Origin of the sequence: Staphylococcus agnetis (assembly GCF_011466855.1) — a bacterium.
GTDB classification, from domain to species: Bacteria; Bacillota; Bacilli; order Staphylococcales; family Staphylococcaceae; genus Staphylococcus; species Staphylococcus agnetis.
On the sequence record NZ_CP045927.1, the window covers coordinates 403,701 to 519,043 of the forward strand.

Sequence of the window (115,343 nt, forward strand, 5' to 3'; positions counted from 1 at the left end):
TAAAAACGTATTTCGCCTATTATGTTGACTTGTCACTCGGTGTTAAAGGACTTACACAGAATTTAATTTTATTAATGAATCCTTATAGCTTACTTGCACTTATTTTAAGTGTATTCTTATTCTTTAAAGGTCGAAAAGCATTCTGGTTAATGCTTACTGGCGGTTTCTTATTGACGTTTTTATTATATGCGAACGTCGTATACTTCCGATTCTTTTCAGACTTTTTAACGTTTAGTACGTTAAATCAAGTCAGTAATGTCGACTCAATGGGTGGTGCCGTTGGTGCATCATTCCAAAAGTATGATTTTGTGTATTTCTTAGATATTATCGCTTACTTGTATATTTTAATTTTTAAACAAAAATGGTTAAGCTATAATGTTTTCCATAAAAAGTTTATTCCAGTTGTAATGGCAACTGCGGTCGCACTATTTTTCTTAAACTTAGCGTTTGCAGAAACAGATCGTCCGGAATTATTAACACGTACATTTGATCATAAATATTTAGTGAAGTATTTAGGTCCTTATAACTTCACCGTTTATGATGGGGTAAAAACAATTCAAAATAACCAACAAAAAGCTTTGGCTTCTGAAGATGATTTAACACGTGTATTAAACTATACAAAACAAAAACATACAGCACCTAATATGGAATATTATGGTAAAGCCAAAGGTAAAAATATCATTAAAATTCATTTGGAAAGTTTCCAAACGTTTTTAATTAACAAAAAAATTAACGGTCATGAAGTCACACCATTTTTAAACAAATTGTCTTCAGGCCAAGAAGATTTTAGATATTATCCAAACTTCTATCATCAAACAGGTCAAGGTAAAACGTCTGATGCTGAATTCACGATGGATAATAGCTTGTACGGCTTGCCACAAGGTTCTGCGTTCTCATTAAAAGGAGACAATACGTATCAGTCTTTACCGGCTATACTTAAACAAAAAGAAAATTACACATCTAATGTGATGCACGGTGACTACAAAACATTCTGGAACCGTGATCAAGTATATCGTCATTTCGGCGTTGATAAATTTTATGATGCAACGTACTATGACATGTCACCTGAGAACTTAGAAAACTTAGGTTTAAAAGATAAAGAGTTCTTTAAAGAATCAGCAGACTATTTAGACAAAGAAAAACAACCATTTTATTCTCATTTAATTACTTTAACGAACCACTACCCATTTACATTGAGTAAAGAGGATGCCTCTATTCCACCAGGCAATACGGGTAACTCTACAGTAGATGGTTATATTCAAACAGCTCGTTATTTGGATGAATCGGTAGAAGCATTTATTAACGACTTGAAAAAACGTGGTCTTTACGATGACTCAGTGATTATTATGTATGGTGACCACTATGGTATTTCTGAAAATCATAATAAAGCGATGTCACAACTTCTTGGTGAGCCAATTACACCAGCCAAGTTTAATGATTTAAATAAAACTGGTTTCTGGATTAAAGCACCTGGTGTAGAACCTAAAGTAGATCCAACATATGCAGGTCAAGTCGACGTGATGCCTACATTACTACACTTGATGGGTATTGATACTAAGAACTACATTATGCTTGGAACAGATATGTTATCTAAAGATCATAAGCAGCTCATTCCATTCCGTAATGGTGATTTTGTAACTGATAAATATAAATATGTGAATGGTAAAGCATATAGCCATAAGGATAATAAACCAATGGCAATTCAACCAAAAGACTTAGAAAAAACGAAAAATCAAGTTGAGAATGACTTAGAAATTAACGATGAAATTTTAAATGGCGATTTAATGCGTTTCTATAAAAACCCTGATTTTAAAAAGGTAGATCCACGTGATTACCATTATGAAGCAGGTCCTAAAGGAAAAGATAATTAATTCGTTTAACAAAAAAAGCACTTCGGCATGTTCGAAGTGCTTTTTTTATATTCATTTTCATTATTTGACCGTTAGCCTAAAGCAACATCGAGGATCATCATAAGTGTGAAGCCACCCATTAAACTTAATGTAGCTAAATCGGTATTTTTCGCTGATTGCGAATCAGGAATCAGTTCTTCAACGACTACAAAAATCATTGCACCAGCGGCAAAAGCAAGGGCATAAGGTAAAATGGGTGTTACGACGATTACGGCTGCAGCACCTATGACAGCGAATACGGGTTCAACTAAGGCTGAAGCTTGTCCATAATTAAACGCTTTCCATTTACTACTGCCTGCCGCCCGAATAGGCAAGGAAAGTGCAGCACCTTCTGGGATGTTTTGAATGCCGATACCAATTGCCAATCCTAAAGCCCCTAGTAAAGTGGCATGTGTGTTGCCAGTGGCAATCCCACCGAAAGCAACACCTACTGCTAAACCTTCTGGAATATTGTGCAACGTAATGGCTAAAAACAATAACGTATTTTTATTTAAATTTGTAGGAACGCCTTCTTGTTTTTGGGATTCGTCATTTGTATTTCGATGCATATGTGGGATGACATAATCGAGCGAACGTATGAAAAGGCCCCCTAATAAAAATCCAATTGCGGCAGGCATCCAAGGTACCGCGCTGTCTGAACTACTCTCAATCGCAGGCTGTAATAATGACCAAAAACTCGCAGCGATCATAATGCCAGCTGCAAATCCTTGCATAGAGTTCAAAACTTTTTCATTAACTTTTTTAAAAATAAAAACAGTTGCCGCACCAACAGCTGTCAGTAACCAAGTGATGGTTCCGGCACATAATGCCTGAAGTGTGGGCGACAACGACGAAAGAAAATCCAACATTACAAAAGGCTCCTTATATCATTTGAAATCAAAAAAGTGTATAATATATAGAACTGATTTAAGCGTAACAAATAATCAAGAGTAAATCTATAAGAAAAAGGAAGTATTAGCGTTGGAAGCGTTTAAAATAGAACACCTACATAAATCTTATGCAGATAAAGTGATATTTGATGACTTAGCATTATCCATTTCTAACCAAGAGCGAATTGGGTTAGTGGGTATAAATGGAACAGGGAAAAGTTCATTACTTAAAGTGATTGCTGGCCTTGATGATGATTTTACTGCACAAGCGACACATCCTAAACAGTACAAAATCCGCTATGCTACGCAAAAAGAAGATATGGACCCTTCATCAACTGTGTATGATGTCGTTTATCAAGCTGAAACGGATGCACTCCAAACGATTAAACGTTATGAACTAGCCGTGGCACAATATAGTACGCATCCATCAGATCAAGCGTTCAATGAAATGATGGATGCACAGGCACAGATGGATAATAAAGGCGTTTGGGACTATAGTGCTGAAATTAAAACCATCTTATCAAAATTGGGGATTCACGATACAACGCAACAGGTAAGCACATTGTCGGGTGGACAACAAAAACGGGTTATTTTAGCACGCACATTGATTGAAAAGCCTGATTTATTGCTCCTCGATGAACCAACGAACCATTTGGACTTTGAATCGATTCAATGGCTTATCAATTTTGTAAAAACGTATCCGAAAACGGTAATGTTCGTGACACATGATCGCTATTTTTTAAATGAAGTATCGACACGCATCGTAGAACTAAAAAATGGTCAACTGTATTCTTATCCAGGTAATTACGAGACATATATTGCGATGCGCTCTGAACGTGAAATGATTGAACAACAACAACAAGTGAAACAACGTGCGTTATATAGGCAAGAGTTAGAATGGATGCGCGCAGGTGTTAAAGCACGAACGACGAAACAACAAGCCCGTAAAGATCGCTTTGAGCGCATAGAACAGCAAGTAAAATCACATAAAGTTCAAGAAAAGGGGGAACTGAATTTAGCACATGCACGCTTAGGAAAACAAGTGTTTGAGCTTGAGGCAGTAGGTAAAGCGATTCAAGATAAAACATTATTCAAATCTTTTTCTACAATTATTCAAAAAGGGATGCGTATTGGTATCGTTGGCCCCAATGGTGTAGGTAAGACGACACTACTTAATATTATTGCAGGTGTGGATGACAATTTTGAGGGTGTTCTAAAAGTTGGGCAAACGGTCAAAGTAGCCTATTTTAAGCAAACAGATGAGCATTTAAATCGTGATGTACGCGTCATCGACTTCTTACGTGAAGAAAGTGAAGTTGCACGTCAAAAAGATGGTACGATGGTATCTGTTACTCAATTATTAGAACAATTTTTATTTCCAAGTGCTACGCATGGTAAAAAGGTGTACAAACTTTCTGGTGGCGAACAAAAGCGCTTATATTTACTTAAATTACTTGTACATCAACCGAATGTACTTATTTTAGACGAACCCACAAATGATTTAGATACAGAGACGTTAACTATTTTAGAGGATTATATTCACCATTTCGGTGGCACGGTTATAACTGTAAGTCACGATCGCTACTTTTTAAATAAGGTCGTAGATACTTATTGGTACATTCATAATGAAAAAATTGATGTTATTGTAGGTCAATTTGAAGATTATATGACCTACAAAAAATCACTAGAAGCAAGCCTCCAATCTTCAAAACCAGCATTAACAAAATCTACTGCGCCTAAAAAGAAACAAAAGGGGTTATCGTATAAAGAAAAACGTGAATATGATATGTTAATGACGCGTATAGAAGAAACTGAATCACGGTTATCGGAAATAGAACAAGAAATGATTGAAGCAAGCGCAGATTATGGCTTGATTAAGCAATTGAATGATGAAAAAGAAAGTTTAAAAGCACAATACGATAAAGACATCACGAGATGGAGCGAACTTGAGGAAATTATTGAACAGTAAGAGGGATAAAATGGAACAAACACTGTCACATTATTTTGGATATAAGCGTTTTCGTCCAGGGCAAAAAGAGATTATTACCCGTGTACTTAACCAGCAACATACGTTAGGTGTTTTACCAACTGGCGGTGGGAAATCCATTTGTTACCAAGTGCCGGGACTTATGCTAGGGGGAACAACACTTGTTATAAGCCCACTCATCTCATTAATGAAAGATCAAGTAGATCAATTACATACGATGGGGATTTCTGCTGCATACTTAAATAGTAGTCTATCGCTAAAAGCACAAAAAGAAATTGAAGCGCAACTATTAAACGGTGCGTTACAATTTTTATATATTGCCCCAGAGCGCCTTGAAAATGAAACGTTTTTAAGGTTGCTATGTCGTGTAAATATTAAGCTTGTTGCTTTTGATGAAGCACATTGTATCTCTAAATGGGGACATGATTTTAGACCAAGTTACCAGGCGGTCATTCATCGTGTATTGGCGATGCCACAACAATTTGCGATTGTGGCTTTAACAGCAACAGCGACGACAGAAGTTCAACAAGACATTATGTCACGATTAGGTATTCATCCGAACCATCTCATTAAAACGAGTATTAAACGTCCTAATCTTTTATTTAAAGTCGATCATACGTACCAACGTCAAAAGTTTGTGTTAGATTATGTTCAATCACATTCAAAAGTCTCAGGCATTATTTACTGTTCGACACGTAAACAAGTTGAAGCAATGTATGAGGCGTTGCGAGATGCAGATATTCCAGCAACTTATTACCATGCGGGTTTAACCGCAAAGCAACGCGATGAAGCACAACATGCGTTTTTATATGACAAAAAGCGCGTCGTTGTTGCAACCAATGCGTTTGGAATGGGGATTGATAAATCCAATGTGCGGTATGTAATTCATTATAATATGCCTGGTGATTTAGAATCCTACTACCAAGAAGCAGGACGTGCTGGTCGTGACGGGCTTGAAAGTGATTGTATTTTGCTATTTAGCGATAGAGATATTGCGCTCCATCAGTATTTTATTTCAACATCCTCAGCAGATGATGATTATAAAGAGAAGATGGGTGACAAATTGACCAAAATGATTCAATATACGAAAACAAATAAATGTTTAGAAGCCACATTGGTACATTATTTTGAACCGAATGAAAAATTAGCAGAGTGTCAGAAATGCAGTAATTGCGAGGCACAGAATAAAACATATGATATGACTAAAGAGGCAAAAATGATTGTAAGTTGTGTCATACGGTTAGGACAAAAAGAAGGGTATCAAACGGTCATTCAAGTTTTACGTGGTGAAACATCAGATTATTTAAATCACAATCAGTTTTATACGTTGTCAACGTACGGGATAATGAAAGACTATACAACTGGTGAATTGCACCATTTAATTGATGAACTGCGTTTTAAAGGTTATTTAAATGAATATGATGAGAAGTTGATGTGTGACCCATCCGTTGGACAATTATTAAATGAAAACATCAAAATCAAAACGACGCCATTCAAAACAAAATCGAAAGAACGCGTAAATATTAACACGATTGAAGGTGTCGATCGTCACTTGTTTGATGCTTTAAGTGAAGTGAGGCAACAAATGAGTGATAAATTGGATGTACCACCGATTAATATCTTCTCAGATTATACTTTAGAGGAATTCGCTAAACGTAAACCAACTACTAAACAAGAAATGATTCAAATTGAAGGTGTCGGAAGTTATAAATTAAAGCATTATTGTCCGCCATTTTTAGATGCTATCCAGGCATATAAACAATTGGGACAGACTTCTATTTAATGTTAAGTTTGTATCAAATCATAGAAGAAAAGGCATGCGCAATATAAATGTGCACGCCTTTTTTTGTAGTGAGCATGCCTTAATATTGCGTTAAATTTACTTAATTTAAAAGCTTAATATTAGTAAGATAGGGTATACTTTTTACAATGATATTAAATTAAAAAATGAGGTTAAATAATGATTAAATTCGAGGATGTTACGAAAAGTTATGGTAATAAAGTCGTCGTTAATAAAGTAAACCTTAACATTAAAGAAGGGGAGTTTTTTGTACTTATCGGTCCATCTGGATCTGGTAAAACCACGACGATGAAAATGATTAACCGACTCGTCCCTTTAACAGATGGTTTTATATACTTTAATAATAAGCCAATAAGCGATTATTCTGTTTACGAAATGCGTTGGGATATGGGGTATGTGTTACAGCAAATCGCGTTGTTCCCGCACATGACCATACGTGATAATATTGCACAAGTCCCTCTAATGAAGTCGTGGACTCAAAATGAAATTGATCATCGTGTAGACGAACTTCTTAAAATGGTCAATTTAGATCCTAATACATATCGTCATCGAAAACCTGATGAATTATCAGGAGGTCAGCGTCAACGTGTAGGTGTGGTGCGAGCATTAGCGGCCGATCCACCTGTCATTCTTATGGATGAACCATTTAGTGCGTTAGACCCAATCACACGAGAAAACCTGCAAGATGATTTATTACGTTTACAAGCTCAAATTAAAAAAACAATCGTTTTTGTCACCCATGATATTGAAGAAGCATTTAAACTGGGGGATCGCATTTGTCTTCTAAATGAAGGTAAAGTCGAACAAATTGGTACACCTAATGAATTCATACAACATCCTAAGAATGCGTTTGTGAAACAATTTATAGGAGATTTATCCGGAGTATTTTTAAATCATTTCACACTTGGAAAGGTAGCTGAGTTAATCGGCACGCCTATCGACAAAAGTGATGACATGATAAAAGTTGACGGGGAGCGTTACGTTAGTGACATATATGGAGAACTTGCTTCACATGAAGGTGTTATCGTACATTCTTCACAACAATTATGGAAGTTGACGAGACAAGATATTTTCAACTTCTTATCTACACATCGGGCAGGTGATAGAAGGTGACAGAATTTTTAACTACGTTGAACGAACGGAAAGGTCAATTACTTTCAACGCTTATAGAACACATACAGTTATCTTTTATTGCATTACTTATTGCCGTATTAATCGGTGTCCCTTTAGGGATTTTATTAACCAAACAAAAAAATGTTGCTGAAGTAATCATCAATATTGCGGCGGTTTTACAAACGATTCCTTCATTAGCGTTATTAGGACTAATGATTCCACTCTTTGGTATTGGGACAGTACCAGCGATCATTGCTTTAGTCGTCTATGCTTTATTACCAATTTTAAGAAATACCTATACTGGCGTGACAGGGGTTGATCCCTCACTTATCGAGGCTGCTAAAGGGATTGGTATGAAACCGATAAGACGTCTGACAAAGGTAGAATTACCGTTAGCAATGCCAGTGATTATGGCGGGAATCAGAACAGCCATGGTGCTCATTATTGGTACAGCAACGCTCGCAGCGTTAATTGGTGCTGGTGGATTAGGGGATCTTATTTTATTAGGTATTGACCGTAACAATGCATCACTCATTCTCATCGGTGCGATACCAGCGGCATTGTTGGCTATTTTGTTTGATATTGTATTACGCATTTTAGGACGTATGTCTTACCGCAAAATGTTAATCACTTTAGGTGCCATATTATTAGTGATGTTCTTTGTCACGATTGCACCTCTATTTTCACAAAAAGAAGAAAAAATTACGTTGGCAGGTAAATTAGGAACGGAACCGTCAATCATCACGAACATGTATAAGATTTTAATTGAACAAGATACGAAATATAAAGTGAATGTTCAAGACGGTATGGGTAAAACGACTTTTCTTTTTAATGCTTTAAAAGCAGATGAAATTGATGGTTATTTAGAATTTACGGGAACAGTGTTAGGAGAACTTACAAAAGAATCCCCTAAATCTAAAATGGAAAAAAGAGTTTATCAACAAGCGAATGATAGTTTAGCACGTCAATATGATATGGAAATGCTCAAACCAATGAAATATAATAACACCTATGCATTAGCAGTGAAACGAGACTTTGCTGAAAAACATCATTTGAAAACGATTGGTGACTTGAAAAAAGTTGAAGATGACATTCGACCTGGATTTACTTTGGAATTTAATGATCGTGGCGATGGTTATAAAGCGATTCAACAAACGTATGATTTAAAATTTAAAAACGTTAAAACGATGGAACCGAAATTAAGGTATCAAGCGATTGAAAAAGATGATATTAATTTAATTGATGCGTATTCTACAGATGCTGAACTGAAACAATATGATATGGTCGTTTTAAAAGACGACAAGAAAAGTTTTCCACCATATCAGGGCGCGCCACTATTTAAAAAAGCATTTATTAAAGAGCACCCTGATGTAGAAAAAGCACTCAATCAATTAGAAGGAAAAATCTCTGATGAAGAGATGCAAGAAATGAACTATCGTGTGGCTGAAAAAGGTGAAGATCCTTATAAAGTGGCTAAAGATTATTTGAAAAAAGAAGGATTGGTTCACTAAAGCACACACGCGTGCGTTATTGATGCGCATTGTGATAGTACATTATCGAAAGTGTTAAATTTAAGCGTATGAACTTGTCTCATATTTAAATTGATAAGTCTTCAAAATGGATGTAAAGATGCATTTTGAAGACTTTTTTATGTGACCATTCATCACCGGTTACTTTATTTTTCATCTATACTTTGACGCTTTAAAGCAAATATGTAATAATTGAATTTATATTAAAAAAGTATAGCGTTTTTAACCGATTATCGTTATAATAGAAAACATATTTTAAAAATTCTGAATATTGGAGGCGGTCGTTCATGAAATCGCAAATTGCACAATTACGTGCATATCAACCTGGGTTATCACCAGAGGCGCTAAAAAAGAAATATGGTATTGAAGGTGATTTGCATAAACATGCGTCAAATGAAAACGTCTTTGGACCTTCTCCAAAAGTAAAAGAAGCCATCCAAACACATGTTGATGATTTATATTTATATCCAGAGCCGAATGCGCCATTATTACAGCAAGCTATTGCAGACCACTATCATATCGATCCGAATCGTATTCTCTTTGGCGCGGGTCTTGATGAGATGATTGTTATTATTTCGAGAGCATTATTACGTGCAGGGGATAAAGTGGTAACAAGCGAGGCAACATTTGGGCAATATTATCATAATGCAGTAGTTGAAGATGCGAATATGGTTCAAGTGCCTTTAAAAGATGGTAAATTCGATTTAGACGCGATTGCAGAAGCGGTAGATGCATCTACATCAGTAGTATGGATTTGTAATCCTAACAATCCGACAGGTACGTATCATTCGCATGATGCAATTGAGGCTTTTATTAAAAAAGTACCATCAGATGTTACCATTATTTTAGATGAAGCGTATGCTGAGTATGTGACTGCAGATGACTTTCCGCGCACCCTTGAATTAATGGAAACTTATCCGAATGTCGCAATGTTACGAACGTTTTCTAAAGCATATGCACTCGCAGCCTTGCGTATCGGGTATCTGATTACGACGGATACATTAGCCTCTAAGCTCAACGTATTACGCCCACCATTTAACACGACGCGTCTTTCAGAACAGGCAGCATTAGCAGCACTTAAAGATCAAACCCATTTACAAAAAGCGGTTGAGATCAATGATGCAGAGCGCCAAAAATGCTATGCCATTGATACGAATCTTAAAATTTATCCATCGCAAACTAACTTTATTTTTGTCGAAACGTCTCAAGCTTCAGAATTAAATGAAGCGTTATTAAGAGCAGGTATCATCGCGCGCTTATTCCCTAACGGTGTTCGTATTACTTTAGGTTTTCCTGAACAAAATGATGTCATCCGTGAGGTGTTAGCACAATTCTAAACTGATAACATGAATTCCAATCTTGTGTTTGATATAATCGACCTAATGAAGTAAACAAGGAGCGATTTGAAATTATGAGACAATCGATAGGCATCGATATGGATGAAGTGCTTGCAGATACGTTTGGTGCAATAATAGATGAGTTTAACCGACGAACACAATTAGGTGTGACTGTAGAACACATTTTAGGTAAGAAAATTTATGATATTATGCCTGAACATGCTGCTGAAATTAGAGATATTCTCGCTTCTGATGGCTTCTTTAGACGTCTTAAAGTGATAGAAGATGCACAAGAGGTTGTGCGTAAATTATCTAATCATTATGATATTTATATTGTTACGGCTGCTATGGATGTGCCATCTTCATTCCACGATAAATATGAATGGCTCAAAGAACATTTTCCATTTTTAGATTCACAACAATTTGTATTTTGTGGTCGTAAAAATATTGTGGCTACAGATTATCTCATTGATGATAATCCAAAACAACTAGGTATTCATACAGGGAAACCGTTAATGTTTTCAGCGCCACATAATCGTGATAATACTGACTTTGAACGCCTAAATAATTGGAAAGAAGTCGAAGCATACTTTTTAGGGGCATAGTGGTAAAACATTATTAAGTAAAATAAAAGGAATGGAGCTGTGAAAGTAGCCCATTCCTTTTTAATTATTTTGATTAGCTTCTGACGCCGTTAACAATTTGATCTTTTGAGGGTGTATTTCAATGGTGATAGGTGTTTCAAAATTAATTTCACCATCCACATCAACACGCATCTTAGGAGAAGTCGACAAATGGATATGATGACTTGGGATGTGTTTAATATTCTCACTAATCTCATTCCATGTCATACTATCTCGCAAACTAAACATGTCTTTAAGAATACTAATACTATAGTTATTGAAAACAAATGTACTTAACTGACCGTCAGAAGGTGACAAATCGGTCATTGGTATTTTACCACCACCAATAAAACGGCCATTGGCGAAAAGAATCATTGAGGTTTCACCGGAGTAAGTTTTTCCATCGATTTCAAGGTCATAATTAAAATGTTCTGGATTGGCTAAAGTTTTAAAAGTTGAGGAAATGTAACTTAGTTTTCCGAAAACATCTTTAGACTTACCCTCTACATTTTCAGCATTTTGAACCATAAGTCCAATTCCCGCAAAATTTAAAGCATATTGGTCATTCACTTTCATCACATCATAAGATTTAGGTTCTGATAGAAGTAGATCATGTGCTGCATCACCTGCATTGTTTGAAAGGTTTAACGTCTTTGCAAAATCATTAAATGTCCCTCCTGGAATTACTCCAACAGGAAGGTCTAATTCATTTTTTAAGACACCATTGATTAATTCATTGACTGTACCGTCACCGCCTAAAATAAAAAGAACATCAATGTCATCAGCGTTATTGGACTGCGCAATTTGTTCGCAATAACGTTCGATATCTCCTTCGTTTTCGCTCAGTTGAATTGAGAATTTTTTGCATAATTGTGTTAATGCGACAGTGACTTCGCCTAATCCTTCATGAATTTTATTTAATCCTGAATGTTGATGATAAAATAATAATCCATTGTTATACTGATATGCCATAAAACTTCCTTCTTTCATTAAACCTATTTACTGACATATATACCGCATTGAAATGTTTTTTAATCCTCTTTATGTGAATTCGTTAAAAAATCAACCGCAATGATAAACATTGCTTTAGTGTGGGGGAACATACGATGGCTATATAAAAAGGGGATTTGACTCACCTGAAATGAAAGCACTCGTTCATGGCTATTAAGAAATTGAATAAAGGTACTTCTCTCACTTTCGCGCCATCATTAAAATCATTACTAGAGCGCAAAATAGCCCCTCAACGTTCGTAGATAACGAATTTGAAGGGCATAGCGTGCATGTAACGTATTTATTTTACACCTTGCATTAATTTTCTAATGAATGGTGAGATGAGGAAGAGTAATATACCGATAGCAATAGCGACAATACCTGAATACATAAAATACTTGTTAGGATCGATAGATGTATAAACTTCAACCATCTGAGCATTTAAACCTTGAGCCATTGCATTGGATAAGAACCAAATACTCATCATTTGAGCAGTAAATGCTTCAGGTGCCAACTTTGTTGTCGTAGATAATCCAATTGGAGAAATACATAATTCACCTAACGTTACGATTAGGAAACTCGCGATTAACCAAAATGGATTTATTAACGGTGCGTCCGCTGATAATGGCACGACCATAATTAAATAAGAGACACCCGCTAAAATAACACCAATAGCAAATTTAAGTACAGTAGGAGGATTAAAGCGTCCTAATTTTACCCAAAGAATAGAAAACAATGGCGCCAATAATACAATAAAAAATGGATTTAATGATTGGAACCATGCAGGCGGGATATGGAAATCAATGAGACCACCTGTTACTTTAGCTAAACTCAATTGTGTTTTAGTGTCAGCGAATTGTGCGAGGACTGTAGAACCTTGTTCTTGAATCATCCAGAACGCAACGGATGCTATGAATAATGGAAAATATGCAAAAACGCGTTTACGCTCATAACTTTTTGTTTTCTTACTGATAATGATTTTACCGAAGTATAATAATGGAATGACAACGCCAAGAATTGTTACCAAGTTAGCGAAATTAGACAACGTCATCATATTTAAATAAGCTGACACCGTTGTTAATAATGCTAGAACTACAACTACGATGACAACAATTTTAATAATTTTAATACGTTCTGCTTTAGATAAAGGGTCTGGTACTTCGAGACCAGCCACACCTAAATTTTTCTTGTTCGTAATTAAATAAGTGAGCAATCCAAGGAACATACCTACAGCGGCAATTGCAAAGCCTAAATGGAAACCAATATTGGCTTGTGTCCATCCTACAAGTAATGGCGAAATTAATGCACCTAAATTGATCGACATGTAAAAAATGGTAAATGCTGCGTCTAAGCGTGGGTCATTTTTATCATAAAGAAGCCCAACAGTTGATGAAATATTAGGTTTTAATAGCCCTGTACCAATAATTAAAAATAGTAACGCAATAAGAAGTAATGTGAAGTTGTTCGGCAGTGATAAAAGAATGTGACCGACCATAATAAGAACGCCACCATAAAATAGTGCGTGTCGAGTACCTGTAATACGATCGGCAATCCAACCGCCAATAACACCACTCATATAAATAAGTGCACCATAAATGGATACAATTTGTAGTGCTAATCCTTGATCAAGTCCAAATCCACCATTTGAGACGGAGTAATAGATATAATAAGCTAAAATTGCTCTCATACCATAATAACTAAATCGTTCCCAAAATTCTGTGAAAAAGAGTGTACTTAACCCTTTGGGATGCCCGAAGAACCCTTTGCGGGGCGTACTAGCAAGGATTTCTTCTTTGCTATAGTGTTGATTCATCTAATCATTTCCCCCCTAAATGTTGAACATAGAACCATTTTAAACCTAATGTAAATTTTTAACAAGAAAATTCAGTAAATTTTGAATGATTCAGAGGCAAATTCGTGACAAATGCTAACTAAATGTCATGTTTTTAATATTAAATACTTCTTCACAATAATATTGATAAAGCAAAATCAAAAACCTTCAAAATTCATCATAATGTGAATTTTGAAGGTGATATAAGTCTTCAGTTGGTAGAAACCGAACTATTTAAGATGTAAAATGTGCACTGTTTCCAAACGGAGTTGTATGTTCAATTTCATTGCGCTTGAACGCTTAAGGTAAATAGCTATAAAATAGCAATGTTTAAAGCCAAGCCGCTTTGTGTAATTTGAAGCATAATCATTAAAATTAATAACAAATCAATGTTTATCGGTTATCAATATTTTCAGGATACATATCGTGATTCATGAGACGATGTTCGGCCATTTTTTCATATTTTGAATTAGGGCGACCATAGTTTGTATAAGGATCGATTGAAATACCGCCGCGTGGCGTAAATTTGCCCCAAACTTCGATGTAGTGAGGATCCATTAAGTCAATTAAATCATTCATAATAATATTCATGCAGTCTTCATGAAAATCGCCATGATTTCTAAAACTAAATAAGTATAATTTTAATGATTTAGATTCGACCATTTTAACATTTGGAATATATGAAATATAGATTGTTGCAAAGTCGGGTTGTCCCGTAATTGGACATAAAGATGTGAACTCTGGACAATTGAATTTCACAAAATAGTCGCGCCCTTGGTGTTTATTATCAAATGATTCGAGCACATCAGGGCGGTAATCAAATTCATATTTGTTATTTTGATTGCCAAGTAAAGTGATGTCTTGTAGTTCGTCTTTAGAACGTCCTTCTGTCATAGTATGACCTCCATTAATTTGATGTACTTTTATGAGATTGTTGAGCACGTGTTTCTTGTCTTGCTTTTTCAAACATAAAGTAACTTGCGCTTAAAATAATGACGTAACCGATGACAGCGATAAAATCGGGTGATTCGCCAAATAAAATAAAACCTATACAAGCAGTAAAGATAATAGATGCGTAAGTGAAAATAGATATATCTTTTGCAGGTGCATAACTATAGGCAACAGTAATTCCGATTTGACCCACAGCTGCGGATAGTCCGGCTAAAACAAGATAAATGATTTGTATTGTTGTCATAGGTTGATACGTAAATATGACGAACGGAAAAAGTGCAACGACTGAAAATAGTGAGAAATAAAAAACAATCGTATAAGGTGCCTCTCTCGTACTCAATGCACGCACTGCTGTATAGGCTGCTGCTGCAAAAATACCAGATAATAAGCCCATTAATGCAGGTATGATATCTGATGAAAATTCAGGCTTGACTACAAACAACATACCAATAATGGCAATCATCATTGCTGTAATTTGATATTTTTGAATGTATTCTTTTAAGAAGATAAGACTTAATAGAATCGTCCAAAAGGGGTTAAGTTTCATTAAAATGTCAGCATCACTTAAAACCATATGATCGATGGCATAAATATTAAGAAGTACACCCGTTAATCCAAGTGTTGAGCGTGTGATCAAAAGGGGTTGGCTACTTAGTTTACCAAGCATGGGTTGCTGATATTTTATAATAAAAAATAAGGGTATCAACATCGCGACTAAATTACGTGCTAATGATTTTTGAAAGACAGGTAAATCACCAGCAAGACGAAAAAAAACTGCCATAAAACTAAATCCAATAGCAGATATCAAGATAGCGATGATGCCTTTCATTTTTGAATTCATAATATCGCCTCTTATTTTTAAAATCAATGTGTTTATAGTAGCATAGTTTCATCTTTTATGCATAAGAAGTTGCAAAAATTTCATAATAACGTTACACTAAAAACGAACAAATGTTCGATATAATACTACTTTCTGCATCGAAAGTCAAGCCATATTAGATAGATAAATTGATAAAAATTAGGCTTTCAATTTTCATGAATTTTCATTTGTTGATATGACCGCATTTGGTGACAATCGGTGTCAAAAAAATTTTTTTCTGCTTTAAAAACTATGGCGACTGATGTACAATGAAACACATAATATAGTATGAACTTAGAACGTTAAACACAATATATAGTGTTTTAAAAGGGGTAATACATAATACGAAACTACAAGTAGTAAGCAAGATTACACTTTTGGATGAGGATGAAAACCCTCTCATTTACAACATCTTGTAGTTACGTTTAATCAGTCGGTTAACACTAAAAGAAAAGGGGAACGCTTTTATCACACCCTCATTTAAATGATTAAAACAACCGAAATATATGTTCGCGTCTATGTCATTTTATTAAGAGATTGCTATCTTCTGTTATTTAACTCTTTTTTATTTTACCAATAAAACATAATGCGCCATACGTCATACACAAATGATAAGTAACCAGATTAAATAGATAAGCAACATGTTGAGTCAAAGCACGTTTAATAGCGCACAAGAAAGGAAGTCCTTGAGTATGAAAGTGGTATTTTATTCTTTTACAGGAAATGTTAAACGTTTTATTAAACGAACAGAGCTTACCGACACAATGGAGTTGACTGAAAACTGTGCCTCAGAGCGTATTGAGGACCCATTTATTATTGTAACAGGGACTATTGGCTTTGGTGAGGTACCTCAGCCAGTAAAACAATTTTTAAATGTAAACCATGACAATTTAAGAGGTGTAGCCGCTAGCGGTAATCGAAATTGGGGACAAAATTTTGCAAAAGCGGGCATTGCGATTGCAGATGAATATAATGTCCCATTGTTAATGAAATTTGAATTGCATGGAAGTATACAAGATACGAAGGAATTTAAGGAGAAGGTGGTTAATTTTTATGAAGACAATGGAACAAAAGCAGTATAATCATATCGAATTGAATAACCAAGTCACTAAGCGCAATGAAACAGGCTTTTTTGATCTAGAAAAAGATCAACAAGCGCTTGAAGTTTACTTAGAAGAAATTGACGATAAAACGGTAAAATTCGATAGTGAAATAGAACGTTTACATTTTTTAGTTGATCAAAACTTCTACTATAATGTATTTAAAGATTACAGCGAAGAAAAATTAAATGAAATTATCACCTTTGCTAATGCTATTCCATTTCATTTTGCAAGTTATATGTCAGCAAGTAAATTTTTTAAAGACTATGCGTTAAAAACAAATGATAAAGCCAAATATCTTGAAAATTATCATCAACATGTTGTGATAGTGTCACTTTATTTAGCAAATGGACAAGTTGAATTGGCAAAGCAATTTGTACGTGCCATGATTGAACAACGCTATCAACCAGCGACACCGACCTTTTTAAATGCAGGTCGTGCGCGTCGTGGAGAGCTTGTGTCTTGTTTTTTATTAGAAGTGGACGATAGCTTAAATTCAATTAACTTTATAGATTCAACAGCAAAACAACTTAGTAAAATCGGTGGCGGTGTAGCCATTAACCTTTCTAAACTACGTGCACGTGGTGAAGCGATTAAAGGTATTAAAGGTGTGGCTAAAGGTGTGCTACCTGTTGCAAAAGCACTTGAGGGCGGATTTAGTTATGCGGATCAACTTGGCCAACGACCAGGTGCGGGTGCTGTATATTTAAATATTTTCCATTATGATGTCGAGGAATTTTTAGATACTAAAAAAGTAAATGCGGACGAAGACTTACGATTATCTACAATTTCTACAGGTTTAATTGTGCCTTCTAAGTTTTTTGAACTCGCGAAGGAAGGCAAAGATTTCTTCATGTTTGCACCGCATACTGTTGAGGCAGAATATGGTGTGACATTAGATGATATTGATATTGATGAATATTACGATCGTCTGGTTGAAAATCCAAACATCATGAAAAAGTCTAAAGATGCGCGTGAAATGTTAAATATGATTGCGCAAACGCAGTTACAATCTGGATATCCTTATTTAATGTTTAAAGACAACGCCAATAAAGTACATCCAAATGCCAATATTGGCCAAATTAAAATGAGTAATTTATGTACGGAAATCTTCCAACTTCAAGAAACGTCAATTATTAATGACTACGGTGTTGAAGATGAAATTAAACGTGATATTTCATGTAATCTAGGTTCTTTAAATATTGTGAATGTAATGGAATCCAATCGTTTTAGAGATTCTGTTCATACAGGGATGGACGCGCTCACATTCGTCAGTGACGAAGCCAATATCCAAAATGCCCCTGGTGTCAAAAAAGCAAACCGTGAATTACACTCTGTAGGTTTAGGTGTCATGAACTTACACGGGTTTTTAGCTAAAAATCAAATTAATTACGAATCTGAAGAAGCAAAAGATTTCGCAAATGTTTTTTTTATGATGATGAATTTCTATTCATTAGAACGTTCAATGGAAATTGCTAAAGAACGTGGCGAAAAGTTTGCAGATTTCGATAAATCGGATTATGCAAATGGGCGTTATTTTGAAAAATATACGACGCAAGACTTTTTACCAAAGTATGATAAAGTAAAAGCATTATTTGCACATCACACGATTCCGACTAAAGAAGATTGGAAAGCGTTACAACATGAGGTACAACAATACGGTTTATATCATGCTTATCGTCTAGCGATTGCGCCAACACAAAGTATTTCGTACGTACAAAATGCGACAAGTTCAGTCATGCCAATCGTGGATCAAATTGAACGTCGTACGTATGGTAATGCAGAAACATTTTATCCTATGCCATTTTTATCTCCACAAACAATGTGGTATTACAAATCAGCATTCAATACGGATCAAATGAAACTGATTGACCTTATTGCAACTATCCAAACACATATAGACCAAGGTATCTCGACAATTCTTTATGTTAACTCTGAAATTTCGACACGTGAATTATCACGTCTCTATGTCTATGCACATTATAAAGGATTGAAATCGTTATACTACACACGTAACAAATTATTAAGTGTTGAAGAATGTACGAGTTGTTCAGTTTAATTTCAATGGGTTTCTGAATGTATGGGGGACGCATTTACGTTATGGAGAATCAAATGTGTACAAACCTTACACGTAATATCCAGGTATGAGTTGATTGGTATGAAGGGAATATCAAACTCATTTGAAGAGAGGTAATATTAAAGATACATGTAGCATGTATGAATATTATCTCTCATTCATCATAATAAGATAAGAATAGGAGATCTAAATTGCGATGATAGCTGTAAATTGGAATACTCAAGAAGATATGACAAATATGTTTTGGCGCCAAAATATTGCACAAATGTGGGTAGAAACAGAATTTAAAGTTTCAAAAGATATTGCAAGTTGGAAAACATTAACAGACGATGAACAAAATGCCTTTAAAAAAGCGCTTGCGGGTTTAACAGGATTAGACACACATCAAGCAGATGATGGCATGCCACTCATCATGTTGCATACGAAAGACTTACGTAAAAAAGCAGTGTATGCATTTATGGGTATGATGGAACAAATCCATGCGAAAAGTTATTCGCATATCTTTACTACGCTGCTGCCATCTAAAGAAACGAACTATTTATTAGATGAATGGGTGTTACAAGAACCGCACTTAAAATTTAAATCTGAAAAAATTGTTGGTACGTATCATAAACTCTGGGGAGAAGAAGCCTCAATTTATGATCAATATATGGCAAGAGTAGCGAGTGTATTTTTAGAAACATTCCTATTTTACTCTGGGTTTTATTATCCACTCTATCTTGCAGGACAAGGTCGTATGACAACGTCAGGAGAAATCATTCGTAAAATTTTACTTGATGAATCGATTCATGGTGTTTTCACTGGTCTTGATGCACAACATTTACGTAATGAATTATCTGAAAGTGAGAAATTAAAAGCAGATCAGGAAATGTATAAATTGCTTGAAGAGCTTTACCAAAATGAAGCATCATATACACGTGAATTATATGCGCCTTTAGGTCTTGAAGAAGACGTATTGAACTACGTACGCTATAACGGTAACAAAGCATTATCAAACCTTGGATTTGAACCTTATTTTGAGGAACGCGAATTCAATCCGATTATTGAAAATGCGTTAGATACATCTACGAAAAATCATGACTTCTTCTCAGTAAAAGGGGACGGATATGTCCTTGCTTTAAATGTTGAAGGACTTAAAGACGAAGATTTTATATTTGATGATAAATAAAACAAAAAAAGCATATTGTGGCTAAGTATATTCAAATCTTAGCCACAATATGCTTTTTTATATTTCGAAATATAAATGGTAATGTAGCTTACAACGACTGTTGAAATGTGCATTACACCGAGGGCATGCTTCTATAAGCATATACTCATTAATCGTCATTTCATGCTTACAAACACCACATAAAATTGCCTTTTCATTAAATTCATGTTCTTTCCACCGTTTAGGTCGGTGAGATTCCGCTTCGTTATGACATTTGTAACACGGGTAATATTTATTACAACATTTAAACTTAATCGCAATAACATCTAGTATAGTTGAATAATGGACACAACGTGTTTCATCATCAATGACTTGACCATAAACAGTAGGCATCATTTCTACTCCTTTACTGACGTTCGTCTATTTTTTCGCCAATAATACGCACTTCGCGTTCTAATGTAACATCAAATTTAGATTTTACGACTTTTTGTACATAATGAATTAAGTCTTCATAGTCTGTTGCCGTACCATGATCAACATTTACCATAAATCCAGCGTGTTTCGTTGACACTTCTACACCACCGATGCGGTGACCTTGAAGATGCGCATCTTGGATGAGTTTTCCAGCAAAGTAGCCTGGTGGTCGACGGAATACACTGCCACAAGAAGGATACTCTAATGGTTGTTTAGATTCACGACGCTCAGTTAAATCATCCATCACACTTTGAATGTCAGCTTGTTTCCCAGGTGCTAAAGTAAAAGCGGCCTCTAATACGACATAATGTTCTTGTTGAATAATGCTATTACGATAATCAAGCTCTAATTCATTATGCGTAAGTTGAATCATTTCACCTTTTTCATTAATAACACGCGCATAATCAATGACATCTTTAATTTCTCCGCCATATGCCCCTGCATTCATATAAACAGCACCACCTACTGAACCGGGAATGCCACATGCAAACTCAAGACCTGTTAAAGATAAATCTCTCGCTTTTCGTGAAACATCAATAATAGCTGCACCACTGCCAGCGATTATCGTTGTATCCGAAGCATCGATATAATTGAGTTCTAAAAGGCTAAGGACAATGCCTCTAATACCACCATCACGAATGATAATATTTGAACCATTGCCTAAATAAGTTAAAGGAATGCCAGCATTGTAAGCATATTTAACAACAGCTTGAACCTCTTCATATTTATGAGGCGTGATATAAAAATCCGCGTTACCTCCAGTTTTCGTATATGTGTAGCGTTTTAGTGGTTCGTTTACTTTGATGATATGTTCTGGGATGATTTCTTTTAATTGTTGTAAGATGTTAGCGTTATCCAAAAATAACATCCTTTCTTTGATTTCATTACTTTTATTTTAACGCTTTTGAGCCTCCAAAGTCATCTCGTAACGTTAATTTGATTGGTTGAGGTGTAACAAATTTTTGAAATGTTCATTCTTAAGATTTTCATATTCTCGAATAGATAATGTTGATGAAATGTCTGTCTTAAATGCTTTAAATTGTGCTATTGCCATTGGATTTGAAGTGAGTAATGCATCCAGTGCTTCATACTGATGATACGTTTCAGTGTTGCGTTGAATTATGTGTAATCGTACGGTTTGTTTTAATTCAGTTAAATTATTGAACTTTGCCATTAGTACTTTTTTATACATTGGCTGATGTATACGATAAAATCCAGCGTAATTCAAACGCTTTTCATCTAAAGAGGTAATATCATGTAAATTATCAACACCGACCAAAATATCAAGGATTGGTTCAGTAGGGTAGTTAAAATGTTTTGTTCCACCTATATGTTGGGTACTTTTAATAGGTGAGTCTAAAAGGTTAAATAATATTTCGCGGTATGCTTGATACTGTTCGTTATAGTTCATTTGAGATGATTTTGAGATAAATGGTTGAACGTGGTGATACATCGTATACTCCTTTTATTATTCATAAATTCTGAACTACTATACCATACATCATTTTTAAGTTGAATATGATTGGAGAAAAATCTATAAGGAGGGATGCTATGAAGCATATTTTCTTATGTTTACTTGTAATTTTAATGCTATTGGCACTTGTAGGTTGTGGTCATCATAATGCGCAAGAAAAAGCAACTTTTGACCATAAAATGAAAATAGTCGAACAAAAAGAAAAAGCTTATTATAATGAACTTGAGGCAGCTCATTTAGAACAACTTAAATCAATAAATCGTAATGATGCTATAGAGGATAATAAAGCATTGTTTGAAAAGAAAAACGAAACGATGCAACATACGTTAGAGCCAAAATTTAATGCCTACAAAAAAGCGGCAAATCAATTACCCGCAAACAATCATGAGTTAGATACTTTAAAAACAACCTATATGGAAGCAGTGAAGAAAAAAGAACATGCACTTAAACAAATAGAAGCGTTCCTTTCATTGTATTTACAAACAATTGAATCAAACGAAAATATTGTAGCGCATACTCAAAAATTTGACGCATTACGTTCAAAGGTAGAGCGCAATTTAATGGCATCTAAAGCGACACAAAATGGCAATAATGAAAGTGAGCAACTTGAAGAAACGCTCATTAATCAAAATGCGCATATTAAGAGAGTGGCCACGAATGTGCTTGAAGAAAAAGATGGGCGTCAACAATCTGAAAGTATTAAATCAGAAGTAGTGCCAGTTATTGAACAAAATGTAAAAACATTAAATCAACTGCGCATTAACGATGCAAACGTAAATAAAGCACGCCAAAATGCGATTCAAATGAATTATGCTTTAGAAGATTTTTATAAAGAACGTGCCCAAAGTGCGACTTATAGTCACCGTTTATCTAAAATAAATATTAAACAGATTGTTAAAACGCCTGAAGAATTAGAGGCTTATGAAGCGAAATATAATGAAAAAAATGATGAAATTGAAAGTAAATTGCAATAACATTTCCTTAACTGGGAATATCGTTTTTTAAAATAAGGTTAACAATAACTTAGATTATGTGTATAATGAATACCATTGAGAAAATACACAAGATGTACGAATAAAATAATAAACAAGAAAATAACTTAGAGGTGAAAAGTATGGCGACGAAGCTGACGTCTATTGATCAGTTTGAACAAGTCATCCAACAGAATCCATATATCTTTGTATTAAAACATAGTAATACGTGCCCGATATCAGAACGTGCAATGGATCAATTTAATAAATTCCTTTATGAAAGGGATATGGATGGGTATTATCTCATCGTTCAAGAAGAACGCGAATTATCCAATTATATTGAAGAGAAAACAGGGGTTAAACATGAGTCACCCCAAGCATTCTATTTTGTGAATGGTACAGCGACTTGGCATGGCAATCATGATCAAATTACTGTCGCAACATTAGCTAAAGCTGAGTAAAGTGATTAAGAACGCTTTTAGGTTAAATGTCATGACCTATTAGCGTTCTGTTCATTTGTATTTAAATATCAAGCAAGGCTATAATGGATAATAATTAAACATGTCAAGAGGTGACAAATATGAGAGTACTCGTAGCGATGGACGAATTTAATGGCATCCTTTCAAGTTATGACGCCAACCGGTATGTTGAAGAAGCGGTTGCGAGTCAAATTAAAGATGCAGACATCGTGCAAGTACCATTATTTAATGGTCGACACGAATTATTAAATTCTGTATTTATGTGGAAATCAGGAACACAATATCGTATTCAGGCGCATGATGCAGAAATGAATGATATAGAAGTGCGTTACGGTCAAACAGAAGATGGTTTGACCGTGATTCAAGCTGAACAATTTTTAAAGGGAACATCTAATTATTTGAATCATACAAGTTACGGCCTTGGTGAAGTCATTCATCATGCTTTAAGTAAAAATGCGAAAACAATAGCGATATCTGTTGGAGGAACTGACACATTTGACGGCGGTGCAGGATTGTTACAAGCGTTAGGTGCAGTATTTTATAACGATGATGGCGAGATTGTAGATATGCGAAAAGGATTAAATCAACTGAAGCATATCCGTCGTATAGATACGCGTGGACTAGATGAAAGATTGAATCAAACGCACTTTCAAATTCTGATTGATTTTGATAGTAAAATGTACGGTAAGCATAGTGCCATTTTACAAAGTTACCAAGCATTACACTTATCGCGTGATGAAGCGGTTGAAATCGACAATTTAATTTGGTATTTCAGTGAGATTTTAAAACACGAGTTACAACTATCATTGGGTCACATTGAGCGTGGTGGCGCTGGTGGGGGTATTGCTGCTGTATTTAAAGCAATGTTTAATGCTGAATTAATGACAAGTCACGAACTGGTAGATCAAATTACTGGTCTCGAATCTTTAGTCAAACAAGCTGACCTTATCATCTTTGGTGAAGGCATCAATGAACGTGATTTGGTTATTGATACGTCATCATTACGTATTGCTGAATTAGCCCATCAATATGATAAAGTTGCTGTAGCCATATGCGGTACTTCTGAGAAATTTGAACGTTATGAAAAACAAGGTATAACTGCAATGTTCAATTTATTTGATGAAATGCCACCGCTTTATCCAGATTTTAAATTAGGAGTGCAACTCCGTACACATGTAATTCAATCTATCAATTTATTAAAAGCATCTTTATAAAGAAACCGACGAAGTTAGGAATGATGACTTTCCTAATTTCGCCGGTTTTATTTTATGCTTCTTTTTCAATTTCTTGAACAATACCTACAATGACTTTGATAGCTTGTGCCATCACATCAATTGATGCGTATTCATATGGACCATGAAAATGATCACAACCTGTAAATAAATTCGGTGTAGGGAGGCCCATAAATGACAATTGAGAGCCGTCCGTCCCACCGCGTATTGGTGCAGTATTTGGTGTAATGTCCAACGCTTTATAAACACGTTTTGGTATTTCAATAATTTGCGGATGTGGCGTGATTTTTTCAGCCATATTGCGATATTGGTCATTAATCACAATACGAACAGGATCGTAGTAGTATTGCGTGTTAATGTCTTTTTGAAGTTGAATCAATTTTTGTTTGCGTTTTTCAAATGTTTCATAGTCATGATCACGTATGATATAGTGTAACGATGCTTTTTCAACAGTGCCATTCATTTCTGTTAAATGGTAAAAGCCTTCATAACCTTCAGTATGTTCAGGAACTTCTTTTTTAGGCAATTGTGAGTGAAATGACGTTGCGAGCGATAGGGCATTCACCATTTTATCTTTAGCAGAACCTGGGTGCACATTGACTCCTTCAAAGAAGATGTGCGCTTCAGCAGCGTTAAAGCTTTCAAATTGCAATTCGCCTAACTGACTGCCATCCATCGTATAAGCAAAATCAGCATTAAATCGTTCGACATCGAATTGATGTGGCCCGCGTCCAATTTCCTCGTCAGGAGTAAATCCAATGCGTATGCGTCCGTGTTTAATTTCTGGGTGATCGATTAAAAATTGCAGTGCCTCCATGATTTCTACAATGCCGGCTTTATCATCCGCACCGAGGAGAGTTGTACCATCGGTAGTCATTAATGTATGGCCTTTGACTTGATGCATATCAGGAAAAACTTGAGGATCTATAGTTTTGCCAGAATCGCCTAAATGAATGATACCGCCGTCATAGTTTTCGATAATTTGAGGTGATACGTCTTTAGCATTAAAGTCAGGGGATGTGTCTACATGTGCTAAAAATCCAACTGTAGGAACGGTTTTTTGCGTGTTACTTTCAAGCGTGGCAAATAAATACCCATGGCCATCTAATTCCGTTTTCAAACCCATTGATTTAAGTTCATCTTCTAATAAACGTAGTAAATCCCACTGTACGCTAGAAGATGGTGTCGATTCGCTGTTGGGGTCGGATTGTGTATTAATTTTGACATAACGTTCTAATCTTTCGATGATGTTTGCTTTCATGTTAACACTCCCTTATATACGATTATTCATATGATAGCCTCTTTTGTAAGACTTACCTTTTAGTTTAGCATAGTGGTGTTTCATTCGCGTATAAATGTAATAAAAGATTTCAGCACATAATATCCCGAATGCAATCGCGCCAGAAGTTAAAGTAACTTCTAAAAATTGGTTCACAGCTTTGGTATATTCATTTGAAACAAGTAACCGTGTCGCTTCATAAGCGGCGCCACCGGGTACAAGTGGAATAATACCAGGGACGATAAAGATAATAACAGGACGTTTGTAACGCCGGCTCATAACGTGACTCATTACACCTAAAATAAAGCTACCTAAAAAGGCGGCCGGAACAGCTCCATAATTTAAATCAATCGTGAATTTATAAATGATCCATCCCATTGCGCCAACAAAACCTACAGCAACAAGTAATTTTTTAGGTGCGTTAAAGATTATTGAAAATAACATTGTGGAAATAAAACTGATTAAAAATTGAGCAATATAATAAAACATATACGTCATTTTCTACACACCTTCCTAAAATATAATTAATACGACTGCTACGCCAGCCCCAATAGCAAATGCAGTAAGCGCAGCTTCAACACCGCGTGACATACCTGCAAGGAGTTCTCCAGCCATTAAATCACGTATAGCGTTGGTAATTAAAATACCAGGAACTAAGGGCATAACCCCAGCAATCGTTATGATATCTTGGTTGACCGTCATTCCTAACTTTGTAAAAGAGGCAGCAATAGTAATAACAACCATGGAACTTATAAATTCAGAGAAAAATTTAATTTGAATATAGCGTTGAACGAGGTCAAATGTTAAAAATGCACCGGCACCAGCCATAACAGCATAAATAAAATCATGCGCGACGCCACCAAACATAAATAGAAAGAACCCAGAAGCAATGGCAGCTGAAATAAATTTTAGAATAAACGAATATTGTAGTGACGCATGCTCAAGATGGATTAACTCGGATTTTGCTTGATCTAAAGTCAGTTGATTTTGCGAAATTTTTCGAGAAACATTATTGGCAATCGCAATCTTTTCAAGATCTGTTGTTCTTTCGCGTACACGTACTAAACGCGTATTCGTACGGTCGTTTAATGAAAACATGATTGCTGTTGATGTGACAAATGCGTACGTATCTTCGAGACCAAAACTCGCCGCAATTCGCCCCATGGTATCTTCAACACGGTATGTTTCGGCACCACTTTCTAATAAAACTTTTCCAGCTAATAGCACAACATCAATGACTTTATTTTCATCGATAATTGTTAAGGAATCTGCCATGTGCTTCTCCTCCTTATCTTTTAAATCAATTGTCAGTCTACATGTGATAGGGTGATGTTGCAAGAGACTGAGGTAGAAAACGTTGATAATTTATCATGTGTGTGATTTCAAAAACAGAATAGTTTGGACCATCATTTGATATAATGTTGGCATGTTTCAATCACTTAACATGTTTATTGAATAAATAACATCAGGATTCTTATCCCATTATCTCATATTTCGTGACGTGCTAGTCGGTGAGGTTATTCATTTTGTTATTGTCACCTATACAGCAACATAAATGAAACCATCTAAAGATATATAAGTGTAACTCCCGAAATCGTTCTGTTACATGCAATGACTTCGGGAGTTGACAACTATCTTAGATGGTTTGTTATTTGAGTTTAATAATTGGATTAAACATCACTTTATTACGACCTTCATTTTTAGCGATATGCAACATATCGTCTGCATCTTTAAAGACCTTACGTTGTGATTTGTAATCTTCATTTGTTAAATAGCCTACACCAATAGAAACTGATAACTTAATAACCGATTTATTAGGTAAATGAAAATTAGATTTTTCTACCCCTTTACGGATACTTTCGGCTAATTTCACACATTCATCTAATGAATAATTTTTAATAACAATAGAAAACTCTTCGCCACCGTTTCTAAAGATTTTATGTTTTGGTGGCACATAATTTTGAAGTAAGTGTGAAATCTGTTTTAAAATAGCATCACCAGCCTCATGTGAATGCGCATCATTTACATCTTTGAACCCATCGATATCAATTAATATTAATGCGAGACTTTGTTTTTTAGCTTCAGCACGTTGCGTGAGTGCATTAAGATGACGATCAAACTCTTTTACATTTCCTAAGCCGGTTAAATAATCAATTTTACTTTCGTTATCGTAACGATCAATGAGAGTAAAGAACCGATGTAAATCAACATAAAAAAGTGCAGTGATTAATGTCGCAATGATGGATAATGGGAGTAAATATAAGACTTCAATGATATCGAAACTCGGTACAAATATGGCGATGATACATAGTAGTACGATTGTAATAATATTTAAAATTTGAATGGCAATAATATGATTTTGTCTTATAAATGGTCCAATAGTACTCACTACGATTGCTATCATTAAAAGTGTAATTGCAAATATTAATGGTGTCGCTAGGACAAAGTAGCTCACTGTTGCAATCAGTAATGCCGATATGAATGTATAGAACGCATTCGTATAACGGCCTAAAAATAATAAAGGAACAAATGAAAGTTGAATGTGATATGTTTCAATAGGAACTGGATAAAGTGCCAGTAATAATCCAACAATCGTCATCAATACAGTAATATAACTTTTTGAGAACCTAAAATCGTGAGATTCTGCATATTGAAGACGGTGAAATAGATAGATACCAGCAATGGATACTGATATATTATAAATAATGGCTTCAATCATAGTTATGACTCCTTTACTTAACCCTATGTTATTGTAAGTGAAAAGTTACATTTTGTCATTAAATAAATGGTGATATTGTTAAGTAATTGTAAATCTCAGATTGATTTTATTCATAATATAAAAAGTTCACCTTCAAGTATGTATTTAAACGTATATTGCGGGGAGTCACAGTGAAGAAAGCCTTCGAAATTCAAGTGAGAATTTTGAAGGCTTTCAATAGTTTGCATCTACAATCAATGATTTGAGGTGGGCGGAGAAAATAAATTTAACCGATGACGCCGCCACCTCTCTTTATAAAAAGGGCAAAATATATTTATGAAATTTATGAGCGAAGGGGAGTTGCTTATTTAAAAACACAGGGTGTTACTTCTTGATAAAAGTCATTTTAGGTGAGGTTCCTAAAGCATTTACATTTTTAATATTTAGTATAATTTCAGTTGGGTGAGCGATGTGTATTTCTATAATAATTGAGCTGTTCTTTTTATGATACAGTAAAATATCATGGCGTGTTTTATTGACGCGTTCACATACAAAATGAGAAGCATCAGGTGAGTCCAGTTTAAACTTCAAAGGTTTCGTATCTATACCTTCAGGGTACCACTCTCCCTTAAGTAAATGAAGAAGATCTTGCGTTTCCTCGATAGAACATTGTTTATCTATACTAAATACGTCAAAATGTGTCATACTATAAAATCCTTTCTAATTTAATCGCTATTAATATCCGTAGATAGAAGAATACCAGTGATAATGATCACCATTAGATACTGGTATAACTCTACTTTGTGCATCTTGTGTCATAAAATCTCTATCCCATGGATTCCAAACGATAATGACTTCTTTACCGTTTTCCAATTTTGCATTTCCAACTACAGCCATTGCATGACCAGCATGAAGACCATTAGTGGATTCAATTTGTTTGCCTAAAATGGCAATCCCTTTATTTTGATTAGTGAGATCATTAACTTCGTCATATGAAGTCATTCTGTTTAATAATTTTGGGTCTCTACCTTGATCTCTTCCATATTTAATCATTTCATCAGAGCTTAAACCAGTAAATTGAAAATCTTCGCCAGTTAAATCTGGGTGAAGATACCTCATTACACCTTCAGCATAATACTTATCAGTATTGTATGTGGCATTTAATAATGCAGCCATTGTATAACCTGCACACCAACCATTATTACCTTGTTGTTCACGTATTTTGAAGTTTTGAAGTTTATTTACATACATATTATTATATGTCGCAGTATTTTTTTGATATTGACGTGTAGGTTTTGTAACTGAGGCTTTATGTTTGAATTCAGTAATATCTGTCACTTTCGACGTATCATCTGATTCTTTTAAATTATCTTTACTTAAACGTGGGGTTTTTAAAACTTGTTTAGCTTTATGATTTCGAGTGAGCACATAATAACCTTTAGAATTGGTTAAAATTGTAATGTCTTGATTTTTGTATTGATTTAAAGCTTTTGATAAAAATGGAGAGACGTTAATCGTATAATTAGAATTTAAATCAGGGTTTTTAGCGGTTTTAGGAGATATTGTAACAATGTATGAGACGTTACCTTTCTCATCTAGTACAGGGAAGTAATAGTTGCCATCACTTTTTTTATTAAACTTATAGATTTTGAAAGGTTCACCTAATGAGTAGGATGATTTTTCTTTATTATATAATTTGTCCAATGTAGTGACGTAAGAAAGGTACTCTTTTTGAGCCAAGTTTTGAACGGCAGCAGGGACGCCTTTATCTACAACATTGACTTGTACATGCTGTTTGTCAGCTGTATTAATTTGTGCATTCACCTCGGCATTAGCGACAGAAGTAGTGCTTAGAGAAAAGACTAAACTGAGCAACACAAAACTACATAATTTTTTGTTCATATAAAAACTCCTTTCGTTAATATAAATCTATTATACAAAAATTCTAGAAAAATGCAAAAAAATAATCAGAAAGATAAAAAATATTTCTTTTGGGGTTCAGTGAAGTATATGTCAAAGGGCTTGTATAACGTGTGTTTATCTATATCAAAGGCTTTATCACAAAACAAAAAGCGTTAAAAAAGAACTTAATTATAGAAAACATTTAATTAACTGTGTATTATATTTTTGATTTAGAATAGATTTAAGTGACAATGAATACAATTATGTATGAACATCTAGAAAGTCTCATGTGCCATAGTGGGTCGTTTCAAAATATGTTAGTTTAAAAGTACGTGTAATGTACCGTTTTTTTTATTATGTGATGATAATTTATGCTCCAATGCTATGTGAGAGAAAGCACACGTTTTAAACGGTGTAATGATATCAATTATTGTTTGTTATATAGAACATAGAGGTTATGAAAAGAAGTCTTTTTATATAAATGAAATTATTCATACATAATACTTAAATTTGTTAGAATGAAAATAACTATTTGACGGAACTACATTACTTTTAGCATCATGTATTTTTAAGATTATATTGAACAGTGATGCCTTACATGTCATTTCGTGTTACTATATAATCAGATTGTTTGACTGAAACAGTTGTTTTTAAATTTAAAATTAAAATGTAACAGATATATTATTTTGAAATTTGTAGGTGAACGGATGTATACTCTAACGTTGATAGTATTTTCAATGATTGTCAGCTTAATCTTAACACCTATAGTAATAGCAGTTTCCAAAAAATTAGATATCGTTGATCGTCCTAACTTTAGGAAAATACATACGAAACCTATTTCAATGTTAGGTGGTTCAGCGATATTGCTATCTTTTTTCATAGGAATTTGGCTCGGTGCTCCTATTGAACGTGAAATCAAACCGCTATTACTGGGTGCTATCGTCATTTATTTCGTTGGTCTTATTGATGATTTATACGATTTAAAGCCAATATTAAAATTGATTGGGCAAATTTTTGCTGCGACCATTGTCGTTTATTATGGTGTGACGATTGATTTCATATCAATTCCGATTGGACCGACAATTCATTTCGGTTTATTTAGTATTCCAATTACGATATTTTGGATTGTAGCAATAACGAATGCGATTAATTTAATTGATGGTTTAGACGGTTTGGCTGCCGGTGTCTCTATGATTGCGTTAGTGACAATCGCATTTATCGCAATCTTGCAAGGAAATATATTTATTATCATGATTTGTAGTGTCCTCATCGGTTCGCTATTAGGATTTCTTGTATTTAATTTTCATCCTGCTAAAATCTTTCTTGGAGATAGTGGGGCTTTATTACTAGGATTTATAATCGGCTTCTTATCTTTATTAGGGTTTAAAAATATTACGTTTATATCATTATTCTTCCCAATCGTTATTTTAGCGGTGCCATTTATTGACACATTATTTGCGATGATTCGAAGAGTGAAGCAAGGACAGCATATTATGCAAGCGGATAAATCCCATCTTCATCATAAATTATTAGATTTAGGCTATACGCATAGACAAACGGTTATTTTAATATATGCGATGGCAATCATGTTTAGTGTAGTGAGCGTTATTTTATATTTATCCCAACCATGGGGTGTCTTTTTAACAATCATCCTCATCATTGTCACAATTGAACTTATTGTAGAATTTACCGGACTTATTGATGATGATTATCGGCCATTATTAAATTTAATATCACGTCGACATACAAAATAGAAATCCTGTTACTTTAAGCAACACGTGCTTAAAAGTAACAGGGTTTTTATGTTTCAATATCAAATGCGAGCGGTTTGACGTCTATTTCAATTAAATCAAATTGACCTTGCGTATGTTGATTTAGAAATTGTATAAACGCGTCACGTTCTGCTTCTATGACATCAATGTGATACGTAACTTTATCTGTATATGTTGTATCTCTTAAATAAAAAGAGGTGGACTGAAGTTCATATTCGAACTTTCCTGTCAGATCATAAGCAATAGTGACATGACATGGGATGGCTGGTTTCAGTTCCACGCGTCCCACTGCTTTAATCACATCTCGTACAGCGCCTCCATATGCACGAATTAAACCGCCAGTCCCTAATTTAATACCACCAAAATAACGCGTAACCACGACAGCGGCATTATGTATCTCGTGTTTTTTTAACATCTCTAACATAGGCACACCGGCAGTACCACTAGGCTCACCGTCATCATTCGCTTTTTGAATATGCATCGTATCTCCAATTGTATATGCGGAACAATTGTGAGTTGCTTCGCGGTGTTCTTTTTTCTTAGCATCTATAAACGCTTTTGCTTCCTCTTCAGATTGAACTGGCTTTATATGCGCGATAAAGCGTGATTTACTAATTACATTTTCAATGATATGTTCGTCCTTTATAGTAATGATGTTATCTTCCACAAGCCCATCTCCAATCTACAAAAGTGTGTATGATGATTATACTATAATTTATAGTTGAACTTGAAAAAAATCAATAGCTTAAATGACTGAAATTTGATATAAAAGATTGTATGATAGTATTAATCAAAAATTAAAAAGTACCATACGATGACATCTTAAATATGCTGTTTAATATAAGTGCATTAGCGTTACTTTCTGAGATTGACATTGAATTGGCGGTAGATCTTTTAATGAAATCATAGATCATTAGATTTTATTCGCTCTCCATTAAGTTATAAAGATGAATTTTGTTCAAAATTTAGGAGGACAAGAAAAAATGAAAATAGCTGTTATGACAGATTCAACAAGTTACATTCCTCAACACTATTTAAAAGAAAATAATATCCGTGTAGTGCCGTTAAGTATTACGTTAGAAAATGGCGAAAATCATAAAGAAATTGAATCCATCACTTCAGAAGAATTTTATTCAATATTAGCAAAATCAAATTCAATACCGACAACAAGTCAACCAGCTATAGGAGAAATGATTCATGCATTTGAAGCTTATAAAGCTGAGGGATATACAGATGTCATTACAGTACATTTATCTAGCGGTATTAGTGGTGCATATCAAACCTCTGTTCAAGCCGCTTCGATGGTTGAGGGGATTAATGTTCACCCCATTGATTCCCAAATCGCATGTCTAGTTGAAGGTGCCCTTGTCATTAGAGCCATTGATTTGATTAATGAGGGAAAGCATATTGACGAGATTTTAGAAGATTTAGAAGATATGCGTCAACACACAGGTGCCTACCTCGTTGTGGATGATTTGAAAAACTTAAGTAAAAGTGGTCGCATCACAGGTGCACAAGCTTGGATAGGTAATTTACTAAAAATGAAACCTGTTTTAACATTTGAAGATGGTCTCATTGTTCCTTATGAAAAAGTTCGCACAAAAAAGAAAGCACTAAAATTGATTGAAGATAAAGCGATTGAAATGTCCAATCAATATGACATTGCAACGGTAATAATTATTGGTGGAGACAACAAAGAGGAATCGCAGCGTGTATTGAATGATTTAAAAGCCAAGTATCCTGAAAAAAATATCATTTTCTCTGAATTCGGACCCGTCATCTCTTCTCACTTAGGACTAGGTGGCTTTGGCATAGGTGTTGTGAATAGACATATTGAATTGTATTAATTGCTTAAACAGTAGCACATTCATAAGAATGTTGTTGCTGTTTTTTATTTTAATATATGCAGTGGCAAATAAATGATGTAATGAAAATGGGAAAAGTAAATGACCGCGTTAGATCGAGTATATAAGTGAAAGGAGGCATTCATTGAAACGATATGGTCAATTAGTTAGATTACCTGATACTTTAACGGATGAAAAAATTGCTGAAACCACGCCTGGTGTTTGTCAAACAGATAAAGGTTTTAAGTGTATCCAATGTGGTACAACGGAGAGGTTTCACTTTTACTGTTATAAAAGCCCTTTTTTCAAAGAAGATATTATATATTGTCGGAATTGTATTGCGATGGGGAGGATGGATACAAAGCGCCATGTTGTTATAACTCAAACGAAAAGAATGAAGAGTGACGGATATTATCAGCTGCCATTTTCACTATCTGAACAGCAAACGTATGCCTCTCGCAAAATAGTATCTGCCGTCGAATCAAAGCAACCGTTACTTTTGCATGCGGTTACAGGTGCCGGCAAGACTGAGATGATGTTTGAAGCCATTTCTGTAGCACGTCAAAAAGGAGACAATATTGCCATCGTCTCGCCGCGTGTAGATGTAGTGGTAGAAGTGAGTCAACGTGTATGTCAAACGTTTACAAGAGAAGAAATTGATATTTTACATCAGTCGAGTAGACAAAAATACAATGGTCATTTTGTCATTGCAACAGTGCATCAATTATACCGATTTAAAAATCATTTTGATGTCATTTTCATAGATGAAGTGGATGCATTTCCACTCTCGATGGATCGACAGTTACAACAAACGATTGCACGGGCTGCACGCGCGACACATGCCTGTATATACATGACTGCTACACCTCCAAAACCTCTCATGCGTTCGTTTCATGCTACTCAAATCATTACGTTACCTGCACGGTTTCACCGTCATCCTCTAGTTGTACCAAAATTCCGCTACATGAAAATAAAATATTCACAAGCACAACATAGTCTTATAAGTGAGTTAAAAAATCAAATGAACCGTCAACGTACGACATTACTGTTTTTTAGTAATATTGAAAACATGAAACGCTTTTATAGTGCATATCGTACAACTTTCAAAAACATGTGTTATGTCTATAGTGAAGATGATGATAGATTAGAAAAAGTACAACAGCTTAGAAATGGTATGTATCAAATTGTCTTAACAACAACGATTTTAGAACGAGGTTTTACAATGGCGTTTCTAGATGTATGGGTAATGGATAGTCATCATTTTACAGCTGATGCGCTCGTGCAAATTGCTGGGAGAGTAGGGCGAAAACAAGAATCTCCCAATGGATTGGTTCGTTTTTACCATGAAGGGAGGACATTAGCAATGTACAAAGCGCGACGTAACATACGCCAAATGAATCGAATGGCATATCTTAAAGGATGGGTTGATTAATGAGATGTCACATTTGTCATTCGTTTTATGATGAATTATTTACTTTAGAGCTGTTATTTCAACCCACAAACATTCTATGTGAACATTGTAGGAATTTATTAGAACAATGCATTTTTAATTCTACGGGGAGATGTAGCTATTGTTTAGGTGAATACCAGAATTCAAAATGTATCAATTGTGACTCAGTTAAATACGTTTATACATTTGATTCGATAGATGCATGCTTTCATTATGAAGGTTTTTATAAAACCCTTTTCCATCAATACAAATTTCTTGGGGATGTTGCACTTGCTCAAGTTATTGCAAAGTACATCTCCATTAAAGCTCAACATTATGATTACATTATTCCAGTACCGTCTGTAAAAGAGAATGACATCGAAAGGACTTTCAATCCTGTACAAGTTATTTTAAGTGCGTTAAGTATCGATTTTGAAGACTGTTTAAAGATGCATCGACGACCAAAACAATACCAACTCACTTTAAAAGAGCGAATGTCATTAAGTAATGATATTGAAGTGAAAGGTGATATAAACCTCGAAAATAAACGTATTTTACTTGTGGATGATATTTACACAACAGGCCGAACTGCGCATAACGTTGCGGTTAAGCTGTTTCAAAGAAAAGTCAGAAAATTGAGTATGTTAACGTTTGCACGTTAGCATAAACATGGTAAAATATAAGTAAGAAATACAATAACAAGAGGTTGAAAGGAGCGAGCACTATGATTAACTTTGAAATTCATGGAGACAACCTCACAATCACAGATGCTATTCGCAATTACATTGAAGACAAGATTGGTAAATTAGAAAGATATTTCACTAACGTACCTAATGCAACAGCACACGTTAAAGTGAAAACTTACCAAAATTCAGGTACAAAAATTGAAGTAACAATTCCGTTGAAAAATGTTACTTTAAGAGCGGAAGAGCGTCATGATGATTTATATGCAGGCATCGACTTAATTACGAATAAATTAGAACGTCAAGTTCGTAAATATAAAACGCGTGTTAACCGCAAAAATCGCGACCGTGGAAATGAACAAGATATTTTTGTAGATGCTGAAGCAACATCACCGGATATCGACAACGAATCAAGTGATTCGGAAATCGAAATTATCCGTTCTAAAACATTTGGATTAAAACCAATGGATTCTGAAGAAGCAGTACTTCAGATGAATTTATTAGGCCATGATTTCTTCGTGTTCCATGACAGAGATACTGAAGGAACAAGTATTGTTTATCGTAGAAAAGACGGAAAATATGGATTGATTGAAACAGAATCATTAGAATAAATGATTGAATCTCATACAAGTTGTATCACTTTAGGGGCTGGGACATAATGTAAATGTTCTGGTCCCTTAGTCCATTATAAAATGATAGTGATAGTCATTCCGGTTCATCACTTTATCATTAATTCGTGTAGCTATGTTTTTGAGAATGTATAGGATGCGCATTTAGGTGATTGATTCACAATACAAAATCAACTTAAATAGAGCGTAATTGAACATTGCGTTAAATCTTCAAAGTTTTAACACGTATGTTGCCTCATTATGATGTGTTGAAACTTAGATCTACGTTAAATTGAGGTCATACATTATTCCCCTGAGAACCATTAATGAGTTGCTACAGTATACACTTAACAAGCGTTTAAAAATAATAAAGCATGGTGTTTTATTTTCATAGCTCAATAAGTTTTGAATAGGGCTATTAATATTAGTATTTTCTTAAGACATAAGTATATGAGTATAAATTTATACCTAAAAATGATATGATGTGTTGTTGTAAGCGATAGAGTTTATTGCTAAAGGAGCGAAATAAATGGGTTTTATAACAAAACTGGTTGAAGGTAATAACCGAGAAGTGAAACGTCTTGGAAAAATTGCTGATAAAGTCATTGCATTAGAAGAAGATATGGCAATTTTAACTGACGATGAGATCAAAGCAAAAACACGTGCGTTTCAAGAACAATTACAAAGTATTGAAGATAAAAGAAAACAAGATGATATGTTAGATGAGATATTACCAGAGGCATTTGCATTAGTTAGAGAAGCATCAAAACGTGTCTTCGGTATGATTCCTTATAGAGTTCAAATTATGGGTGGTATTGCCATTCATAAAGGTGATATTGCGGAAATGAGAACAGGTGAAGGTAAGACCTTAACAGCAACGATGCCAACGTATTTAAATGCACTCACAGGTCGAGGTGTACACGTTATCACAGTCAATGAATATCTTGCATCATCACAAAGTGAAGAAATGGCGCACTTATATGAATTTTTAGGCCTAACAGTTGGTTTGAATACAAACAATTTACAAACAGATGAAAAACGTGAAGCATATGCGCAAGATATCACTTATAGTACTAACAATGAACTTGGTTTTGACTATTTAAGAGATAACATGGTGAATTACAAAGAAGACCGTGTCATGCGTAAGCTGAATTTTGCGATTATTGATGAGGTTGACTCTATTTTAATTGATGAAGCACGTACCCCTTTAATTATTTCGGGAGAAGCGGAAAAATCAACATCATTATATACACAAGCGAATGTTTTTGCCAAAATGCTTAAAGCTGAAGATGATTACAACTATGATGTTCAAACGAAAGCCATTCAACTTACAGAACAAGGCATCGATAAAGCAGAACGCATGTTTAAATTAGACAACTTATATGATGTTAGACATGTGGATATCATTCATCATATCAACCTTGCGTTAAGAGCGCATTATACAATGGCTAGAGATATCGACTACATGGTTACTAATGGTGAAATCTTAATCGTCGATCAATTTACTGGACGTACAATGCCAGGGCGCCGTTTTTCTGAAGGGCTTCATCAAGCGATTGAGGCTAAAGAATCAGTTAAAATTCAAAATGAATCTAAAACTATGGCCTCAATTACATTCCAAAACTATTTCAGAATGTATAACAAATTAGCAGGAATGACAGGTACAGCGAAAACAGAAGAAGAAGAGTTCAGAAATATTTATAATATGACGGTAACTCAAATTCCAACGAATCGCCCTGTACAACGTGTGGACCATTCTGACCTCATCTATGTAAGTCAAAAAGGGAAATTTGACGCAGTTGTTGAAGAAGTAATTGAAAAACACCGTAAAGGTCAACCAGTCTTATTAGGTACTGTAGCAGTGGAAACAAGTGAATACATTTCTAATTTACTTAAAAAACGCGGTATTCGTCATAGTGTCTTAAATGCTAAAAACCATGAACGTGAAGCTGAAATCGTCGCTGATGCGGGTCAACGTGGTGCAGTTACGATTGCAACAAACATGGCTGGTCGTGGTACAGATATTAAATTAGGTGAAGGTGTAGAAGAGCTTGGTGGACTTGCCGTTATCGGGACTGAAAGACATGAGTCACGTCGTATTGATGATCAGTTACGTGGACGTTCAGGACGTCAAGGCGACCGAGGAGATAGTCGTTTCTATTTATCATTACAAGATGATTTGATGGTGCGTTTTGGTTCAGAGCGTATGCAAGCAATGATGAATCGTTTAGGCATGGATGACTCTACGCCAATTGAATCTAAAATGGTTTCGCGCGCTGTAGAATCAGCCCAAAAACGTGTTGAAGGTAACAACTTTGATGCACGTAAACGTATTCTTGAATACGATGAAGTATTGCGAAAACAACGTGAAATTATGTATGAAGAACGTAATCGTATTATTGATGATGAAAGCAGTTCAGAACTTGTTATCGAAATGTTGAAATCGACGTTACAACGTACGATTCAATATCATGTCAATGAAGATGCAGAAAATCCAGATTATGAACCGTTAATTCATTACGTAGAGGATGTATTCCTCCATGAAGGAGAATTAAAAGAATCTGAAATCAATGGTAAAGATCGTGAAGATATGTTTGATATCATTTGGGCTAAAATTGAACAAGCATATCAACGTCAAAAAGATGCATTGGGTGACCGTATGCCTGAATTTGAACGTATGATTTTACTACGTTCTATTGATGAAAGATGGACATCTCACATTGATACTATGGACCAATTAAGACAAGGGATTCATTTACGTTCTTATGGTCAACAAAATCCGTTACGTGATTATCAAAATGAAGGTCATGAACTTTTCGACATTATGATGCAAGGCATTGAGGAAGATGTAAGTAAATATATCTTAAAATCTGTAGTCACTGTTGAAGATGATGTACAACGTGAAAAAACAAAAGAGTTTGAAGGTCAACACGTTTCAGCTAATGATGGCAAAGAAAAAGTAAAACCAAAACCAATTGTTAAAGATCAAGAAATAGGACGTAATGAACCATGCCCATGTGGTAGTGGTAAAAAGTATAAAAATTGCTGTGGCAATTAAACTTTGATGATTAGGAGTACAGACATGGAACGATCTGAAATTAAACGTGTAATTGAAAATTTCGAGTCAAAACTCGATCAACTCAGGGGGTCTCTTTGACTTAGAAAAAAAAGAGACAGATATACAAGAATATGAAGAAATGATGGCGCAACCCAACTTTTGGGATGATCAAGCGAAAGCGCAAGAAATCATTGACCAAAATAATGCTTTAAAGGCAATCGTGACTACGTATCATGACATTAATAATGAAATCGAAGACATGAAAGCAACGTTTGAACTTTTGCAAGAAGATGATGATGAAGAACTCAAAAATGAACTGGAATCACTCGTTGAAAGCTATGGTACAACAATTGACCGCTTTGAGCCTCAACTTTTACTTGATGGTGAACATGATGCAAATAATGCGATTTTGGAGTTACATCCAGGTGCTGGTGGTACAGAATCGCAGGACTGGACAAATATGTTGCTCAGAATGTACCAGCGCTTTTGTGAACAACAAGGGTTTAAAGTAGAAATCGTTGACTATCAAGCTGGTGATGAAGCAGGAGTTAAGAGTGTGACGATGATTGTTAAAGGTCATAATGCTTATGGTTATTTAAAAGCTGAGAAAGGTGTGCATCGCTTAGTACGCATTTCACCATTTGATTCTTCAGGACGTCGTCATACATCATTTGCTTCATGTGATGTCATACCTGAATTCAATAATGAAAAAATCGAAATTGAGATTAATCCTGATGACATAACTGTCGACACGTTCCGTGCTTCGGGTGCTGGTGGTCAGCATATTAATAAAACAGAATCAGCAATCCGAATTACGCATCATCCGACTGGTATTGTCGTAAACAACCAAAATGAGCGTTCACAAATTAAAAACCGTGAAGCTGCAATGAAAATGCTAAAAGCGAAATTGTATCAACTTGAAATTGAGCAAAAAGAGCGTGAACTTGCTGAAATTCGTGGAGAACAAAAAGAAATTGGTTGGGGCAGTCAAATTAGATCGTATGTTTTTCACCCGTATTCTATGGTGAAAGACCATCGTACCAATGCGGAAACGGGAAATGTAAACGCGGTTATGGACGGAGAAATTGGGCCGTTTATAGATGCTTACCTTAGAAGCCAATTGAATTAAAATGTATAGAAACTTGGAGTGTGGACTTGAACGTAATACTCCAAGTTTTTCTATTTAGAAAGGAGTACAGAAAGAATCTATGTTACGAACTTATGTCATTGCGTTGATCGTTGCGAACACATCACTCACACAAAGTATTGATGTCCATAATCGTGCATCACTGAACGATTTGTCACAAAAAACAGGTATATCTGTTCAAGAATTAAAAAGTTTAAATCCCTCATATGGGCAACCATCGCAAACGATTAAAAAAATTCGTATCCCTAATAAACATGTTCATATTGTAGAAGAAGGTGATACCTTAAATCGTATTTTGGCACGTTATCATTTAACAACGCACACATTTTATCAATATAATCCGACCTTTAAAACATTAGTACCCAAACAACGGTTAGCGATATCTCCTAAAGGAGCCGCGTTGTTATTTCAACCACGACAGATACCAACGCCTACGATAGCATCTCCCTCGCGTACTTCCCAACCAAAACATCACACATCGTATCAAGATAGGTCACTTTCCACTTTAAATATTCTTCATAAAACAACAGCCTATTTCCAAGGAAACAAAACCTCCTCAAAAACACAGCCACCTATTAAAGATAAATCAACATTAAACTTTTTAAATCATAAATCAGATTCCTCGCAAAATTTATATTTACAAGGTCAATGCACGTATTATGCTTTTCAAAGACGAATGGCACTAGGACGTCCGATTCACAATCATTGGGGTGATGCCAAACATTGGTATGCACATGCGCGAGCCCAAGGATTTCATGTTTCAACGTCACCTCAAATAGGTGCAATCATGGTTTCGCAGGAAGGCCCTTTTGGGCATGTGGCCATTGTCGAAACGATAAAAAGCAATGCAATCGTCGTATCAGAAATGAATTGGGTGGCCCCTTTTGTCGTCAATCATCGCGTGATTGAATCATATGAACAATTTTATTTTATTCATTAAATTTGAATATTTATCGTACATTAATTTATATAGTGATAGAATCCTTCATTTTGTGTTATATTATCATCAAACTAGAAAAATACTTTCGCTTACGGTAATAGAACGGTTTCAAAACATTAAAGGAGGTCTGGTAATGGGTGTACATCAATATTTTAAAAGACTATCAGATTTAGAAAAACTAATTCGTTTGCCAGGTAAATTTAAATATTTTGAACATAATGTCGCTGCCCACTCTTTCAAAGTGACTAAGATTGCGCAATATTTAGGAACGGTTGAAGAATATCATGGCAAAGATGTTGATTGGAAAAGTTTGTATGAAAAAGCGTTAAATCATGATTTTGCAGAAGTGTTTACCGGAGATATCAAAACACCTGTAAAATATGCGAGTGGAGAATTAAAAAAATTATTTTCACAAGTTGAAGAAGAAATGGTGGATACCTTTATTACCGAGGAAATACCAGAACGATATAGAGCAATATATCGACAACGTCTTCAAGAGGGGAAAGACGATTCTTTAGAAGGGCAAATATTAGCAGTCGCAGACAAAATTGATCTTTTGTATGAAACTTTTGGGGAAATTCAAAAACGTAATCCAGAACCTCTATTCTTTGAAATTTATGAAATGAGTTTAGAAACAATTATGCAATTTGATCATTTGCATGCGGTTCAAGATTTTATTGAAAACATCATTCCTGAGATGTTAACAGAAAAATTCATACCTCGTACAGAATTACGAGAAATGACGATGCAAATTCTTAAAAATAGGAAAGTGTGATAATCATGATATGGTATATGTTAGCCGCATTCTTTCCATGTGTTCTCGTAGTTATATTTAGTGCAATCACGAGAAGCAAGTGGGTGGGCACACTCATTACACTTATTTTAATAGGTGCATCAGTATATAAAGAATTCTTTCACAATGAATGGATTATCTTTTTAGATGTTGTATCGTTATTAGCTGGCTATATTATTGTTGACCAGTTGCAAATTCATAAACAACAGGATAATGAAGGGTAAGATTTCCTTAAGAAAGGAATCTTATCCTTATTTGTGTTTAAGATAAGAAAAGTTAATTACTAAAATCCCGAACAGATGTTTGTACTTGCTGTGAAATTTTTGCTAAAATAAACTTACTATTGCGTTGAAAGGAGCGTACACGAATGGAGCATCATGCTTTTAAAATTGCATCCACATTTGATCCTCAAGGTGATCAACCTAAAGCGATTGCTGAACTTGCTAAAGGTATTAAAGAAGGTAAGCGTCATCAAACCCTTTTAGGGGCTACAGGTACCGGCAAAACGTTTACAATGAGTAATGTGATTAAAGAAGTCGGTAAGCCGACATTAATCATTGCACATAATAAAACATTAGCGGGTCAATTGTATAGTGAATTTAAAGAGTTTTTCCCTGACAATAGAGTGGAATATTTTGTAAGTTATTATGACTATTACCAACCAGAAGCGTACGTCCCGTCAACAGATACGTTTATTGAAAAAGATGCTTCTATCAATGATGAAATTGATCAGTTGCGTCACTCTGCAACAAGTGCATTATTTGAGCGTGATGATGTCATTATTATCGCAAGTGTGAGTTGTATTTATGGTTTAGGTAACCCAGAAGAATATAAAGATTTAGTGGTAAGTATTCGTGTGGGCATGGAAATGGATCGTAGTGAACTATTAAGAAAACTTGTTGATGTACAATATACACGGAATGACATTGATTTTAAACGGGGAACATTTCGGGTTAGAGGCGATGTCGTAGAAATCTTCCCAGCCTCTAGAGATGAGTTATGTATCCGTGTGGAATTTTTTGGCGACGAAATTGACCGAGTCAGTGAAATTAATTATTTAACAGGAGAAGTGCTACGTGAACGTGAACATTTTGCACTATTTCCAGCATCTCACTTCGTTACCCGCGAGGAAAAAATGAAGATTGCTATTGACCGTGTTGAAAAAGAATTAGCCACGCAACTTGAAAAATTGCGTAATGAAAACAAACTACTTGAAGCCCAAAGATTAGAGCAACGCACGAACTATGATTTAGAAATGATGCGTGAGATGGGATTTTGTTCAGGTATTGAAAATTATTCTGTGCATTTAACGTTACGTCCATTAGGTTCAACGCCGTATACGTTACTCGATTATTTTGGAGACGATTGGCTAATTATGATAGATGAGTCACATGTGACTTTACCTCAAATTAGAGGGATGTACAATGGTGATCAAGCGCGAAAAAATGTGTTAGTTGAACATGGTTTCCGTTTGCCAAGCGCATTGGACAACCGTCCTTTAAAATTTGAAGAATTTGAATCGAAAGCACGACAACTGGTCTATGTATCTGCTACACCTGGTCCTTATGAACTAGAGCATACGGATGAAATGGTTGAACAAATTATAAGACCAACTGGATTATTAGATCCGAAAATTGAAGTGCGACCGACAAAAAATCAGATTGATGATTTATTATCTGAAATACAAGAGCGTGTAGACCGTAATGAACGTGTGCTCATTACGACATTAACGAAAAAAATGAGTGAAGATTTAACAACATATCTTAAAGAAGCTGGGGTAAAGGTAAACTATCTCCATTCAGAAATTAAAACGCTAGAACGTATCGAAATCATTCGTGATTTACGTATGGGGACGTTTGATGTTTTAATAGGCATTAATTTATTAAGAGAGGGTATCGATATTCCAGAAGTGTCATTAGTTGTTATATTAGATGCAGATAAAGAAGGATTTTTACGTTCGGAGAGATCGCTCATTCAAACCATTGGACGCGCTGCACGTAATGATAAAGGTGAAGTGATTATGTATGCTGACAAAATCACTGATTCTATGCAATATGCGATTGATGAGACAGAACGACGTCGTAGTATACAAATGGCCTATAACGAAAAACATGGCATCACACCAACTACTATTAATAAAAAAATACATGATGTCATTAGTGCTACGGTTGAAACAGATGAAATCAATGATGACCACCGTAAAGAAGTCCCTAAAAAACTGACGAAAAAAGAACGAGAAAAAACGATTAAAAATATAGAAAAAGAAATGAAAGAAGCTGCAAAAGCGTTAGACTTTGAAAGAGCTACGGAACTCAGAGATATGTTATTTGAATTAAAAGCAGAAGGGTGAATAAAATGAAAGAACCGTCAATCGTTGTGAAAGGTGCTCGTGCACATAATTTAAAAAATGTAGATATTGAATTGCCGAAACATAAACTTATTGTCATGACAGGATTGTCAGGTTCTGGTAAGTCTTCTCTTGCTTTTGATACGATTTATGCAGAAGGACAACGCCGGTATGTGGAGTCGTTAAGTGCTTATGCCAGACAGTTTTTGGGTCAGATGGATAAACCTGATGTAGACACGATTGAAGGACTTTCTCCGGCAATTTCTATTGATCAGAAGACTACAAGTAAGAACCCTCGCTCAACAGTGGCGACAGTCACGGAAATTTATGATTATATTCGACTATTATATGCTAGAATCGGCAAACCTTTTTGTCCGAATCACGGCATTGAAATTGAATCACAAACGGTTCAACAAATGGCCGACCGTATACTTCAATTAGAAGAACGGACGAAAATTCAATTGCTCGCACCTATCGTGAATCATCGTAAAGGGACACATGAAAAATTACTCAATGATATTAGCAAAAAAGGATATGTACGGGTGCGCGTTGATGGGGACATCATGGATATAACGGCAGTACCTGAATTAGATAAGAATAAAAATCATACGATAGAAATTGTAGTCGATCGATTAGTTGTGAAACCTGGCATCGAAACACGTCTCGCAGATTCAATTGAAACCGTTTTAGAATTATCAGAAGGTCGACTCGTTGTAGATGTGATAGACGGAGAACAATTGGAGTTCTCTGAAAAACACGCCTGTCCAATCTGTGGGTTTTCAATTGGTGAATTAGAACCACGGATGTTTAGTTTTAATAGCCCATTCGGTGCATGTCCAACGTGTGATGGTTTAGGACAAAAGTTAACAGTAGATTTAGACTTGGTTGTTCCGGATAAAGAAAAGAGCCTCAATGAGGGGGCTATTTTAGCCTGGGAACCTACAAGTTCTGATTATTATCCAACACTTCTTAAACGCGTATGTGAAGTGTATAAAATTAATATGGATAAACCGTATAAAAAGCTCACCGAGCGTCAAAAAAATATTATTTTGTATGGATCTGGAGACAAGGAAATTACGTTTACTTTTAAATCCAAATTTGGCCAGTCGCGCAAAAGAACGATGGTTTTTGAAGGTGTCGTTCCTAATATTGAACGTCGCTATCATGATTCACCGTCAGAGTATGTTCGAGAAATGATGCAAAAATATATGGCAGAGCAAGTATGTGAAACGTGTCAGGGTCAGCGTTTAAGTAAAGAAGCGTTATCTGTCTATGTTGCAGGTAAAAATATTGGAGAAGTCGTTTCACAATCTATTCACGACGCATTACATTATTATCAAAATATCCAGTTGTCTAACCAAGATCAGCAGATTGCACGACTGATCTTAAAAGAAATCATTGCACGATTAGAATTTTTAAATAATGTTGGATTAGGATATTTAACGTTAAACCGTGCTTCAGGTACATTGTCAGGTGGCGAGGCACAACGTATACGCCTTGCGACGCAAATCGGTTCACGTTTGTCTGGGGTGCTCTATGTTCTTGATGAACCTTCAATCGGTTTACATCAACGTGATAACGATCGTTTGATTTCAACATTAAAAGATATGCGTGATTTAGGAAATACCCTTATCGTTGTTGAACATGATGAAGACACGATGATAGAAGCGGATTATCTTGTCGATATTGGTCCTGGAGCTGGAGAACATGGTGGTCAAGTGGTTGCAAATGGCACACCGAAACAAGTGATGCGAAATAAAAAATCGCTGACAGGTCAATATTTGAGTGGCAAAAAATTTATTCCTGTTCCAGAAGCACGACGTGACATTACAGAACGTAAAATTGAAATTAAAGGGGCACGCAGCAATAATTTGAAAAATGTTGATGTTGCTTTTCCGCTCTCTGTGATGAATGTCGTGACAGGTGTGTCGGGTTCTGGTAAAAGTTCTCTTGTAAATGAAGTGTTATATAAAGCATTAGCAAAGCAAATAAACAAATCTAAAGTACGTCCAGGTGCCCATGATGCGATTCACGGTGTAGATGAAATTGATAAAATTATTGATATTGATCAATCGCCAATTGGGCGTACACCACGCTCAAATCCTGCAACGTATACCGGCGTATTTGATGATATTCGTGATGTTTTTGCATCTACAAATGAAGCGAAAGTAAGAGGGTATCAAAAAGGGCGTTTCAGTTTTAACGTGAAAGGTGGCCGTTGTGAGGCGTGTAAAGGTGACGGTATCATAAAAATTGAAATGCATTTCTTACCTGATGTGTATGTACCTTGTGAAGTGTGCGAAGGCAAACGATATAATCGTGAAACATTAGAAGTCACTTATAAGGGCAAAAACATTGCTGATGTTCTAGCTATGACTGTTGAAGATGCAACATGCTTTTTTGAAAATATACCTAAAATTAAACGTAAATTACAAACACTTGTAGATGTTGGTTTAGGATATATTACACTTGGACAGCCTGCTACTACATTGTCTGGTGGAGAAGCGCAACGTGTTAAATTAGCCTCTGAATTGCATAAACGGTCGACCGGTCGCTCAATATACATTTTAGATGAACCTACAACAGGACTACACGTTGATGATATTAGTCGATTGCTTAAAGTGCTTAAAAAAATCGTCGATAACGGTGATACGGTTGTTATTATTGAACATAATTTAGACGTGATTAAAACAGCAGATCACCTTATCGATTTAGGACCTGAAGGTGGAGAAGGTGGTGGCACCATTTTAGCTACTGGGACACCTGAAGAAATTGCTGAAACAAAATCGTCCTACACGGGCAAATATTTAAAACAAGTTCTTGCGCGTGATAAAGCACGGATGGAGGGTGAGCTATGAAAGAGGCACAAATGAAAGTTTTAGAATTGTTAGAAGCGCATAAAATTTCTGTGGAGTCTGCGGCGATTTTATTGGATGCAATGTATGGGAAAACACATGAGCGTCAACAATCTGAGTGTAAAACAACCCAACACCAAGACATGTCATCGAAGTCTCCAAATCACTCAACAGAAAATCAGTCGCATTCACATCAACACGAACGTCAATCCGATTCTTCAATGGAAGACTTTATGAATCAAACATTGAAACAAGTCACATCTACATTAAAAAAAGCTACAGATAAAAAGAATGAGTCCTCAAAAAAAGACCGTGAACAAAATGATAGTGCCATGGATACGTTTAGCCAAATTGAAAAAACATTTCGTGATGTGACTGAAAAACTGAATAAGTATGGCAAATAGCTTTTAAATCACAGGGTGAGCGTTGAAAATAAGTCAAAAAGATTTATTTTTATACTCTCACCCTGTTCATGTATAATGGAATGATAAACGATGAAACTTTATACGTATAGATTATTTTGTATACTATAATTGAAATCATTGATGAAAGCACTAATTGAGGTGAACGTATGTTAACGACAAAAGACTTAGTGGAAAAATTCAAATTGAATGTGATTGCTGGTGAAAAAGGATTGGATCGGCCGATAATGAATACAGATATCTCTCGACCTGGTTTAGAAATGGCAGGCTATTTTTCACATTATGCATCCAATCGGATTCAACTTTTAGGGACAACAGAATTATCTTTTTACAATTTATTGCCTTTGGAAGAACGTAAAGGACGGATGCGTAAATTATGTAGGCCTGAAACCCCAGCGATTATTATCACAAGAGGTCATGAAGCACCAGAAGAATTAATAGAAGCTTCACATGCAACGGATACGCCACTTATGTATATTGATGAAGCCACAACACGTGTTATGGGACGATTTACAACATTTTTAGAGCATGAACTTGCGAATTCAACATCATTGCACGGTGTGCTTGTCGATGTTTACGGCGTAGGTGTATTAATTACGGGTGATTCTGGTATTGGTAAAAGTGAAACAGCATTAGAGCTGGTTAAACGTGGACACCGATTAGTAGCTGACGACAATGTAGAAATTAAAGAGATTAATAAAGATCAACTCATTGGAAAACCACCTAAAATTATCGAGCACTTATTAGAAATTAGAGGATTAGGCATTATCAATGTGATGACTCTATTTGGTGCAGGATCAATATTAACGCAAAAGCGTATTCGTCTCAATATTAATTTAGAGACTTGGCGACAAGATAAACTGTATGATCGTGTTGGCTTAAATGAAGAAACATTAAAAATTATGGATACTGAAATTACAAAGAAAACGATACCCGTACGTCCAGGACGCAATGTCGCAGTCATTATTGAAGTCGCGGCGATGAATTACCGATTAAATATTATGGGGATCAACACTGCAGAAGAATTTAACGAGCGGTTAAATGCTGAAATATTAAAAAATAGTCAACGTAAAGGAGATGTGTAATGTTGTTAGGTTATATCGATCCTATCGCATTTTCACTTGGGCCAATTCATGTGCGATGGTATGGCATTATTATTGCAACTGCCATTTTATTAGGATATGTCCTTGCACAAAAAAGCGCTCAAAAAATTGGTTTTAAAGAGGAAGAACTTATCAATACGATACTCGTTTGTGTTGTAGTTGCAATTTTAACTGCACGGCTTTATTTTGTAGTCTTTAATCTCAATTACTATCTCATGCATCCTGTCGAAATCCCGATGATTTGGTTAGGTGGACTCGCGATACATGGAGGGCTCATAGGGGCGTTTATTACAGGGATATATTACTGCTATCGCAAAGATTGGCATCCATTCCAATTAGGTGATATTGCCGCGCCGAGCATCATTTTAGCACAAGCCATTGGACGTTGGGGTAATTTTATGAATCATGAAGCACATGGTGGTCCGGTGTCTCGTGCCTTTTTAGAAGATTTACACTTACCTCAATTTATCATTGATAATATGTTGATTGATGGTGTGTATTATCATCCTACATTTTTGTATGAATCGTTATGGAACCTTATTGGGTTTATCATTCTTATTTCACTGCGCAAGCATCTACTTGTAGGTGAAACCTTCTTCTTATACTTAATATGGTATTCTATCGGTCGTTTCTTTGTAGAAGGTTTACGTACAGATAGTTTGATGTTAACTGAGACAATACGTGTGGCACAGTTAATGTCTATCTTGCTCATACTCATAGGTGTAGGTATGATTTTATGGAGAAGATTAAAAGTAAAACCACCGAAATATAAAGATGTTTCAATTTTACCTTGGCCAACGCAAAGGAAGGGTAAGTCTTATGGCAAGAAAGGTTAAGGTCATAGCATCAAAAGGCAAATATAACCCATTGTGGTATTTGTATCGATATATTTCGTTTGCCAAATTATTCAAAAATGTAATCATTATCGAATGTTTGCGCTATTTTCCATGGATTCAGCTTAAACCTTTGTTGTATCGACGTTTACTACATATGAATATTGGTAACCATACAGCTATTGCTTTTAAAGTTGTGCCTGATTTAATGTATCCAGAGAAAATCACAATAGGGCACAATGTGACCATAGGCTACCATACGACGATATTAACGCATGAATTTTTACCTGATCAGTTACGCTTAGGTGATGTCAATATTGGAAACGATACACTTATAGGTGCCAATGTTACGATTTTACCTGGTGTGACAATTGGAGATAACGTACAAATAGGCGCCAATGCCGTCGTATCTAAAGATATTCCTAGCAATTCGAAAGCGATAGGCAATCCAATACAAATTAAACCGTTGTGAAAGTGAGGTGACAAGGATGACACAGCATCGTAAAATTATTCAACTTGGTACTGATGTAGCATTGTATGAGCGATTGGCGCATCAAAAAATGTTACAGCAGGAATACGCAAAAGCAAAAAAATATTTGGACAAAGTGTTAGAATTGTCACCAGATAATTTTGATGCAAAACAACAACTTGCAACGTGTTATGTGAAGTTACGTCAGCCTAAAAAAGCGGAAGCGATTTATTATGAAGCATTGAGCAAAGATGATGAAATTGAAACGTGTTTGTATGAATTGAGTCAGTTAAACATTGACTTGAATGAACCGAATAAAGCGTATTTATTCGGGCTGCGGTATGCGTTTTTAACGCAAGACGAAGATTATCGTGATGAATTAGAACACATGTTTGAAGTCACGTTGATGGGTGACGCGCAATTAGAGCTTGAAAGTGAATTATTTGTCGCTCAAATCATCTTTCAATATTTATTTGGTCAAGGTAGACTACTTGATGCACGTGAATATATATTGAACCAAGAAACGCATATTAAAAATCATAGAGTCATGAGAAACCTTTTAGCAATGTGTTATCTTTACCTCAATGAAAATAAAGAAGCTAAAGCAATGTTTGAGACTTTATTAGAGGAAGATGCGTCAGATGTACATGCGTTATGTCATTACACGTTACTCTTATATAACATGAATGAAACAAAGCAATATGCGCATTACATTAAAGTTTTAAACAAAATTATACCAATGAATGATGACCAATCTTTTAAATTGGGTACCGTTTTAAGTTATTTAAAGCAATATGAGGCATCGCAGCAACTACTGTTACCCCTTCATCGAAAAGGAAGTTTCCAAACGTTCCAACTGTTTCATGCCTTGTCTTTTAATTATTATTATTTAGGTCAACCATCTCAAAGCGAACACTTCTGGAAAAGATTGCAAGATTTTGCTAAAGCCACGCCGGGTGTGCCGCCATGGATTATGGATACGAGTGAGACTTATTTTAACGAACACATCGCGCCATTACTTACGAGTGATGATGGGCATCGACGTCTTTACGGATTGTTTTTACTTCATCAACTGAATGGAAAAGAAGTATTGATGACGAAAGATGTTTGGTCAATATTGGAAGATATGGGAGATTATGAAAAACTATATTTATCGTATCTCATCCAAGGTCTACAATTGCGAAAGTTAAATTTTATTCACAAAGGAATGCAACAGATATATCAAATATCTGAAACGAAAGACGAAACAGCATTGTTTTTAAGTTGGATTAATTATGCCGAATCTTTATTAGAAACGGACGTAGATACAGACAATGTCAATGCGTATACTGCAGCAGTAAGTTATTTGTACTTTAATACAACAAATCAATCGATGCTAAAATCAAAGTTAAGTGAAATGTTCGGTGTTTCAGAAGATAAGTTAGAACGTGCATTAGCGCATTTATTGAGCATTTAACTTCATATTTAGGCTCAAAATGTTGTAAAATGCGTATGATAAAGAATAGAGGAGGATTCATCTATGTCAGAACGAAAAAGATATGATGTTGCGATTATCGGTGCGGGTCCAGCAGGTATGACAGCATCAGTATATGCCTCACGTGCGAATTTAGACACAGTTATGATTGAACGTGGTATGCCAGGTGGTCAAATGGCAAATACCGAAGAAGTAGAGAATTTCCCGGGTTTTGAAATGATTTCAGGGCCGGATTTATCTACTAAAATGTTTGAACATGCCAAAAAATTTGGTGCGGAATATAAATACGGTGACATCAAAGGTATTGAAGATAAAGGTGATTACAAAGTTATCGATTTAGGTTCTAGTCAAGTTGAAGCGACTGCTGTGATTATCGCTACAGGTGCAGAATACAAAAAAATTGGTGTGCCAGGTGAATCTGAGCTTGGTGGCAGAGGTGTAAGTTATTGTGCCGTTTGTGATGGTGCATTCTTTAAAAATAAAAATGTTTACGTGATTGGTGGAGGTGACTCTGCGGTTGAGGAAGGGACATTTTTAACTAAATTCGCAGATAAAGTGACAATCGTACATCGACGCGATAAATTACGTGCACAAAAAATTCTTCAAGACCGTGCATTTAAAAATGAAAAAATTGATTTTATTTGGAACCACACTTTAAAATCTGTAAATGAAAAAGACGGTAAAGTGGGTTCATTAACACTTGTATCTACTGAGGATGGTTCAGAACAAACAGTAGATGCAGACGGATTATTTATTTATATCGGTATGAAACCATTAACGCAACCATTCGAAAATTTAGGTATTACGAATGAAGCTGGGTACATTGTTGCAAACCCAGATATGAGTACTGCAGTTGAAGGTATATATGTTGCGGGAGATGTTAGAGAAAAAGGCTTACGTCAAATCGTTACTGCAACAAGTGATGGTAGTATTGCTGCACAAAGTGTTCAAGAATATATCGAAGAACTTAAAGATAAAGCCGAAGCTTAATTTATGATAAATATTTAGGTCATAACTTCATATACAAAAAGAGTGGGTCAGTCCATCAAATGCACATGATGAGGACACTGATGCACTCTTTTTTTACACAAACGCTACTACTGAAGTAGGATTTCATGTACACTTAAATAGAATATGATTGGATGGTGGATACGTATGCAACATGAAGAAAAAAATGAAATCGTCAAAAGCGAATTATTAGTAATCACTGGGTTGTCGGGGGCTGGAAAGTCAGTTGTGATACAAAGTTTAGAAGACTTAGGTTATTTTTGTGTCGATAATTTACCACCGATCTTGTTACCGAAATTTGTAGAATTGATGGAACAAGGAAATCCGACATTACAAAAGGTGGCTATTGGCATTGACTTAAGAGGACGCGAATTTTTTAAATCGCTAGTTAAAGAAATTGATGATATTTTAAGTCGTAAAAATGTTATTACGGATGTACTATTTGTAGACGCAACGACTGAAAAATTAATATCACGCTATAAAGAAACAAGACGTCGACACCCATTACAAGATCAAAATAATTTAACGTTAGTAGAAGCTATAAGTGAGGAGCGAAATTTATTATCTGATATTCGCAGTATGGCAAATTATAATGTGGACACTACACATTTAAAGCCAAAAGAATTACGTTCTCGTGTATATGAATATTTCAATAAATCGAATCATCCTACTTTTACGATTAATGTACAAAGTTTTGGGTTTAAGCATGGGATACAAATCGATGCCGACCTCGTTTTTGATGTTCGATTTTTACCGAATCCATATTACGTTAAATCATTACGTCCATTAACAGGGATGGATGATGATGTCTATAATTATGTAATGAAATGGAAAGAAACTAACACATTTTACGAAAAATTATTAGATTTATTATTATTTATGATTCCAGGGTATAAAAAAGAAGGGAAGTCACAACTTGTTATCGCAATCGGATGTACAGGTGGTCAACATCGATCCGTTGCATTAGCACAACGTCTATCTGAAGATCTTAGACAGCACTTTGACTATGATATTCATGTGCATCATAGAGACGCACATATTGAAAGTGGCGATAAGCATGAAGCAAATTAAAATAGTTTTAATTGGAGGCGGCACAGGACTATCTGTGCTTGCGAGAGGCTTAAAAAAGTTTCCAATAGATATTACGTGTATTGTTACTGTTGCGGATGATGGAGGCAGTACAGGTAAAATACGGCATGAAATGGACATTCCAGCTCCTGGTGATGTACGAAATGTGCTTGCGGCATTAAGTGATGTCGAACCTACGTTAGAGCAATTATTCCAATATCGCTTTGAAGAAGATAAAATCAGCGGTCATTCATTAGGTAACTTACTCATCGCTGCAATGACAAACATTACAGATGATTTCGGGCATGCGATTAAGGAATTAAGCCGAATATTAAATATAAAAGGTCGCGTCATTCCCTCAACCATATCCAGCGTGTCTCTTAACGCTGTGATGGAAGATGGTGAAATTGTCGTTGGTGAATCGAATATCCCAAGTAAACATAAAAAAATTAGCCGCGTATTTCTTGAGCCAGCGAATGCTGAGCCTATGGATGAAGCCGTCGAAGCTTTGTTGGAAGCGGATTTAATTGTTTTAGGACCAGGGTCACTTTACACTAGCGTGATTTCAAATTTATGTGTAAAAGGAATTGCGAATGCCATTGTTAAAAGCGAAGCAAAAAAATTATATGTATCGAATATTATGACACAACCAGGTGAAACAGATGGATACTCTGTTCTTGATCATATTGATGCGATTCATCAGCAGTTAGGCCATCATGTTATCGATTTTGTCATTGCGAACGAAATCACGTTTTCGAATGAAATATTGGAAAAGTATGAGCAAAAAGGGGCACGGCCAGTCTATTATGATGCCGGCGAACTTATAAAAAGTGGGATTAAGCTTGTCACAGGTAAAGGACTGGCTCAAATATCTGAAAATCATCATGTACGACATTGTAATGATGTTTTGGCGGACATGATTTATGATATTGCTCTTGAGGAAATCAGCACCATTGAATTTGATCCGAACCGTATCAAACATCGACGAAAAAGATAATGATGACAATATCGCTTTCGGACAATGAATTGAAAACAATGATAGTGGTGCACCTCGTTTAATCACATTCATGATACAATGAAAGATAAGCATTCTATTAAAGATAATGTACGGTGAAGAGAGGAATCGATAATCATGAGCTTTGCATCCGAAATGAAAAATGAATTAACCCGCATAGAAACAGATGCGAACAATGCAAAAGCAGAGCTCAGCGCATTGATTCGAATGAATGGGGCTTTGAATTTTTCGAACCAGCAATTTGTTATTAATATTCAAACAGAAAATGCGACGACTGCACGACGCATTTATTCTTTAATCAAACTTGTTTTTCATGTAGAAGTCGAAATATTAGTCCGTAAAAAAATGAAATTAAAGAAAAACAATATTTATATCTGTCGTATTAAGATGAAGACAAAAGAGATATTAGATGAACTTGGCATTTTAAAGGACGGTATGTTTAGTCATGATATTGATGACGAAATGGTTAAAGACGATGATATGAAACGTAGTTATTTACGTGGTGCATTTTTAGCAGGGGGTTCTGTGAATAATCCAGAAACGTCTTCTTATCATTTAGAAATATTTTCACTTTATGAAGGTCATTCTGAAGGGTTAACCGCTTTAATGAATGATTATGAGTTAAATGCCAAAAAATTAGAGCGCAAAAAAGGATGGATCACATATATTAAAGAGGCTGAACGTATCGCAGAATTTTTAAGTTTAATTGGCGGTTATCAAGCATTATTAAAGTTTGAAGATGTACGTATTGTACGCGATATGCGTAATTCAGTTAATCGACTTGTGAATTGCGAGACAGCGAATTTAAACAAAACAGTGAGTGCCGCTATGAAACAAGTTGAAAGTATTCAATTAATTGATCAAGAAATTGGTTTGGATAATTTGCCTGACCGCTTACGTGAAGTTGCTAAATTAAGAATTGAACATCAAGATGTGTCGCTTAAAGAACTAGGAGAGATGGTCAGTACTAGTACGATTTCTAAGTCGGGTATTAATCATCGTTTGCGAAAATTAAACGAAATGGCTGATAAAATTAGAAATGGCGAACCATTTGAAGTATAAAAAAGCGAGCCATCTCAAAGTTGGCTCGCTTTTTTATCATTTTTATTCAGGGTGCATAACTTCGTCAATTAAGCCATATTCTTTAGCTTCTTCAGCTGTAAGGAAGTTATCGCGATCTGTATCTTTTTGGATTTTTTCAATCGATTGACCTGTACGCTCTGACAAAATTTTATTTAATTTCGCGCGTGTTTTTAAAATGTGATTCGCTGCAATTTCAATTTCGGTTGCCTGACCTTGCGCACCACCTAATGGTTGGTGAATCATTACTTCAGCATTTGGTAATGCATAACGTTTATCTTTAGCACCTGCTGCAAGTAAGAATGAACCCATTGAAGCTGCCATACCGATACAAATTGTTTGTACATCTGGTTTAATGTGTTGAATCGTATCATAAATAGCAAATCCAGCAGTTACACTACCACCTGGAGAATTAATATAAAGATAAATATCTTTTTCAGCATCTTGTGCTTGTAAAAATAAAAGTTGTGATACAATAGAATTTGCGACATTGTCATCAATCGCAGAGCCTAACATAATAATACGGTCTTTTAAAAGACGTGAGTAAATATCATATGCGCGTTCACCGCGGTTTGTTGTTTCAATAACTGTAGGAATTAAATTCATAACTCTTTCCTCCTATAAATAGCTTTGAATCTATTTTAACTTAAAAGTCAAAAATGGTCAAAAAATAAACATTTGAATCGCTATTGATTTTAAGGCATTAGAAACGGCTTTACCAATTTAATACTATTAACCCCTCGTAGTGTAATGGATAACACTTAAGATTCCGGTTCTTACAATAGAGGTTCGATTCCTCTCGAGGGGGTTATATAACTAATTTTAAATACTTTGAAATCAACTCGAAATCGTCACAAACATTGTTATATCAATGGCTGTGGCGGTTTATGCTTATAAGGTTAACTCTATGAAATTAACTTAAATTAAAATGAAATGGTCACAATTTTGGTCATAAATTATTTATGGCGTTTACTGCTAGTTTTGATTCTGTTACTTATTGGTTCTCTTGTATATGAGAATAATACTTTAGTGTGGTATCTATATTTTTATGTCCTAATCTTTTGGCTTGTCGTAATATGGCAGCGTGATATAACTCGTGGAAAATCAATTCACGCACACACATGCCAGGACATCAAGATATTCAATATGATAAGCAAGACCCTAATAATCTCCTTGCTTCGTTAGGGGATAAAAACAATGATATGTCTGTAATTGATAATTTAGTTGTTAAGTATATGAAAGGTGATGCACCAACGTTGTAAGTTTCTGATAATGTGCTGAAACCTAAAACGGGTAAACCACCACGCACAGCATGAACATGGAAAGGTGTTTTTACTGTGCTAAAAACTAATAAAGAACCAATCGTCGTACTTTTTAAAAATAGCTGAACAAGTAGACGAGGGGGCATGTATAAATCCTGGTGAATGGGTACCGTTTGATTAAGTGTTAATAGATGTAGAAAATAAATTATGGTGGGTACATTTTAAATACGCTAAAAAGGGTGCAAATCAGAAAGATAACTTCTTTATGCCAATTGGTAAAATTACAGATAAAGATGAAAAGCTACTTAATGAAAAAGCACTGTGGGGTAAACTAGAAGTTAAATAACAATAAATTCAGGCTAGCTTGTTTATTTTTATAAAAAAATATTGTAGATTAAATAAAATAAACTCATCTAATTAAATAAAAGAGTTCTCATAGCTAAAAAGTAACACTTAAGAATAAAAATACAACACTTAAGAAATTTAAACCGAATGAATTTTAGAATTTGTTAATATAGAAATGGTTCCATATTACTATTAAACGAGAGTAATAAAAATGAAAAAAGTCGTTTTCTCTATTTTGTCTATTGTTACGCTTTTAAGTTTTTGTTTTTCCTTAGGGTTTCAAGATGTAAGTGCTGAAAGTAAAGCGGTGAGTAAACCTACAAGTAATGTTGACAGTAAAACTAAGCAAGAAATTATTAATGTGATTAAAAAATCAGATGTTTATAAAAAACATGCAAATTCAACTTCTATTAATTTGATAAAAGATGAAAATATTATTGTTCACTTAGATAAAGGTAAAAATACTAATGTATATTCAGTTAATTTCATCTTTGGTAAAGAATTATCTCAGAAGAACAATAATCTCGCTATGATTGAATTAAAATATAATGAAGCAAATAAAGATATTTTTTATAATCACATGATGTATTCAAAATTTGTTAAACACAATGATAAAGAATTTATTAACATGAAAGGTATTTTAAATGACAAACCATACTATGAGTTTAACTTAGACCAAAAAGGTCATTACTATGATCAAAATTTTAAAATTTCTTCTAAAGATAAAAAGGTGATAGAAAGTAGATACGCTGATTTAAAACACTATGTACGGTCAATCAGAATCATATCCTTTAAAAAGCTATTCACACAGCTAAATTTCAAAAAGTGCTTACTATTCATTATTGAATGTGAGCGCTTTTTTATATGGATAGGTAATGTTAAATATAGATCATCATCTTGACCTCATTTAAAAAATGAATATGTAACAAAATCATTCGATGAAAATGAGCGCATAATATAAACGTGCATATTTGATTTTAATCTTTGTGAGGTCATGTTGTAGGTTAGACTCAAGTGTAAATATGTGAGAGTTTAATATATGTGATAAAGATTTAAAAAAATAAGCACATCATTCATAAGAATGTGTGCTTATTGTTATGTTATTCAGTCATGTTATTGATACGTTTTTGTACTTTTTCATATTTTTTTGCAGTGTCTTCGCCTAAATGCTTTTTAATATCATCTAAAGTAATACCGCCCATATCGACTTTCTTAGACTCTTCTTCATATTTTTTCATATCTGCTGCGAATTCTTTTTCAGAGATTTCTTTTTTAAAGAATTTATCTAAACTCGTTGCGATACCATTATATCCTTTAGAAACAGACTTGTTTGACTCTAAAAAGCTAGATTCAATTTTACTTAAAGTTTCTGGTGTTTTAGCATCGACTTTCTTAGATTCATAATTTTTTCTTGATTCATCTAATGATTGTGAGACTGATTTGAATTCTTTTACAATTTTATCTTTATTACTCAAGTCTAAGTTTGACAATTTGTCCATCGTATTGTCATAAGTATCAAGATCCTTGTTAACAAACGTCTTTAAGTTTTCTTTGTATTTTTTTAACGTGTCTTCTTTTTGCTGTGTTTCTTGTTTAGCTTCTTTTTTACCTGAGTCGTTTTGACCACATGCACCTAATACTAATACGCTCGATAAACTAATAACTGCCAATTGTTTCAATTTCATAATTTAAACCCCTTAATATGTAATGTTTTAGTATATGTCCACAAATTTAAACAGAATTTAAGAATGTGGGTCACAATGATTATATCAAAAAAAGCGTATCAATATTAGTGTTTTTTTATAAAATGTTGTATTTTTTCTTATGGTTCATAATCAGATTGTTTATACATAATAACGTTAAAAGAAAAGAATGATTTATAATTATATTAGAGAGGATTTTTGGATTGTAAAGAGAAAAAAATATAAGAATTTAAAGTTTTTCTTTACATTTGGTCAAATTGCGTGTATAGTTAACTTTATCGTAATAAAAGATCGTGAAATTGATTGAAGTTTATTATTTAGAATATACTCCTTTTAATGAATGAATTTTTTTTACAAATAAAACGTGCATGATGCACAACGGAGGTATTCTATATGTATAACGGTACAGTAAAATGGTTTAACGCAGAAAAAGGTTTTGGATTTATCGAAAGAGAAAATGGTGACGATGTATTCGTACATTTCTCAGCAATCGTTGGAGATGGATACAAATCTTTAGAAGAAGGTCAAAACGTTGATTTTGAAATCGTTAATGGTGACCGTGGCGAGCAAGCTGCTAACGTAGTAAAAATGTAATTAACATAAATCAGACCGTGTCGAAAGAAAATTCGACACGGTCTTTTTTTATACATAAACGCGACCATATTCATCAGCTGGTATAAGTAATACTAAAATACCACTAATGATGGCAATGATATGAGGGATACCAGTCCAAAAGAATGCGATGTGCAAAAGACCTTGAATGGGTTTACCAGCATAAAACTTGTGGATACCAAAGGATCCTAAAAAGAATGCTAATAAAATATAGGCTAATTTATTTACATACATAAAAATCCTCCTTTATAAATTGAGAATTATTTATTCCAAATATATATGAAATTAACTGTAATTACTATTTAAGTGCTCGGAGTACTTAAGTCTAAGAGTAATTTGGAGCAATGTAACAGCATACGTGGTATATTTAATATACTTAAATATATTCAAGTGAGGTGTCGAGATGGATTTTCATCATTCTAATCTCATTCATGTCAATCGTATCACTTTAAATGTAAAATCTTTACAAAAACAAAAAAGGTTTTATCATTCCATTTTAGGCATGCCAATCAAACATGAAACCCCAATTCAAATCATCTTTGCTATTGGTGATTGGGGAGATGAATTGGTCTTAAATTTGCTCGAAAATGGCCGTACTGCTGAAAGTAGTGAAGCAGGTTTGTTTCATTTAGCATTGTTATTAGATCGTGAGGAACAACTAGGTGCGTTCATAAAACATATGTCTTCACACAACATTCCTATTGGTGGTGGAGATCATTTAGTAAGTCAAGCGGTATATTTTACTGATTTTGAAGGTAATGGGATAGAAGTATATGTGGACAGACCTTTTAATAAATGGGAATGGGTAGATGACATGGTAAAAATGGATACTTTACCACTTAATGTGGAAGATATTTTACATCACGCGGAAGGTACTTTATGGGGAGGTATGAAGACAGGTGCACGCATTGGACATTTACATTTAAAAGCAGCGAATTTAACAGAAGCGCAACAGTTTTATGAAAATGTAGGGTTTCAACTCATGTTAACTTTCCCGAAGGCGTTATTCATGTCTGATTACCATTATCATCATCATCTTGCTTTAAATAATTGGCAGTCTCATAATAAACGAATTCATTTAAATGAAACGTATGGATTAACATCTTTTAATATTGTTAAACCAGACGCAACTGAAGTGGCATTAACGACGCCTGAAGGTATAGTAATGACTATAAATAGAGCTTCAAAAACAAATGCTGAGACAACTTAATGTCTCAGCATTTGTGCCTTATCAATAGCTGATAGGGCGATAACTTGAATCGAAATTGACGTATGTTGGGGATACATATGTTTTTATCTTTATATACATATTTATAATACATCATCGTTCAAGTAATGATTTCGTTCATATTTATAAATGATGAAGGAGTATTAGGAAAATAGAGTAAGTGTATATATTTAAAGTTTCAAACGCAAAAATTCATTTAAGTCTTAAACGCCTACTTCGTTCCACGCTTCAGTAACTTTTTGTTTTGCAGATGCACCATATAAATCTTGTGCTGATTGTTCAAGCGCACGTTTTGCATCAGCAAATTGAGAAGTAGATGTTAAATATTGAGAAAGCGCACGATAATAGATTTTTTCTGATTTTGATTTACCTAACTTTTGAGTAGTTAAGTATGCAGCTTTGTTCGGAATACCTGAGTTAATATGAACGCCACCATTATCGTAGCGGACATGTTTATAATCTCTCATATGTGCTGGTTGATTGAATTTTGTTGGGTCGCTAAAACTACGGAAAGCTTTGTTAGGACCAGGATTGATGTATGCATCCTCACCTAATAACGTATCTTCAAAATCAATAAAGTAAGCAAATACATCTGAAAAACTTTCGTTTAATGAACCTGGTTGATCTTGATAAACTAAAGCAGCAGTTTCTTGTGTCACGCCATGTGTGATTTCGTGTGCAATAATATCATCAGCAGCAGCTAAACTATGCATTTCACGACCATCACCATCACCGTAAATCATTTTATCACCTAACCAAGCAGCGTTTGTACTATTATCTTCACCTTGGAAAGTATTTACGTGTGTAATAGAAGCAATCGGACTACCTTTGTCATCATAAGAATCTCTGTTGTGAACATTCTTATAGTAATCATAAACCTTACCTGCATAATAGTTTGCATCTACCCCAGCTTTTTGATCATTTGCATCAAATGTACGATCTCTGTCTGTAATTAAGTTTGCAGTGTCAGTAGCTTGATTATAACTATATGCAGATAATACACCGTTACGTGTAACATCTTCTAATGTGTAACCGCCTGATGTTGAATTAATATTAATTTGCTTGCGATCGTTACGGACACCCACTCCCGTACCTGTTGCAGCAGCATGTTTGATTAAGTCTTGCTTTTCAACAACTTCACCTGTTTTAGCATCGATTTGTACTTTCCAGTGCGATGGTTGAGGATCAATTGTTGTGATTTCGACTTCATAAACAAACTTGTTTTCATCACCATTGATGACAACTTCATTAGATTTTACAACTTCGTCTTTACCATTTTTTACTTCGCTACGATTTAATTTTACCGCTTTGAAAGCATCATTTACAGCATCCTCTTTGCTTAGCGAAACGTCATTTTTAGGTTTAACTTCCGATGCTTTAACTTCACCGTTCACCATTACCACTTTACCTTTAGAATCGACGTGAACTTTTACTTCACGGTCTTTCGCAATGTGATTTTTCACTTTAGGATACAGTGTGTAATGCGTGTAACCCATGTCATCCTTTTGTTCTTTTTCAATGCTGTAATACTTGTTGTAATTTTTAATGCCTTTGTCTGGTGCTATTTGCTTGAGCGCTTTCATCACGTCAGATTTATTTTTGACAGTGATTTGGTCGGTAGGTGCTACAGACTCAGCCCCAGCAGTTGGTGTGTAGACGGTACCTAAAAGAGATAAAGATAATGCACAAATTCCAAGTTTTTGATACATTTAAAAACCTCCTAATTAAAAGATAATTTTATTATATCATAAATGATGGAATAAATAATAAACATATTTTAAGATAAAAAATTGTTTCACATACTATGGTTTCCCATAATACAATATATCTAAAGGGCATGAGGCGGTATGATAGCACTTAATATATTATTTATTCAAAATTATTAGAAAATTTAGCGAATGAGGTATTTTTATGATTAGAGAAGCAACGATAGGGGATATTCCAGCAATAACTGAAATTTACAATGATGCCATCATCAATACGACGGCAGTTTATACATATCATGAAACCACAGTAGAAGAACGTGAAAAGTGGTTTGAGGATAAAGTGAATGCTCAGTGGCCAATATGGGTTTTTGACATAGATGGTAATGTGGCAGGATTTGCCACTTATGGTACATTTAGAAATTGGCCGGGATATCAATATACGGTAGAACATTCAATATATGTTAGTACATATTACCGGAGACAACGCATTGCCTCGCAACTGCTTGAATACATGATAAAAGATGCAACGCATAAGGGGTTTAAAACGATGATTGCGGGTATTGATGCTGCGAACCAAGGAAGTATTCATCTGCATGAAACATACGGTTTTGAAGCGGCTGGCACACTCAAGCAAGTCGGTTATAAATTTAATCGATGGTTAGACCTAACATTTTACCAATTATTATTAAAATGACAACACATAAGTTTGATTTTAAATGAGTATATAATAAAAAAACGTCTTCAGAGTAAATGGTTTTACCTTTGAAGACGTCATTCATTTAAGCGTTGTATGACAAGCTAGTTTTGATAAATAGCTTGAAGTGCGGAATTTAATTCAGGATATTCAAATTTAAAACCTAACATTTGTATACGTTCAGGTACCATATATTGCGTATCTAAAATAAGTGTCGACATTTCGCCTAACATGACACGCAACATAAAACCGGGAACGCGTGTATAATGCGGTCGATGTAATGCGCGACCTAACGCAATACCAAAATCATTTTGTGTTTCTGGAAGTGGGGAATTGAGATTATAAACACCTTGAGCGTCAGGATGCTTAATTAAGAATAGAATGCTTTGTACTAAATCATTGAGATGAATCCATGAATACCATTGCTTACCATCGCCTACTTTACCACCGACACCATATTGGTATGGCAGAGCCATCATCGGTAATGCACCACCTTGATCAGATAATATTAATCCGAAACGACCTTTAATCACTCGAGTGCCTAACGTTGAAAAATGATCAGCTTCACGTTCCCACTGATAGACAATCTCAGATAAAAAATCATGGGGTAAGGTTTTATAGTTTTCGGTGTAAGCATCTTTTTTGGATGGTGGATAGTAGCCCATGGCACTGGCATTAAATAAGATGTTTGGTTGATGCGTTCGATTTTCAAATAACTCAAATAATGCATGTGTAGCTTGAATGCGACTGGTCATCATAAGTTGCTTGTGCGCGTCCGTCCAACGTTTGTTTAAGCTAGCACCTGCAAGATTAATCACAATATCAATATCAGGTACTTGGTCTTCCCACTGTACTTTTTGCCAGTTAATATATGTCACGCGTGGATGTTCAGATGTTCGAGCAGAACGCGTTAAAATATAAATAATATTATCCGTTGCTTTCAAAAGTTCATCCACAAGATGCCGGCCCACTAGACCGGTGCCTCCTGAAATTAAAATATTTGTCATAATATCCCTCCGTTTCATGTCGTTCATAAAGAGGTCAAAAATCTGTCAAGAATCTATCAAAAAAATGGCGTTTGACTATGTTTATTTTTTCACAAACTACGTTATAATAAAAGTGCCTTCGATAAATTGGTTAATTAACCCATCTCTTAGTTAGCGTATACCCCATAATATACGACGAAGGTTTAACTCCCTTTAGTTAAGAAAGGCCAGAATGATGCAGCATTCTGGTCTTACCTTTTTTTATTAAAGAAATTTGAGATTAACTTAATGACTACCACTCGAATAATCATACGTAAAATAGATTTCAACATGTAAACCCCCTAATTACCAATCTGTCCTAGTCTTTATGTTCCTTATTTTTACCAAAATTAAACGCAGATTAAGAAATAAATGATGTAAGTCTAAAAGGTAAACGTTTATTTTTATTTTTTACTGGAGAGTTGTTATAATGAATCATACTGAAAATATAAATAGGCGGTCTGTAATTAACAAAAATATTCTAAGTCATCACATGTCATGTCAGTATTAAAAAGTGAGGTTAGATTATGGGGTTAAACAACCAACAAATTCCTTCGCATAATGATGGGAATCAAAAGAAAAAAGTAGCTACAGGTTGTTTGAGTATACTGATCATATTGTTATTGATCGGAGGTTTAATTTTTGCAATATTTGCTTTTGTAGATCAATCACACAAAGGTAATGAGCGTCTTCATGACAAGTCTGTGGAGGAACAACAAAAGAAAAAAGAGGCTGAAAAAGAAAAAGCGCGCCAACAACGTGAAAAAGAAAAAAGGGAACGAGAGGCAAGTTTAGAACAACAACAAGCGATACAAGCATCACTTGAGCAAGAACGACAAGCATCACTTGAGCAACAGAGATTAGCCTCTATCGAAGCGGCGCAACGAGCGAACAGTAAACCAAAGACGACTGAGCAACCTACGAAAGAAGATAAAAAGCCACAAGAAAAACCTTCATCAGAAGAAAAACCACCTTCAACAGAAGAGAAGCCCACTCAAGAACGTACAAATGAGCCACCATCAACAGCTGAACCTTCTACAGAAAACAAGTCACCTCAGCCATCTACTGAAACGAGACGGTCAACTGAGACAAGTCATAATGGCTCACGACAAACAACGACAAGAGAGACATCGAACGAACAAGCACATACACGTTCAACAACGACGACAACACAATCAACAAAACCATAACAATATGAGAAATCCCATTGAGCAGTTATTTAATGAAATAACAGTGCCCAATGGGATTTTTTATGATAAAAACATATTTAATAATAGGGTGAGGATGATGGACAATATAATTGAGAAAAGGCACCCTGGGAAACACCCAGGCGTACATCCATAAGAACGATAATAGATATGTCTACCATTTCTCTCGGAATCTTGATATCGATGATTATAAAAATCGCGGTCTTGATGTTGACCATTTTGGCGGTTAAAATCTTCAGGCTTTCTATATCGAGGGTCATCAGGATCTATAACTTCGGGCTTATCATCAGAATATCTCATTTAGAACCTCCTTCATATGAAACGATTATACACGTAAATCACATACCCGTTCATCTTTAACTACATACATAAATTGAAAATACTATTAAATTTTGCATAATATCACTTTGTTTGGGACGTTATAAGTCCAACCAATTTCGAAGTGGGATTGTTTTTGACTTGCATTTTTGTTTAAACCATAGTATGATGAAAAATGTAAACAGGTTATATTTTTTGTGACGCATGGGACTGAATTTGTCAACGCTTGGCTTATACACGACCATCCTGTTTCACTAATAAGGAGGCATGCCTCTTGAAAAACATCATTCAAGTGCAGCAAAAGATTGTTCCTGATTTGGTAGACAAGATGTATCGGCGTTTTTCAATTTTAAGCACCATCCAAAAGTATCAACCTGTTGGACGTCGGACACTTAGTGATAAATTAAATCTTACTGAACGTGTCTTACGTTCTGAAACCGATCTTTTAAAAGCTCAAGATTTAATTTCGGTCAAATCAACAGGAATGACATTAACTCATGTTGGTATCGACGTATTGAGTGAACTCAATGTCTACTTTAACAATTACACAGACTACCACAGTTTAGCGAAACAAATTAAAGATTTGTATCAAATCAAGGAAGTACACGTGGTGCCTGGCAACAGTGATAAAGATTTGAGTGTTAAGGTAGAAATCGGACGCATAGCAGGTCAGCTGTTAGAAAAACAATTATATGATGATGCAATTGTCGCTGTAACAGGTGGATCTACCATGGCATCAGTTAGTGATGCGATGTCACCATTACCCTTTGATGTATTGTTTGTACCAGCACGAGGCGGTCTTGGTGAAAATGTAGTGTTCCAAGCAAATACAATTTGTTCGACTATGGCTCATCGTACAGGCGGTAGTTATACGACACTGTATGTACCTGATAATGTGAGCGAACTTACTTATCAAAATTTACTTAAAGAACCTGCAGTGATACAAACATTAGAGAAAATTAAAGATTCACAAATAACAATTCATGGTATCGGTGATGCGCTGAAAATGGCTAAGAGAAGACAATCTTCGCCAGAAGTAATAGAGAAACTTCAACATCATAATGCCGTAGGTGAAGCATTTGGTTATTACTTTGATGAACATGGCCAGATTATTCACAAAGTAAATACAATTGGACTTCAACTAGAAGAAGTTCGTCTGAAAGAGCATAATTTTGCTGTAGCAGGAGGTTGTTCGAAAGGTAATGCAATGAAGGCTTACCTTAAGATTGCTCCTAAAAACACTGTTTTGATTACAGATGAAGAAGCAGCAAAAATGATTGTTGAGCAATAATTATTAAAATAAGTAAAAAGTGGTTTATAAATCATGCTGAATTGAGCTTGTTTTCAAGACTTCAATGAAAGTACTGTTTCAGAGAGACAAGTCTAACAGTCGGGGCATATAACACTTTTTAAATATCATTAAAGGAGGCCATTAACATGGCAGTAAAAGTAGCAATTAACGGATTTGGTAGAATTGGTCGTTTAGCATTTAGAAGAATTCAAGACGTAGAAAACATTGAGGTAGTAGCTGTCAATGATTTAACTGACGACGACATGCTTGCACACTTATTAAAGTATGATACTATGCAAGGACGTTTTACTGAAGAAGTAGATGTAATTGATGGTGGTTTCCGCGTAAATGGTAAAGAAGTGAAATCATTCTCTGAACCAGAACCATCTAAATTACCTTGGAAAGATTTAGAAGTAGATGTTGTATTAGAATGTACTGGTTTCTTCACATCTAAAGAAAAAGCTGAAGCACACATCGAAGCAGGTGCTAAAAAAGTTTTAATTTCAGCTCCAGGTACTGGCGATCTTAAAACAATCGTATACAACGTTAACCATGAAGAATTAGACGGTTCAGAAACAGTTGTTTCAGGTGCATCTTGTACTACAAACTCATTAGCACCAGTAGCGAAAACATTACACGATGAATTTGGCATCGTTGAAGGTTTAATGACTACAATTCACGCTTACACAGGTGACCAAAATACACAAGACTCACCTCACAGAAAAGGTGACAAACGTCGTGCACGTGCAGCAGCTGAAAACATCATCCCTAACTCAACTGGTGCTGCAAAAGCAATCGGTTTAGTTATTCCAGAAATCGCTGGTAAATTAGATGGTGGGGCACAACGTGTACCAGTTGCTACAGGTTCATTAACAGAATTAACTGTTGTTTTAGAAAAAGAAGTTTCTGTTGAAGAAGTAAACAATGCTATGAAAAATGCAACGAATGAATCATTCGGTTACACTGAAGATGAAATCGTATCTTCTGACGTTGTAGGTATGACATTTGGTGCATTATTCGACGCAACTCAAACACGCGTTATGACTGTTGGCGATCGTCAATTAGTTAAAGTTGCATCTTGGTATGACAATGAAATGTCATATACAGCACAATTAGTTCGTACATTAGAATATTTAGCAAGTCATGCTAAATAATTAGATTTATAATATACTAAAAGGGGTAGGAATTACGCTTTAAATTGCGTTTGCCACTCTCTTAACTGGTATAAGTTAAGCAAGTATTAAATGTACGTGCTTCTAACTGAAATTTAGCTTATAGTAAGCGGAGGAGCACAACGCTTCTCCGCTTATTTTAAAATAACGAGTGTTTTTGAGGAGGATTTTTATGGCTAAAAAAGATGTAACAGATGTTTCGTTAAAAGGTAAAGTTGTCTTAGTTCGTGCAGACTTTAATGTGCCAATGAAAGATGGAGAAATTACGAATGATAACCGTATTGTCCAAGCTTTGCCAACGTTAGAATATATTATTGAACAAGGTGGTAAAATTGTAGTTTTCTCTCACTTAGGTAAAGTTAAAGAAGAAAGCGACAAAGAAAAGTTAACATTGGCCCCTGTAGCGAAAAGATTATCTGAAAAGTTAAATAAAGATGTTACGTTTATTCCTGAAACACGTGGTGAAAAATTAGAAACAGCGATCAAAGAACTTAATGACGGAGATGTCTTAATGTTTGAAAATACGCGTTTCGAAGATTTAGATGGTAAGAAAGAATCGAAAAATGATAGCGAACTTGGTAAATACTGGGCATCATTAGGTGACATTTTTGTTAATGATGCATTTGGTACAGCACACCGTGAACATGCGTCTAACGTAGGGATTTCAACACATTTAGAAACAGTCGCTGGTTTCTTAATGGAAAAAGAAATCAAATTTATCGGTGGCGTTGTCGAAAATCCAGACAAACCAGTTGTTGCGATTCTAGGTGGCGCTAAAGTTTCAGACAAAATTGGCGTTATTGAAAACTTACTTAAAATTGCCGATAAAGTACTTATCGGTGGTGGTATGGCTTATACATTCTTAAAAGCGCAAGGTAAAGAAATCGGTTTATCACTTTTAGAAGCTGATAAAATTGATTTCGCTAAAGATTTACTTGATCGTGCTGGCGATCAAATTGTCTTACCAGTAGACGGTAAAGTAGCTAAGGAATTTTCTAATGATGCAGCGATTTCAACAGTGTCTATTGATGACATTCCAGTTGATCAAGAAGCTATGGACATTGGACCTGAAACAGTTGAATTATTTAAAAAACAACTTGAAGGTGCACACACTGTTGTATGGAATGGACCGATGGGTGTCTTTGAATTTAGTAACTTTGCGCAAGGTACAATAGGTGTATGTGAAGCGATTGCTGAATTAAAAGATGCTACGACTATTATCGGTGGAGGAGATTCAGCAGCAGCAGCAATGCAATTAGGATTTGAAAAAGACTTTACGCACATTTCAACGGGTGGCGGTGCGTCTCTAGAATACTTAGAAGGTAAAGAATTACCAGGTATTAAAGCAATTGCAAATAAGTAATAAAAATATAGAAGTATTCAAGACATATTTAATGTCTTGAATACTTATAGGAGTGTTTTAATTGAGAAAACCAATTATTGCAGGTAACTGGAAAATGAATAAAACAGTTGCAGAAGCAAAAGATTTTGTTAATGCGTTACCAGCATTACCAGATACGAATGAAGTAGAGGCAGTAATTTGTGCGCCAACAATTCAATTAGACGCATTAATTTCACTAACAAAAGAAGGTGTTGCGCCTGGTTTGAAAATTGGAGCGCAAAATACATTTTATGAAGAAAGTGGTGCGTTTACTGGTGAAACATCACCTGTTGCGCTTCAAGATTTAGGTGTGAGCTATGTTGTGATTGGTCACTCTGAACGTCGTGATATCTTCCATGAAACAGATGAGGATATTAACAAAAAAGCACATGCTGTTTTCAATCATGGTATGACACCAATTATTTGTGTTGGTGAAAGTGATGAAGAACGTGAAAATGGCAAAGCCAACGATGTTGTTGAAGGCCAAGTTGAAAAAGCACTTGAAGGTTTATCTGACGACCAAGTGAAAAAAGTTGTGATTGCCTATGAACCAATTTGGGCTATCGGTACAGGTAAATCATCTACAGCTAAAGATGCTAACGAAATGTGTGCTGCGGTACGTCAAAAAATCGCAAAACTGACAAATGAAGATGTCGCAGAAGCTGTACGAATTCAATATGGCGGTAGCGTTAAACCAAACAACATTAAAGAATATATGGCTGAAACTGATATCGATGGTGCTTTAGTCGGCGGCGCTTCATTAAAAGTAGACGACTACGTTCAATTGTTAGAAGGTGCGAAATAATATGGCAAAAAAACCAACAGCACTTATTATCTTAGATGGCTTTGCGAATAGAGATGAAGTCCACGGTAACGCTGTTAAACAAGCGCATAAACCTAATTTTGATCGCTATTATGAAAAGTATCCAACTACACAAATCGAAGCGAGTGGTCTAGATGTTGGTCTACCAGAAGGTCAAATGGGTAACTCTGAGGTAGGTCACATGAATATCGGTGCGGGACGTATCGTGTACCAAAGCTTAACACGTATTAACAAATCGATTGAAGATGGTGACTTTTACGATAACGATGTTTTAAATCGTGCAATTGATCACGCAATTCAACACCAATCAGCGCTTCATGTGTTTGGATTACTGTCTGATGGTGGGGTACACAGTCACTATCAACATCTATTTGCTATTTTAAAACTTGCGAAGAAAAAAGGTTTAGATAAAGTGTATGTCCATGCCTTTTTAGATGGACGCGATGTTGATCAAAAATCAGCACTGATTTATATTGATGAAACTGAACAACAATTCAAAGAAATTGGTGTCGGTCAATTTGCCTCTGTCGCAGGACGTTATTACGCGATGGATAGAGATAAACGTTGGGATCGTGAGCAAAAAGCATACGATGCCATCCGCGCATTTGATTCAGCACCTCGTTATGCCTCAGCGCGTGAAGGTGTAGAAGCAAACTATGCTGAAGACTTAACAGATGAATTTATCGTGCCTTTCGTTGTTGAAAATCAAAATAACGGTGTGAATGATGGAGATGCAGTAATATTCTATAACTTCCGTCCAGACCGTGCAGGCCAACTTTCTGAAATCTTTACTGATAAAGCATTTAATGGTTTTAAAGTAGAACGTGTTAATGATTTATTCTATGCAACGTTTACTAAATATAATGATAATGTAGATGCAGAAATTGTCTTTGAAAAAGTAGATTTAACGAATACAATCGGTGAAGTGGCGCAAGACAATGGTTTAACACAATTGCGTATCGCTGAAACTGAAAAGTATCCTCATGTAACGTACTTTATGAATGGTGGGCAAAATGAAGAGTTCAAAGGTGAACGTCGTCGTTTAATTAACTCACCTAAAGTAGCGACTTATGACTTGAAACCTGAAATGAGTGCGTATGAAGTTAAAGATGCATTACTTGAAGAATTAGCAAAAGGTGACCTTGATTTAATCATTCTTAACTTTGCGAACCCAGATATGGTAGGGCATAGTGGTATGTTAGAGCCTACCATTAAAGCAATCGAAGCGGTAGATGAATGTCTTGGCGCTGTTGTTGATAAAATTTTAGAAATGGATGGTTATGCGATTATTACAGCGGACCACGGTAACTCAGATGAAGTGTTAACGGATGATGATCAACCGATGACAACGCATACGACAAATCCAGTTCCAGTGATTGTGACAAAAGAAGGCGTAGAATTACGTGAAACAGGTCGTTTAGGTGATCTTGCGCCAACGTTACTTGATTTATTGAATTTAAAACAACCTGCTGAAATGACAGGTGAAAGTTTAATCAAGCATTAAAATAGTTGAGTCCATTTGAAAACCAGTTATAATGAAGATGAACTCATGTAACCAGTTTTGTCATAGGGTGTGGCGCTCTGTCAAAGCCCTGTTGCAACACTGTTATGGTTAAATACTATCATGAAAAAGGAGATTTAATATTATGCCAATTATTACGGATGTTTATGCTCGCGAGGTACTTGATTCACGTGGGAACCCAACAGTAGAGGTTGAAGTTTTAACAGAAAGTGGTGCGTTTGGTCGTGCTTTAGTGCCATCAGGTGCATCAACAGGTGAACATGAAGCTGTTGAATTACGTGATGGCGACAGTGAACGCTACCTTGGTAAAGGTGTTGAAAAAGCTGTTGAAAACGTTAATGAAATCATCGCCCCAGAAATTATTGAAGGTGAATTCTCAGCTTTAGAACAAGTTTCAATCGATAAAATGATGATTCAATTAGATGGCACTGCGAACAAAGGTAAATTAGGTGCAAACGCAATTTTAGGTGTTTCTATTGCCGTAGCACGTGCAGCTGCTGATTTCTTAGGTCAACCTTTATACAAATATTTAGGTGGCTTCAACTCAACAGTACTACCTACACCAATGATGAACATCGTTAATGGTGGTTCGCATTCTGATGCACCAATCGCATTCCAAGAGTTCATGATTTTACCTGTAGGTGCAGACAGTTTTAAAGAAGCATTACGCTGGGGTGCAGAAGTATTCCATGCATTGGCTAAAATCTTAAAATCTCGTGGTTTAGTAACAGCAGTAGGTGATGAAGGTGGTTTCGCTCCTAAATTCGAAGGTACTGAAGACGGAGTAGAAACAATCATTGAAGCCATTAAAAAAGCAGGTTACGAGCCAGGTAAAGACATTTTCTTAGGATTCGACTGTGCATCTTCTGAATTCTATGAAAATGGCGTATACGATTACACGAAATTCGAAGGCGATAAAGGTGCTAAACGTACTGCTAAAGAACAAGTGGATTACTTAGAAGAATTAGTTAATAAATATCCTATCATCTCTATCGAAGACGGTATGGATGAAAATGACTGGGAAGGTTGGAAGCTATTAACTGAGCGTATCGGTGACCGCGTACAACTAGTTGGTGACGATTTATTCGTTACGAATACTGAAATTCTTGCTAAAGGTATCGACAACAATATCGGTAACTCTATCTTAATTAAAGTAAACCAAATCGGTACTTTAACTGAAACGTTTGAAGCAATTGAAATGGCTCAAAAAGCTGGCTACACTGCAGTAGTATCACACCGTTCAGGTGAAACAGAAGATACTACAATTGCTGATATCGCTGTTGCGACAAATGCTGGTCAAATTAAAACAGGTTCATTATCTCGTACAGATCGTATTGCGAAATACAACCAATTATTACGCATTGAAGATGAACTTTATGAAACAGCTAAATATGAAGGTTTAAAATCATTTTATAACTTAGATAAATAAATTTAAAGTTGGTTCACAAAACCACGTTTATCTAACTCAAGCCCTTGAGATTCTCGTCTATGATGAATCTTAAGGGCTTTTCTAACCCTCAGTATCGAAGTTTTATGTTTTGTGATCGTTTAATTGCTATTCATCATCTTTTAATGTTGAAAGTCATATGATAATGCGCATGACAATACTGTCATTTTAAGGTGTTTAAGAAGTGAGTTTGTGTAGTAGCTTGAAGTTGATGATATAAATGATGCGTCATTTCATTGAACGTTTTAACCTGATATAATGATGATAAGTGAATATTAAAAAGGAGCACATTTATATGGATCAAAATTTATCAAGTGACGCACGTGCGACCCATACAGGTCGTCTGCTTGCATATATTTCATTTTTATTTGCGGTGTGTCTTGTAATTCACCAAGTTGTAATCGTTGACGGTCAAGTGATCAGTTATATGTTAGAACACTCTGGTAATCAAATATCGCAAAATGCAATCAATGCGATTAATAATAGTTTAAGGTATACAGGTATTTTATATATTTTGGCCTATTCTGCTGGTGTTGTAGCAATTAAATATCAACATCCATATTTATGGTGGTTTATGGTTGCTGTTTTTATATCACAACTATTTAACGCTTTACTTAATCCACCTATTTTATATACAGCTATTTTTAATGTGAAAGGGTTCTTTGCGTTAATCCCATACATCATTTTATGCATTGGCTCACTCATTTTAGCTGTTTTTATGATAATCGTGAGTATAAAGCGTAAATCAACGTTCAATCGTTAATGAAAGTTGTGTAAAGGCCCTAAATGTGGTAGAATACCTTCGTATATGATGAATGGAGGACAATCTGATGCACACATTTTTTGTTGTATTACTAATTATTGACTGTATCGCACTCATCACAGTTGTTTTATTACAAGAAGGTAAAAGTAATGGCTTATCAGGTGCCATCAGTGGTGGAGCTGAACAGTTATTTGGTAAACAAAAACAACGTGGTGTAGATTTATTTTTGCATAGATTGACAATTGTACTTTCAATTATTTTCTTTGTATTAATGTTAGGTATCAGTTACTTTAATTTATAAGTCTGACGGTAAACGTTAAAAATAGAGTTAACAATTTCGACCGTTTAGAAAATCTAAGTCCGACAGTTGATAAGTCGGGCTTTTTTATTTGTAGCGCCACTGTCGAAACTATAAAATAGAACTAGATGTGACTTGAAAGGACGGAATGATGAATGAAAATTCAATTACCAAAGCCTTTCTTATTTGAAGAAGGCAAACGTGCAGTGTTGTTATTACATGGTTTTACAGGGAATAGTTCTGATGTAAGACAACTCGGGCGTTTTTTACAAAAAAAAGGATATACGTCTTACGCACCTCACTACGAAGGGCATGCAGCACCGCCAGAAGAAATTTTGAAGTCGAGTCCACATGTATGGTATAAAGATGCATTGGATGGTTACGATTATTTGGTGGAACAAGGTTATGATGAAATTGCGGTTGCAGGTTTGTCCCTTGGTGGCGTTTTTGCACTAAAATTAAGCTTAAACCGTGATGTTAAGGGAATTGTGACGATGTGTTCGCCGATGTACATTAAAACTGAAGGGTCAATGTACGAAGGGGTATTAGAGTATGCACGCCAATTCAAAAAATATGAAGGCAAAGATGAAGCCACGATAGAAAGAGAAATGCAAGCCTTTCAACCAACGAGTACGTTACGTGAATTACAAGATACGATTCAAGGTGTGAGAGATCACGTTGAGGACGTTATCGAACCGCTCCTCGTGATCCAATCTGAACATGATGAAATGATTAATACAGATTCAGCCAATATTATTTATAATGAAGCAGCATCAGAGGATAAACATTTATCATGGTACAAAAATTCAGGCCACGTGATCACGATTGATAAAGAAAAAGAAGCAGTATTTGAGGAAGTGTATCAATTTTTAGAATCACTAGATTGGACGGAATAGTCATTTAGCATATTAAAGAGAAAGGAGGACCTCTTATGCATTTAAAATCGCAAATTAAAGCCATAATTGAACGTTCAAGTTATGAACCGATGTCTGTCTCTGACTTTCAAGATGAGCTCGGCTTAAGTAGCGCTGAAAGTTTTCGTGACCTTATTAAAGTACTCAATGAGTTAGAGCAAGAGGGTAAAGTAAAACGTACGAAACAAGATAGATATCAAAAGCAAGGTCCTAAACCAGGACTTATTCGAGGGACGTTAAGTCAAAATAAAAAGGGATTTGCCTTTTTAAGACCAGATGAAGAAGGGATAGAAGATATTTTTATCCCGCCTACAAAAATCAATCGTGCTATGGATGGAGATATTGTTATCGTTGAAATTCAAAAATCACGTGGTGACCATCGTAAAGGCAAAGTTGAAGGTGAAGTAAAATCCATTGAAACGCATGCCGTTAAACAAGTTGTAGGGACCTACACAGAAGCGCGTCATTTTGGCTTTGTAGTACCTGATGATAAGCGTATCATGCAGGACATCTTTATACCTAAAGGGCAAGATTTAGGGGCTGTAGATGGACATAAAGTACTTGTTCAAATTACACAATACTCTGATGGCTCTAACAATCCAGAAGGTCATATTTCGGCTATTTTAGGTCATAAAAATGACCCTGGAGTAGATATTTTATCTATTATTTATCAACATGGTATTGAAATTGAATTTCCAGTCGACGTATTAAAAGAAGCTGAAGCGATTCCTGAGTCGATTGAATCTACTGAATTAGAAGGCCGTCGTGATTTACGTCAGGATTTAACAATTACAATCGATGGCGCGGATGCGAAAGATTTAGACGATGCTATCGCAATTAAGGCTCTTTCAAATGGCAATATGGAATTAACAGTAAGCATTGCAGATGTCAGCTATTATGTAACTGAAGGCTCTGCGCTAGATCGAGAAGCATACGATCGTGCAACAAGTGTGTATCTAGTAGACCGTGTGATTCCAATGATTCCACATCGTTTAAGTAATGGTATATGTTCATTAAATCCCAATGTAGATCGATTAACGATGAGTTGCCGTATGGAAATTGATGCCCAAGGTCATGTCGTCAAACATGAAATTTTTGATAGTGTGATTCATTCAGATGCACGTATGACGTATGCGGAAGTGAATGAAATCATCACCGACCATAACCCTCACACGCGCGAGAAATATAAAGACATTACGCCGATGCTTGATATGGCAAAGCGCTTATCACAACAACTCACCGACATGCGTCGCCGTCGTGGTGAAATCGATTTTGATATTAAAGAAGCGAAAGTGCTAGTGAATGAAGAAGGGATTCCACAAGAAGTTGTCGCACGTGAACGTGGAGAAGGTGAGCGATTAATTGAATCGTTCATGCTTGCGGCTAATGAAACCATTGCAGAGCATTTTAGTAAAATGGATGTGCCGTTTATTTATCGTGTGCATGAACAACCGAAGTCGGAACGTTTACGTCAATTTTTTGATTTCATTACCAATTTTGGCATTATGATTAAAGGAACTGGAGAAGATATTCACCCAAGTACACTTCAAAGCATTACCCAAGAAATAGAAGGGCGACCAGAAGATATGGTCATTTCAACGATGATGCTTCGCTCTATGCAACAAGCACATTATGATGCAGATAATTTAGGACATTTTGGACTTGCAGCTGATTATTATACGCATTTCACTTCACCTATCCGTCGTTATCCTGACTTAATCGTGCATCGTTTGGTGCGTAAATATCTCATTGAAAAATCAATGGATGGTAAAGCGCAACACGAGTGGCAAGAAAAATTACCACAAATGGCTGAACATACCTCTAATCGAGAGCGTCGTGCAATTGATGCTGAGCGTGATACGGATGACTTGAAAAAAGCTGAATACATGATTCAACATCTTGGTGATGAATTTGAAGGTGTCGTTAGCTCAGTGGCTAATTTTGGTATGTTTGTAGAGTTGCCTAATACGATTGAAGGTATGGTAACCATCCAAAATATGTCCGACGATTATTACCATTTCGATGAGCGACAAATGGCATTGATTGGTGAACGTAAAGCCGCAGTTTACCGTATTGGTGACGTCATCAAAGTGAAAGTGATTCATGTTGATATAGATGAGCGTCAAATTGACTTCCAAATTGTAGGAATGCCAATCGATGTTCACCCACGTAGAGAGAAAAAATCTCGAGGAACTACTATACAAGCGAAATCAAAAGGACAGACATTTAAAAAAGATAAAGACACTAACAAGAAGCGGAAGCAACGTAAAGGTAAAAATGCCAGAAAACGTGAAAAATCCGGCAATACTAAGCATAAACCTTTTTATAAAGATAAACGTGTCAAAAAGAAAGGTAAAAAGAAGAAAAAGTAAACTGAGGTGATGCGCAATGTCCAAAAAAACATCAAAAGGAACATTAGCGGAGAATCGTAAAGCACGTCATGACTACAATATAGAAGATACGATTGAAGCAGGCATTGCTTTACAAGGGACTGAAATTAAATCAATACGCCGTGGTAGTGCGAATTTAAAAGACAGCTATGCGCAAGTCAAAGGTGGCGAAATTTATTTGCATAACATGCATATCGCGCCTTATGAAGAGGGGAATCGCTTTAATCATGACCCTAGACGTGTGCGCAAATTGTTGTTACACAAACGTGAAATTTCAAAATTAGGCGATCAAACACGTGAAGTGGGTTATTCGATTGTACCTTTAAAATTGTATCTTAAACATGGCATGTGCAAAGTCTTACTTGGTGTCGCAAGAGGTAAAAAGAAATATGATAAGCGACAAGCTTTAAAAGAAAAAGCGGTTAAACGCGATATTGATCGTGCAATGAAACAAAATTATTAAATGATTGCTAAGAATGTTAAGATTCGATATAATAAAATGTGCTTTCTTAAAGGAAAGTACATTTTTATGACGGGGGCGTTTATGGATTCGACAGGGGTCCCCAGAGCTTATGAAGCGTGTCGGAGGGTTGTCTCCGTAAAAACACATCAGTTTATAATAACTGGCAAAACTAACAATAACTTAGCAGTAGCTGCCTAATCGCGCTCTGCATCACCTAATCGCATCGCCTATGTGCGATTAACGTGATTCAACTATAGTAGGATACGCTCGCCACTGCCGTTTGAAGTCTGGCGAGAAGAGATGAACCAAGCTCGCATAATGTCAGTTGTCTGTTTCTAATCATTATGTTAAATCTTCAAATAGACTACACACGTAGAAACATTTGTATCAGGACCTTTGGACGCGGGTTCAAATCCCGCCGCCTCCACTATGTAGCCTATAACCCTTGCGGTTATAGGCTTTTTATTTTCATTGCCCCAACATTGCCCCAGTAATGCCCCAGCACATAAAAAAGACAACCATTTTTAGGGTGCAACATTTTCGTATATTGTAATTGATTTATTAATAGTATTGGTTTGTACAATTACTTTGTGAACCTTTTCATCAACGGTATAAATATCTTCTTTGGAATTATGCTTTAAATATGCAAGTTGGCTATTTGTTCCTTCTTTAACAATAATTATATCTTTTCCTAAGTGATCACAAGTTACATCATAGTTCGTTTCATTAATAATCTCCCAATTAAACAACCTCATTTTTAATCACCTCATAAATATTTAACTATTTCTTTTTGAGTACTAGGGTACAAATGCCCGTATCTGTTATATACTTCATTGCTATCTGCATGACCTAGTCTTTGAGCAATTACCATAATACTAGCACCATGATTGACTAACATAGACGCATGGCTATGCCTTAGTTCGTGGATTACGATTCTAGGGAATGTTTGACCGTCTGGAAGTTGTTCGTCTAATACTTTTAATGCAGTATTAAACCAACGATCAATTGTAGATTCACTATATGCTTTAAAGAATGTACCAAACAATACATAATCGTCCTTATATATGTTATTCTCTTTATACCAAATTAAATAATCTTTGATGTCGTCCATCATGTGAGTAGGCAAGTATATATCACGTATGGATGACTTCGTTTTAGGGGCTGTCACTTCACCGTGATAGTCCGTTTTGTTTATATGGATAAATTCATCATCAAAGTTAACATCTCGCCATGTGAGGGCTCTAATCTCGCCTTTTCTTGCACCAGAGTAGAATAATAATTTGAAGAATAACTTTTGTTGTTGTGTAGCAAGCGCATCATAGAATTGATTGAATTGTTCTAGCGTCCAATAGTTTAAACGTTTCTGTGATTCTATTTCAAAATTACCTACAAGTGAAGCTACATTTTGCTTTAGATCATAAAACTTCATGGCGTGGTTCAACAAAGATACTAAATACACATGCATCTTCTTTAAGTAATCCCCAGAATGCCCCTCTTTTAATTTCTTATTTTGAAACTTCATTACATCTTGTGTAGTTAAATTAAACACGTCCATAGACTTGAAATAAGGCAACAAGTGGTTATTTGTATGTGTCTTTAATGCTTTTACACTAGATGACTTTCTACGTGCCGAATACCAGTCTATGTACTCATCAACGAGCTTATCAAATGGCAGGCGGTTAAGCTGTCCTATGCCCTCTAATTCATCCATGATTTCATTACACTTTTTCACAGCTTCTTTACGTTGTTTGAAGCCACTTTTTCTGATTTCTTTACGACTATTAGTTTTATCATAGTATTTTATACGGAAGTAATATGTACCACGTTTACTGTCTTTATAAATGTTGTGGGATAGTCTTAGATTATCTGTCATGGGCATGCTCCTTACTTTTAAATGGAAAGAAGACTAAAGATTTTTTGATTTAATTTCTAAAGTAGTATCAAGCTTTGCTTGATACAAACTGTTCTCGTTAATGTCTTTTATAATGTAATTAATATCTTGTCTATTTACCGAATATTTTTTTGTTATATATATAGAATGGAAATCAGTTATTTCTGTTAAATCATTGAAAAAACGGATATGGCCTAGAAATAAATCGAACTCTCTTTCAATTCTTCTTATAAAATCTAATTCTAATTTAAATATTCTTTCAACGATATAATAGTCTAGTAAATGTATGCTTAAATGTGAAGTATATGTAAAATGCGAAAAAATATTATGACTATCATAATTTTTTAAATCAATTTCAATACTTAATGTAGGAGTATGGTTAAAGTCTACTAATATTCTGTAAGGAATTAAATATTCAAATTCTATGTCATCAATTTTACAGGAGAAATTTAAACCCTTTTTTTTATCTTGCTGGAATATTTTATCCATATGTTCTCCAAGATGATGTTTTTTTATTTTATATTCATTAATAATTTCCTTGTTCTTAATAGTTTTATTTTTAATATCAATACATAGATAATTAAATGTTCTTATAAATAAGTCATGAGGTTCTATATTTAGTGCCTTCACTAATTTTTCAAGTGTATCAAACTGAATTCCTTGACTTTTTCCGTTAATCAGTAGACTTAAAGAGTTTCTGGAAATACCAGTAGCCTCATTCAAGTCACTAATTTTTAGACCTCTATTTTCCATAATTTCTTTTAATCTGATTTTTATCATTGATTTCACCTCTTAAATAAGATAATAACATGTTTACATGTTATTTTAAATCATTTATGTACTATTGTGTTGACACTGATGTAATGACATGTATATAATACGAATGCGGAAGTTTTAACAACTATACATGTTACTAAAAGGAGTGAATTTTATGAAAAACCTTACTTATCCCCTGTTATTTATTACACGTCGTGAAAAAGGAGATACTCAAAAGGCTATAGCTCGAAAACTTAATATTTCTCAACAAAGGTACCAACTTAAAGAGTCAGGTAAAGCAAATTTCACGCTTCCAGAGGCACAAAAGCTAAGTGAAATGTATGGCATTCCAATCGAGCAACTATTCTCAACTGAATTTCCAGTAGCACAATAAGGAGGGATAACGATGAAACAACAAGTAATTATTACAAAGACAATTATCGGCTGGTACAACATCAAAGACACTAAACACAATTTGCTTTTGAATGTATCGCCACAAGTATTTGAACAGAATTTTCCTGGAGTGAATAACGATGTTCAAATTGCAGTATTAGAAGTGGACTTATCACGCATTACGGAAATCAAAAATAAGAAAAAGGTAGGAAGTTAAGAATGAATTGGGAAGTTAAAAATCTTTTTAATGATTTGGAAGTTTTAAAACAAAAGTACGATAGTCTTTTAAATACTCATGCCTGGTTTGGAGATGAAATGTTCAAATATGAGGATAGACCTGCAAATAAAAGTGATTTCATGAGTTATGCATACGCATATCATGAGGCACGCATTCATCATGAACAAACCTCAGATTTAATGCACTATTATTTAACTGATCTAGAGAGAATTATTAAGAAGTTTTATGAAATAGAAAAAGCGTCATCTGATATGAATAGTTTGCCGACTAAATCAGATAACGCATAGAACAAAATATATTTAAGAAAGGAGAATCCTCTCTATGTTTGATTTAAAGTACGATGATGAACTTCACATTTTATTATATCAAAGTTTAACATCTAAAGGAACAGAAAACGTAAAAAATATTAAGTGGTCTAACTGGTGCGAGGTTTTAACTCGTCCAGTTGTCAGCCAAGACAAATACGCTAATAAGCTAGCGATATATGGTGATGTTGCTGATGGTGAAGGTATCTCACACCGTCGCTTGAAAGAAAATGTGATGTATCGACAAGTGTTTTCTTTGGACTATGACGACATCGATGACATGAACCGATTTCTCGATAACGTCAAAAACAAGATGAAGCACTTTGCGTACTTCATATATAGCACTTATAGACATCGTGATACTCATGATGAATACAATGAATCATTACGTCCTAGATTTCGTTTGCTTGTCCCTATAGACGATATTTTAGAACCTGAAGAATATACAAAGTATGCTGGGGCATTATCGAGGTATATCGCGGAAGTGATAGATGCATCATGCTTTAAACCTATCCAATTATCCGCATTGCCCGTTATAAGTAGTAAAGATGCACCATTTCACTGGTATATCAATGACGCACCATTCATCACACGTGCACAATTGGACAGTTGCCTTGCGAAATACCCTCTCGATGCAACTGAGGGTGAATCTCAGCACATCAAAGTTGTATATAACAAACGTGATTCGTCACATTGGCGTGATATTGCATTCGGAGTGGCAGAGGGTGGACGGAATGAGGCTCTAGCGTCTTTGATAGGTTACTTATTGCGAAGATATGTAGATGCACATTTAGTATATGGATTAGTTAGTGCATGGGCAATGACTTGCACACCCTCTATTGAACAGAATGAAGTTAATAAAACATTTAATTCCATTTACAAAAAGCATACTAACAACATTTAGAAAGGAGGTCTTTGTTTGGAAGTTAGTAAAGAAGATATTTTTGGAATTATAGATACAACGCAATCGGTTCAGCAAGATTGGAAATCTAAATTAAGACGATCAGTAACTACGCAAGCACTAAAAAAGATACCAACAAATGCAGAAATTATATTACATCACGATGAAGATTTAAAAGATTTGGTTCAATATGATGTTTTTGAAAAAGTGACTAAACTTAAACGTCTTCCTTATTGGCGTTCAAAAGATGATACAAATTACTATTGGGCTGATATTGATACAACACATGTTATTTCACATATAGATAGAGTGCATAACATACATTTTAGCCGTGAAATTATGGATAGTGTTATTGAAAAAGAGGCGTATCACAATAAATTTCACCCTATTAAATCATTTATTGAATCTAAAGAATGGGACGGAACAAAAAGAATTGAAACATTATTTATTGATTATCTTGGTGCAGAGGACACGCATTATAACCGTGAAGTTGCTAAAAAATTATTAATGGGGGCAGTTGCTCGAGTTTATAAGCCTGGCATAAAGTTCGACATCATGGTCATTTTATTTGGCGGTCAAGGTGCTGGTAAATCTACTACAATAAGCAAATTAGGTGGCAAGTGGTACAACCAAAGTATTAAGTCGTTTAAAGGCGATGAGGCATATAAAAAACTTCAAGGCTCTTGGATATGTGAAATTGAAGAATTATCCGCATTTCAAAAATCTACTATTGAAGATATTAAGAGTTTCATCAGTGCCATTGTTGATATTTATAGGGCTTCTTATGGTAAGCGTACTGAGCGTCACCCTAGGCAATGTGTTTTTGTTGGGACAACAAATAATTACGAGTTTTTGAAGGATAAAACGGGTAACCGCAGATTCTTGCCAGTGACTACGGATAAAGATAAAGCTACTAAAAGTCCGTTTGATGATCTAACAACGGATATTGTACAACAAATGTATGCAGAGGCTAAAGTCTGTTTTGAGGAGAAGCCAACAGATAAAGCATTGCTATTAGATAAAGAAGCTTCAGAAACTGCCCTACAAATGCAAGAAGAACATTCAGAAAAAGATACTCTTGTTGGAGAAATTGAGGACTTTTTAGAACGACCTATACCATCAGACTATTGGTATAGAACATTAGAAGAAAAAAGAGTGTCTGCTCACGATGTTATAGAGCAAGATTACATTAAATTATATGGTGACGGTAATTTAATTGAAAAACCAAATTCAAAACCAGGAGCTTATGTATGGCGTGACAAAGTATGCAGTAAGGAAATTTGGAAAGTCATGATGAAAAGAGACGACCAGCCCCAATCACATCATTTGCGTAAGATTGATGAAGCACTTAGAAATACACGCTATTGTGGCATGAGTAAGAAGCAAACTCGTTATGGCGAGGGAATAGGAAAACAATATGGATTCGATGTTGATATGTCATTATATTATTCTAAGTTAGTTAATAAAACGTCTTAATTACAAGACAGTAAGACAGATATGAGACAGTTATAAGACAGTTATAAGACAGCTTCTATCCCTTGGGGGAGTATATGCCACGCTACAACTGTCTCGGTGTCTTATAAATTTCTCCCCAAACTTTGAAAAAAATACTAAAATTTCTCAGAGTGTAAGGGGAAAATCATAAGACAGCAAGACAGCATGGTTCTATCCCTTGTGGCTGTATGGTTGAAAGGTGTCTCATGGTTATAGCATGGCATGAGACGGTAAGACACTTAAAAAATATGGAGGTTACAAATGAACAAAAATAGATTAAAAAATAAAATCTTGGAATATATAAAAACTCACGAAGAAACTTCTTTTGTAGAAATTGAAAGTATCTTTGAAGAATATGGATTCAATTATGTAGGTGATGGGGCATACACAAGTGGTAATCATGAAAATGTTGTATTTTGGCTTGGTTGGAATGAAGAAGCCTTTAACATAATTGCTGAATTAAAACGTGATGGATTAATTGAAATGAATATCTGCCCGCCCTTATATTATCTCATTGATGGTAAAGGATTAAGTTTACCAATTGTTAAGAGTAAAAATATAAAAACTGATCACTGGTTGCCCGTAGCGTTTACAGTTAAATACCCCTAACCCCTTACCACTACTAGCTTTATATACCCTAGTGTGGTATAATTCAGATGTATAAATCGAACGTATGTACTTATTGATCGAACAAATATTCTATATAAAGTAGGTGACAAAGTGCCGAAGTGGATTAATAAGATGCTGGGGCTTGATAAGATTGAGAAAACCACTGTACAACAGTTTGAATTGCTCACAGGTGGCTTCAAATCATTTTCGCAGTTTTCAGGTGATGCATATTCTAACGACATATATCGTAGTGCCGTAGATACGATTGCTCGCCATATTGCGAAGTTATCAGGTAAGCATGTAAACAATACGAAAGACTTTAATAACTATAAAATTAACAGAATTTTACAAAATAGACCCAATCCATATATGAGTGGTTATGACTTTCTATATAAAGTGGCTACACAATATTACTTATTTAATAACGCATTTATCCTTGTACAAAAGGACGATAAAGGTAACTTGAAAAGTTTATATCCGTTAACGCCGAGAAGTGTTGAATACGTGGTTGATGGTGCAGGCGAAATGTATCTTAAGTTTTTATTCAATGATGGTGAAATCGTTCATTTCCACATTTCAGAAATTGCGGTATTACGTCGACACTTCAACTCTAATGAATTACTGGGCGACAATAACGATGCGATAATGAATACGTTACAACTTGCTTATACGCAAAGTGAGGGCATGACTGAGGCAATTAAAAATTCAGCTCAAATCAGAGGTATTCTAAAATACAATCAGGCATTGAGTCCTAGTAAGTTAAAGCAGGCAAAAGAAGAATTTACAGCCAATTATTTATCGATGGCAAATAACGGTGGCGTTGTTCCATTAGATACGTCGATGGTTTACCAGCAATTAAATATATCAGATGTACAAATAGATACATCGCAAATAAAAGTGATTAAACAAAAGATATATGAGTATCTAGGAATTAATGAAGCTATTGTAACGGGTAGTTACGATGAAAATACATGGCAAGCGTTCTTTGAATCTGTGATTGAACCTTTCGCCATTCAGTTATCATCAGAGCTTACCGAAAAGATTTTTACTGAACGTGAACAATCATTTAGTAATCGCATTATATATGAATCATCAAAATTACAGTATGCAAGTAATCAATCGAAATCAACGATTATAAAAGAATTGTTGCCACTCGGTTTATTGACCATAAATGAAGCACGTGACTTAATGAATCTTCCTCATGTAGAAGATGGTGATGAACGCATTCAAAGTTTGAACTATATCGAAAAAACATTAGCGAAAAATTATCAAATGGCGGACAAGGAGGTTAAACCAGATGAAGGAAATTAGGAGTGCAGAAATACAAACAGATTCCCAAAGTACCGAAATGGTACTTGAGGGAACAGCAATTGTTTTTAATAAACCCACTCAAATTAATACGCCAACAGGTTCATATACTGAAATTATTAAACGTAATGCGCTAGATGGTTTGAAACTTAATGATACACGACTTTTAGTGTCGCATGATGTGAACCGCATACCACTAGCGAAGTCACCTAAGACAATGGATATATGGACTGATGATGTAGGTATGCATTTCCGTGCTACCTTACCAGATACAGAAGAAGCCCGCTCTGTTTATACGGCAGTAAAACGGGGCGACCTCTCAGGTATGAGTTTCGGTTTCACAGTATCTGACGGTAGTCAATATGATGTGAATACACGCACACGTACTATCACTAAGATAGACAAAGTCCTTGAGTTTAGCGTTGTGAACTATCCCGCATATGCAGAAGCGAGTGTAGAGGCACGACAACAAATTCAAGAAGCAGAAATAAAACATCAAGCAAGACAACAAGCCTTAATCGGTTTGAACAAATTACAATCAAAGGAGATTAAATAAAATGTTTAATACAGTACAAGAAGCATTTAATCATTATCGTAATGCATCACTTGATGATATTGAAACACGGCTGGGCAAATCAGAGGAACAATCGAAAACGACCCAGAGGCAGATGTCACAAAGTTAAATATTGAAATTGAAGGATTAAATCAAGCGAAAGAAAATATCAAAGAAAAGGAGCAGGAACAAGTGGAACAACGTTCATACAATCCTATTACAGGACAACAGTTTAAACAAAACAACGATTTTAAAAATACTAATGTATTTGGTACAGAAGAATATAGATCAGCATTCTTTAAGAAAATGCTAGGCAAAGAATTATCAGATGTAGAGCAACGTTCATTCAACCATGCTATGGAACAGCAACGTGTTGAAAATCGTGCAACTGGTTTTACTTCTTCATCAGACGCATCGGCGGTTATTCCAGAACAAACACTTAATGAAGTGATTCGACGTGCTAGAACACAAGGGGGATTACTTGCGAATGTACGCTCATTCAATATGCCAACTAAAATTCGTATTCCTATTGGTACGCCACAAGACCGAGCTGAATGGCATGTAGAAGGTGCAAAGGTTGAACCAGACAAAGCGGTACCAACTTCAGTTAAATTTGAGACTAACGAGATTATTAAAATCTTTAGTATCTCAGTTAAAGCTAAGACGATGAGTATTTCAGCGTTTGAATCTTACCTTGTCGAAGAATTAACGAACTGTGTTGTAGAAGCTATTGAGTACGCATTAATCAATGGAACAGGTTCAGGACAAGGTCAAGGTATCTTAAAAGGTGTGAGTTGGGACGAATCAAACAGCTTAACGTTATCTGGCAAATATACGGATTTCACTAAAGCATTAGGATTATTAAAACGAGGCTATGCACAAAATGCGAAGTTCGCCATGAGCAATGCCACGTTATACAACACAGTATACGGTGTTGAAGATGGCAACAAACGACCAATCTTCGTACAAGATGCACAGCGTGAGAACGTTGGCTATATCTTCGGCAAGCCAGTTATCATTGATGACAATATTGAGGACGGCACTATCATTCTCGGTGACTTCAATTATGTAGGTTACAATTTGCCTCAAGGTGTAATGTTAGAAAGCTCACGTGAATCATCATTCCGTTCAGGACTTATTGACTATAGAGCGATGGCAGTTGCAGATACTCGTGTACTAGTTGACGAGGCGTTTGTTAAATTATCAGGTGAACCACAAGTGCTATAAGCAAAAGAGTAAATTAGGACATCAGTGATTGCTGGTGTCCTTTTATAAAAGGAGTGAACATAATGATCATAACAATTGAAGAAGCACGTAATGCTTTACGGATAGATGGTTATTACAATGATGAGATTATCGAGCCACTCATTGATGCTATACCTAATTACTTGTATATCACTACTGGGCGTGATTGGTTGGATAAGCCAGTGCAACCATTAGCGAAGACGACGGCAAAGTTTATATTGCAGTTATGGTTTGACCCACAGACACAAGACAGTGAGCGATTAAAGCGTACCATCGACAGTTTATTGGTGTCTTTAACTGCATTAGGACGTGAATATAATGGCTAGAAGTATTCCGCATTCATTTTACAAGTCTACAAAATGGATTAAGTGCAAAAACAGCTATATGGCTAAACAAAATTATATTTGTGAAAGATGCGGGGCTTTGGCAAGTATATGCCATCACAAAGTATATTTAAACGCTGATAATTATAAGAATCCGTATGTATCTTTGAACCATGATAATTTGGAAGCATTGTGTCAAACGTGTCATAATCAGGAACATTTCGGAAGTATAGCAATTGGTGAAGGATTACAATTTGACGAAAAAGGAAACATTATAAAAAGTAAATAAAATGAAAATAAGATACCCCCTATAACTTTGATATAAAAGGGACGTTTGGGAAACGGTGCTGGGGCTTTCTTTTCCTCCACCTGATATTTTTTAAAGTTTAGGGGCGCCTAAAAATGAAGTTAGGAGAATTTGGATATGAAATATATAAATTTAGAAAAACTTAAAACATATATTGATAAAAATGATATTGAAAACAAACATATATCATACGATTTACTTGAAGAATTGATGTTCATGAAAGAAACGATGGACGAGCTTAAACACACTGTACGTGAACATGGTGCAACGTATGTATTTACTCAAGGCGAACAGTCTTACCTCAAGGAGAATCCAGCAATGAAAGCCTATAACGCCACTATGCCAAAATATAACGCTACGTACATACAATTGTTATCATTGTTCCCTGAAAAAGTAGATGAATCAGATAGCTTTATGGAGTTTGTAAACAATGGCTAATCCAATTGAGGATTATTATCGTGCAATTGAAAATGGCGATATTGTAGCCTCAAATCGTGTACGTAAGCAATATAAAAAGTTAGTAGATGATATGAAACATCATGATAAATATATCTATGATGAATCTAAAGCAGAACGCCCTATCGCTTTCATAGAGCGTTTCTGCCGTCATTCTAAAGGAGAATTGGCGGGTAAGCCTCTAAAATTAGATTTGTTCCAAAAAGCCTATATTTCAGCACTATTTGGATTTGTAGATAAAGAGACAGGCTACCGACGTTATACAGAATCCTTTTTCTTTGTTGGACGTAAGAATGGTAAAACAACCATGTTAAGTGCGATTGCATTATATATGATGATTGCAGACGGGGAAAGTGGCTCAGAAGTGTACTCAGTTGCATCGAAACGTGACCAAGCTAATATCTTATTTGACCAAGCACATGAGATGATTGTACAGAGTCCTGATTTAAATAGAAATATCCGTAAGCGTAAGAGTGATTTATATTTTGCGCATAACTTTAGTAAAATGCAGTCACTCGGTAAGAATTCTAATTCATTAGATGGATTAAATGCGCATCTCGTTGTGATTGATGAATTACATTCTATTCAAGACCGTAATTTATATGAGGTTATGAAACAATCTCAATCAGCACGTACACAACCGTTACTGATAATGATTACAACAGCTGGCACTCATAGAGGTACAATATTTGATGATTTATATGAGTATGCCTGCAATGTTGTTGACGGTAAATTTGAAGATGATAACTTTTTACCGATAATGTACGAATTAGATCATAAAGCAGAATATAAAATACCTGAATGCTGGCAAAAGGCAAATCCTGCTTTAGGTGTATCTAAAAAGGTCGAGGACTTAGAACGTAAAGTCTCACGTGCTAAAAATAATGTGAATGACTTAACTGGAATTCTAACGAAAGATTTTAATATACGTGAAGTCACACATAGTGCATGGCTAACATTTGAGGCGATTAATAATGAAGATACCTTTGATATACGTGATTTCTCTGGTGCTTATGCGATAGGTGGTGCTGACCTTTCCATCACCACAGACCTAAGTTGTGCCACACTATTATTTGTAGAACCTGAAACAGAAATGCGTTATGTACATCAAATGTATTGGTTGCCTGAGGATAACCTCAGAAAGCGTGTAGACGAGGATAAAATACCATATGACAAGTGGTATGAACAAGGATTACTTCGCTTGTGTAGGGGCAATACGATTGATTATAGCGACATCACAGATTGGTTTTTAGAGATGTTAAATGAATATGATATCACGCCTCTATGGATATATTACGATAATTATTCTGCACGTTACTGGGTTGATGAAATGGAGGCTAACGGCTTTAAGATGGTGCGTACGCCACAAGGTGCTAGAACATTAAGTTTACCGATGCAGAACATGGGTGCTGATCTAGAAAAACATAAAATTAATTACAACAATAATCCGATATTGAAGTGGTGCTTAACTAATACGGGTGTAGAAACTGACCGAAATGGAAATATTGTTCCTGTTAAAAATCAATCACCAAAACGACGTATTGACAGCACGGTTTCATTATTAGATGCGTATGTAGGTTTGTTTGATAATTATGAACAGTTTTTGAGAGCGATGTAAGCGCTGGGGGAACGATTCGTTACGTCGCAAATCATGACGTTAGATATAGGAGGGGTAACAATGGCATATCACTTTAATAATAAAATAAAAATAATTAAAAGGGTAAGTAGTGGACCAATGCCTAATGATTATAAAGAAGAAGTAATTGCAGAACCATGGGCAGACATTAAAACGATACGTGGGAATGAGTATTTAAGCTCTGGACTTACAGCATCGGAAATCCCTGTGAGGTTTATTATTAGATATAGAGAGGGTGTAACTGCGAAACAACGTATCAAATGGAAAGATTTAGATTTTAATATCGAATCTGTACAAAATGATGATGGTTTGAATAGAACACTTACTATTTATGGTAAGGCATATAAATAAGGCGCTGAGAGAAGCATTGTGTTGCATTGAAAGTGGATAATAAAAAACCACCGTACTAAACGGTGGCTCTACGAAACAAAGACGTAAAAAAAAAGAAATCGAAAAAATTTGATGTCTGTCTAAAAATTGCAGCTGACCCTGCAACATTCACCAATTCGTTGTGCTAAAGTTACAATACATTTTTTTCAAGATATTAAATCAATTTAGATGTACTTGATAATTAAGACGTAAGATATTGTACCTTTTAGGTATCTCTAAATTATACCAAAAACTATAAATAAGGTAACTTTCGATAGTTTTTATGTATAATGTGAAATTAGATTTATAGTGTATAATTAAACCATCAAAAGCAAAGGGGAGAATTGATTATGGATCATGCAGGAAACTTAGGATTAAATGACGGAAGTTACATAACACTTGATGGGTGTGATAAATTACATTTTTATAATGAAATACCTAATGAAGAAATATCGTTTTCTACTTATGAATTACAAAAAGATGAAATGATTTATCATCATGCAATTAATTGTTTAGCGCAATATAACTTTGTTGGGGTTGAGAGAAACTTTACTAATGCTGAATCAGAACTTGAAATAGCTGGAAAGAAATATGTATACGAACATTATTATGAAAATATTGATAAGGTTGATTCACATAATGAAATAGCCTATTTACAAACATTAGCTGTTAGTACAATTTCAATATATAATCAATGGAATTAGAATCAACAGCTATCATTATTTCTATTTTTACAGCTATATTATCATTATTAAGTCTTTCAATAGTGTATTTCAATAGATTAGATAATGTTAGACCTAAAATATTAGTAATGTATAGAGACCAACGAGATGATCAAGGTAGAGTTAAAAGAGAATGGATTGAAGTGAAAAATTTAGGTAAAGCTCCAGCAATTATAACTAAAGTGAAGGTACACTGTGTTTTAGATATTTTAACATTTAATGAAGAAATTGAATTTATAAACACTATAGAAAGAGCAAAAAGTCATTATCTATCATTAGAAAATGTTTTAAATAATCGATGTAAAAATAAAATTCTTCAACCAGAACATAGTATAATTATAGATCTTAGAATGGTGGCACTGTGTGAATATGGAACAGTTAATAAACTTAAATATTTAGATCAATTTGATAAGTATCGAGTTAATCTAAATAGTAGTAAACATGATATATCTATAAAAGTTGAATATACAAGTAGCATTGTTAAAGTGTTAGGTAAAAATAGGTTTTCAACTACAAACAAAGCAATCATCAAATGATTGCCCCAAATTTCAGGAGTTTTATCAATGTTAACATTTTATACTTGCACTAGTACGCAATGAAAACGTTGATATGACGGCTTTTAAGGTGTATAACACACTATTAAATAAACGGATAAATCTAATCCCGCCGCCTCCACTATGTAGCCTATAACCCTTGCGGTTATAGGCTTGTTTTTTACACTTAATATAGAGAAAGGGCATCGATATGAATCAACGTTATTGTTCATTGCAAGATGACTTATATACAGAAAGCCAAACATCTTTAACTTTTGAATTTCTAAAAGTGAATAAAGAAGATGCGTTAACAATCTATGATTTTAAAATCATTGTTTCATTCGAAAACTCACACTTTTACACAGATTTCTCACTTTTTGATATGGATATAGAGAATTTAAAAAAATTCAAATGTAAATCACGGTTATCAGAAATTTACTTTTTAGAACCAGATTTGACGTTTACAATAATCAAAAGAAATAGACATGATTTAACTGTGTTTGTGACACTTGATTCTGGATTGAGACTTTCGAATATTGTGTCAGAATCAGGATGCACAATTAAATTAAATGTCACTAAAAAAACGTTTGATCAATTTCTTAATGAACTCATTAAGATTGAACAACATGTGTAAATGTTATCGCGTATGAAGTGTTTGGTGATTTTAAAAATAGCCTTCAACATTCAATGGAAGATGAATGTTGAAGGCTATATTACTTTATCAAAGTTGAAGCGTATCCAAAATTTCAGCTGTAATAAAACCGTATATTAACACATGAAGGTAGTCAGAAAATTAGTTTTTATTTACGCTTGGCCACGATGCGCCGACTTTTACCAAAGAAAAATTGAGCGATAGAGGATATGAGTAAAATACTACTTAAAAGAATCATCACAAAAAAGAGGTCATTTGTGGCATCCATAAATACGTTATGAATATGTTTCATGATGATAGCTTTATTATCTATGTGATTATATTTGACGTCATTAAAACCTTTTTGGATTCTATACTTCATAAACACGGCTATGATTGGAACGAGTATCGCAGCAAAGTAATTACGTATAGAATGCATTGTCAGTGAACGATGTGACGCACGTGTCAAATCACCATCTAAAAGTGTAGACATTGCGCCGCTTACAAGGACCATGCTCGCACCAAATCCAATAATCATCCCTTGAAAGTAAAGAGTGTGAAGATCAAGGTTATTTTGCATGATATACCAATGTGTGCTGACGTATAGGAGGGCGAGGGAACCAATGGTACCTAATACACCCGGCCCCCACGCACTATAAAACACCATTTTTAAAACGCCTGTTATAAATACGCCGATAAAGAAGTAAATATAAAAAAGCTGGATTTGATGTGGGGGTAAATGAATCACTTGTAATAAGTAAAAATTGATTGCTGCAATGCCAATAAGTAGCGTCAGATGTGAGACAATCGCCATAATTGAGCCAAGTAATGGTTTCGGATACAACAATGTCGAAAAATGAACAATAGGTGTATGACTCTGCTTATTTTTATATAAGAAAATCACAAATAAAATCAACGTCACGATAGACCATGGCCAGACTTTAATAGAATCAAAACGATATTGCGTAATAAGACAAAGTGGTATTAATAATGAAAGAGATGAAAGCGCTAAAAAGAAAACGACAGTATGGTCTTCTTTCGTAGTACTTTGATGTGTCGTGTCATCTTTTTCGAAATATAACCAACCTACAAGTAAACTGATGATTGCTGACATTATGTTAAAGATATAAACCCATTGCCATTGGGCATAAAATAACGTGATGCTTCCAGTTAAGCCTCCGAGGGCGTTTGCGCCGAACAACCCAACGATAATCATAAATAAAAAGACATTTTTAAACCGTTTTGGAAATACATGAAAGGTTTTAGGTAGCATCGTAAAGAATAACACACCTGTACTTAAACCTTGTATCACTTTAGATATAGATAAGGATATGATACCTAACGAGAAAAAGCCTAAAATTGAACCAAGTAAGAATATAAATGAGAAAAGTAAAAAGTTTTTCTTGAAGCCTAATTTATGAACGAGAAAATGTCCGAGAGGGACACCAAAAGCAAATGCAAAGTTTCCCATAATTGCTGGTATAATAAGTAAATTAGAATGTATACCTAATGCATAATGGTAGAGCCCTTGATTTAAGCTATATGCCAAATTTAAATAAAATTGAGATCCTATCCCAATTATTGTAAGAAAGGACAACAAAGCAATTTCTATCATGCGTGTCCTTTTAGACCATAATAATTTCATAATTCGCACCCTTAATAATTAATTTACAACGAGACATTATAGCATGGTTTGGATGAGAATTGTACATTTGAGATATTATAATTAAATAGTTTTGTGGAAGGATAATGTCATTATTGAACTGTTTAAAAGATATTGTTCATCGTATTTTATAGCTAAATGTTGTATGAATTGAATACATGTGTCATATGAAGGAGATGTTGTTTGAAGTTGATTAACGAACGTAGTGTATAACGCTTTTTCATTCTGAGTTGCGTATTTTTTAAAATAGCCCCATAAGTGTTGAAATGTATTGAGAAACGCAGAACGTTGAATGGGCGTATTTAAAATTTCATCAATTCTAGTTTTGATAGCGTCATAGGAGTGTCCAAGTTTAATCATCGTTTTAATTTCTGTATAGTTATTATAATTGTGCATCATCACATGATAGTTTTCATACTGCCATAACTTTTGAATTTTCGTTATTTCTTTCATACATACTCCTTGTCAAAATAGTAAACGAGCCAATGTTCGTCAACGTATTTATTATTAAATTTTCGTGCATGTATTTCAAGCGCTAGAAACTCAAATCCCAAATGATCACAAAACACTTTCGCAGCGATGTTGTTTGATGCAACAGCGAGTACGAGTTGTTCGATACCTTTTTGGTGCGCATAAGCAATAAGGGTTTCCATCAATGCGCGACCTATTTGTTGACCGCGGTACTCAGGCTTCACATATAAGCCTTGAACAGTGGCTTTATGACTTTTTGAAGAATATGGAAAAAAATTAAGTTGAACAAAGCCAACGAGTGTATCATCGTCAAAAGCGCCAAAAAAGATTTGAAGATGATGATTTTTAGGGTGTAATACTTGCGCGATGTCTCGTTCAGTATAATTTGAACGTTCATTAATTTCATGGACGAAAGCAAATGGATGAAGATGAAATGCTTCACACGTAAGTTCATAAAAAGCTTTCGTATCCGTTTCATTTAGCACTCTAATCATACGCAACCTCCTAAATAAAACTATGCTTATCATATTAATCATATAAAAGTAGATACATTAATGCAATAAAATTTTAGAATATTCAGTTAAATTGTATATGATTAAATCAATATTGAAATGATAAAGTATTTAAATGATATTAAAAGACTTAATGCAAGGTTGTTTGCTAGTGTTTTCCATATATTGTTTAAACATTTTTGTGTTTAAAGAGATTCTTTCTTTTCAATATAAATAAGATAAGATACTATTAGAAATACTATAGGACGTATAGAGGTGGAATTGTATGATAACCCAAATAGTAGGGAGTTTTATGCCTAAAACGATAGAATGTTTAAAAGATGATATTGCGCGTATAAAAACGCATGAAGATGACTTTGATATTTTAGAGATCAGAATTGATGCTATTAAAAATGTTACGGCTCAACATATTGAATGTATATTGCGTCAATTAAAGGAAGCGTCGATTCATTGTGAAAAACTCATTACATTTAGAACGGAGCAACAAGGTGGTGAAAGTGGGATCACAGAAGAAGCGTATTGGTCGCTCATGCGTGAACTTGCAGATATGAAAGATGTTACGTACATAGATATTGAGTGGGATCGAACATTGAATCGAAAACAATTGGTAAATGAGCTTCAATCTAAAGGAATTCAAGTTGTTATCTCATATCATAATTTTGAGGAAACACCTCAATTAGAAGTCTTGAAAAAAACATATTACTACATGTCGCAATGGGGTGGCACCCATTTAAAAATAGCAGTGATGCCTCACACTAAAAATGATGTCATTACATTGTTACAAGTTGTTTCTGAAGCGAGTGATGCGCTACAACAATGGGTGACGGGAATTTCAATGTCAAAACTCGGTGTCGTATCTAGAACTGCGCAACAAACATTTGGTGGTGCCCTTACTTATGGTTCTATTCAAGAAGGTGTTGCACCCGGCCAATTAAATGTAAAAAAATTAAAAAGTGCGATGGCTTTGTATCAGTAATTTGAAAAGCAAGGGTTCCTTAGTTATAATTGATAATGGTTATCAATGAAAAGGGGAAGATGAAGATGGAACTTCAACACGCTATTAAATATCGAAGAAGTATAAAGAAGTTCGATAGAAACATGCATATTGATGAAGATGCAGTAAGGGAGGCTGTTGTGGAGGCAGCAAATGCACCTAATCATGGTATGCGTGAACCGTGGCGCGTGGTTTATGTACCAAAACATAAACTTGGTGAGATGAGTCGTGAAGTCTCACGCTATGCATTTCCACGGGAAAAAGACAAGCAACAAAGTCATTATGATGCGGTAACGAATTTAGGTGGCTTTCTTGCGATTATTATGAAATGTGATGCACGTCAACGGGAAGAAAATGAAAACTATTTAGCGGTTGGGGCATATGCACAAAACTTATTACTTTTGTTATATGAAAAAGGTATTGGTACATGTTGGAAAACGCCGACATATATATTCCATCCAAAAGTAAGAAATGTATTTGGTGTTTTACCTGATGAACGTCTTATTGGATTTATTTATTTAACTGATTTAGAAAGCGATAATGATAAAGAGCCTAAACGTAAAAATAAAGGAATCTATACAGAGTACATTTAATAGATGTACGCGTACGGTTAAAATTGCATATCTATTCATAAAAAAATCGTCTTCAAATTGCTTAAAGTTATTTGAAGACGATTTTAATATGTTCTTTTTTAACGTTAACCTAAACTCTCGGATAAGAATGATTCGACTTGTTCAGGTGATTTTGCGTTGGCTGAATGTAAATGATGCAGCTTTTCGCCATTTTTGAAAATAAGAATACTTGGGATACCCATCACATCGTTTTCGATTGCAGCTTCTTCAACTTCGTCACGATTTACAACAAACCATTCATATTGATTGTATTTTTCAACAATAGGGCTGATCCACATATCCATGGCTTTGCAATCAGGGCACCATCCTGCTTCGAATTTGACGATAACTGTTTCATCTTTATTAATGATTGATTTAAATGTTTCCATGTCTTGAATCTTTTGCATGTTGCATACCTCCACTATGTTATATGTTCTAAATTATAACGGATATCTTAGTCGACGTCATATGTCGTGATTAATAAAAAACAAAATTATGAAAGTAGTATAAAAAATAGTCTAATTTAACAAATTTTGTTATATTTGATATAAGTCAAGCGAGGAGGTTAAAGCATGATTAAGTTTTATCAGTATCCTAATTGTACAACATGTAAAAAAGCAGCTAAATTTTTATCTGAGCAAGGTGTAAGTTTTGAACCTATAGATATCGTTCAGTTAACACCTACGAAAGATGAATTTAAAGATATTGTAGACCGTTCAGGTATTGAAATTAAAAAATTATTCAATACACACGGTGCAAAGTATCGTGAATTAAACTTAAAGGATAAATTAGATACGTTGTCAGATGACGAAAAGTTAGAACTTTTAGCGTCCGATGGTATGCTAGTGAAACGTCCTTTAGCGATTTTAGGTGACAAAGTTACAGTTGGTTTTAATGAACAAGTTTATCGTGAAACTTGGTTATAATAAAATAGTTGATTGATAAAAACATGTGTGTCATGATTATCTTGTAAACAAATATAGGAGGGGATTCAAGTGGCAGTGCCAAGTGAATTAAAATATTCTAAAGAACATGAATGGGTAAAAGTTGAAGGAAATGTTGCAACTGTTGGTATTACAGACTTTGCACAAAACGAATTAGGAGATATCGTATTCGTTGAGCTTCCAGAAGTTGATGACGAAGTATCAGAAGGCGAAACTTTCGGTAGCGTTGAATCTGTAAAAACAGTTTCAGAATTATATTCACCAGTATCTGGTAAAATCATTGAAGTGAATGAAGATCTTGAAGATGAACCAGAAGCTGTAAATGAATCACCATATGAAAAAGCTTGGATGGTGAAAGTTGAATTAAGCGACGAAAGTGAACTTGATGCTTTAATGGATGCACAAGGTTATCAAGAAATGATCGGCGAATAATAATTATTGAACTCCTAGATATTCCTTGGACTATCTTGGAGTTTTTTTGCACTGAATACTATCTTTTTAGAAGGTGAAGACCATGGCGATGATTAATAAAGTAATTGTTGTAGAAGGCAAATCTGATAAAAAAAGAGTTAAGGAAGTGTTATTAGAACCAGTCGATATCATATGTACGCATGGCACAATGGGAATTGAGAAACTAGACAATATGATAGAATCATTATACGGTAAGCAAGTATACATTCTTGTTGATGCTGATGCTGAGGGGCGAAAGATACGAAAATGGTTTTCGAAGTATTTAAGTGAAAGTACAGATATTTTTATTGATTCAACTTATAGTGAAGTGGCACGTTGCCCAAGAGATTACCTCTCAAACGTTTTAGGGCGTCATGGATTTGATGTTAAAACGGATTTTTATGTTAAAGGAAAATATTCATATCATGAGTGTTTCAGAGCAATTGAACAATACATTTAAAGAAAAAAAGCACAATATACACTTAATTTTCGGCTATACTCCGATGTGTGGGACATGTAAAGTCTCAGAACGAATGTTGCATATTGTAAATGAAGTGACACAGTTACCTTTAGAAAAACGCGACCTCAATTTTTATCCTGAATTTAGCCAAGCCTTTGAAATACAATCAGTACCCATTTTGTTAATCATGCGTGATGACAAAGAAGTGGACCGCATTTATGCTTTTCAGTCTGTCCCATTTTTATTAGAAAGATTGAAAAAAGTGATTGACGAAACTTGAGGATAATGATAAGATTTAAACAATTCAATATTCAGAAAACTCTTATCTAGAGTGGTGGAGGGATGTGCCCTATGAAGCCCGGCAACCGTCTATATTTAGAAATGGTGCCAATTCACATAAAGTATCTTTACTTTTGAAGATGAGAGAAACGCATCGGAATCTATGCTTTCTCTTATTTTTATATAGGAGAAAGCTTTTTTTATTCTGATATTTGATGATTTGCAACACATAAGGGGGAGCAATATGATTGAGCTTAAGGATATCGTCAAACAGTACGAGAGCAAATCCAAATCCGTTTTAGCTGTTGATCACGTTAATTTAACAATCAATAAAGGTACCATATTTGGTATTATCGGTTTTTCTGGAGCGGGTAAAAGTACGTTAGTGCGATTATTTAATTATCTTGAAACACCTACATCAGGTGATGTCATCATCGGTGGAGATCATATAGGGAAATTGAGCAAACGTGCTTTAAGGTATAAGCGCCAAAAGGTGAGTATGATCTTCCAACATTTCAATTTACTATGGTCACGCACGGTGCTTGACAATGTATTATTTCCATTAGAAATTGCAGGCGTTTCTAAACGAGAGGCTAAGTTAAAAGCTTTAGAACTCATTGAACGAGTTGGATTAAAGGGACGTGAACACGCCTATCCATCAGAATTGTCCGGGGGACAAAAACAACGTGTGGGTATTGCAAGGGCGCTGGCAAACGACCCGGAAGTATTACTCTGTGATGAAGCAACAAGTGCACTTGATCCACAAACAACAGATGAAATACTTGATTTACTCATTCAATTGAAAAAGGAACAAAATTTAACGATTATTATTATCACTCATGAAATGCATGTCATTCGTCGTATTTGTGATGAAGTGGCAGTAATGGAAGATGGAAAGGTAATTGAACAAGGTAAAGTATCTGAAGTTTTCGAAAATCCAGAACATTCTGTCACTAAGCGTTTTGTTCAAGAAGATCTTCAACCTAATGCTGAGTTTGAGGATATTTCAGGCCTTGTAAAATTAAATTCAAATGACAAGCTCGTTAAACTTAACTTTTCAGGTGAAGCAACAACACAACCTATCGTTTCATATATCTCAAAAACACATGACGTTGAGGTAAATATTTTAGAGGCTAATATTAAACATTCTAAGTCAGGTGCCATCGGATTTATTGTTTTACATATTCCAAATGTTGCGCAAGCAGACTTTGAACAACTGACACATGATTTAGAATTGAAACACATTGAAGTAGAGGTGATTGCACATGGGTAAGAGTTTTGGCGAAATATTACATGAAATGATGACAATGCCAAATGTACGTTGGCCAGAGGTCTGGGTTGCAACATACGAAACGCTCTATATGACAATCATTGCTACACTATTTTCTTTTATATTTGGGTTAATAACAGGAGTCATATTATTTTTAACATCAAAAAGTAAATCTAAAATCGGTCGTATATTTTATAATATCGTGTCATTTTTCGTTAATTTATTTCGAGCGATTCCATTTATTATACTGATTCTATTATTGATTCCATTTACAAGTTTGATTTTAGGAACAATCAGTGGTCCAACAGGTGCATTACCTGCATTGATTATTGGTGCTTCACCGTTTTACGCACGTCTTGTCGAGATTGCTTTAAAAGAAATTGATAAAGGGGTTATTGAAGCGGCTTGGTCAATGGGGGCAAACACATGGACAGTCATTCGAAAAGTTTTAATTCCAGAATCGCTTCCGGCTTTAATTTCTGGCATCACTGTTACAGCCATTGCTTTAGTAGGTTCAACAGCTGTTGCGGGCGTCATAGGTGCAGGAGGTTTAGGGAATTTAGCGTATTTAACAGGTTTTACACGTAACCAAAATGATGTCATTTTAATATCAACCATTTTAATTTTAGTTATCGTCTTCGTTATTCAATTTTTGGGAGATTGGACAACGAATAAAATAGACAAACGATAAATATAGGACAAGGAGAATGTAAAAATGAAAAGATTTTTATCAATTGCATTAATTTTAGTTTTATCAGTCGTATTAGCAGCTTGTGGGAATGATTCAAAAAGTGGTGATAAAGAAGATAAAAAAATCGTGGTAGGTGCTTCACCAGCGCCACATGCTGAAATTTTAGAACAGGCAAAACCATTATTAGAAAAAGAAGGTTATGACTTAGAAATTAAAACTATTAATGATTACACAACACCGAATAAATTATTAGATGCTGGAGAATTAGATGCGAACTTCTTCCAACATACCCCTTACTTAGATACTGAGAAAAAAGATAAAAAGTATAAAATTGAATCTGCTGGCAATGTACACTTAGAACCTATGGCTGTTTATTCACAAAAACATAAAAGTTTAAAAGATTTACCTAAAGGTGCTGAGATTTTCGTTTCAAACAACCCTGCAGAACAAGGTCGATTCTTAAAATTCTTTGTAGATGAAGGACTTATTAAAATCAAAAAAGGCGTTAAAATCCAAGATGCGACATTTGATGACATTGTAGAAAACAAAAAAGATATCAAATTTAATAATAAACAAGCGGCAGAATTTTTACCAAAAACGTACCAAAATAATGAAGGAGACGCAGTTATCATTAACTCTAACTTCGCGATTGAGCAGAAGTTAAATCCTCAAAAAGATTCTATCGCAGTTGAAAAAGCAGATAACAACCCATATGCAAATTTAATTGCTGTACAAGATGGACATAAAGATGACAAGAAAATCAAAGCTCTAATCAAAGTTTTACAGTCTGATGACATTAAAAAATTCATTAAAGACAAATATGACGGTGCTGTCACACCAGCTGAATAAAGCAAAATGCCTTGATCACAATAAGCGTGATCAAGGCATTTTTTTATGAATCTGCCGAAAAACGACCTAAAATATAACTCACAATGAAACCTAAGATTAACGTTGAAATAGATACTATCCATGTTAAGCCAGAAGTTGGCAAACCAGGAAATACAGAAAATAATGACCCAATAACTAAGCCTAAGATAGCAGCATAGGTGAAGTACGTATAGTGTGTGAGTAAATATTTGATTAATTTACTCGCAACAATAAATCCGACAAGTACGCCAAAACCGACTAACATAATAACGGGTAACGCTTGAAAGTTAAGGCGAACAACCTCTGATATTGCAAATGTAACCGTGCTATATACGCCAAGTAATAATAAAATGAATGAGCCTGAAATACCAGGGAGTAACATGGCGCTTGAGGCTAATATCCCAGCAACAAAATATTTGATGAGCATAGGTGCTGATAAATCGATGTGTGTTGGTGCTGCGTGTGATGTATCTCCCTTTAAAAATGCCATTGCTGCAAGTAATAACGTAAAAAGAACGACAATTATCCAGTGCGATGCTTTAAAAGTTTTATTGTAATGAGAAATTCTTAATAAAAATGGAATCACACCAATGATTAATCCTGTAAAGAAAAACATCGTTGGTACTTGGTGATATGCTAATAAATAATTAATAAGACTGCTTAATATACCAATTGCTAATCCCATTCCAATAATAATAGGAAGTAAAAACATCATACTTCGTTTAAAGTTTTTTGAGAAAATACCACTTACTGAAGCAATAAAATCATCATAGATGCCAAGAAGTAAAGCAATCGTTCCGCCGCTAACGCCAGGGATTAAATCGCTGACACCCATAGCAAAACCACGAGGAAGATTTGAAATTTTAAATCGAGCCATAATCAAACGTGTTCCTTTCTTAATAGGATTACTTTATATTAACTGAAATGTCATATTACAACAATACATTTGAATACGCAACGATGATCCTTTCTGATTGAGAACAAGCCATTGTCTATTATCAATAACTTTTCTAATTACAGTAAAAAAATGATTCGAAAATAAACCGCTTTTTTCAACCCTAAATGTTTTATAATTCCCGTTATTTTCGTTATAATGAGCATTTAGAAAGATTAGAAATCCTTTTGACGTTACTTTAAAATTATTATAAACTAGTTATTGTAATCTAACTTTTTGGAGGGAATAGTAATGCCATCAACATTAGAAATTAAAGACTTACATGTGTCTATTGACGATAAAGAGATTTTAAAAGGGGTTAACCTAACGATTAAAACGGGTGAAATCCATGCCATTATGGGACCAAATGGTACGGGTAAATCTACGCTATCTTCAGCTATTATGGGTCATCCTTCATATGAAGTGACTCAAGGTGAAGTGTTATTAGACGGCGAGAACATTTTAGAGATGGAAGTTGATGAACGTGCTAAAGCTGGACTCTTTTTAGCAATGCAATATCCATCCGAAATTACAGGGGTAACGAATGCGGACTTTATGCGTTCGGCAATCAACTCACAACGTGAAGAAGGTCAAGAAATCAACTTAATGCAATTCATTAAAAAATTAGACAAACATATGGATTTCTTAGACATGGATAAAGATATGGCACAACGTTATCTTAATGAAGGATTCTCAGGTGGAGAGAAAAAACGTAACGAAATCCTTCAATTAATGATGTTACAACCTAAATTTGCTATTTTAGATGAAATTGACTCAGGTTTAGATATTGACGCATTAAAAGTTGTTTCTAAAGGTATCAACGAAATGCGCGGTGATGAATTTGGTTCACTTATTATTACGCACTACCAACGTTTATTAAACTACATTACACCAGACCACGTACATGTAATGTATAACGGTATCGTTGTAAAATCAGGTGGTGCTGAATTAGCCAAACGCCTTGAAGAAGAAGGATACGAGTGGGTTAAAGAAGAATACGATTCAGTAGTAGCGAACCAATAATCATCTTAGGAGGAAATAAGTATGACGACTGAAACATTAAATATTTCTGAAGCTCAACTTGTTGATTATTCACAAGCGCACCACGAACCTTCTTGGATGACACAATTGAGAAAAGATGCATTGAAACAATCTGAGTCTTTAGAAATGCCAAAACCAGATAAGACAAAAATTGATAAATGGGATTTTGACACTTTTAAACAACATGAAACGACAGGTAGCACTTACGAAAACCTTCAAGATCTCCCTAAAGAAATTGACCGTATTATTAATGTTGAAGCAAGTGAGAACTTAATTATTCAACATAATAATACGCTAGCATACTCAAAAGTGAATGCGAAAGCGAAAGAAGACGGCGTCATTATTGAACATATAAGTGAGGCGCTCCAAAATCATAGTGACCTTGTAGAAAAATATTATATGAAAGATGCAGTTACTATCGATGAACATCGTTTAACAGCATTGAATGCGGCCCTTATGAATGGTGGGGTATTTGTTTATGTACCGCGTAACGTCGTTGTTGAACATCCAATTCAATACGTGGTTTTACATGATGATTCACAAGCAAGTTTCTTCAATCATGTGATTTTAGTTACTGAAGAAAGTGCTGAAGTGACTTATGTTGAAAACTACCTTTCTACGGTTTCTGGCGAAGGTTGCCAGGTTAATATTATTTCTGAAGTTATAGCTGGTGCAAATTCCAAAGTTGCTTATGGTTCCGTAGACTTTTTAGACAAAGGATTCACGGGTCATATTATTCGTCGTGGTACAACTGCTGCAGACGCTACGATTAACTGGTCGCTCGGTCTTATGAACGAAGGAAATCAAATCATTGACAACACTACAAATTTAATTGGTGATCGTTCAACATCAGATTTAAAATCTGTAGTAGTCGGCCGTGGGGAACAAACAATTAATTTAACATCTCGTATCGTTCAATATGGTAAAGAAACAGATGGCCACATTCTTAAACATGGTGTAATGAAAGAAAAAGCGTCATCTATCTTTAACGGTATTGGGTACATTAAACATGGTGGTTCAGGTTCTTCAGCAAATCAAGAATCACGTGTATTAATGTTATCTGAAAATGCACGTGGCGATGCGAATCCAATTCTTTTAATTGATGAAGATGATGTAGAAGCAGGACATGCTGCTTCAGTCGGGCGCGTTGATCCTGAACAACTTTATTACCTTATGAGCCGTGGTATTTCACAACATGAAGCAGAACGTTTAGTTATTCACGGTTTCTTAGATCCTGTTGTACGTGAACTTCCAATTGAAGATGTTCAACGTCAATTAAGAGAAGTTATCGAACTTAAAGTCGGTAAATAAGCATTTGAATGAAGTATCAAAAGTGGCCTTATATAACATACGTTTAAGCGCCACTTTGTTACATTTTAGTTTTAGGATAATGTCAGTAACTATTTGGAGAAAGGTCTGTGATAACAGTGACCGAAACACAATTTGATGTTGAAGCAATTATTAAAGACTTTCCCATATTAAAGCAAAAGATCAATGGGAAACGACTGGCTTATTTAGATTCAACTGCGACAAGTCAGAAACCGCAACAAGTGATTCAAGCCATTGATGATTATTATCATCGCTACAATTCAAACGTGCATCGTGGGGTACACACTTTAGGCTCACTTGCTACAGATGGTTATGAAGGTGCACGTGAAACTGTACGTCGATTTATACATGCGACATACTTTGAGGAAATTATTTTTACACGTGGCACTACAGCGGCAATTAATCTTGTAGCACATAGTTATGGAGATGCACATATTCAAGAGGGTGATGAAATTGTTGTCACTCAAATGGAACACCATGCGAATATTGTGCCATGGCAACAACTGGCTAAGCGTAAAAACGCAACACTTAAATTTATTCCAATGACTGAATCAGGGGAATTAACGATTGAAGCTGTTCAAGAAACGATAACAGATCGAACTAAAATTGTTGCAATCGCGCACGTTTCCAATGTATTAGGAACAATCAATGACATTAAGACCATTGCCCAAATCGCACACGAACATGGCGCAATCATTGCAGTAGACGGTGCGCAATCAGTGCCTCATATGAAGGTGGATGTTCAAGATTTAGATGTCGACTTCTATAGCTTTAGTGGTCATAAAATGCTTGGACCGACTGGTATAGGTGTTTTATATGGTCGCCGTGCGTTATTAAAAGACATGGAACCGATTGAGTTTGGTGGCGATATGATAGATTTCGTAGGACTTCATGAAAGTACTTGGACTGATTTGCCAACGAAATTTGAGGCGGGTACGCCATTAATTGCGCAAGCTATAGGATTGAAAGCCGCGATTGAATATTTAGAACGCATCGGCTTTGATACGATACATGAACATGAAGCAGAGATAACAGCGTATGCTTATGATAGAATGTCTGAAATTGATGGTATAGAGATATATGGCCCAGATAAAGATAAACGTGCAGGTATCATCACATTTAATCTTAAAGATGTACATCCTCATGACGTTGCGACTGCTTTAGATACAGAAGGTGTTGCAGTACGTGCGGGTCACCACTGTGCGCAACCTTTAATGAAATGGTTGAACGTTTCGTCAACAGCACGTGCAAGTTTCTACATTTATAATACTAAAGAAGATGTAGACCAACTTATAGAAGGGTTGAAACAAACAAAGGAGTTTTTCTCTTATGAATTTTAATAATCTTGATCAATTATATCGTTCAGTGATTATGGATCATTATAAAAACCCACGCAACAGAGGTGTTATAGAAGACGGCACAATGACTGTTGATATGAACAATCCAACTTGTGGGGATAGAATACGACTCACTTTTGATATTGTAGATGGCATTATTAAAGATGCAAAATTCGAAGGTGAAGGGTGCTCGATTTCGATGTCAAGTGCATCTATGATGACAGAGGCGATCAAAGGACACAGTCTTAAGGAAGCCATGGAAATGAGTCAAGAATTTACAAAAATGATGCTCGGTGAAGATTATGTCATTACTGACGACATGGGTGACATTGAGGCATTACAAGGTGTATCTCAATTCCCAGCACGCATCAAGTGTGCCACTTTAGCATGGAAAGCACTGGAAAAGGGTACAGTGGAACAAGAAGGCAAAATAGAAGAATAAACGTAACTAGAACCGCGTTAGTATAGAGTGTATCGATAAAGATACAAAAATGAGTGAATAGGAGTGATCGTTGATGGCTAAAAAAGCACCTGATGTAGGCGATTATAAATATGGATTCCACGATGAAGATGTGTCGATTTTTAGATCTGAACGTGGATTAACAGAAAATATCGTACGTGAAATTTCAAATATGAAAGATGAACCGGAATGGATGTTGGACTTCCGTTTAAAGGCATTAAAATTATTTTATAAAATGCCGATGCCACAATGGGGTGGAGATTTATCTGAATTAGATTTTGATGATATTACGTATTATGTTAAACCGTCTGAGCGTTCTGAACGTTCTTGGGACGAAGTGCCTGAAGAAATTAAACGTACATTTGATAAATTAGGTATTCCGGAAGCGGAACAAAAATATTTAGCAGGTGTTTCTGCGCAATACGAATCTGAAGTTGTATACCATAATATGGAAAAAGAACTTGAAGAAAAAGGTATTGTGTTTAAAGATACGGATACAGCATTAAAAGAAAATGAAGACTTGTTTAAGAAGTATTTTGCATCTGTTATTCCTGCGGGTGACAATAAGTTTGCAGCATTAAACTCTGCGGTTTGGTCTGGTGGATCATTTATTTACATTCCTAAGAATGTTAAATTAGATACACCATTACAAGCATACTTCCGTATTAACTCTGAAAATATGGGACAATTTGAACGTACGTTAATTATTGCTGATGAAGGTGCATCAGTGAACTATGTAGAAGGATGTACTGCACCTGTGTACACGACAAATTCATTACACTCTGCAGTTGTTGAAATTATCGTTCACAAAGACGCCCACGTACGTTACACTACAATCCAAAACTGGGCAAACAATGTTTATAACCTTGTTACTAAACGTACACTAGTTCACGAAAATGGTAACATGGAATGGGTTGACGGTAACTTAGGTTCAAAATTAACTATGAAGTACCCGGCTTGTGTACTTGTTGGTGAAGGTGCAAAAGGTAGCACGTTATCAATTGCATTTGCTGGTAAAGGACAAGTACAAGATGCTGGTGCCAAAATGATTCATAAAGCACCGAATACATCTTCTACTATCGTCTCTAAATCCATTTCTAAAGATGGCGGTAAAGTAGTGTACCGTGGTATTGTACACTTTGGTCGTAAAGCCAAAGGTGCACGCTCTAATATCGAGTGTGACACGTTAATTTTAGATAATGAGTCAACATCAGACACAATCCCATACAATGAAATCTTTAATGACAATATCTCCTTAGAACACGAAGCGAAAGTATCAAAAGTGTCAGAAGAACAACTTTTCTACTTAATGTCTCGTGGTATTTCAGAAGAAGAAGCAACTGAAATGATTGTTATGGGCTTCATTGAACCATTTACAAAAGAATTGCCAATGGAATATGCCGTTGAAATGAACCGATTAATTAAGTTCGAGATGGAGGGCTCTATTGGTTAATCAAATATGATTGTATCAACGCTTTACGGTTATTCATAAAGCGTTGATACTTTTTTAATTTATTAGTAATATCTGCCGGTGCATGGAGACGTTGGGAATGAAATGCGTTACGTCTTCAGTACACCAATGGGCATGCATGAATAGGTGATCAATAGTGTAAGGTGCGTAAAACTTGGAAAGCCCATGCGTCATCCAGTCATCTATTGCCTTTTACTTCGTGAAAGCTATTTAAAGAGTTCTGTGTTCAAAGTGAATTTTGATTTCGGCTTGATGTCTCAGAAGTCTCGCCTAAGGAAACAAATAAAACAATAGATTAATTCTGCTTGCTTTTTGGTTAGAAGGGCGCTATGTTTTGCCCTCGTTAACCTATTCAACTTTTTAAATGATGACGTACCTCGCATAAAAAATCAGAATGTTATCAGTGTATCTATAAAGATGTATGGTAAAATACTGGTGGTACGACATTTTATGTTTTATCAGACGAAATAATGTCAAAAAATTTTAAGTAGCTGAAATTTGGACGTATCGGAAGGAGAACTGCTTAATGATCATTGCGATCATTGTATTAATTTGTGTATCTTTTTTCTTTTCAGGTAGTGAAACGGCACTGACCGCTGCGAATAAAGTGAAATTACAAGCGGAAGCGGATGCGAATCAAAAGTCTGCAAAATTATTGAAATTATTAAATAAACCGAGTGAATTCATTACAACCATCCTTATAGGGAATAATATCGCGAATATCCTTTTACCCACATTGGTGACCATTTTAGCTGTAGATATGGGTGTCAATGTCGGTGTGGCTTCAGCGGTGTTGACGGTTGTCATTATTTTATTTGCGGAAGTCATACCTAAATCAATAGCGGCAACGATACCTGATCCTATTGCAAGACTTGTTTTTCCTGTTATACACATTTTTGTGATTTTATTTAAGCCATTAACAAAAATATTAAATTTGATTACGGATACGATTAACCATTTGATTACACGTGGCCGTGATCAAGAGGGTATGTCGAAGGAAGAAGTACGCGCAATGGTTTCGATTGCTGGTAGTGATGGTGCGTTTAATGAAATTGAAAAAAATCGTATTCAAGGTGTTATTAATTTCGATCGTTTGAAAATTAATGATGTGAATACGACACCTCGTGTCAATGTTACCTCTTTGAGTGTCGATGATGATTATAATGAAGTTTACGATGTTGTAATGAATCATCCATACACACGTTATCCTGTATATGAAGGGGATATTGATCATGTGGTAGGCGTTTTTCATTCAAAATATTTACTTGCATGGAGCCAAACACCTGAAAAATCATTGCGAGAATTTTGTTCTGAACCTTTATTTGTCTATGAACATAATCACGCAGAATGGGTACTGCGTAAAATGACGGTGACCCGAAAACATTTAGCCATTGTTATTGATGAATACGGTGGTACGGATGCGATTGTTACTCATGAAGATTTGATTGAAGAGATGTTAGGTATGGAAATTGAAGATGAGATGGATCGTGTTGAAAGTAAAATGGTAGAACAAGTGCGTTAAAGCTTACCCTTACAATATACAATTTAAGGTGACACGCCTTTTGTATCAATGTATAAAATGATTCGAGACTAGGGCGAAAAGACGTCCTAGTCTTTTTTCGATAACGTTACCATCTTATTTTGCATATTAGGTTATCACGGGGTGAATGCGGTTAAATAAGATATAATGTGGTACATCGCAATGCTTTAATGCACAATGTAGAAACGAGCACCACGATGACAAAGATGTATAGTGGCAAATGGGCGCGAGGTATAGAGAATCAATTTATTCATGACATGCGTGCACATCAAGTGACACTACTTCCGTATCCAATACAAAATGATTTAACAAAGGCATTACGTCAACAGGCGATTGAACATAAGGACGAAAGCGTGACGCATTTGTGGGCGGGTCAAGGCTTAAGGATAACACGCGAAATGGCTGTGTCACAATTGATGACAACGTTAGAATATGAAACAGATCTCACGTTCAGACGAAATCTCAATACTTCTGAATGAATATAAGAGGAGAGTACGCACATTACATTCATGCGCTTTTTAAAACGTCATTTATATAGATATTCAGATTTTCTTGTGCTCAGTAAATGCAATTGACCGCAATGTTTGCCAAGTGGATGCATCAAAAAGGGAGAGGAACCAGATGATTTGGTTCTCTCTCGTCTTTGATGACTAGGCGAATTGTTTCAGCCAAGATAACAAGAGTTTAAAATGTGTTCCTTCTGGATTGATACAATCTAAATGGTCTAAATAAGGCAAAGCATAAAACGTGATATAATGTCCTTTTTGATAATTTTCATGAATAAATGAGATAGATGTATCGATATGTACAGCATTATCATTAAAACCATGAACAATCAGTGCGTCACAAGATATAGGAAGCTGTGTAATTGGGGAGGCTTGTCTTAATAATTTTGTAGCGCGTGTTTCAAAATATTCTGCAACGGCATCTTGACCTAGGTGGTGATGTAACGTATAGAGCACATCGGACACAGGTGCCAAACCTACGAGTGCATCCAAATCGCGATGATTTAATAATACTAGCTGTCCGCCTACAGAATGCCCGATGCCTACAATCCTTTTAGGTGCATATGAAGTGTGTTTAAAGTGATTTAACGCTTCATGGACATCATTTGCGGGTATGGGCCACTGATGTTTAGGTCCACGACGATACTCAATATTAATAATGGAAAACCCCGCGTCTATAAAAGCGTTGATAAGGGGATTTAACATATGTTTGTCGAATTTTTCACGCCAATAGCCACCATGAACAAGTGCAAGCCAAGTGGTGTTTTCAGCTGACTCATTAAGATATACATCATAATGTTGCGCTTGATGCGTACCATACATGTATGATTCCATTTTCATCACTCCTGTTTATCTTTTTTATCTCTTTTCCCTTAGAAAGATTGAGGGAACGACCGGAAGTACCTTGAAGTCGTCGATTGTCAAATGAATGTGATAAAATGAAATCGGTGATAAATATGATAGAAATAGGCTTAACGGGTTGGGGAGATCATGACGGACTCTACGAAGATTTAGCACGTAAAACTGATAAATTAAAAACGTATGCCAGTCATTTTCCTATTGTTGAATTAGATGCTTCTTATTATGCGATTCAACCTGAACGTAATATTTTAAAGTGGATCAAAGAAACACCTGAACGTTTTAAATTTGTAGTTAAAATTCATCAAGCTTTAACGTTACATGCTGATTATAAAGATTATGCTGAATCGATAGAAGCATTATTTCAAGCATTTAATCAAATGCTTGAGCCTCTAGTAAAAGCAAATAAACTTGCGATGGTACTTGTTCAATTTCCACCGTGGTTTGATTGTAATGTAAAAAATATTCACTATATTCGTTTTGTAAAATCTCAACTCAAAGATATACCGATTTGTATTGAGTTTAGGCATCAATCGTGGTTTACACCACAGATGAAAGAAAATACACTCGCGTTTTTAACAGAACAACACTTGATTCATGCCGTTTGTGATGAACCTCAAGCAGGAGATGGGTCTATTCCATTTGTAAATAGAGTAACGCATGATGTGGCATTTGTACGTTTACATGGAAGAAATGTGCACGGTTGGACGAAAAAGGATATGACGGACCAAGAATGGCGAGATGTACGCTATTTATATGATTACAATGACAATGAGTTACAAGATATAGCTGAAAAGATACAAATTTTAGCGCAAAAAGTTAAAAAAGTGTATGTCATTTTAAACAATAATTCAGGTGGCCATGCTGCACAGAACGCAAAAACACTACAAAGATTTCTTAAAATCGATTATGAAGGGCTTGCACCACAACAACTTAAACTTTTTTAACAGGGAGGCAATGTGATGAGCATTGTAATATTAATCATTATCGGACTTTTATCAGCAATCATAGGTTCTATTGTTGGTATTGGTGGCGGCATTATCATCGTGCCAACTTTAATATACTTTGGAATCACTCAAGGGATTTTGCATCATATTACGCCTCAAACAGCGATTGGAACATCTTCAATCATACTAATCGCAACAGGCTTATCTTCTACCTTGGGATATTTAAAAGTTAAACAAGTTGATATACGAAATGGCTTGATTTTAATTATAGGTATTCTTCCAGGCGCTTTTATAGGTGCTTATCTCAGTCGCTTTTTAACGATGCATTCATTTAATTTATATTTCGGCTTATTTTTAATACTTGTATCCATCTTATTAATGATACGTTATAAAATTCCACCACTTAAACTATGTCAAAAGCCAAAATATATGAAAACATATATTGATGGTCGTGGTGAACGTCATGTTTATGGTGTCGCACCTGTCATTGCGGTTGTTGCTGCTTTTATAATTGGACTTACATCTGGTCTTTTTGGTATCGGTGGCGGTGTGCTCATGACGCCATTTTTGCTCATTGTGTTTCGTTTCCCACCTCACGTTGCTGTCGGTACGAGTATGATGATCATTTTCTTTTCAAGCGTTGCGGGCTCAATTGGGCATGTCATCCAAGGACATGTCGTTTGGAGTTACGGTTTAATTTTAATACTGTCTAGTTACATCGGTGCACAAATAGGTGTAAAGGTCAATAAAACGATTAAATCAGATATGGTCGTACTTATATTACGGATAGTCATGTTAATATTAGGTCTCTATTTAATTCTTCAATCATTTAGTGGATAAGGAGAGATGCTCATGCGAATTACAATTTATCATACGAATGATATACATAGTCATTTACATGAATTTCAACGTATTGCCGCATATATGAATCAAGAACGACCTCATTTATCACATCCATCTTTATATATAGATATTGGTGACCATGTAGATTTATCTTTACCTGTTACAGAAGGAACGATGGGTAAACGCAACATAGAGTTGTTAAATCAAGCATCCTGTGACATTGCTACTATTGGCAACAATGAAGGGATGACGATTTCGCATGAAGCATTACAAACCCTTTATTCAAATGCAACATTTGACGTTACGTGTTCGAACGTCTTTGATGAACATGGTGAATTGCCACAACACTTTGTTTCCTCAGTGATGAAACATATTGAAGGCGTACGTCTTCTTTTTGTAGCAGTCACAGCACCCTTTACGCCTTTTTATCGCGCTTTAGATTGGGTTGTAACTGACCCTTTTGAAGCGATAAAAGAAGAGATTGCAAAACACCAACGTAACTATGATGTGCTAATAGTGATGAGTCATGTCGGCATTTTCTTTGATGAAAAGTTATGTGAAGAACTACCTGAAATTGATGTCATTTTTGGTGCACATACACATCATTATTTTGAAAATGGTCAAATTGAAAATGGTGTGTTAATGGCAGCAGCAGGGAAATATGGTCATTATTTAGGTGAAGTGACTTTAGACATTGAGGCGCGTCAAGTCGTACATAAGCGTGCAACATTGCATCCATTGCACACCTTACCTGAAGTGTCGACATCATTTGATGTAGAAGGAAAGCAATTACTTAATGATGCTGTTGTGTCACGACCAATGACTTTGAAACAAGGGACGAATCATGTGACGGAAGCAGGTTATTTATTAGCAGAAAGTGTTCATGAATTTACCGAGGCAGATTGTACCATTATTAATGCGGGGTTAATTGTAAAAAGCTATCATCAAAAAGTTTTAACAGAATATGATATCCATCAAATGTTACCTCATCCGATTAATACTGTAAGGATTAAACTTAGTGGACATAAATTAAAAGAAGTTTTATTTCT

116 protein-coding genes, 1 other RNA gene, 1 pseudogene and 1 riboswitch (2 of these 119 cut by a window edge) are annotated in these 115,343 nt (G+C 35.2%); of the genes and pseudogenes, 88 read left to right on the plus strand and 30 right to left on the minus strand.

The window, feature by feature from the left end; translation table 11 throughout:
- A protein-coding gene (gene ltaS / locus GJE18_RS02055) for a polyglycerol-phosphate lipoteichoic acid synthase LtaS (RefSeq protein ID WP_060552434.1) crosses the window boundary here: on the plus strand, positions 1–1,871 show its 3' portion. Its footprint begins 67 nt before the window's first position; only the last 1,871 of its 1,938 coding nucleotides appear in the window; its start codon lies beyond the left edge, outside the window; its stop codon occupies positions 1,869–1,871.
- A 71-nt stretch (positions 1,872–1,942) separates the two neighbouring features.
- Here the strand turns inward: ltaS and GJE18_RS02060 are convergent, their stop codons facing one another.
- Positions 1,943–2,758 carry a ZIP family metal transporter gene (locus tag GJE18_RS02060; RefSeq protein ID WP_037567809.1) on the minus strand — a complete coding sequence of 272 codons (816 nt, stop codon included), beginning with the start codon at positions 2,756–2,758 and terminating at the stop codon, positions 1,943–1,945.
- A 112-nt stretch (positions 2,759–2,870) separates the two neighbouring features.
- Between GJE18_RS02060 and GJE18_RS02065 the strand changes: the two genes are divergently transcribed.
- The 6 genes from GJE18_RS02065 to GJE18_RS02090 all read left to right on the plus strand — a co-directional run bounded on the left by GJE18_RS02065 (position 2,871) and on the right by GJE18_RS02090 (position 11,151).
- Positions 2,871–4,748, plus strand: coding sequence for an ABC-F family ATP-binding cassette domain-containing protein (locus GJE18_RS02065; RefSeq protein WP_165886069.1), 1,878 nt, complete (start codon positions 2,871–2,873; stop codon positions 4,746–4,748).
- 10 nt (positions 4,749–4,758) lie between these two features.
- The gene (gene recQ, locus GJE18_RS02070; protein ID WP_037567813.1) at positions 4,759–6,549 is read left to right on the plus strand and encodes a DNA helicase RecQ; all 1,791 of its coding nucleotides are present in this window, start codon (positions 4,759–4,761) and stop codon (positions 6,547–6,549) included.
- A 177-nt stretch (positions 6,550–6,726) separates the two neighbouring features.
- On the plus strand, positions 6,727–7,680 hold the full coding sequence (locus GJE18_RS02075; RefSeq protein WP_060552437.1) for an ABC transporter ATP-binding protein: 954 nt from the start codon (positions 6,727–6,729) through the stop codon (positions 7,678–7,680).
- Entirely contained in the window at positions 7,677–9,191 is a 1,515-nt protein-coding gene (locus GJE18_RS02080) for an ABC transporter permease/substrate-binding protein (RefSeq protein WP_060552438.1), read from the plus strand. Before GJE18_RS02075 ends, GJE18_RS02080 begins: the two co-directional genes overlap by 4 nt.
- Positions 9,192–9,496: 305 nt before the next feature.
- Complete coding sequence (hisC, locus tag GJE18_RS02085; RefSeq protein WP_105994967.1) at positions 9,497–10,546, plus strand: histidinol-phosphate transaminase; 1,050 nt, start codon at positions 9,497–9,499, stop codon at positions 10,544–10,546.
- Between the two features lie 74 nt (positions 10,547–10,620).
- The gene (locus GJE18_RS02090) at positions 10,621–11,151 is read left to right on the plus strand and encodes a 5' nucleotidase, NT5C type (protein ID WP_081858238.1); all 531 of its coding nucleotides are present in this window, start codon (positions 10,621–10,623) and stop codon (positions 11,149–11,151) included.
- Between the two features lie 60 nt (positions 11,152–11,211).
- Here GJE18_RS02090 and GJE18_RS02095 read toward each other — a convergent pair whose 3' ends face one another.
- From GJE18_RS02095 to GJE18_RS02110, 4 genes are all read right to left on the minus strand, one after another.
- Positions 11,212–12,141 (minus strand): diacylglycerol/lipid kinase family protein, encoded by a 930-nt coding sequence (locus tag GJE18_RS02095; protein WP_037567823.1) that lies wholly within the window; start codon positions 12,139–12,141, stop codon positions 11,212–11,214.
- 319 nt (positions 12,142–12,460) lie between these two features.
- Complete coding sequence (locus GJE18_RS02100) at positions 12,461–13,972, minus strand: peptide MFS transporter (RefSeq protein ID WP_060552440.1); 1,512 nt, start codon at positions 13,970–13,972, stop codon at positions 12,461–12,463.
- 411 nt (positions 13,973–14,383) lie between these two features.
- Complete coding sequence (gene queF / locus GJE18_RS02105; protein WP_037567828.1) at positions 14,384–14,884, minus strand: preQ(1) synthase; 501 nt, start codon at positions 14,882–14,884, stop codon at positions 14,384–14,386.
- Positions 14,885–14,897: 13 nt separating this feature from the next.
- Complete coding sequence (locus tag GJE18_RS02110; protein WP_060552441.1) at positions 14,898–15,782, minus strand: DMT family transporter; 885 nt, start codon at positions 15,780–15,782, stop codon at positions 14,898–14,900.
- A 710-nt stretch (positions 15,783–16,492) separates the two neighbouring features.
- Here GJE18_RS02110 and nrdI point away from each other — a divergent pair.
- From nrdI to nrdF, 3 genes are all read left to right on the plus strand, one after another.
- A complete protein-coding gene (gene nrdI, locus GJE18_RS02115; protein ID WP_037567834.1) occupies positions 16,493–16,882 on the plus strand; it encodes a class Ib ribonucleoside-diphosphate reductase assembly flavoprotein NrdI in 390 nt (129 codons plus the stop codon).
- Positions 16,854–18,959 (plus strand): class 1b ribonucleoside-diphosphate reductase subunit alpha, encoded by a 2,106-nt coding sequence (gene nrdE, locus GJE18_RS02120; RefSeq protein WP_060552442.1) that lies wholly within the window; start codon positions 16,854–16,856, stop codon positions 18,957–18,959. Before nrdI ends, nrdE begins: the two co-directional genes overlap by 29 nt.
- A gap of 214 nt (positions 18,960–19,173) precedes the next feature.
- Positions 19,174–20,145: a class 1b ribonucleoside-diphosphate reductase subunit beta gene (gene nrdF, locus GJE18_RS02125; protein WP_037567838.1), complete on the plus strand. Its 972-nt coding sequence runs from the start codon at positions 19,174–19,176 to the stop codon at positions 20,143–20,145.
- Between the two features lie 57 nt (positions 20,146–20,202).
- Here nrdF and GJE18_RS02130 read toward each other — a convergent pair whose 3' ends face one another.
- From GJE18_RS02130 to GJE18_RS02140, 3 genes are all read right to left on the minus strand, one after another.
- Positions 20,203–20,517, minus strand: coding sequence for a CHY zinc finger protein (locus GJE18_RS02130; RefSeq protein ID WP_037567840.1), 315 nt, complete (start codon positions 20,515–20,517; stop codon positions 20,203–20,205).
- Between the two features lie 13 nt (positions 20,518–20,530).
- Positions 20,531–21,457 (minus strand): UDP-N-acetylmuramate dehydrogenase, encoded by a 927-nt coding sequence (gene murB, locus GJE18_RS02135; RefSeq protein ID WP_086375128.1) that lies wholly within the window; start codon positions 21,455–21,457, stop codon positions 20,531–20,533.
- A 72-nt stretch (positions 21,458–21,529) separates the two neighbouring features.
- On the minus strand, positions 21,530–22,051 hold the full coding sequence (locus tag GJE18_RS02140; protein WP_037567844.1) for a GrpB family protein: 522 nt from the start codon (positions 22,049–22,051) through the stop codon (positions 21,530–21,532).
- 98 nt (positions 22,052–22,149) lie between these two features.
- Here GJE18_RS02140 and GJE18_RS02145 point away from each other — a divergent pair, with 98 nt between their 5' ends.
- The 3 genes from GJE18_RS02145 to GJE18_RS02155 all read left to right on the plus strand — a co-directional run bounded on the left by GJE18_RS02145 (position 22,150) and on the right by GJE18_RS02155 (position 24,736).
- Positions 22,150–23,046 carry an EMYY motif lipoprotein gene (locus GJE18_RS02145; RefSeq protein ID WP_157951746.1) on the plus strand — a complete coding sequence of 299 codons (897 nt, stop codon included), beginning with the start codon at positions 22,150–22,152 and terminating at the stop codon, positions 23,044–23,046.
- Between the two features lie 140 nt (positions 23,047–23,186).
- Positions 23,187–23,504 carry a bacillithiol system redox-active protein YtxJ gene (gene ytxJ, locus GJE18_RS02150; protein WP_037567847.1) on the plus strand — a complete coding sequence of 106 codons (318 nt, stop codon included), beginning with the start codon at positions 23,187–23,189 and terminating at the stop codon, positions 23,502–23,504.
- Between the two features lie 119 nt (positions 23,505–23,623).
- On the plus strand, positions 23,624–24,736 hold the full coding sequence (locus GJE18_RS02155) for a glycerate kinase (protein ID WP_085622714.1): 1,113 nt from the start codon (positions 23,624–23,626) through the stop codon (positions 24,734–24,736).
- A gap of 52 nt (positions 24,737–24,788) precedes the next feature.
- On the opposite strand, the gene pepT is transcribed toward GJE18_RS02155, so the two are convergent.
- The 6 genes from pepT to GJE18_RS02185 form a co-directional block, all read right to left on the minus strand.
- Entirely contained in the window at positions 24,789–26,015 is a 1,227-nt protein-coding gene (gene pepT, locus GJE18_RS02160) for a peptidase T (RefSeq protein WP_107368345.1), read from the minus strand.
- Between the two features lie 12 nt (positions 26,016–26,027).
- Positions 26,028–26,522: a threonine/serine exporter family protein gene (locus GJE18_RS02165; RefSeq protein ID WP_037567866.1), complete on the minus strand. Its 495-nt coding sequence runs from the start codon at positions 26,520–26,522 to the stop codon at positions 26,028–26,030.
- Positions 26,523–26,546: 24 nt separating this feature from the next.
- Complete coding sequence (locus GJE18_RS02170) at positions 26,547–27,308, minus strand: threonine/serine exporter family protein (protein ID WP_037567853.1); 762 nt, start codon at positions 27,306–27,308, stop codon at positions 26,547–26,549.
- Positions 27,309–27,681: 373 nt separating this feature from the next.
- Positions 27,682–28,752, minus strand: coding sequence for a GGDEF domain-containing protein GdpS (gene gdpS, locus GJE18_RS02175; RefSeq protein ID WP_037567855.1), 1,071 nt, complete (start codon positions 28,750–28,752; stop codon positions 27,682–27,684).
- Between the two features lie 363 nt (positions 28,753–29,115).
- Positions 29,116–29,436, minus strand: coding sequence for a staphostatin A (locus GJE18_RS02180; RefSeq protein WP_107376393.1), 321 nt, complete (start codon positions 29,434–29,436; stop codon positions 29,116–29,118).
- A 30-nt stretch (positions 29,437–29,466) separates the two neighbouring features.
- Complete coding sequence (locus GJE18_RS02185; protein WP_060552448.1) at positions 29,467–30,633, minus strand: C47 family peptidase; 1,167 nt, start codon at positions 30,631–30,633, stop codon at positions 29,467–29,469.
- Positions 30,634–31,340: 707 nt separating this feature from the next.
- On the opposite strand from GJE18_RS02185, the gene GJE18_RS02190 reads away from it, so the two are divergent.
- A complete protein-coding gene (locus GJE18_RS02190) occupies positions 31,341–32,387 on the plus strand; it encodes a glycosyltransferase family 4 protein (RefSeq protein ID WP_060552449.1) in 1,047 nt (348 codons plus the stop codon).
- A 46-nt stretch (positions 32,388–32,433) separates the two neighbouring features.
- Here the strand turns inward: GJE18_RS02190 and GJE18_RS02195 are convergent, their stop codons facing one another.
- Entirely contained in the window at positions 32,434–33,072 is a 639-nt protein-coding gene (locus tag GJE18_RS02195) for a YigZ family protein (RefSeq protein WP_107368846.1), read from the minus strand.
- 316 nt (positions 33,073–33,388) lie between these two features.
- Here GJE18_RS02195 and fakB1 point away from each other — a divergent pair, with 316 nt between their 5' ends.
- The 20 genes from fakB1 (at position 33,389) to whiA (ending at position 56,563) form a co-directional block, all read left to right on the plus strand.
- Positions 33,389–34,252 (plus strand): fatty acid kinase binding subunit FakB1, encoded by an 864-nt coding sequence (fakB1, locus tag GJE18_RS02200; protein ID WP_107368847.1) that lies wholly within the window; start codon positions 33,389–33,391, stop codon positions 34,250–34,252.
- 142 nt (positions 34,253–34,394) lie between these two features.
- On the plus strand, positions 34,395–35,681 hold the full coding sequence (locus GJE18_RS02205; protein WP_168429097.1) for a DEAD/DEAH box helicase family protein: 1,287 nt from the start codon (positions 34,395–34,397) through the stop codon (positions 35,679–35,681).
- The gene (locus GJE18_RS02210) at positions 35,681–36,340 is read left to right on the plus strand and encodes a ComF family protein (protein ID WP_060552453.1); all 660 of its coding nucleotides are present in this window, start codon (positions 35,681–35,683) and stop codon (positions 36,338–36,340) included. Before GJE18_RS02205 ends, GJE18_RS02210 begins: the two co-directional genes overlap by 1 nt.
- A 62-nt stretch (positions 36,341–36,402) precedes the next feature.
- Positions 36,403–36,972 carry a ribosome hibernation-promoting factor, HPF/YfiA family gene (gene hpf, locus GJE18_RS02215; RefSeq protein ID WP_060552454.1) on the plus strand — a complete coding sequence of 190 codons (570 nt, stop codon included), beginning with the start codon at positions 36,403–36,405 and terminating at the stop codon, positions 36,970–36,972.
- A gap of 526 nt (positions 36,973–37,498) precedes the next feature.
- Positions 37,499–40,027 carry a preprotein translocase subunit SecA gene (gene secA / locus GJE18_RS02220; RefSeq protein WP_107368849.1) on the plus strand — a complete coding sequence of 843 codons (2,529 nt, stop codon included), beginning with the start codon at positions 37,499–37,501 and terminating at the stop codon, positions 40,025–40,027.
- 24 nt (positions 40,028–40,051) lie between these two features.
- A protein-coding gene (gene prfB, locus GJE18_RS02225) for a peptide chain release factor 2 (RefSeq protein WP_165886070.1) occupies positions 40,052–41,156 on the plus strand; the annotation gives its coding sequence in 2 pieces (ribosomal slippage) (positions 40,052–40,123 and positions 40,125–41,156; 1,104 coding nt in all).
- Positions 41,157–41,235: 79 nt separating this feature from the next.
- A complete protein-coding gene (locus GJE18_RS02230) occupies positions 41,236–42,114 on the plus strand; it encodes a COG3942 and LysM peptidoglycan-binding domain-containing protein (RefSeq protein WP_060550605.1) in 879 nt (292 codons plus the stop codon).
- A gap of 133 nt (positions 42,115–42,247) precedes the next feature.
- Positions 42,248–42,889: a YfbR-like 5'-deoxynucleotidase gene (locus GJE18_RS02235; protein WP_037567881.1), complete on the plus strand. Its 642-nt coding sequence runs from the start codon at positions 42,248–42,250 to the stop codon at positions 42,887–42,889.
- A gap of 5 nt (positions 42,890–42,894) precedes the next feature.
- Complete coding sequence (locus tag GJE18_RS02240) at positions 42,895–43,131, plus strand: CsbA family protein (protein ID WP_037567884.1); 237 nt, start codon at positions 42,895–42,897, stop codon at positions 43,129–43,131.
- Between the two features lie 143 nt (positions 43,132–43,274).
- Complete coding sequence (gene uvrB, locus GJE18_RS02245; RefSeq protein WP_165886071.1) at positions 43,275–45,257, plus strand: excinuclease ABC subunit UvrB; 1,983 nt, start codon at positions 43,275–43,277, stop codon at positions 45,255–45,257.
- A 5-nt stretch (positions 45,258–45,262) separates the two neighbouring features.
- A complete protein-coding gene (uvrA, locus tag GJE18_RS02250) occupies positions 45,263–48,112 on the plus strand; it encodes an excinuclease ABC subunit UvrA (protein ID WP_165886072.1) in 2,850 nt (949 codons plus the stop codon).
- On the plus strand, positions 48,109–48,513 hold the full coding sequence (locus GJE18_RS02255; protein ID WP_060550608.1) for a hypothetical protein: 405 nt from the start codon (positions 48,109–48,111) through the stop codon (positions 48,511–48,513). The genes uvrA and GJE18_RS02255 overlap by 4 nt, the downstream gene beginning before the upstream one ends.
- Positions 48,514–48,680: 167 nt before the next feature.
- Positions 48,681–49,616 carry an HPr(Ser) kinase/phosphatase gene (gene hprK, locus GJE18_RS02260; protein WP_060550609.1) on the plus strand — a complete coding sequence of 312 codons (936 nt, stop codon included), beginning with the start codon at positions 48,681–48,683 and terminating at the stop codon, positions 49,614–49,616.
- Entirely contained in the window at positions 49,616–50,470 is an 855-nt protein-coding gene (gene lgt / locus GJE18_RS02265; protein WP_060550610.1) for a prolipoprotein diacylglyceryl transferase, read from the plus strand. The genes hprK and lgt overlap by 1 nt, the downstream gene beginning before the upstream one ends.
- A complete protein-coding gene (locus GJE18_RS02270) occupies positions 50,454–50,939 on the plus strand; it encodes an acyltransferase (protein WP_060550611.1) in 486 nt (161 codons plus the stop codon). The genes lgt and GJE18_RS02270 overlap by 17 nt, the downstream gene beginning before the upstream one ends.
- A 16-nt stretch (positions 50,940–50,955) precedes the next feature.
- Positions 50,956–52,392 (plus strand): tetratricopeptide repeat protein, encoded by a 1,437-nt coding sequence (locus GJE18_RS02275; RefSeq protein ID WP_060550612.1) that lies wholly within the window; start codon positions 50,956–50,958, stop codon positions 52,390–52,392.
- A gap of 63 nt (positions 52,393–52,455) precedes the next feature.
- The gene (gene trxB / locus GJE18_RS02280; protein ID WP_060550613.1) at positions 52,456–53,400 is read left to right on the plus strand and encodes a thioredoxin-disulfide reductase; all 945 of its coding nucleotides are present in this window, start codon (positions 52,456–52,458) and stop codon (positions 53,398–53,400) included.
- Between the two features lie 165 nt (positions 53,401–53,565).
- A complete protein-coding gene (rapZ, locus tag GJE18_RS02285; protein WP_060550614.1) occupies positions 53,566–54,489 on the plus strand; it encodes an RNase adapter RapZ in 924 nt (307 codons plus the stop codon).
- A complete protein-coding gene (locus GJE18_RS02290; protein WP_037567903.1) occupies positions 54,476–55,483 on the plus strand; it encodes a gluconeogenesis factor YvcK family protein in 1,008 nt (335 codons plus the stop codon). Before rapZ ends, GJE18_RS02290 begins: the two co-directional genes overlap by 14 nt.
- Positions 55,484–55,618: 135 nt before the next feature.
- Positions 55,619–56,563: a DNA-binding protein WhiA gene (gene whiA, locus GJE18_RS02295; RefSeq protein ID WP_165886073.1), complete on the plus strand. Its 945-nt coding sequence runs from the start codon at positions 55,619–55,621 to the stop codon at positions 56,561–56,563.
- Positions 56,564–56,605: 42 nt separating this feature from the next.
- Here the strand turns inward: whiA and clpP are convergent, their stop codons facing one another.
- Positions 56,606–57,187 carry an ATP-dependent Clp endopeptidase proteolytic subunit ClpP gene (gene clpP / locus GJE18_RS02300; protein ID WP_107368851.1) on the minus strand — a complete coding sequence of 194 codons (582 nt, stop codon included), beginning with the start codon at positions 57,185–57,187 and terminating at the stop codon, positions 56,606–56,608.
- Positions 57,188–58,024: 837 nt separating this feature from the next.
- On the opposite strand from clpP, the gene GJE18_RS02305 reads away from it, so the two are divergent.
- Both GJE18_RS02305 and GJE18_RS02310 read left to right on the plus strand, forming a co-directional pair.
- On the plus strand, positions 58,025–58,189 hold the full coding sequence (locus GJE18_RS02305; RefSeq protein ID WP_157952346.1) for a hypothetical protein: 165 nt from the start codon (positions 58,025–58,027) through the stop codon (positions 58,187–58,189).
- Positions 58,190–58,399: 210 nt separating this feature from the next.
- On the plus strand, positions 58,400–59,089 hold the full coding sequence (locus tag GJE18_RS02310; RefSeq protein ID WP_262608383.1) for a halocin C8 precursor-like protein: 690 nt from the start codon (positions 58,400–58,402) through the stop codon (positions 59,087–59,089).
- 199 nt (positions 59,090–59,288) lie between these two features.
- Here GJE18_RS02310 and GJE18_RS02315 read toward each other — a convergent pair whose 3' ends face one another.
- Positions 59,289–59,873 carry a hypothetical protein gene (locus tag GJE18_RS02315; RefSeq protein WP_060550615.1) on the minus strand — a complete coding sequence of 195 codons (585 nt, stop codon included), beginning with the start codon at positions 59,871–59,873 and terminating at the stop codon, positions 59,289–59,291.
- 411 nt (positions 59,874–60,284) lie between these two features.
- On the opposite strand from GJE18_RS02315, the gene GJE18_RS02320 reads away from it, so the two are divergent.
- Positions 60,285–60,485 (plus strand): cold-shock protein, encoded by a 201-nt coding sequence (locus GJE18_RS02320; protein ID WP_037567914.1) that lies wholly within the window; start codon positions 60,285–60,287, stop codon positions 60,483–60,485.
- 48 nt (positions 60,486–60,533) lie between these two features.
- On the opposite strand, the gene GJE18_RS02325 is transcribed toward GJE18_RS02320, so the two are convergent.
- A complete protein-coding gene (locus tag GJE18_RS02325) occupies positions 60,534–60,737 on the minus strand; it encodes a TM2 domain-containing protein (protein WP_060550616.1) in 204 nt (67 codons plus the stop codon).
- 169 nt (positions 60,738–60,906) lie between these two features.
- Between GJE18_RS02325 and GJE18_RS02330 the strand changes: the two genes are divergently transcribed.
- Positions 60,907–61,713 (plus strand): VOC family protein, encoded by an 807-nt coding sequence (locus GJE18_RS02330; protein ID WP_107368424.1) that lies wholly within the window; start codon positions 60,907–60,909, stop codon positions 61,711–61,713.
- Between the two features lie 221 nt (positions 61,714–61,934).
- On the opposite strand, the gene GJE18_RS02335 is transcribed toward GJE18_RS02330, so the two are convergent.
- A complete protein-coding gene (locus GJE18_RS02335; protein ID WP_165886074.1) occupies positions 61,935–63,440 on the minus strand; it encodes a M4 family metallopeptidase in 1,506 nt (501 codons plus the stop codon).
- Positions 63,441–63,642: 202 nt separating this feature from the next.
- Here GJE18_RS02335 and GJE18_RS02340 point away from each other — a divergent pair, with 202 nt between their 5' ends.
- Complete coding sequence (locus tag GJE18_RS02340) at positions 63,643–64,131, plus strand: GNAT family N-acetyltransferase (RefSeq protein WP_107368422.1); 489 nt, start codon at positions 63,643–63,645, stop codon at positions 64,129–64,131.
- A 104-nt stretch (positions 64,132–64,235) separates the two neighbouring features.
- Here the strand turns inward: GJE18_RS02340 and GJE18_RS02345 are convergent, their stop codons facing one another.
- Positions 64,236–65,138: a TIGR01777 family oxidoreductase gene (locus GJE18_RS02345; RefSeq protein ID WP_060550620.1), complete on the minus strand. Its 903-nt coding sequence runs from the start codon at positions 65,136–65,138 to the stop codon at positions 64,236–64,238.
- A gap of 545 nt (positions 65,139–65,683) precedes the next feature.
- Here GJE18_RS02345 and GJE18_RS02350 point away from each other — a divergent pair.
- The gene (locus tag GJE18_RS02350; RefSeq protein ID WP_060550621.1) at positions 65,684–66,346 is read left to right on the plus strand and encodes a DUF4887 domain-containing protein; all 663 of its coding nucleotides are present in this window, start codon (positions 65,684–65,686) and stop codon (positions 66,344–66,346) included.
- A 60-nt stretch (positions 66,347–66,406) separates the two neighbouring features.
- On the opposite strand, the gene GJE18_RS02355 is transcribed toward GJE18_RS02350, so the two are convergent.
- The gene (locus tag GJE18_RS02355; protein ID WP_060550622.1) at positions 66,407–66,664 is read right to left on the minus strand and encodes a hypothetical protein; all 258 of its coding nucleotides are present in this window, start codon (positions 66,662–66,664) and stop codon (positions 66,407–66,409) included.
- A gap of 292 nt (positions 66,665–66,956) precedes the next feature.
- Between GJE18_RS02355 and GJE18_RS02360 the strand changes: the two genes are divergently transcribed.
- The 12 genes from GJE18_RS02360 (at position 66,957) to ssrA (ending at position 79,576) form a co-directional block, all read left to right on the plus strand.
- Complete coding sequence (locus tag GJE18_RS02360; protein ID WP_060550623.1) at positions 66,957–67,973, plus strand: sugar-binding transcriptional regulator; 1,017 nt, start codon at positions 66,957–66,959, stop codon at positions 67,971–67,973.
- A 146-nt stretch (positions 67,974–68,119) separates the two neighbouring features.
- Positions 68,120–69,127 (plus strand): type I glyceraldehyde-3-phosphate dehydrogenase, encoded by a 1,008-nt coding sequence (gene gap, locus GJE18_RS02365; RefSeq protein WP_037566696.1) that lies wholly within the window; start codon positions 68,120–68,122, stop codon positions 69,125–69,127.
- A gap of 190 nt (positions 69,128–69,317) precedes the next feature.
- Positions 69,318–70,508: a phosphoglycerate kinase gene (locus GJE18_RS02370; protein ID WP_060550624.1), complete on the plus strand. Its 1,191-nt coding sequence runs from the start codon at positions 69,318–69,320 to the stop codon at positions 70,506–70,508.
- 61 nt (positions 70,509–70,569) lie between these two features.
- Complete coding sequence (gene tpiA, locus GJE18_RS02375; RefSeq protein WP_037566700.1) at positions 70,570–71,331, plus strand: triose-phosphate isomerase; 762 nt, start codon at positions 70,570–70,572, stop codon at positions 71,329–71,331.
- Position 71,332: 1 nt separating this feature from the next.
- Positions 71,333–72,853, plus strand: a complete 1,521-nt coding sequence (gpmI, locus tag GJE18_RS02380; RefSeq protein ID WP_060550625.1) for a 2,3-bisphosphoglycerate-independent phosphoglycerate mutase — start codon at positions 71,333–71,335, stop codon at positions 72,851–72,853.
- A 142-nt stretch (positions 72,854–72,995) separates the two neighbouring features.
- Positions 72,996–74,300 carry a surface-displayed alpha-enolase gene (gene eno / locus GJE18_RS02385; protein ID WP_037566704.1) on the plus strand — a complete coding sequence of 435 codons (1,305 nt, stop codon included), beginning with the start codon at positions 72,996–72,998 and terminating at the stop codon, positions 74,298–74,300.
- 313 nt (positions 74,301–74,613) lie between these two features.
- Positions 74,614–75,081 (plus strand): hypothetical protein, encoded by a 468-nt coding sequence (locus tag GJE18_RS02390; RefSeq protein ID WP_107368420.1) that lies wholly within the window; start codon positions 74,614–74,616, stop codon positions 75,079–75,081.
- Positions 75,082–75,148: 67 nt separating this feature from the next.
- Positions 75,149–75,382: a preprotein translocase subunit SecG gene (gene secG, locus GJE18_RS02395; protein WP_037566707.1), complete on the plus strand. Its 234-nt coding sequence runs from the start codon at positions 75,149–75,151 to the stop codon at positions 75,380–75,382.
- A gap of 152 nt (positions 75,383–75,534) precedes the next feature.
- Entirely contained in the window at positions 75,535–76,275 is a 741-nt protein-coding gene (locus tag GJE18_RS02400; protein ID WP_037566708.1) for an alpha/beta hydrolase, read from the plus strand.
- 35 nt (positions 76,276–76,310) lie between these two features.
- On the plus strand, positions 76,311–78,665 hold the full coding sequence (gene rnr, locus GJE18_RS02405; RefSeq protein ID WP_107368419.1) for a ribonuclease R: 2,355 nt from the start codon (positions 76,311–76,313) through the stop codon (positions 78,663–78,665).
- Positions 78,666–78,681: 16 nt separating this feature from the next.
- Complete coding sequence (smpB, locus tag GJE18_RS02410) at positions 78,682–79,146, plus strand: SsrA-binding protein SmpB (RefSeq protein WP_037566711.1); 465 nt, start codon at positions 78,682–78,684, stop codon at positions 79,144–79,146.
- A 71-nt stretch (positions 79,147–79,217) separates the two neighbouring features.
- Positions 79,218–79,576: a transfer-messenger RNA gene (ssrA, locus tag GJE18_RS02415) on the plus strand.
- Positions 79,577–79,670: 94 nt separating this feature from the next.
- Here ssrA and GJE18_RS02420 read toward each other — a convergent pair.
- From GJE18_RS02420 to GJE18_RS02430, 3 genes are read right to left on the minus strand one after another with little or no spacing between them, the layout of a single operon-like run.
- Complete coding sequence (locus tag GJE18_RS02420) at positions 79,671–79,901, minus strand: hypothetical protein (RefSeq protein WP_165805060.1); 231 nt, start codon at positions 79,899–79,901, stop codon at positions 79,671–79,673.
- An 11-nt stretch (positions 79,902–79,912) separates the two neighbouring features.
- The gene (locus GJE18_RS02425; protein WP_165805059.1) at positions 79,913–81,019 is read right to left on the minus strand and encodes a site-specific integrase; all 1,107 of its coding nucleotides are present in this window, start codon (positions 81,017–81,019) and stop codon (positions 79,913–79,915) included.
- 33 nt (positions 81,020–81,052) lie between these two features.
- Positions 81,053–81,817 carry a helix-turn-helix domain-containing protein gene (locus GJE18_RS02430; RefSeq protein ID WP_165886075.1) on the minus strand — a complete coding sequence of 255 codons (765 nt, stop codon included), beginning with the start codon at positions 81,815–81,817 and terminating at the stop codon, positions 81,053–81,055.
- 151 nt (positions 81,818–81,968) lie between these two features.
- Here GJE18_RS02430 and GJE18_RS02435 point away from each other — a divergent pair, with 151 nt between their 5' ends.
- The 17 genes and pseudogenes from GJE18_RS02435 to GJE18_RS02515 all read left to right on the plus strand — a co-directional run bounded on the left by GJE18_RS02435 (position 81,969) and on the right by GJE18_RS02515 (position 93,819).
- Positions 81,969–82,187 (plus strand): helix-turn-helix transcriptional regulator, encoded by a 219-nt coding sequence (locus tag GJE18_RS02435; protein ID WP_165805057.1) that lies wholly within the window; start codon positions 81,969–81,971, stop codon positions 82,185–82,187.
- Between the two features lie 12 nt (positions 82,188–82,199).
- Positions 82,200–82,403, plus strand: a complete 204-nt coding sequence (locus GJE18_RS02440; RefSeq protein WP_165805056.1) for a pathogenicity island protein — start codon at positions 82,200–82,202, stop codon at positions 82,401–82,403.
- Between the two features lie 2 nt (positions 82,404–82,405).
- Positions 82,406–82,711, plus strand: a complete 306-nt coding sequence (gene tscT, locus GJE18_RS02445; protein ID WP_165805055.1) for a type II toxin-antitoxin system toxin TscT — start codon at positions 82,406–82,408, stop codon at positions 82,709–82,711.
- Positions 82,712–82,745: 34 nt separating this feature from the next.
- A complete protein-coding gene (locus GJE18_RS02450) occupies positions 82,746–83,633 on the plus strand; it encodes a primase alpha helix C-terminal domain-containing protein (protein ID WP_165805054.1) in 888 nt (295 codons plus the stop codon).
- A 15-nt stretch (positions 83,634–83,648) separates the two neighbouring features.
- Entirely contained in the window at positions 83,649–85,106 is a 1,458-nt protein-coding gene (locus GJE18_RS02455) for a virulence-associated E family protein (RefSeq protein ID WP_165805053.1), read from the plus strand.
- Between the two features lie 279 nt (positions 85,107–85,385).
- The gene (locus GJE18_RS02460) at positions 85,386–85,733 is read left to right on the plus strand and encodes a pathogenicity island protein (protein ID WP_165805052.1); all 348 of its coding nucleotides are present in this window, start codon (positions 85,386–85,388) and stop codon (positions 85,731–85,733) included.
- Positions 85,734–85,844: 111 nt separating this feature from the next.
- Positions 85,845–87,044 carry a phage portal protein gene (locus GJE18_RS02465; RefSeq protein ID WP_240928892.1) on the plus strand — a complete coding sequence of 400 codons (1,200 nt, stop codon included), beginning with the start codon at positions 85,845–85,847 and terminating at the stop codon, positions 87,042–87,044.
- The gene (locus tag GJE18_RS02470) at positions 87,031–87,597 is read left to right on the plus strand and encodes an HK97 family phage prohead protease (protein WP_165805051.1); all 567 of its coding nucleotides are present in this window, start codon (positions 87,031–87,033) and stop codon (positions 87,595–87,597) included. Before GJE18_RS02465 ends, GJE18_RS02470 begins: the two co-directional genes overlap by 14 nt.
- 1 nt (position 87,598) lies before the next feature.
- Positions 87,599–88,821: pseudogene (locus tag GJE18_RS02475) on the plus strand (phage major capsid protein).
- Positions 88,822–88,883: 62 nt separating this feature from the next.
- Positions 88,884–89,165 carry a head-tail connector protein gene (locus GJE18_RS02480; RefSeq protein WP_165805050.1) on the plus strand — a complete coding sequence of 94 codons (282 nt, stop codon included), beginning with the start codon at positions 88,884–88,886 and terminating at the stop codon, positions 89,163–89,165.
- Positions 89,158–89,451 carry an HNH endonuclease gene (locus tag GJE18_RS02485; RefSeq protein ID WP_165805049.1) on the plus strand — a complete coding sequence of 98 codons (294 nt, stop codon included), beginning with the start codon at positions 89,158–89,160 and terminating at the stop codon, positions 89,449–89,451. The genes GJE18_RS02480 and GJE18_RS02485 overlap by 8 nt, the downstream gene beginning before the upstream one ends.
- A 135-nt stretch (positions 89,452–89,586) precedes the next feature.
- Complete coding sequence (locus GJE18_RS02490; protein ID WP_165805048.1) at positions 89,587–89,907, plus strand: hypothetical protein; 321 nt, start codon at positions 89,587–89,589, stop codon at positions 89,905–89,907.
- The gene (locus GJE18_RS02495; protein WP_165805047.1) at positions 89,900–91,543 is read left to right on the plus strand and encodes a terminase large subunit; all 1,644 of its coding nucleotides are present in this window, start codon (positions 89,900–89,902) and stop codon (positions 91,541–91,543) included. The genes GJE18_RS02490 and GJE18_RS02495 overlap by 8 nt, the downstream gene beginning before the upstream one ends.
- A 60-nt stretch (positions 91,544–91,603) precedes the next feature.
- The gene (locus tag GJE18_RS02500; RefSeq protein ID WP_165805046.1) at positions 91,604–91,912 is read left to right on the plus strand and encodes a phage head closure protein; all 309 of its coding nucleotides are present in this window, start codon (positions 91,604–91,606) and stop codon (positions 91,910–91,912) included.
- Between the two features lie 368 nt (positions 91,913–92,280).
- Positions 92,281–92,634, plus strand: a complete 354-nt coding sequence (locus tag GJE18_RS02505; protein ID WP_165805045.1) for a hypothetical protein — start codon at positions 92,281–92,283, stop codon at positions 92,632–92,634.
- Positions 92,625–93,188, plus strand: coding sequence for a hypothetical protein (locus GJE18_RS02510; protein ID WP_165805044.1), 564 nt, complete (start codon positions 92,625–92,627; stop codon positions 93,186–93,188). Before GJE18_RS02505 ends, GJE18_RS02510 begins: the two co-directional genes overlap by 10 nt.
- A gap of 208 nt (positions 93,189–93,396) precedes the next feature.
- Positions 93,397–93,819 carry a hypothetical protein gene (locus GJE18_RS02515; protein ID WP_107368418.1) on the plus strand — a complete coding sequence of 141 codons (423 nt, stop codon included), beginning with the start codon at positions 93,397–93,399 and terminating at the stop codon, positions 93,817–93,819.
- A 166-nt stretch (positions 93,820–93,985) separates the two neighbouring features.
- Here the strand turns inward: GJE18_RS02515 and GJE18_RS02520 are convergent, their stop codons facing one another.
- The 3 genes from GJE18_RS02520 to GJE18_RS02530 all read right to left on the minus strand — a co-directional run bounded on the left by GJE18_RS02520 (position 93,986) and on the right by GJE18_RS02530 (position 96,444).
- Entirely contained in the window at positions 93,986–95,431 is a 1,446-nt protein-coding gene (locus GJE18_RS02520; RefSeq protein WP_171509151.1) for an MFS transporter, read from the minus strand.
- 111 nt (positions 95,432–95,542) lie between these two features.
- Positions 95,543–95,932 carry a DUF1722 domain-containing protein gene (locus GJE18_RS02525; RefSeq protein ID WP_165886076.1) on the minus strand — a complete coding sequence of 130 codons (390 nt, stop codon included), beginning with the start codon at positions 95,930–95,932 and terminating at the stop codon, positions 95,543–95,545.
- Positions 95,929–96,444 (minus strand): GNAT family N-acetyltransferase, encoded by a 516-nt coding sequence (locus GJE18_RS02530; protein ID WP_060550632.1) that lies wholly within the window; start codon positions 96,442–96,444, stop codon positions 95,929–95,931. The genes GJE18_RS02525 and GJE18_RS02530 overlap by 4 nt, the downstream gene beginning before the upstream one ends.
- A gap of 310 nt (positions 96,445–96,754) precedes the next feature.
- On the opposite strand from GJE18_RS02530, the gene aroD reads away from it, so the two are divergent.
- Together aroD and GJE18_RS02540 are read left to right on the plus strand one after the other, a co-directional pair.
- Positions 96,755–97,438, plus strand: a complete 684-nt coding sequence (gene aroD, locus GJE18_RS02535; protein ID WP_225906141.1) for a type I 3-dehydroquinate dehydratase — start codon at positions 96,755–96,757, stop codon at positions 97,436–97,438.
- Between the two features lie 65 nt (positions 97,439–97,503).
- The gene (locus tag GJE18_RS02540) at positions 97,504–98,049 is read left to right on the plus strand and encodes a nitroreductase family protein (RefSeq protein ID WP_107368417.1); all 546 of its coding nucleotides are present in this window, start codon (positions 97,504–97,506) and stop codon (positions 98,047–98,049) included.
- 104 nt (positions 98,050–98,153) lie between these two features.
- On the opposite strand, the gene GJE18_RS02545 is transcribed toward GJE18_RS02540, so the two are convergent.
- A complete protein-coding gene (locus GJE18_RS02545; RefSeq protein ID WP_037566729.1) occupies positions 98,154–98,474 on the minus strand; it encodes a thioredoxin family protein in 321 nt (106 codons plus the stop codon).
- Positions 98,475–98,639: 165 nt separating this feature from the next.
- Between GJE18_RS02545 and GJE18_RS02550 the strand changes: the two genes are divergently transcribed.
- The 7 genes from GJE18_RS02550 (at position 98,640) to GJE18_RS02580 (ending at position 103,010) form a co-directional block, all read left to right on the plus strand.
- Positions 98,640–98,993, plus strand: a complete 354-nt coding sequence (locus tag GJE18_RS02550) for an arsenate reductase family protein (protein ID WP_037566730.1) — start codon at positions 98,640–98,642, stop codon at positions 98,991–98,993.
- 69 nt (positions 98,994–99,062) lie between these two features.
- The gene (gene gcvH, locus GJE18_RS02555) at positions 99,063–99,443 is read left to right on the plus strand and encodes a glycine cleavage system protein GcvH (RefSeq protein ID WP_037566731.1); all 381 of its coding nucleotides are present in this window, start codon (positions 99,063–99,065) and stop codon (positions 99,441–99,443) included.
- Positions 99,444–99,525: 82 nt separating this feature from the next.
- Positions 99,526–99,921 carry a toprim domain-containing protein gene (locus GJE18_RS02560; protein WP_060550635.1) on the plus strand — a complete coding sequence of 132 codons (396 nt, stop codon included), beginning with the start codon at positions 99,526–99,528 and terminating at the stop codon, positions 99,919–99,921.
- Positions 99,887–100,201 carry a thioredoxin family protein gene (locus GJE18_RS02565; protein WP_060550636.1) on the plus strand — a complete coding sequence of 105 codons (315 nt, stop codon included), beginning with the start codon at positions 99,887–99,889 and terminating at the stop codon, positions 100,199–100,201. Before GJE18_RS02560 ends, GJE18_RS02565 begins: the two co-directional genes overlap by 35 nt.
- 39 nt (positions 100,202–100,240) lie before the next feature.
- A riboswitch (SAM riboswitch) is annotated at positions 100,241–100,347 on the plus strand.
- Positions 100,348–100,444: 97 nt separating this feature from the next.
- On the plus strand, positions 100,445–101,473 hold the full coding sequence (locus GJE18_RS02570; RefSeq protein WP_060550637.1) for a methionine ABC transporter ATP-binding protein: 1,029 nt from the start codon (positions 100,445–100,447) through the stop codon (positions 101,471–101,473).
- Positions 101,466–102,161 carry a methionine ABC transporter permease gene (locus GJE18_RS02575; RefSeq protein WP_037566735.1) on the plus strand — a complete coding sequence of 232 codons (696 nt, stop codon included), beginning with the start codon at positions 101,466–101,468 and terminating at the stop codon, positions 102,159–102,161. The genes GJE18_RS02570 and GJE18_RS02575 overlap by 8 nt, the downstream gene beginning before the upstream one ends.
- A 24-nt stretch (positions 102,162–102,185) precedes the next feature.
- Positions 102,186–103,010: a MetQ/NlpA family ABC transporter substrate-binding protein gene (locus GJE18_RS02580; RefSeq protein ID WP_060550638.1), complete on the plus strand. Its 825-nt coding sequence runs from the start codon at positions 102,186–102,188 to the stop codon at positions 103,008–103,010.
- A 43-nt stretch (positions 103,011–103,053) separates the two neighbouring features.
- Here the strand turns inward: GJE18_RS02580 and popT are convergent, their stop codons facing one another.
- Entirely contained in the window at positions 103,054–103,905 is an 852-nt protein-coding gene (gene popT, locus GJE18_RS02585) for a polyprenyl-phosphate transporter PopT (RefSeq protein ID WP_107368415.1), read from the minus strand.
- 309 nt (positions 103,906–104,214) lie between these two features.
- Here popT and sufC point away from each other — a divergent pair, with 309 nt between their 5' ends.
- The 7 genes from sufC (at position 104,215) to GJE18_RS02620 (ending at position 111,619) form a co-directional block, all read left to right on the plus strand.
- Complete coding sequence (gene sufC, locus GJE18_RS02590; protein ID WP_060550640.1) at positions 104,215–104,985, plus strand: Fe-S cluster assembly ATPase SufC; 771 nt, start codon at positions 104,215–104,217, stop codon at positions 104,983–104,985.
- Between the two features lie 21 nt (positions 104,986–105,006).
- Positions 105,007–106,314: a Fe-S cluster assembly protein SufD gene (gene sufD, locus GJE18_RS02595; RefSeq protein WP_037566741.1), complete on the plus strand. Its 1,308-nt coding sequence runs from the start codon at positions 105,007–105,009 to the stop codon at positions 106,312–106,314.
- Positions 106,315–106,430: 116 nt separating this feature from the next.
- A complete protein-coding gene (locus GJE18_RS02600; RefSeq protein WP_060552457.1) occupies positions 106,431–107,672 on the plus strand; it encodes a cysteine desulfurase in 1,242 nt (413 codons plus the stop codon).
- Entirely contained in the window at positions 107,662–108,111 is a 450-nt protein-coding gene (gene sufU, locus GJE18_RS02605) for a Fe-S cluster assembly sulfur transfer protein SufU (RefSeq protein WP_037566742.1), read from the plus strand. Before GJE18_RS02600 ends, sufU begins: the two co-directional genes overlap by 11 nt.
- Before the next feature lie 73 nt (positions 108,112–108,184).
- Positions 108,185–109,582, plus strand: a complete 1,398-nt coding sequence (gene sufB, locus GJE18_RS02610) for a Fe-S cluster assembly protein SufB (protein ID WP_060550641.1) — start codon at positions 108,185–108,187, stop codon at positions 109,580–109,582.
- Positions 109,583–110,126: 544 nt separating this feature from the next.
- Positions 110,127–111,122 (plus strand): hemolysin family protein, encoded by a 996-nt coding sequence (locus tag GJE18_RS02615; RefSeq protein WP_060550642.1) that lies wholly within the window; start codon positions 110,127–110,129, stop codon positions 111,120–111,122.
- 167 nt (positions 111,123–111,289) lie between these two features.
- Positions 111,290–111,619 (plus strand): nitronate monooxygenase, encoded by a 330-nt coding sequence (locus GJE18_RS02620; RefSeq protein WP_085622733.1) that lies wholly within the window; start codon positions 111,290–111,292, stop codon positions 111,617–111,619.
- Positions 111,620–111,790: 171 nt separating this feature from the next.
- Here GJE18_RS02620 and GJE18_RS02625 read toward each other — a convergent pair whose 3' ends face one another.
- Positions 111,791–112,480, minus strand: a complete 690-nt coding sequence (locus tag GJE18_RS02625) for an alpha/beta hydrolase family protein (RefSeq protein WP_107368414.1) — start codon at positions 112,478–112,480, stop codon at positions 111,791–111,793.
- A 122-nt stretch (positions 112,481–112,602) separates the two neighbouring features.
- On the opposite strand from GJE18_RS02625, the gene GJE18_RS02630 reads away from it, so the two are divergent.
- The 3 genes in view from GJE18_RS02630 to GJE18_RS02640 are tightly spaced (at most 15 nt apart) and all read left to right on the plus strand, a layout consistent with a single transcriptional unit that may run on beyond the window.
- Positions 112,603–113,451 (plus strand): DUF72 domain-containing protein, encoded by an 849-nt coding sequence (locus GJE18_RS02630; RefSeq protein ID WP_060550645.1) that lies wholly within the window; start codon positions 112,603–112,605, stop codon positions 113,449–113,451.
- A gap of 15 nt (positions 113,452–113,466) precedes the next feature.
- Positions 113,467–114,291, plus strand: a complete 825-nt coding sequence (locus GJE18_RS02635) for a sulfite exporter TauE/SafE family protein (protein WP_103346218.1) — start codon at positions 113,467–113,469, stop codon at positions 114,289–114,291.
- A gap of 12 nt (positions 114,292–114,303) precedes the next feature.
- A protein-coding gene (locus tag GJE18_RS02640) for a bifunctional metallophosphatase/5'-nucleotidase (RefSeq protein ID WP_107368413.1) crosses the window boundary here: on the plus strand, positions 114,304–115,343 show its 5' portion. The gene runs 280 nt beyond the window's last position; only the first 1,040 of its 1,320 coding nucleotides appear in the window; it begins with the start codon at positions 114,304–114,306; the stop codon falls past the right edge of the window.

Coding starts and splice junctions, on each gene's coding strand:
- GJE18_RS02165 (WP_037567866.1), bottom strand. CDS start 26,522: ATGTTTTATTATATTGCTCAATTTTTAATCAGTTTTATTTCCACAATG.
- GJE18_RS02625 (WP_107368414.1), bottom strand. CDS start 112,480: ATGGAATCATACATGTATGGTACGCATCAAGCGCAACATTATGATGTA.
- whiA (WP_165886073.1), top strand. CDS start 55,619: ATGAGCTTTGCATCCGAAATGAAAAATGAATTAACCCGCATAGAAACA.
- sufC (WP_060550640.1), top strand. CDS start 104,215: ATGCCATCAACATTAGAAATTAAAGACTTACATGTGTCTATTGACGAT.
- GJE18_RS02460 (WP_165805052.1), top strand. CDS start 85,386: ATGAACAAAAATAGATTAAAAAATAAAATCTTGGAATATATAAAAACT.
- GJE18_RS02500 (WP_165805046.1), top strand. CDS start 91,604: ATGGCATATCACTTTAATAATAAAATAAAAATAATTAAAAGGGTAAGT.
- GJE18_RS02130 (WP_037567840.1), bottom strand. CDS start 20,517: ATGCCTACTGTTTATGGTCAAGTCATTGATGATGAAACACGTTGTGTC.
- sufB (WP_060550641.1), top strand. CDS start 108,185: ATGGCTAAAAAAGCACCTGATGTAGGCGATTATAAATATGGATTCCAC.
- GJE18_RS02390 (WP_107368420.1), top strand. CDS start 74,614: ATGGATCAAAATTTATCAAGTGACGCACGTGCGACCCATACAGGTCGT.
- GJE18_RS02420 (WP_165805060.1), bottom strand. CDS start 79,901: ATGAGGTTGTTTAATTGGGAGATTATTAATGAAACGAACTATGATGTA.
- GJE18_RS02230 (WP_060550605.1), top strand. CDS start 41,236: ATGTTACGAACTTATGTCATTGCGTTGATCGTTGCGAACACATCACTC.
- GJE18_RS02060 (WP_037567809.1), bottom strand. CDS start 2,758: ATGTTGGATTTTCTTTCGTCGTTGTCGCCCACACTTCAGGCATTATGT.
- trxB (WP_060550613.1), top strand. CDS start 52,456: ATGTCAGAACGAAAAAGATATGATGTTGCGATTATCGGTGCGGGTCCA.
- GJE18_RS02320 (WP_037567914.1), top strand. CDS start 60,285: ATGTATAACGGTACAGTAAAATGGTTTAACGCAGAAAAAGGTTTTGGA.
- GJE18_RS02560 (WP_060550635.1), top strand. CDS start 99,526: ATGGCGATGATTAATAAAGTAATTGTTGTAGAAGGCAAATCTGATAAA.
- GJE18_RS02170 (WP_037567853.1), bottom strand. CDS start 27,308: ATGGCAGATTCCTTAACAATTATCGATGAAAATAAAGTCATTGATGTT.
- GJE18_RS02090 (WP_081858238.1), top strand. CDS start 10,621: ATGAGACAATCGATAGGCATCGATATGGATGAAGTGCTTGCAGATACG.
- GJE18_RS02315 (WP_060550615.1), bottom strand. CDS start 59,873: ATGAAATTGAAACAATTGGCAGTTATTAGTTTATCGAGCGTATTAGTA.
- hisC (WP_105994967.1), top strand. CDS start 9,497: ATGAAATCGCAAATTGCACAATTACGTGCATATCAACCTGGGTTATCA.
- GJE18_RS02335 (WP_165886074.1), bottom strand. CDS start 63,440: ATGTATCAAAAACTTGGAATTTGTGCATTATCTTTATCTCTTTTAGGT.
- eno (WP_037566704.1), top strand. CDS start 72,996: ATGCCAATTATTACGGATGTTTATGCTCGCGAGGTACTTGATTCACGT.
- GJE18_RS02210 (WP_060552453.1), top strand. CDS start 35,681: ATGAGATGTCACATTTGTCATTCGTTTTATGATGAATTATTTACTTTA.
- GJE18_RS02450 (WP_165805054.1), top strand. CDS start 82,746: ATGTTTGATTTAAAGTACGATGATGAACTTCACATTTTATTATATCAA.
- secG (WP_037566707.1), top strand. CDS start 75,149: ATGCACACATTTTTTGTTGTATTACTAATTATTGACTGTATCGCACTC.
- GJE18_RS02525 (WP_165886076.1), bottom strand. CDS start 95,932: ATGAAAGAAATAACGAAAATTCAAAAGTTATGGCAGTATGAAAACTAT.
- GJE18_RS02350 (WP_060550621.1), top strand. CDS start 65,684: ATGGGGTTAAACAACCAACAAATTCCTTCGCATAATGATGGGAATCAA.
- GJE18_RS02570 (WP_060550637.1), top strand. CDS start 100,445: ATGATTGAGCTTAAGGATATCGTCAAACAGTACGAGAGCAAATCCAAA.
- tscT (WP_165805055.1), top strand. CDS start 82,406: ATGAATTGGGAAGTTAAAAATCTTTTTAATGATTTGGAAGTTTTAAAA.
- GJE18_RS02325 (WP_060550616.1), bottom strand. CDS start 60,737: ATGTATGTAAATAAATTAGCCTATATTTTATTAGCATTCTTTTTAGGA.
- uvrA (WP_165886072.1), top strand. CDS start 45,263: ATGAAAGAACCGTCAATCGTTGTGAAAGGTGCTCGTGCACATAATTTA.
- GJE18_RS02505 (WP_165805045.1), top strand. CDS start 92,281: ATGGATCATGCAGGAAACTTAGGATTAAATGACGGAAGTTACATAACA.
- GJE18_RS02430 (WP_165886075.1), bottom strand. CDS start 81,817: ATGATAAAAATCAGATTAAAAGAAATTATGGAAAATAGAGGTCTAAAA.
- GJE18_RS02330 (WP_107368424.1), top strand. CDS start 60,907: ATGGATTTTCATCATTCTAATCTCATTCATGTCAATCGTATCACTTTA.
- GJE18_RS02470 (WP_165805051.1), top strand. CDS start 87,031: ATGAAGGAAATTAGGAGTGCAGAAATACAAACAGATTCCCAAAGTACC.
- GJE18_RS02275 (WP_060550612.1), top strand. CDS start 50,956: ATGACACAGCATCGTAAAATTATTCAACTTGGTACTGATGTAGCATTG.
- GJE18_RS02290 (WP_037567903.1), top strand. CDS start 54,476: ATGAAGCAAATTAAAATAGTTTTAATTGGAGGCGGCACAGGACTATCT.
- uvrB (WP_165886071.1), top strand. CDS start 43,275: ATGGAGCATCATGCTTTTAAAATTGCATCCACATTTGATCCTCAAGGT.
- GJE18_RS02540 (WP_107368417.1), top strand. CDS start 97,504: ATGGAACTTCAACACGCTATTAAATATCGAAGAAGTATAAAGAAGTTC.
- hpf (WP_060552454.1), top strand. CDS start 36,403: ATGATTAACTTTGAAATTCATGGAGACAACCTCACAATCACAGATGCT.
- GJE18_RS02185 (WP_060552448.1), bottom strand. CDS start 30,633: ATGAACAAAAAATTATGTAGTTTTGTGTTGCTCAGTTTAGTCTTTTCT.
- nrdE (WP_060552442.1), top strand. CDS start 16,854: ATGAAGACAATGGAACAAAAGCAGTATAATCATATCGAATTGAATAAC.
- gdpS (WP_037567855.1), bottom strand. CDS start 28,752: ATGATTGAAGCCATTATTTATAATATATCAGTATCCATTGCTGGTATC.
- GJE18_RS02425 (WP_165805059.1), bottom strand. CDS start 81,019: ATGACAGATAATCTAAGACTATCCCACAACATTTATAAAGACAGTAAA.
- GJE18_RS02145 (WP_157951746.1), top strand. CDS start 22,150: ATGAAGCATATTTTCTTATGTTTACTTGTAATTTTAATGCTATTGGCA.
- queF (WP_037567828.1), bottom strand. CDS start 14,884: ATGACAGAAGGACGTTCTAAAGACGAACTACAAGACATCACTTTACTT.
- secA (WP_107368849.1), top strand. CDS start 37,499: ATGGGTTTTATAACAAAACTGGTTGAAGGTAATAACCGAGAAGTGAAA.
- nrdI (WP_037567834.1), top strand. CDS start 16,493: ATGAAAGTGGTATTTTATTCTTTTACAGGAAATGTTAAACGTTTTATT.
- GJE18_RS02100 (WP_060552440.1), bottom strand. CDS start 13,972: ATGAATCAACACTATAGCAAAGAAGAAATCCTTGCTAGTACGCCCCGC.
- GJE18_RS02435 (WP_165805057.1), top strand. CDS start 81,969: ATGAAAAACCTTACTTATCCCCTGTTATTTATTACACGTCGTGAAAAA.
- recQ (WP_037567813.1), top strand. CDS start 4,759: ATGGAACAAACACTGTCACATTATTTTGGATATAAGCGTTTTCGTCCA.
- aroD (WP_225906141.1), top strand. CDS start 96,755: ATGCCTAAAACGATAGAATGTTTAAAAGATGATATTGCGCGTATAAAA.
- GJE18_RS02495 (WP_165805047.1), top strand. CDS start 89,900: ATGGCTAATCCAATTGAGGATTATTATCGTGCAATTGAAAATGGCGAT.
- GJE18_RS02270 (WP_060550611.1), top strand. CDS start 50,454: ATGGCAAGAAAGGTTAAGGTCATAGCATCAAAAGGCAAATATAACCCA.
- GJE18_RS02355 (WP_060550622.1), bottom strand. CDS start 66,664: ATGAGATATTCTGATGATAAGCCCGAAGTTATAGATCCTGATGACCCT.
- GJE18_RS02545 (WP_037566729.1), bottom strand. CDS start 98,474: ATGCAAAAGATTCAAGACATGGAAACATTTAAATCAATCATTAATAAA.
- ytxJ (WP_037567847.1), top strand. CDS start 23,187: ATGGCGACGAAGCTGACGTCTATTGATCAGTTTGAACAAGTCATCCAA.
- popT (WP_107368415.1), bottom strand. CDS start 103,905: ATGGCTCGATTTAAAATTTCAAATCTTCCTCGTGGTTTTGCTATGGGT.
- GJE18_RS02095 (WP_037567823.1), bottom strand. CDS start 12,141: ATGGCATATCAGTATAACAATGGATTATTATTTTATCATCAACATTCA.
- GJE18_RS02490 (WP_165805048.1), top strand. CDS start 89,587: ATGAAATATATAAATTTAGAAAAACTTAAAACATATATTGATAAAAAT.
- GJE18_RS02575 (WP_037566735.1), top strand. CDS start 101,466: ATGGGTAAGAGTTTTGGCGAAATATTACATGAAATGATGACAATGCCA.
- gpmI (WP_060550625.1), top strand. CDS start 71,333: ATGGCAAAAAAACCAACAGCACTTATTATCTTAGATGGCTTTGCGAAT.
- GJE18_RS02310 (WP_262608383.1), top strand. CDS start 58,400: ATGAAAAAAGTCGTTTTCTCTATTTTGTCTATTGTTACGCTTTTAAGT.
- GJE18_RS02550 (WP_037566730.1), top strand. CDS start 98,640: ATGATTAAGTTTTATCAGTATCCTAATTGTACAACATGTAAAAAAGCA.
- fakB1 (WP_107368847.1), top strand. CDS start 33,389: ATGAAAATAGCTGTTATGACAGATTCAACAAGTTACATTCCTCAACAC.
- sufU (WP_037566742.1), top strand. CDS start 107,662: ATGAATTTTAATAATCTTGATCAATTATATCGTTCAGTGATTATGGAT.
- rnr (WP_107368419.1), top strand. CDS start 76,311: ATGCATTTAAAATCGCAAATTAAAGCCATAATTGAACGTTCAAGTTAT.
- GJE18_RS02515 (WP_107368418.1), top strand. CDS start 93,397: ATGAATCAACGTTATTGTTCATTGCAAGATGACTTATATACAGAAAGC.
- GJE18_RS02440 (WP_165805056.1), top strand. CDS start 82,200: ATGAAACAACAAGTAATTATTACAAAGACAATTATCGGCTGGTACAAC.
- GJE18_RS02485 (WP_165805049.1), top strand. CDS start 89,158: ATGGCTAGAAGTATTCCGCATTCATTTTACAAGTCTACAAAATGGATT.
- nrdF (WP_037567838.1), top strand. CDS start 19,174: ATGATAGCTGTAAATTGGAATACTCAAGAAGATATGACAAATATGTTT.
- rapZ (WP_060550614.1), top strand. CDS start 53,566: ATGCAACATGAAGAAAAAAATGAAATCGTCAAAAGCGAATTATTAGTA.
- hprK (WP_060550609.1), top strand. CDS start 48,681: ATGTTAACGACAAAAGACTTAGTGGAAAAATTCAAATTGAATGTGATT.
- GJE18_RS02235 (WP_037567881.1), top strand. CDS start 42,248: ATGGGTGTACATCAATATTTTAAAAGACTATCAGATTTAGAAAAACTA.
- lgt (WP_060550610.1), top strand. CDS start 49,616: ATGTTGTTAGGTTATATCGATCCTATCGCATTTTCACTTGGGCCAATT.
- GJE18_RS02110 (WP_060552441.1), bottom strand. CDS start 15,782: ATGAATTCAAAAATGAAAGGCATCATCGCTATCTTGATATCTGCTATT.
- GJE18_RS02565 (WP_060550636.1), top strand. CDS start 99,887: ATGAGTGTTTCAGAGCAATTGAACAATACATTTAAAGAAAAAAAGCAC.
- clpP (WP_107368851.1), bottom strand. CDS start 57,187: ATGAATTTAATTCCTACAGTTATTGAAACAACAAACCGCGGTGAACGC.
- GJE18_RS02155 (WP_085622714.1), top strand. CDS start 23,624: ATGAGAGTACTCGTAGCGATGGACGAATTTAATGGCATCCTTTCAAGT.
- GJE18_RS02345 (WP_060550620.1), bottom strand. CDS start 65,138: ATGACAAATATTTTAATTTCAGGAGGCACCGGTCTAGTGGGCCGGCAT.
- GJE18_RS02615 (WP_060550642.1), top strand. CDS start 110,127: ATGATCATTGCGATCATTGTATTAATTTGTGTATCTTTTTTCTTTTCA.
- smpB (WP_037566711.1), top strand. CDS start 78,682: ATGTCCAAAAAAACATCAAAAGGAACATTAGCGGAGAATCGTAAAGCA.
- pepT (WP_107368345.1), bottom strand. CDS start 26,015: ATGAAAGCAAACATCATCGAAAGATTAGAACGTTATGTCAAAATTAAT.
- GJE18_RS02580 (WP_060550638.1), top strand. CDS start 102,186: ATGAAAAGATTTTTATCAATTGCATTAATTTTAGTTTTATCAGTCGTA.
- GJE18_RS02370 (WP_060550624.1), top strand. CDS start 69,318: ATGGCTAAAAAAGATGTAACAGATGTTTCGTTAAAAGGTAAAGTTGTC.
- GJE18_RS02075 (WP_060552437.1), top strand. CDS start 6,727: ATGATTAAATTCGAGGATGTTACGAAAAGTTATGGTAATAAAGTCGTC.
- GJE18_RS02480 (WP_165805050.1), top strand. CDS start 88,884: ATGATCATAACAATTGAAGAAGCACGTAATGCTTTACGGATAGATGGT.
- GJE18_RS02140 (WP_037567844.1), bottom strand. CDS start 22,051: ATGTATCACCACGTTCAACCATTTATCTCAAAATCATCTCAAATGAAC.
- GJE18_RS02400 (WP_037566708.1), top strand. CDS start 75,535: ATGAAAATTCAATTACCAAAGCCTTTCTTATTTGAAGAAGGCAAACGT.
- gap (WP_037566696.1), top strand. CDS start 68,120: ATGGCAGTAAAAGTAGCAATTAACGGATTTGGTAGAATTGGTCGTTTA.
- GJE18_RS02190 (WP_060552449.1), top strand. CDS start 31,341: ATGTATACTCTAACGTTGATAGTATTTTCAATGATTGTCAGCTTAATC.
- GJE18_RS02240 (WP_037567884.1), top strand. CDS start 42,895: ATGATATGGTATATGTTAGCCGCATTCTTTCCATGTGTTCTCGTAGTT.
- GJE18_RS02530 (WP_060550632.1), bottom strand. CDS start 96,444: ATGATTAGAGTGCTAAATGAAACGGATACGAAAGCTTTTTATGAACTT.
- sufD (WP_037566741.1), top strand. CDS start 105,007: ATGACGACTGAAACATTAAATATTTCTGAAGCTCAACTTGTTGATTAT.
- GJE18_RS02255 (WP_060550608.1), top strand. CDS start 48,109: ATGAAAGAGGCACAAATGAAAGTTTTAGAATTGTTAGAAGCGCATAAA.
- GJE18_RS02510 (WP_165805044.1), top strand. CDS start 92,625: ATGGAATTAGAATCAACAGCTATCATTATTTCTATTTTTACAGCTATA.
- GJE18_RS02630 (WP_060550645.1), top strand. CDS start 112,603: ATGATAGAAATAGGCTTAACGGGTTGGGGAGATCATGACGGACTCTAC.
- GJE18_RS02180 (WP_107376393.1), bottom strand. CDS start 29,436: ATGACACATTTTGACGTATTTAGTATAGATAAACAATGTTCTATCGAG.
- GJE18_RS02520 (WP_171509151.1), bottom strand. CDS start 95,431: ATGATAGAAATTGCTTTGTTGTCCTTTCTTACAATAATTGGGATAGGA.
- GJE18_RS02635 (WP_103346218.1), top strand. CDS start 113,467: ATGAGCATTGTAATATTAATCATTATCGGACTTTTATCAGCAATCATA.
- GJE18_RS02340 (WP_107368422.1), top strand. CDS start 63,643: ATGATTAGAGAAGCAACGATAGGGGATATTCCAGCAATAACTGAAATT.